Below are 115343 nucleotides of genomic sequence, written 5' to 3' on the forward strand. Positions count from 1 at the left end.
GGGGGGGGGGGTGGGGGCCGCGGGGGGGGGGGGGTGGGGCGGGGGGGGGGGGGGGGGGGGGGGGGGGGGGGGGGGGGGGGGGCCCCCCCCCCCACCAGTGTTCGGCGAGAACCTCGGACGGAAATCTGTCAAGGGCTTGCCAATTCTTCGATGGGGATTCACTCGTGAGAAAGAGTCACAAGCTCATGAGCTACATGATGACGAGTCGGCGAAGTGCGGCCGTGGCTCTGGCGTTGGTGCCCGCGATGCTGTTGCTTTCCGCAGGTTGTGGGGCCGGACCGCAGGCCGGAGGAACCGGGAAAGGCGCGGAGCACCGGCCGACTACCGCCGCCACGACTCCGGCGCAGGTGAGGACGGACCTCGAACCGCTGAAGCGCCGTTTCCCGCAGTTGGGTTCGCTGTCTGCGGCCACGTGGGTCAGCCGGGTGCTGACGCTGAACACCAGGCCGGAGGTCCCCGGGCCGACGGATGTGAGCCTGGAAGGGGTGGCGCAGGTCGAGCCGGCGACGTTGGTGGCGATCACGTCGAGCGGGAGGTGGGAGGAGATCCCCATCGCTTGCGGTGTCCCGGAGGAGATCACCGCCGAGGTGGGTGACCCGACCAGGTGGCTCCACAGCAAGGCCTTCGACGAGTCGATCACCCGGACCCAGTACTCGGGGAGCTTCTACTTCGACAAGCAGGCCGGCCGGGTCTACTTCTGCACTATCAACCCGAAGGTTCGGGTCGAGTCCTGAGCGGTCGCGACCGCACCGGCCGCACCCGGCGGAACCACCCGAAGCACCAGCCGAAGCACCACCCGAAGCCGGGACACCGGCGGTGGGCCCGGAGCACACCGGAAAGGCCGTGGCCGGGTGGGGGTCGGGTGGGACATCCTCGATACCGTACGCGGGACCGGGCCGGCTTCGAGCCGGCGCGGTCCCGGGCCGTTTCCAGGGGAGGGTGGGAGCCATGGGCGTGCGGGACGCGCTGAAGTCGCGGGAGGGGGTGGTCCTGCTGGTGGGTCTTCTGCTGATCGTCGGCGTGACCGCCTACCTGAAGCTCAAGCCGGGCGGGCCCGAGGCGAGGGACTACGTGGGCCGCTGGGCCGCGCGGGACGAGGTGATCGAGCTGCGCGAGGACGGGACGCTCGGGGAGGTGCGGCTCGACGGTCACTCCTGTCTGACGGGTACCGCCAGGACCGATCCGCTCCGCGCGTACCAGGGGACGTGGGAAACCGGGAGCGTGGACGACGCCGGGTCGGGGGTCTTCGTGACCCTGCGGGACTCCGGCCACGGGGCCGACTGCCGGATCTACCTGCAGGAGGTGCGCGGGGGACGGCAGGTGGCCACGCTGGGCGGCGAGCCGAGGGGGAGCGAGCAGCGCGCCTTCACGCGGGCGTAGCCACCGGGGAGCCGGGAGGCGGGCCGGGACCCGCCCGGCGGGCGGCCGCACCCCCGTGCCGGCCGCCCGCCGTCGTGTCCGCCGGCGGCCTACGGGTGGTAGACGACCTCGGGGAAGGCCTTCGACGGGCCGTCGAGCAGCTTGCCGTGGTGGCGGCCGCGCAGGTGGAGGTCGAAGAAGGCGAGCGGGTAGGCCTGTTGGACGAGGATCCCGCGCCGCGGGTCGAGGGTGCCCACCTGGGACTGGATCTGCTGCTCGGTCATGCCGAGCAGCCTGCCCGCCTGGGGGATCAGCGTCATGGTGTCGCCGTACGAGCCGTGCACGGCGCCGGTGGCCTGGACGTCGAGGCGCCAGCCGCGCAGGTGGCCCCAGAAGGTCTCGGCGTACGGGTTGGTGGCCCGGGCGAAGTCGGCGGTCATCATCATGAACGGCCGGTCGATGTCGGTGGTGATGGCGGGGTTGCAGGCCATCGGCCCGTCCAGCGAGAGCCCGGCGCGGATGCGACGGTCGGCGACCATGGCGAGGGCGGTGCCGGTGCCCCCCTTGGACCAGCCGAAGGCGCCGATGTTCCGCGCGTCCAGACCGCCGAGCAGGCCGGCCGGCAGGGTGCGGCCGTCGACGTCCGGGTTGCGTCCGGCGGCCAGACCGACGACCTGGTCGAGCAGGAAGAGCAGGTCGGCGGCGTAGTCCCTCGGGTACAGCCCCGGGGAGGCGGCGTCCCGGGTGACGACGGTGCCGTCCGGGAACTCGGTGAACCCGTCGTGGGTGTGGTCGACGGTGACGACGGCGAAGCCGTGGCTGGCCAACTCCTGGACCACGACGGTGTGGTCGGCGCGGTGGCTGCCCGCGCCGTGCGAGTAGAGGACGATGGGCAGCGGCCGGCCGGACCGGTGGACGGGCGCGCCCTGGTGGCCCGAGGTGAGCGGGGCGAGCGAGAGGGGCAGCGGGTAGCCGGCGTCGTCGAGGAAGGCCTTCAGGGCGCCCTCGGTCATCCAGGGCGCCGGCGGGTACGAGTCGGCGTCCGCGGCCCGGGCCGGGTACCAGACGGTGGCCATCAGCTCGCGGAACCGTCCGGGCCTGGCGTTCGGGTCCAGCCGGGACTCGTCGCGCAGGTGCAACGGCACCATGCCCACCGGGAACGGGCCGGTCGGCGCGGGCAGGGTGAGCCGGGAGGGGGCGGCGGCGCCGGAGGCGGCGGGCTCGGTGGCGGCCGAGGCGGTGCGGGCGAGGCCCAGCGGAGCGACGGCGCCCAGCGCGAGGGCGGCGCCCAGCACCCGGCGGCGGGTCGGTCCGGAAGGGGAGGCGGTCGGCGTGGTGTCCGGCGACGTGGTGTCCAGCGGCGTGGTGTCCATGCGCGGAACGCTGTCACGGGGGCCGGGCGGGCAGCATCCGCCCACCGATTGATCCTCCGTCACCCCGCATTGGCCCACGGATTTACATCCCCGGGCCGATGCGGACGGCGAGGCTCAGATGAAATTCTTGTCGATCAGCATCTGCAGCACATTGACGTGGAAGTCCGGGAAGTCCATCGGCACGATGCCGAACCGGGCGCGCTGCTGGGTGCGGGCGCTCAGGTACGGGTAGACCGTGCGGTCCATCAGGGCCTGCGAGCTGGTTTTCGGCCAGTAACCTCCGGCGTACGAAAGGAAGTTGACGAACATCTTCGGGTAGGTCGGGTTGAGGAAGGCCCTGTCGAACTGGGCGACGATCCGCTGGCCCTTCGTCCCCAGCGGATCGAGGCCGCCGGTCTGCCAGAGGTCCTGGGTGTCGAAGTAGCCGTTCTCGCCGCTGGACCAGTCGATCAGGCCCCAGGGGTTGGCGAAGTCGGCGATCAGGACGATCTTGCCGCGGGCGGTGGCGAGGGTCGGCCACCCGTAGAAGTGGAACAGGCCGCGGTAGCCCAGGTCGTCGAGGTAGTGGTTGACCCGCCGCATGAACTCGGCGTCGTCGAGCGCCTGGCCGCCGGCGCGCTCGTTGCGCAGGCGCATCAGGACGGTCTCGCCGGGTTGCGACCGCAGGAAGGCCCGGCACTGGTCGAGCACGTCCTGGAGCCGGATGTGCTGGTAGCTGTCGGAGTGGTAGATCCCGAGCTCGTCGGGTGCGTCCTGGAGGCCGTTGCAGCGGATGTCGAGGAAGCGGACGCCCTCGGTCAGCTGCTGGGGGATTCCCCAGTTCTGGGTGTGCGACCACTCGGTGCCGTAGGCGGGGTTCTGGCAGCAGGAGTCGTGGGTGCCGGGGACGGTGAGGCCGAGCACGGAGAGGCCGCCGTCCAGTCGGCTCATCCACCTGTCGGTCGGCAGGCCGCGCGGGGTGGTGGTGCCGGCGGCGGCCCGGGCGGTGCCCGGCAGGGCGAGGCCGGCGGCGAGCGCGGAACCGCCGGTTCCCGCGGCCCACTTGAGAAGATCACGGCGTGCGATGTCCATGGTGCGGCTCCTCGGGTTCGTCCGGTCGGTCGGTCGGTCGGTCGGTTGCTGGGCTCGGGTCGGGGCGTGCGCTGTCATCCTGGGGCACGCGGCCACCGCTGCGACAGGTCGCGGGCCCGGCGGCTCCCACCACCGCAGGTGGCGGCCCGGGGCCCCGGCCGGGTGAAGATCGAAATGCGCGGGCGGCCGCCGCCCGCCACGGTGGGACCGTGGCCTCGATCGTCGTCCTCTTCGAACTGGGCCCGGACCAGACCCTCGGCCCCGAGGGTGTCGGGCCGGGCGTGGTCGCGGTGCACGCCGCCGGCCAGGACCCGGACGTCCCGGAGGACCCACAGGCGCGCACCCTCTGCGGACTGGACACCGCCCCGATGGAGCACGCCCACTACCGCCCCGTCCGACCCGGCGAGCCGTGGTACCCGCCCGAGCTGGAGCAGCAGCGGTGCCGGCTCTGCGAGGCGGCGCTGCACCGGCTCTGAGGGCCGCCCGGGCCGGCCCCGGTCGGCGGGCCCGCTCAGGCGAAGCCGGCCTCGGTGAAGCGGCAGCCTCCGCGCTCGGTGTGGGAGAGGACCGGGCCCGGCGAGAGCCGCGGGGCCTCGCGGAAGTACTGGCGGAAGCCCGACGCGCGGAATCGCAGGTCGAAGGAGTGGCCCTCGACGTGCCAGTGCGACGAATCCCGGTAGTCGTCGTCCGGGGCCTGCCGGTGCAGGTCGGCGATCTCCAGCTCCGGGGCGGTCTTCCTGTAGTCGAGACCGCCCTCGAGGTCCCACACCCCGTCGAAGACGAGCGTCGCGGGGGCGACCCAGAAGGAGAAGGTCTTCGCGGGCCGGACCGGGTCGACCCAGCGGACGACGTAGTCGAGGTCGAGGAGGAGTCGGGCCTCGAACTCGTCACCCTGCTGCACGTACAGGCCGTGGACGGTGGCGTCGTGCCAGCCCATCTCCTCGAAGTCGGCGTCGCTCCAGACGCTCTTCGAGAGACCTGATTCCGGATGGGCGGCGCTGTTCATGTCCGCATCCAACCAGACCGGCCGTCCGCGGCTCCTCGCGGGGCCGGAGCGACGGGAGCCGGGAGGACGTGCGCGAGGCGGTGGCGTCCGGCGCGGTGATCGGGAAGACTCGCGCCCATGGTTTCGGTACTGCAGAACGTGGCGATCGACTGCGCGGACGCCCATGGGCTGGCGCGGTTCTGGAGCGGGGTGACGGGCAAGCCGCTGGATCCGGACAGCCGGCCGGGGGACCGGGAGACACAGGTGCCGCTGTCGGACGGCCTGGTGCTGTACTTCAACCAGGTGCCCGAGGCGAAGACGGTCAAGAACCGGGTGCACCTCTGCCTGCGGCCCTTGACCTCGCGCGACCAGGAGGTGGAGCGGCTGCTGGGGCTCGGCGCCGGCTTCGTCGCCGATCACCGGAATCCCGACGGCTCGGGTTGGGCAATCCTCGCCGATCCCGAGGGGAACGAGTTCTGCGTGCTGCGCAGCGAGTCCGACCGGGCCGCCGCGCACCCGTAGTCCGGCCAGGCCCGGAGTTCGGGGCCGATCGATCCGGCGAACCCTCAACGGCCCACCGCCTGCCCGGCGGTGGGCCGTCGACGTCCCGCCCTCCGCCCCTGCTGCCGGGGCGGGACGGGCGGCCCTCATTCGGCCGTTCCGGGACCCTGGGCACTCCTTCCGCGTCACACTTCCTCAGCAGACCTTTGCGCCCGGTGCCCGGGACGGCGGAGCCGGGTTCCCATCCCTCGACGGGAAGGCTTGACCATGAGTCGATCTGGTACGCGTCCGAGAGTCCTCATAGTCGGGGCGGGCCTGGCCGGCACCGCCACGGCGATCCGGCTGCTCTGCTTCGCACGCAGACCGCTGGAGGTCGTCCTGCTGGAGCGGCGCTCCGACTACCGCTCCGCGGGCGTCGCCTACCACCGGGACGGCAACCCCTGGGACTACGTGTTCAACATCCAGGCCGGCCGGATGTCGGTGTTCCGCGAGGACGTCCTGGACTTCGTCCGCTGGGCCAACCACGAGGCGGACCGCGGTGGTTGGCCGGAGCCCTGGGCCGGGCTCCGGTTCGTCGAGCAGGGTCCGGCGCCCCGGCGGATCTTCCAGGACTACCTGGACGACCGGCTGGCCGAGGCGAGACGCGAAGCCCGTCCGGGGGTGGTGCTCGTCGAGGCGGACGGCGACGCGGTCGATCTGGAGGTCGGCCCCACCGGCGTCGACGTGACGGTCGAACGGCCGGCCCCCGACGGGCCCCCGGCGGTGGCCGTGCTCCGCGCCGACCACGTCGTCCTGGCGACCGGCCTCGAACTCCGGGAGCCGGCCTTCGCCTCCGAGGTCCGTACGCACGCGTCCTTCATCCGCAACCCGTACTCCGAGGCCGGGATCCGCAAGCTCGTCTCGCTCCCCTCCGGGGCGGACGTCGCGATCGTCGGTTCCGTCCTGAGCGCCTACGACTCGGCGGGCCTCCTGCTGCGCCGGGGCCACACCGGGAGGATCCAGCTGATCTCCAGGACCGGGACGCTGTTCCGGACGTACCCCGACGGCCACGAGCACGGGGTGTTGAGCCTGCCCTGTCCGAAGACCCTGTTGCAGCCGTACCGGAACCGCGCGGAGTTCCTCGACCGGGTCCGGGCCGAGTGGGGCACGGCGTGCTCGACGGTCGTCCGGGAGCATCCCGAGGTCTCCCCGGTGGTGGTCGCCGAGCGGGTGGTCAAGGCGTGGGAGCCGCACCTGCCCGAGGCCATCGAGCGCATTCCCACCGCCGAACTGCGCGGCTTGCTGGACGAGTTCGGCACCGCGCTGGCCGCGCTGCGGGTCGGGGTGCTGGAGTACACCATGGCGGTCATCGAGCGGGCGCTGGACCGGGCGGACGGGACGGACGGGGCGGTGGAGCTGGTCGTCGGCAGGGTGGAGGCGGTCGTCCCGGCGGAGTCGGGCCGGCTGCTGGTGTCGGTCGTCTCCGCGGAGGAGAAGCACGCGATCGAGGCCGACCTGGTGGTGTCCAACTTCGGCCGGGAGTCGGACTACACCAGGGTCGAGCAGCCGCTGTGGCGCAACCTCCTGCGGCGCGGGCTCGCGGTGCCCCACGAGCGCACCGGGCGCGGCCTGGAGGTCGACGGGCGGGGGGCGCTGCTGGGCTCCGGAGGGGAGTCCGGGCCGGTCTCCGCGGTCGGCGCGCTGCGGGAGGGCGACGAGATCGTGCGCAACGGCCGGACGGGTGCGTTCACCTTCAACCTCGCCGCGATCAAGAACCATTCGATCGCGGTCGCCGCCCACGTGCTCGAGCGGCTGGAACCGGAGGAGGACGTTTCGTCCGAGGAGGTCTCCCTGGGCCTGGTCCGGCGCCGCGGAGCCCTTGGCAATCTGGAGGAAGCGGTCCGGGAGGGATTCGAGGACGCTGTGTTACTGGAGGCCAGGAGAATGGCCTCGCGCGGTCGGATCGAGCGTGAACTACTCGATTCCCGGCTGGACGCCCGTATTCGGTCCATGGGTGACCGTCCGACCCGTCCGACGGACGCCGCCCGGCACGACCGCCTGATGAGGGCGGTCGTCAACCGGGTCGCGGTCGAACGGCTCACCGATGTTTCCGTGACACCACGACAACTGCGTCGACAGCTGGGAATGGCGACCGCCGGAGAACAGGAGGACTAGTTGAACGGGCGACGGATTCAGGGATCCCTGCTGACCGGTGGCATTCAGAGCGAAGTGCGCGGTACCTGCAATCGCACGAGACGTCCACTCGACGGATCCATCCTCGTCGCCCCCTCCCTCCACGCCGGCCTGTACGAGGCGATCGTGGCGGCGGCCGCCGTCGTCTGCGGTTCGGGCGGGCTCACCGGCCACATGCAGTCCCTCTGCCGCGGTAGGGGCATACCGGTGCTCCGGGTCGACGAGGCGGACCTCGCCGACCTGGTCGGTGAGGCGGTGCTGGACCTCGACAGCGAGTCGATCGTGGTCGAGTCCGGCGCCGCCGCCGGGAGCGACCCGGGCTCCGGGGCCGGGAGCCCCTCGTTGGACGACCTCGGCTCGGCCTGCGCGGTGATCGCGGACATGCAGGACATCCGGACGATCAACTCCTGCGGGCCGAACGCGAAGCGGGTCGACTGCTTCTTCATCCGGGAGGAGTTCCTCTGTCTGGCGGCGGCGCTGAGCCCGCTCGACGCCCTGGAGGGCGGCCCGGCGGACGCGGCGGCCTACGGGCGGGCCCTCGCGGACCGGCTGTGCGGCTTCGTCGAGGCGCTGCTGCCCGGCCAGCGGCTGGTCCTGAGGCTCCTGGACCTGCGCTCCGACCACGCCGCCAGCGTCACCGAGCTGGCCCCGGTCGCGGTCGAGCCCAACCCCGAACTGGGTCTGCACGGCGCCCGCTGGCTGCTGGGGTCGACCGCCTACCGGGACGCGCTGCACGCCATGCTCGGTTCGCTGCGCGAGCGGCTCGGCGAGGACGCCGGCCTGGTGCAGCTCTCCGTCCCGTTCCTCAACGACGCGCGGGAGTTCGCCCAGCTCAGGGCACACCTGGAGCTGCCGGCCGAGGTGCCGCTGTCCGCGTTCATCGAGACGCCGGCGGCGGTGCACGCCACGGCGGAGATCTGCGCGGCCGGGGCCAGTGAACTGTTCGTCGGGGTCAAGGACCTGGTGCAGTTCTACCTGGCCGCGGACCGCGGCAACCACCTGGTGGCGGAGTCCTACCAGACCCGGCACCCGGCCGTCCTGGACGGCGTGCGCAGGGTGGTGGAGTCCGCGCGTGCCGCGGGCACCCCGGTGCGGGTGTTCTCGCTGGGCACGGACCTCGCCCACTACCTCGCCCATGTGCCCACCCCGGACGGCTACATGATGTGCACCGCCGAGCTCCGGTCCCTCGTGCTCCGGTCCTGAGCGAGGTCGCTGGACGGAAGTCGGGGGCGCGAATACTACAACCCTCTTGTCATTGTCGGGAGTTGGACCAATGCTCCACCCGTATCGGTGAATCTGACACACGGTCAGTTTCCTTCCGTTCGGATGTGATCAGGATGCGGTCAGTAATCCGTCCACGGAAAGGGTGGTTGGTATGACCAGCATCAGCGGAGAGCCGATCCCGGCGATCACCGAGGCCACGCTCACCGACATCGCCACCAACGGCATCTGGGGCGACGGCCTCACCCCCAGCGCGGCCACCCTCGGCGTGGCCGAGGCACTGCTCGCCGCGCTGCGGGGTGAGTCGGGGGTGCAGCTGCCGCCGGTGCTGGCGGAATTGGTGGAGGAGGTGCGGGCGAAGGCCGAGACCGACCTCCACGGCATCGACGGCGCCGGCGACGTCCGGCTGTCGGGGCTCGCCATCAAGCTCCGCGACGGCGAGCCCCACCCGGCGGTGATCGTTCCGGCCGGCTGGAACCCGTTCGGCTGGCTGCCCTTCCTGTACCTGTACCTCAAGCTGGCGCAGAAGGGGTACCACGTCCTCGCGTACACCCCGCGCGGGATCGGCTACAAGGGCTGGCTGTCGACCTCCGGGGGCCGCATCGACGTCGGGGGCGACAAGGACTGGGCCGACGGCTCGAAGGTGATCGACTTCGCGGAGCGGTACTTCGGCCCCAGCAAGATCGGCTTCCTCGGCGAGTCCTACGGCTCCGGGATCAGCCAGCTGGTCGCCGCCCACGACCCGAAGAACCGCGTCGCCGCCGTCGTCGCCCTGAGCACCTGGGGCAACCTGGCCACCAGCCTCTACCACAACGACACCCGGCACCTGGCGGCCGTCGAGGCCCTGATCGGCTTCACCGGCGGCAAGATGGAGGAGAAGTTCGACGAGGAGGGTCAGCGGATCCTCACCAACTTCCGCAACGGCGTGGAGCTCGGCGAGGTGGTGGATTGGGGCACCAAGCGCTCGCCGCAGACCTATGTCGACAAGACGAACGAGCGCGGAATCCCCACCTTCATCTCCAACACCTGGCACGAGACGCTCTTCCCGGTCGGCCCGGTGATCGAGACCTTCGAGGCGCTCACCGTGCCGAAGCACCTGAACCTGTGGATCGGCGACCACGGCGCCCCCGAGGGCCCCGGCCTGGTGGGCCTGCCGCTGGGCTGGCCGTTCCCCGGGCTGGCGGTGCCGATCCAGGAGGCCTACGACTGGCTGGACCACCACCTGCTCGGGGCCGCCAACGACGTGCCTGCCTGGCCGAAGGTGATCAACCAGTCCATGTTCACCTACAAGACCACCGGCACCGGCATCGGTGGCAGGCGGATCACCGTCCCCGCGCACCGCGAGTCGTACTCCTCCTGGAGCGAGGTCACCACCGGCGGCGAGACGTGGAACCTCACCGGCGAGGGCACGCTGAGCGACAAGCCGACCGCCGGGTGGTCGCAGGACTTCATCGCCGGCAACCCGACCGAGGCCAACGCGGGTGAACTCCTCAAGACCGGGGAGAAGGAGTGGTTCGGCAACCCCAAGCGGTACGACCCGGAGGAGTTCGAGTCGTCGCGGCTGCTGTCCTGGTCGACGGAGCCGTTGACGGCCCAGGGCGGTGACGCGGCCCGCCGCATCCGGGGCGCCGCGGAGGTCCGGCTGACGGTACGCAGCACCAAGGACACCGCGACCCTGGTGGCCTACCTGTTCGACATCGCCCCGGACGGCACCGCGCGGATCATCACCCACGAGCCGTACACCGCGACCGGGCTGACCCCGGACGAGGACGCCACCGTCAGCTGGAAGCTCCAGGCCACCTCGTACGACGTGGCGGCCGAACACCGGCTGGCGCTGGTCGTCACCAGCGCCGACCCGCTGTACCTGCCCGTGGCCTGGGCCCAGGTCATCAGCACCACCACCGTCGGCTCGCCGCGCGGCAGCGAGTCCCGCCTGGAGCTGCCGCTGGGCTGATTCCGGACCGTGCCCGACGACGACGGCCCGCCGCCTCGCCGCGGCGGGCCGTTCCCGGCCCCCCGGCTCCCCGCGCCGCGCCCCTCAGGTCAGTTCGTGGGCGGTCCCGCGGACCAGGGCGCGGGCCCTGGGGGAGTCCATGGGGTGGGCGAAGAGGTACCCCTGGCCAAGCGGGCAGCCCATGGCGGTGAGCAGGTCGCGCTGATCGGGGGTCTCGATGCCCTCGGCGATCACCTGGACCCCGAGGGTGTCGGCGATCCGGGTGATGCCCTCGACCAGGGCGTACTGCTGGGGCGAGTGGCCGAGCCCGTCGATGAAGGATTTGTCGATCTTGAGCAGGGAGATCGGGAACTCGCGCAGGTAGGACAGCGAGGAGTAGCCGGTGCCGAAGTCGTCGATGGCGATGCCGACGCCGAGGCCGGACAAGGTGGCCATGTCGGAGTGGATACGGTCGTCGCGGCGCATCAGCACGGACTCGGTGAGCTCCAGGACGAGGGTGCGCGGGTCGATGCCGGTGGTGGCCAGCGCCCGGCGGACCACGTCCACGAAGCCGGCGTCGCGGAACTGCCGGGCGGAGACGTTGACGTTGACCCGCAGCGGCGGCCGGCCGGCGGCCATCCGGACCGCCGAGCTCGCGGCCTGCCAGGCGGCGACCTCCTGGGCGGCGCGCTCCAGCACCCAGGCGCCGAGCGGGACGATCTGGCCGCTCTCCTCGGCGAGGGCGATGAACTCGTCGGGCAGCACCATGCCGCGCCGGTCGTGCGGCCAGCGGACCAGCGCCTCGAAGGCGACCAGATCACCCGAATGCAGGTCGACGATCGGCTGGTAGTACAGCTGGAAGGCCGACTCCGCGATCGCCGAGTCCAGGTGCTCGTTCAGCTCGAGCCGCTCCACCATCCCGGTCTGCAGGGCCGGCCGGTAGTGGCGCCACTGGCGGCGGCCGGCCGCCTTGGCGGCGTAGAGCGCGAGGTCGGCGTGGGCGAGCAGCTCGGTCGCGTCCACGCTGTCCTCGGTGGTCGCCACGCCGACGCTGGCCGTCACCCGCACCGCGCCCGACTTGAGCCCGAACGGCTCGGCGAACACCGCCAGCACCCCGTCCGCGATGGTGTCCACGTCCTCCGGCCGCCGCGCGTCCTCCACCAGCACCGCGAACTCGTCGCCGCCGAGCCGGGCGGCGGTGTCGGAGGCGCGCAGCGCGGTGGAGATCCGCAGCGAGACGGCGACCAGCAGCTCGTCGCCGACCGCGTGGCCCTGGGTGTCGTTGACCACCTTGAAGTCGTCCAGGTCGATGAAGAGCACCCCGGTGATGGCCCCGCTGCGCTCGCCCCGGGAGAGCGCGTGGCCGACCCGGTCCTGGAACAGCACCCGGTTGGCCAGCCCGGTCAGCGAGTCGTGGAAGGCCCGGTGGGTCAGCTCGCGCTCCATCTGCCGCTGCTCGGTCACGTCGCGCAGGGTGAGCACCAGGGCGCCGACGGTCGGGTCCGCGCGCAGGTCGTTGAAGCGGACCTCGGCCTCGATCGGGGTGTGGTCCTGGCGCAGCAGCCGCCAGTGCTCGCGCGGCTGCTCGCCCCGGGGCTGGTCGGCCGCCTCGCGCATCTCGCGCATCCGGGCCAGCGCCTTGCCGACCTTCCGGCTGTCCTCGGGCGGCACGAGGTCGGTCAGCGGGGCGCCGGTGAGGTTCGGGTGGCCGAGCACCGTCGCGGCGGACGGGGAGGCGTAGCGCACGCCGTCGTCGGCGTCGAGGATCAGGATGACGTCGCTGGAGTTCTGCACCAGGGTGCGGAAGTACAGCTCGCTGTTGCGGCGGGTGACCTCCTGGCTCAGCACCACCCGCTCGACGGCCAGGGCCGCCTGGGCGGCGAGGATCTCCAGCGAGCTCCAGAGGCTGGTCAGCTCCTGCTCGGTGCCGGTGACGATGAGCGCGCCGATCAGCGGGTCGCCGGAGGGGCGCTCGGCCAGGGTGAGCGGGCAGACCAGGGCGTACGGCATGCCGCCGGGGCGGGCGGCACCGGGCCTGGCGGCATCGGGTCCGGTGCCGTCGGCCTTCGTGCCGCCGGCCTTCGGGGCGCCGGGCGGGTCGTCGGCGGCCAGGCCCAGGGCGGCCACCGGCAGCAGCAGGGTCTCCCGGGCGGCGGCGAGCCGGAGCACCTGGTCGGACGGCGCGGCGTCCCCCGGCATCCGCCGGGCGGTGCCGCTCCCGGCGTGCCGGACGTGCGGCACGCCGTCCTCGGTCACCGCGAGCAGGGCGACGTGCCCGGCCTCGGCCGGCATCAGGGTGGAGGCGGCGGACTGGACGGCGTCGGCCACCTCCTCCACGGTGACGGCCGCGGTCAGCCGGGCGCCTGCCTCGCGCAGCGCCCGCTCACGGGCCACGGCCTGCCGACGGGCGGAGGCCACCACCGCCAGCCGGGCCAGCACCAGCAGGTAGAGCAGCGCGGAGAAGGCGCCGATCACCCCGGCGTTGCCGGTGTTGCCGGCCAGCGCCTCGATGATCAGGATCGCCGGGGCGATCAGCGAGGCGAGGGTGAGCAGCACCAGCCGGGCGGTGCTCGGGTCCGGCTGCTGGGTGGGCACCGGCCGGGTCAGCTCGACCATCGACGGGTGCAGCGCCGCCGCGCCCCAGGCGGTGTAGAAGGCGGCCCAACCGAGTTCGACGGGCGTGCCGATGTGCCAGGTGCCGTGCAGCTGGATCAGCCCGTACAGCACGTCGGAGACCAGCAGGCCGAGCGAGCCGAAGGCGAGCAGCCGCAGCGAGCGGGAGGTGCCCCCGCGCGGGGTCAGCAGACGCAGCAGCAGGGCGAGCACGACCACGTCGCCGAGCGGGTAGGCGATCGAGACGGCCTTCTGGAACCAGTCGAGGTCCGGGTTCCGGGCGTACGGGAGGATCAGGTAGATCCAGGCGAGCAGGGCCAGCCCGATGGTGGGGATGAGCGCGTCGAGCAGCCCGGCGCGGTCCTGACGGGCCGTGCGCCAGCGGATGAAGCCCAACACGCCGACCGCGTACAGCACGTACTCGGCGAGGTAGAAGGCGTCCGCGACGGACGGGAACGGGTTGGGCAGGTGCAGGATGTCCAACTGGACGGCCTGGATCACCTCGCCCACGGTGAAGCTGAGGTTGGCGAGCGCCAGCACGTACCAGAACCGCGCGTGCGCGGGCCGGTTGAGGCGGACGCCGACCACGATGGCGGCGACGCCGCCGAGGCCGATGCCCGTCCACCAGATGATCCGCTGGCCCGGATTCGCGTAGTAGATGCCGGTGAACAGCACCATCCAGAGCAGGTAACAGACCATCAGGCGTCGGCACCGGCGAGTCAACGAGGCTACCTCCTCCACGACATCACCCCGCCGGTCGGGCGGGGGAGTTCGGGCGAGGGCGGGCCGGGTCGGGCGTGTGGCGCCGGCCCGGGTGGGACGGATGAGCGCTTTCGCGCAGCAGTGAGGCGTCCGGTGGGGGTGCGACCGGACGTCCTCGACGGGGCAGGAGTGCGTATAGTCGGAAATGTCGCACTCCCAAGCATTCTGCCGCCACAGCACGAGGTCAAGCCGGTGGACGACGCAGCAGACAGCGCACAGGGCGTACGAACGGATGTGAGCTCCGGTCGTCACGCCGTGGTCCGCAACGACGACGGTCAGTACGCGATCTGGCCGGGGGGCTTGACCGTTCCGGCGGGCTGGTGGCAGGTCCACGGGCCGGCCGGACGGGCTGACTGCCGGGACTGGGTCGAGCGCGAGTGGCACCCGGTCGAACTGGGCTTCCCCGAGGGCACCCCCGTACGGCGCGCGGCGGCCGGATTCGCGGACACGGTGCACGGACTGTTCCGCGCGCGGGCGGCGCACGACCCGGAGGCGGCCGCCGTCGTCGCCGACGACGCCACGCTGAGCTACCGCGAACTCGACCTGGGCAGCGACCGGTTGGCCGCCGCGCTGCGGGCCCGCGGGGTCGGTCCGGAGCAGGTGGTGCCGGTCTGCCTGGAGCGCGGGGCCGGGCTGGTGACCGCCTGGCTGGCCGTGCTCAAGGCGGGCGGGGCCTTCCTGCCGCTGGACCCGGCCCACCCCCGGCGGCGGTTGGCCCGGCTGGTCGAGGACTGCGGGGCGCGGGTGGTGGTCGCCGACGGCGAGGGCTTTCCGGGGGCGGACCGGGTGCCGGTCTCGGCCCCGGTCCCCGACCCGCGCGGCGGCGGCCCCGGGGGCTCACCGTACGCGGGGGAGCTGCCGCACGTCGGGGGCTCACCACGCGCCGGGGACTCGCCGTACGCGGGGGAGCTGCCGCACGTCGGGGAGTTCCTGAGCGACGACGGCGCCGTCCCCGACGACCTCGCCTACCTGATCTACACCTCGGGGACCACCGGCCGCCCCAAGGGCGTACCCGTCACCCACCGCGCACTGCTGTTCACCCTCGACCGGATCGTCCAGGCGTACCGGCTGCGCCCCGGTGAACGCGTCCTGCACCTGGCCGCGCTGGGCGCCGACACCGCGCTGGAACAGGTGCTCGGCGCGCTGCTGGCGGGTGCGACGGTGGTGCTCGGCGGCGGGAGCGCGGGCGGCACCTGGGCCCCCACCGAACTGGCCGGCCGGCTGCCCGGGCTGGGCCTGGCCGTCGCCGACTTCACCCCCGCCTACTGGCACCACCTGCTCGACCTGCTCCCGCCCGGCGGGCCCGGCCCCCGGGAACTGCGGCTGGTGGTGGTCGGCGGGGACTCCGTGCACGCCGACGACTGCCGCCGCGGCCTGGAGCGGCTGCCGGGCGCCCGGCTGGTCAACGCGTACGGGGTCACCGAGGCCGCCGTGACCTCGACGCTCTGCGAGGTCACGGCGGACCTGCTCGGCGGGGCGCCGCACCGTGGCGGGCCGGCGGGCAACCCCGTCGCCCCCGTGCCGATCGGACGGCCGCTGCCCGGCGTGCGGGTGCACGTGCTCGACGCCCGGCTGCACCCCGTCCGGCCCGGCGAGAAGGGGCAGATCCACCTCGGCGGACCGGGCCTCGCCCGGGGCTACTGGCGGCAGGCCGGGCTCACCGCCGAGTCCTTCCTGCCCGACCCGTACGCGCTGCTGCCCGGTGAGCGGATGTACCGCACCGGCGACGCCGGGCGGTGGCGGGCGGACGGGCAGCTGGAGATCCTCGGGCGCTTCGACGACCAGGTGAAGGTGCGCGGGTACCGGGTGGACCCGGCCGAGATCGAGGCCGTCCTGGCCGCGCACCCCGACGTCCGGCAGGCCGGGGTCACGGCCCGCGGCGAGGCGGCGGACGGCGGCCGCGCGCTCACGGCGTACTACACGCTCGTCCCCGGGGCGAGCGGCGGGGCGGCCGGAATCCGGGCGTTCCTGGCCGAGCGGCTGCCGGAGTACCTGGTGCCGACCGCGTTCGTGCCGCTGGAGGCGATGCCGCTCACGGCGGCGGGGAAGATCGACCGGGGGTGGTTGCCGCGCGCTCCGGTGCGCGCCGAGGCGGCCGGGCCCGTGCCCGTCCCCGTGCCCGTGCCCGTGCCCGTCCCCGCGCCCGATCCCGACCGGGTGGGAGCCGGGGCGGTCGAGGCGGCCGTCGGGCAGCTGTGGGCCGAGCTGATCGGCGTCGAACACGTCGGCCCGGACGGCGACTTCTTCGCGCTCGGCGGCACCTCGCTGCTCGCCATGGAGATGCTGGCACGGGCCCGGATCATGTTCGGCGTCGACGTCGGGCAGGTGCGGGCACTCACCCGGGCGCTGCTGCGCGAGCCCGTCCTGCGGGCCTTCGCGGAGGCGCTGCGGGCGGCGCGCACGGACGCCCCCGCCGGCGCCGTACGGGACACCGACGTCGACTGGTTCGCGGAGGCCCGGCTCACCGAGGACCCCCGGCAGTCCTGGAACCCGGCGCCCTCCCGCGCCGACCCCGCCGAGATCCTGCTCACCGGCGCCACCGGCTTCTGCGGCGCCCACCTGCTGGACGCGCTGCTCGCCACCACCCGGGCGCGCATCCACTGCCTGGTCCGCGCACCCGACGAGGAACACGCGCTGGAACGGCTGCGCGCGGCGCAGCAGCGCTTCCTGCGGCACGACCTCGCCGACCGGCGGGTGGTGCCGCTGGTCGGCGACCTCGCCCGGCCGCGGCTCGGGCTGACGGACCGCCGGTACGACTGGCTGGCCGGGCGTCTGGACGCGATCCACCACCTCGGCGGGCAGGTCAACTTCCTCTATCCGTACCACCAGTTGCGGCAGCCCAACGTCGGCGGCACCCGCGAGGTCGTCCGGCTCGCCGGCCACAGCCGGGGCATCCCGGTGCACTACCTCTCCACCCTCGCCGTCCTGGCCGGCTTCGGCGCGGCCGGCATCGCCGAGGTCACCGAGCGGACCCCGCTCGCCCACCCGGAGCGGCTCGGCGTCGGCTACGTCGAGAGCAAGTGGGTCGCCGAACAGCTGCTGCACAACGCGGCCGCCGCCGGGCTGCCGGTCACCGTGCTGCGCACCAACGACGTCACCGGGGACCTCGCGGGCGGGGTGATGAACACCGGCACCGAACTGTGCGCGCTGATCGCCTACCTGGCCGACAGCGGGACCAGCCCGGACGTGCAGCTGCTGCTCGACTTCGTCCCCGCCGACCGCTTCGCCCGCGCCGTCGCCCATATCGCCGCCCACGCGCCCGCCGCCGGAGAGGTCTACCACCTCACCTCCCCGCGGCCGGGCGTCCTCGCCGACCTCGCCGAGCGGCTGCGGGCCCGCGGCCACCGGGTCGCCCGACTGCCGTACGGGGACTGGGTGCGGCGGCTGGTCCGGTTCGCCGCCGGGAACCCGACGCACCCGATCGCGCCCTTCGTCCCGCTGTTCGTGGACCGGGCGCCGGGGGCGGCGCTGTCGATCAGCGAGATGTACTTCCGGCCGACGTTCCCGCTGTTCGAGCGGGCGGCCGCGGACGCGGCGCTGGCCGGGAGCGGGATCGAACTGCCGCCGGTGGAGGCGGGGTTGATCGACCACTACCTGGCGGGGCTGGAGCGGGAGGGCTTCCTGCGGGCGGCGGCGTCGTGAGGCCCTTCGAAGGGTCGGAGGGGCTGTCGGGGACGGAGGCGTTGGCGGGGCTGGAGAGGCTGGACGTGCGGCGCGGGCCCGGGGACGGCCCGGTGGCCTTCGGCGGGTCGCTCGGGGCTCTCGGCCCCGGGGGCCTGCTGGCGGCGTACCGGCGCGGGCTGTTCCCGCTGCCGGCGGCGGACGTGTACGCCGGCGCGTACAACGAGGCGGTGTACGGGGACGCGGTCGAGGCGGGCGAGGTGGCGCTGCTGCCGGGCGGGGCGGACCCGTACGCGCTGGCCTGGTGGTCGCCCGACCCCCGGCCGGTGATCGCCCCCGACGGCGTCCGGCTCGGGAGCCGGCTGGCGCGGCGGCTGCGCAACCGGTCCTCGTGGTGGACGAGCGCGGACCGGGCCTTCGGACGGGTGCTGGCGGGCTGCTCCGAGGGGCGCCGACCGGTCTGGCTCACCGGGGAGTTGGCGGACGTCCTGCTGCGGCTGCACGAGCTGGGGGCGGCGCACAGCGGGGAGGTCTGGGAGGGGGAGGAGCTGATCGGCGGGGTGTTCGGGATCGCGGTCGGCCCGGTGCTGAGCCTGGACTCGATGTTCCACCGCCGCCCGGACGCCGCCCGGGTCGCCGTCGCCGACCTCGGGGCGCGGTTCGCCGCGGCGGGCGGGCGGCTGCTCGACGCCCAGTGGGACGGGCCGCACGTGCGGAGCCTCGGGGCCGAGCCGATGGCGCGCTCGCGGTACCTCGCGGAGCTGTCGGACGGGGGTGGGGGTGGAGTTCCCGAGGGGGCGCCGCTGCCGGCGGCGCGGCTGGGGAAGCCTGACTGACCTGCAGTTAAACCTGAGCGGGTTGGCTTTTTTGGCCTGTCTTCGACAAACTTATTCCTCGTCAGTAACATGACGCCGCGTGTTCAAGAGCTCCATAGGCAGGGCCGCCGGCCCCGCCGTCCTCACCCTTGTCCTCGCCGGGGCCGCCGCGTGCGGGCCGACCAGCCCCGGCTCCTCCCAGGCCGGTGCCGCACCGGCCGCCGCCACCGTCGCCGACCCGGCCGCGACCGCCGCCGGGGGCAGCCCGGCCGCCGCCGCGGCGCCTTCGGGCGGCACCCCGCGCGCCAAGGCGGGCACCCCCGCCGCCGGCCGTCCGACCACGGGCAAGGCGCCCGTCACCGCCGCGCCCGCCGGCGACCGGCAGGCCGCCATCGGCAGCCCGGGCAAGGACGGCGGCGCCGTCACCGCGGCGACCAGGAACCTCCAACTGACGGCGTACGACCCGGCGGCCGGGACGGCGGTGCTGTCGGCGGCGGAGCCGGCCGCCACGCCCTCGGCCCCGGCCGCCACGCCATCGGCCCCGGCTTCCGCCTCCGCTTCGGCTTCCGCCGCCGCCTCCGCCTCGCCCGGTGCCGGCCCGACCGCGGCCACGGCGGCCGTCCAGCCCGGGCAGCTGATCGCCAGCCCGCCCACCGCCGCCGCACCACAGGGCGCACTGGTCGCCGTCACCGGCGTCCGCCCCGCCCCGGGCAACACCCTCGCCCTGACCACCCGTCCGGCCACCCTGGCCGAACTCCTCGGCGGCACCGAGGCCGACGGCAACGTCCCCGTCGACCCGCGCGGCATCACCGTGACCCCGCTGGTCAAGGACCTCAAGGCGACCGCGGGCCTGACCGCGGGCGGCATCCAGGCCGACGCCTCCGGCACCCTCGAGGTGAACGTCAAGGCCCCCGTCCCGCTGCCCGACGGCGCGAGCCTCGACGCGTCCGGCTCGCTCCAGCTCCACCCCGCCGTCCACTTCGCCTACCACGGCGCGGCGGCCGGCAGCCCGCGCACCGCCTCGATCGGCTTCGACCTCGGCGCCCACGCCCAGTGGAAGGTCACCGGTGACGCCGCCCGCGGCACCGGCGCGGCGCCCGTCCGGGTGCCCTTCGCCAAGCTGCAGGCCAGCCCGGTGCTGACCGTCGCCGGCCTGCCGGTGGTCGTCAACCTCGGCCTCACCTGCTACCTGGAGGTCAGCGCCGACGGCCAGGTCCACCTGGAGGCCGAGCAGGACGCCACCGGCACCTGGGCGGTGCGCGCCGACTACACCGGCGGCAAGGGCTGGACCCCGGTCACCAACGCCGAGACCAAGGTCACCCCGGTGCACGTGCGGCTCAACGGCAAGGCGGGCGTGCGGGCCGCGCTCGGCGCCGAGATCAGCCTCGGCCTGTACGACACCGTCGGCGTGGAGACCCGCGTCGCCCCGTACCTGAGCGCCCGGGCCGAAGGCTCGCTGGTCGCCGACTCCTCCGGCAACCCGCCGCAGGTGGAGGGAAGTTGGGCCCTGGTCGGCGGCATCGACCTGAACGGTTCACTGCTCGCCCACCTGAAGGTCTTCGGCACCCCGATCATCGAGGGCAAGCTGCCGCTGCCGCCGTTCCACCGGGAGTGGCCGCTGCTCGCCGGCTCGGCCACGCTGCCGGCGCCGCAGCACGGCTGAGCCACTGACCTGCCGTCATTCCACGGGCCCCTCGGTCGAGTTCTCCGACCGGGGGGCCCTCGTCGTGGGTAGGCTCGGACCGACGGAAGGGGGAGCGAGGTGGGGAACAGGCGCCGGGTGTTCGGCGGGGTGGCCGTCCTGGTCTGGGTCGGGACGCTGGTGCTGCACGCCGCCACCGGGATCGGCTGGTGGGTGGTCGCCCCGGCGGTGGCGGCGGCGGTGCTGGCCGCGTTGGCGCTGCCGGCGCCGGACCGACCGGGCGCGTGGGGGGCCAGACGCCGCAGAGACATGCGCGCCGCGCTGCCGAGCGGCCCCGTACCCGCGGGCAGGGCGTTCCCCGCGCCCGCGGGTCCGCCGGCGGGCCGAGCGCCGACTCCGGGCACGGGGACGGTCCTTCACGGCGACGTCGGCGTCGTCGTCGGAAGCGTCTTCACCTGGGCGGACGACGCGGTGGTCGCCGGGGACGGCTCCGGGGCCCGGTACCGGCCGCTGATCGACTACGCCGACGACCCGCTCACCCCCGTGGCCGCCGAGACCGTCACCGACGGCCTGGAGCGGCTCTTCCTCCGCCTCGGCCCGCCGCCCGGCGCCGCCCGCAACCCCGACCGAACCGCCCCCACGCCCCGAGGTGACGACCGGTGACCACCCCCGAGGAGGGCCGCACCCGCCGCCCGACGGCCCTGGAGATCGCCACCCAGTGGGCCCAACTCCCGCCCGAGCACCTGCGGGTGGCCCTGGAGCACCTCGAACTGGAACTCCAGCGCGAGCACGCCAGGGAGAGCGCCAGGGAACGCCACCAGGCGGCGCTGGAACGCGACCGGGCGGCGTCGGCCTCGGCGCTCGAGGCGGCCCGGATACGGGAGGAGCACGTCACCGAGCGCGCCCGGATCGCCGCCCAGGAGGGCAAGGAGCGGCGCGCCCACCAGCTCTATCTCGGCGGCCTGGTGGCGGGCTTCGTGCTCGCGGCCGGGATGCTCGTCGGCTCGGTGGTCGTCGGCCTGGCCGGCCGCCAGTGGCTGGCCGGCCTGCTCGCCGGGCCCAGCCTGATCGCCCTGCCGGTGGTCTTCGTCCTGCGCCGCAGCGACCGCCTCACCGCCCGCCCGCGGGTGCTCCCGATGCCCTCCACGCCGGAGCAACTCCCGGGCGACCAGCCCGCGTAGCCCGAGAGCGGCGTTCGTCTCGACGGGGGATGCGGCGGACACGGGGACCCGGGCGTGCTCCCCGGGCCGTACGCGTCGGAGCCGGTGCCCTTCGCGCCCGGCGGCTCCCGGAGCGTTCCCGCGGCCGTGGAGCCGACCGGCCGCCGGGCCCCGGAACGCGGCGTCAGGTGCCGGCGGTCGGGGCGTCGTCCTTCTTGACGCCCAGGAGGATCTGGTCCAGCACCGAGACGTCCGGGGCGGCCGGGTCGTCGTCCACGCCGCCGTCGAAGACCACGTAGCCGCCGCCCTTCGCGGGAAGGGCGGCCAGCAGGACGTACCCCTGGGTGCCGTCGGCGTTGGTGATGTGCCAGCGGGTGGCGTAGCCGGCCACGCCGGCCACGGCGAGGCTGCCGGAGCCGTAGTCGGTCTGCGAGGTCATCCCGCTGAAGATCTGCTTGGCGACGGCCGGCATGGCGGCGTCGGCGGCCGCCTTGGGGGTGTCGCCCTGGATGGTGTTCTTCTCCACCGAGAACCGGCCGCGGATGCAGGCCTTGCCGTTCGCACAGGTGTAGCGGCCGCTGCCGAGGTAGACCGACCACTGCGGGGTGTCCTTCGCCGCCACCTCCCAGCCCTCGAACACCGGGAGGGTGATCGAGTGCTGCTGGTCCGCGACGGTGGTCCTGAGGACCGGGGCGGGCTTGGGCGTGGACGGCTTCGGGGCGGGGGTGGGGGTCGGACTCGGGCTCGTCGTCGGCTCGGTGCTGCGGCTGACGGAGACGGTGGGGTCGGTGGTCGGGTCCGCCACCGGGTCACCGCCGTGGCTGAGCGCGAGCCCGGCGACGCCGCCGCCGACCGCCAGGACGGCCACCGCGACGGCGATGACCACGCCCGGCTTGACCCGCTGCGGGGCGGGGGCCACGGGCGGGTAGCCGGGGCCGGGGTGGCCGTGGTCCACGGCGAGGTACGGCTGCGGCTGCGCGGGGTAGGCCGGGTAGGCCTGGTGCGCCGGGTAGGGCTGCTGTGCCGGGTAGGCCGGGGGCCCGGAGTGCGCCTCCAGGCCCGGGTAGCCGTAGCTGCCGCCCTGGACCGGCCGGACGTCGTTGGTCCAGGCCGTGCCGTCCCACCAGCGCTCGTGGCCGGGGGCGCCGTCCGGACCGGGGACCGGGTACCACCCGGGAGGCGTCGCGTTGTTCACGGCCGTACGGTACCCGGCGGCGGGCCGCCCCTCGGTGGGAGGGGTGCCGCGCTCGTCGCACCCGACGGGCGGTGTCGGTGCCGAGGGTTACGGTGCCGACCATGACCGACTACGACTGGATCCACCGGGGCCCGATCGACTGGCTGCGCGGACGGCACCACGGCGAGGACGAGACCGTCCTGGTGTACTTCAGGGGCATCACCCCGGCCGCCGTGGCCGACGGGCTGATCGCCCAGCGCCGCCCGCCGTTCGCCCGGGGCGGGGACCCGGCGCCCGGCGACTGGGGCGTGATCGTGCACCCGTTGTTCGACCACGCCCGCGACGACTACGGCGTCGTCGACTACCGCGGGCTCTGCCCCGAGGGCGCCGAGTTGGCGGTGTTCGTGCCCAACCCCTGCATCGGCAAGGCCCACGGCCCGGAGGCGTACCACTTCCGGGACGGCCGGTTCTCCTTCTCCGTCAGCTACGAGAACACCCTGTTCACCGAGGAGTACCTGCCCGAGGGGCTGGTCTCCCTCGTCACGACGGCCGGGCTCGACCCCAGGGGCGAGTGCTCCGGGGCCCAGGACCGCGAACAGCGGCTCACCGCCCTGATCTGCGACCACCTGGGCCTGCCCGCGCTGGACCGGGCCGCCATGACGGTGGACCACGAGCTGATGGCCGACTACTGGTAGGAGCGCCCGGGCGGACGACGGGTGGTGGACCGGGCACGCACCCGCCTGGATAGCATCACCCGATGATCTGCTCCAACACCCGCACCATGGTCTTCGACATCGACGGCACGCTCTGCTTCGACGGGAGGACGATCGACAGCAGGATCCTCGCCGCCCTCGACGCCTGCGAGCAGGCCGGCCACCAGCTGGTCTTCGCCTCCGCCCGGCCGGTCCGCGACCTCCTGCCCGTCCTCGACGGGGCCTTCCCCACCGCCACGCTCATCGGCGGCAACGGCAGCCTGGTCTCCGTCGACGGCCAGGTGCGGGCGCGGAGCGCGTTCGAGGCCGACGAACTCGGCCGGCTGCTGGGCGAGGTGGAGCGGTTCCGGGCGGGCTACCTCGCCGACGGCCCCTGGGACTACGCCTACACCGGACCGGCCGACCACCCGATCTGCGGCCGGGTCGACCAGGGCGGCCTCGCCCGCCGGGTGGAGCTCGCCGAACTCCCCGCCGTGGTCAAGTTCCTGGTGGTCGAGGCGGCCGACCTCCCGGGCCTCGCCGAGGCCTGCCGCGCGCTCGGACTGAACGTCAACCACCACCTCGACGAGGCGATCATCGACTTCGCCCCGGGCGCCACCAACAAGTGGGAGGCGCTGACCTCGCTGGGGATCGACGCCTACGACGCCTTCGGCAACGACATCAACGACCTCGACCTGCTGCGCAACGCGCGGCACTCCGTCCGGGTCGGCACCCACCCGGGCCTGGACGGCGTCGCCCGCGTCACCGTCGCCGCCGAACCGGAGGCCGTCGCCGCGGAGATCTCCCGGCTGGCGTAGGGGTCGTCGGGTCGGGACGCCCGGCCGGTGACCGCCGGGCGCCCGGGCCGTCCGTCGCGTCGGCCGCCCGGCCGTGACGGCAAGGGGGAGCACCCCTGTCGGTACTGCGTTCACGGGGCTCACCTCCTCGGACGGTGTCACGGGCGACCGAAAGCCATCAGCCCGGGCACCGGCCCGCCGGTGATTTTCCGGCGCATGATCAAGATGTGCGAGGGTTGGGGGAGATGACACCGCGCGACCCCTGGGGGAGAGCATGCCCGCAGCTGCCGACCCGGTGCAGAGTCACCGGGCGATCGAGGCCCTGATCGCGCGCTACGCCGAACTCGTCGACGACGGTGACTTCGCGGGGCTCGGCGCCCTGCTCGCCGACGCCGTCTTCGTCGGCGGCGGGGAGCCGGTGAGCGGGAGCGAGGCGATCGAGGCGATGTTCCGCGGGATGATCGTCGTCCACGCCGACGGCACGCCGCGGACCCAGCACGTCATCACCAACGTGGTCGTCGAGGTCGACGAGCGCGCGGGGACGGCGGCCGCCCGCTCGTACGTCACCGTGCTGCAGGCACTGCCCGAGCTGCCGCTGCAGACCATCGCCGCCGGCCGGTACAACGACCGCTTCGCGCGTGGGGAGGACGGCCGGTGGCGGTTCGCGGAGCGGCGGGTGCGGATCACCCTGGTCGGCGACCTGAGCCGTCACATCCGACAGTAGGCAGTGGGCAGTCGGGCGGTCGGCGACAGGGCGCGCCGGCCCGGAGGAGGCCGGCCCGGACGAGGCGGCCGGGCCGGGGAGAGGCGGGCAGCGGTGCGGGACCTGTTGGCGGGTGCGGCGCGGGCCGCGCTGGGCGCCGGGCGGCGACTGGAGTCGGTCGAACGGCTGGCGGGCGGCAGCAAGAAGGGCGTGTACCGCCTGTTCATGGACGACGGGACGACGGCGATCGCCTACCGCTGGGCCGGCGCCGAGAACTACTGGCCGGCGGCCGAGGGGGACGACGACCTCGCCGACCCGTTCTCGCCCGGCCTCGGGCTCGACCTGTTCGAGGCCGCGCACGCACGGCTGGACGCGCTCGGTGTCCGGGTCCCGGCGCTCCGGTTCGTCCGGCGCGCCGGGGACCGGGACGTCGCCCCGGGCACGGGCGACCTCGCGATCGTCGAGGACGTCCCCGGCGAGAGCCTGGAGAAGCTGCTCGCCCGCGACCCGCGCGCCGCCGCCCCGGTGCTGGCCCGGCTCGGCGAGGCGCTGGACGCCATGCGTGGCCACCGGGCGCCCGGCTACGGGAAGGTGGCGGTCGTCGACGGAGGAGGAGCCTCGCACGGGCCGTCCTGCGAGGGCGTCGTGCTGGACCGCGCGCTGCGCGACCTCGCGGAGGCGGCGGCCCGCGACCCCCGGATCGCGGAAGCCCGGGACCGGTTCGCGGAACGGCTGCGGGCCCTGGCGGCGGCGGTGCGGCCCCGCGCCGAGTACAGCGTGGTGCACGGCGAACTCGGGCCCGACCACGTCCTGGTGGACGCCGAAGGCCGTCCGGTGCTGATCGACGTCGAGGGCACGATGTACTTCGACGCCGAGTGGGAGCACGTCTTCCTGCGGATCCGCCTTCCCGAGGCCGACTACCTGCCGCTGGCGGCGGACGGCCTGGACGAGGACCGGCTCGCCCTCTACGCGCCGGCGCAGCGCCTCTCGCTGACGGCGGGACCGCTACGCCTGCTCGACGGGGACTTCCCGGCCCGCGAGGCGATGGCCGGCATCGCCGAGCACAACCTGCGGCAGGCCCTGCACCTGCTGGACGGCTGACGGCTGACGGCTGACGGCCGACCGCTGACGGATCACGGCTGACGGCCGGGCCGGAGTCGCCCCCGGACCGGCCGTACGCGCCGAGCGGCGTCAGCCGGCGAGCTGGGCCCGGAACCGGAGAGGCGCACCCCGGGCAGGTGTGACCCTCCCGGGGCCGGGCGCTGTCGTCGCTTCGGGGGATTGTGGCCGGTGTTCTGACATGGACAGGGCGGCCGGGGAATCCATGGCCCGGAAGGGTGCCGTCACCGGTTGCGCGCCCTCGGAAGGGAGAACAGTCATGCGTCGTCGGATCGCAGCGGTCGGGATGCCGGCCGCCGCCGGAGTGCTCGCGCTCGCCGTGCCCGCCCAGGCGGCCACGGGGGTGCTGGTGGTGAACGGGGTGGCCCACCAGAACCCGGCGCGGGGGTGTTACCCGACCCTGTCGCCGGTCGTCGTCCAGAACCTCACGGACTCGACGGTCGACGTGTACTCCGCGGCGAACTGCCAGGGAGCACTGACACGCGAGATCGCCGCCGGGATGTCCGCGGCGACGGTCGGGTTCAGTTACTTCGTCAACTGACGCACTTCGTCAACTGACGCCGGGGCAGGCCCGAGGGGTGGGAAGTCGGCCCGGCCGACTGCCCACTCCGTCGCGCTTCCCACGCTGCGACGAGGAGGTCCGATGGAGATCCCCGGTCCCGAGCCCAGCGCGGACGACGGCGCGGGCGCCATCGCGCGGGCGGGCGGACTGCACACCTACCAGCTGTGGCTGCACGCCGAGTACGGCCCCGTCGTACGGTTCCGACTGCCCGGCGCCGAGACCGCCGTGTCGATCGCCGACCCGGTGCTGCTGGAGGCGGTCGTCCACCTCGACGAGCGGCCGCGGCGGCTGTTCTCCTTCCTCGACCCGCTGTTCGAGGCGGACAACCTCCAGGTGCTCCCGGCCGCCGAGCACGGCCCGTGGCGCCGGCTGCTGCTCACCGTCCTGGCCGGACGGCCCTCGCACGAACGGCACTTCGAGCTCTTCACGGCCCTGGCCGCCGAACTCGCCGACCGCTGGGCCGCCTTGCCCGCCGGCCGGCCCGTCGAGCTCCAGCGGGAACTCACCAGGACCTCCCTGCGGATGATCTGCGGCTACGCCCTGGGCGGCGAGGTCGAGGACCCGGACGGCGTGGTCGAGGCCTTCGAGGCGGTTCTCGCCGACCAGTTGGAGCGCCTCTACCGGGCGCCCGCCGGGCAGGACCGGGAGCGGCGCGCCGAGCGCGCCACGCGGGCGCTCGCCCTCCTGCGCGAGACGGTCGACCGGGTGGTCGCGGCGCACCGCGCCGGCGAAGGGGGCGGTCCCGGCGACCGCGGCGACCTGATCGCCGCCCTCGTCGAGGCCGGCGAGAGCCCCGCGAGGATCCGCGACACCGTCCTGACGGTGATGCTGGCCGCCCACCACACCACCGGCGTCGCCGTCTCCTGGACCCTGCACCTGCTCGCCGCCCACCCGGAGGCGGCCGCGCGCGTCACCGAGGAGCTCGACCGCGTCCTCGGCGAGCGCCCGGTGCCCGACCACGCCGACCTGCCCCGGCTGCCGTACCTCGGGATGGTGCTGCGCGAGTCGCTGCGCCGCTACCCGCCCGGCCCGTACGGTGCCCGGCTGACCGCCGAGCCGCTGGCCGTCGGCGAGTACCTGGTCCCCGCCGGGGCGGTGGTCCTCCTCCCGATCCTGGCCGTCCACCTGAACCCCGCGTACTGGCCCGAGCCCGAGCGGTTCCGGCCCGAACGCTTCACCCCCGAGGAGTCGGCCGGGCGTCCCCGGCTGGCCTGGATCCCGTTCGGCCTGGGCCCGCGCGGCTGCGAGGGGGCGGGCCTGGCCACCCTGGAGGCCCGGGTGCTGCTGGCCGTGCTGCTCAAGCGGCTCCGCTTCCGGCCCGAACCGGGCCACCGGGTGGTCCCGGTCGAGCGGTTCGTCCTCTGGGCCGCCGACGACATCCGCATGCTGGTGAGCCCGCGGGCCGCCCGCGGCACGCCCCGCTGAGCGGGCCTGGCGAGAAGCCCTATCGCGATATATCGTGAGTTCTCGTTCGCGCCGCTGCCCAACGCGCGAAGACCATCGTCGAGTTCGGGACGGGAACCATGCCGGGAGAGATCGTGCCCGCCGGGACGCAGGCCGGCCGAGGCCAGCAGTCCGCGATGCGGGCCTCGCACGCCGACCGGGACCGGGTGGCCGAGCTGCTGCGGGTCGCGGCGGGTGACGGCCGGCTGACCCCGGACGAGTTGGACGAGCGCCTGGAGGTCGCGCTGTCGGCCCGGACGCTCGGCGAACTGGCCGGGCTCACCGCCGACTTGCCGGCCGTGTCGGTCTCCGCCGACGGGGTGGTGGCGGAGGTCAAGGACGTCCTGCGGATCGACCAGCGGTGGAGCCGGGTCCGGCGGGAGGGCCGCTGGGTGGTGCCGCGCCGGCTGGAGCTCTCCGTGGAGTGGTGCGACGTGACCCTCGACTTCACCCAGGCGGTGATCACCCAGGACACCCTGCGGATCGACCTGGAGATGGAGGGCAAGACCCTGACGCTGATCACCCGGCCGGGCATCGTGGTCGATTCCGACGGCCTGGCACTGGAGTTCAGCAGGGTGAGGAACCGCCGGGCGCCGGACTCCGGTGTGCCGACCACCCTGCGCGTGGAGCTGGTCGGCACCAAACGCCACGGCCGCGTCGTCGTGCGGCAGTCGCGCGGGACCGCCGGCCGGTGGCTGCCGCGGAGGAACGCGAACGGGTGAACGCGTTCGCGTCCGCGGCGCCGCACGGGAGCGCCGGGTTCGTGTCGTGTGCCGCAACCGTCGAGGTCCGGCCCTGACCTCCCCTACCCTTCCTCCATGCTCTCTGTGGTGGTGGCCCCCTGGGCGGAACGAGCGGAGCCGGTGTTCGTCCACAACCCGGACGAACTTCACGACGCCGCCAGCACGATGAAGGTCGCGGTGCTCGCGGCGCTCTGCCGCGGCGGGGCGAACCTCGACGCCGAGGTGCCGGTGGTGAACCGCTTTGAGTCCGTCGTGGGCGGCGAGTTCGGCAACGACCCGGACTGGGACAGCGATCCGCTGCCCTGGGAACTGCTCGGCACCCACGTGCCGCTGCGCCTGCTCGCCGAGCGGATGATCACCCACTCCTCCAACCTGGCCACCAACATCTGCCTGGCCCGCACCACCCAGCAGGCCGTCACCGAGGTGTGGCGCCGCGCCGGAGCCACGCACAGCTCCACCCCGCGCGGCATCGAGGACTACGCGGCGCGCGCCCAGGGCGTGCACAACCGGGTGAGCGCCCACGACCTGGTGCGGCTGCTGCGCTCGCTCGCCGGGGAGCCCGAACTCCTCGCCCTCCTCGAGTACAACGAGTTCCGGGTGGACCTGGCCGCCGGCCTGCCCTCCAACACCCGGATCGCCTTCAAGAACGGCTGGTTCCCGGGCGTCCGGCTCAGCGTCGGCCGGGTCCAGCCGGCCGACTGCCCGCCCTACCTGATCGCCGTCTGCTACACCGGCCGGCTCGCCGACGGCACCGACCGCACCGACCCGGCGGCCCGGCTGCTCGCCCGGATCTCCAAGGCGGTGTGGGACCGCCGGGACCAGATCAGCCGGCCGGCGCCGCCGGTCCGCCCGGAGCCGTCAGCCCGTCCAACGCCGCCTCGTTCAGCAGGTTGATCCGTACGAACCCCTCGTGGCCGGTGAGTTCGAAGTGCCGCTCGTCGAGCGCGAGCAGCCGGGCGGCCGGGGCGGCGACCCGGGCGAACAGGAAGTACCCGGTGTCCACCGGCGCGCGGTCCCGCAGCGCGCCGCTGCGGAGGAGCCGCCGGTGGTTGGCCCGGATGTGTTCCACCAGCCGCCGGTTGCCCTCCCCGTCGAGCATCAGGTCGGCGGCGCGGTGGGCGAACAGGCGGTCGGCGACCGTGACGTCCCCGTGCAGGTTGACGTGGAGGTCGGCGAGCGGCTCGCGCAGCCGCTCGGGGACGAGCAGGTGGGCGCAGCGGTAGCCGTGGATGGACAGGTACTTGGTGGGGCACACCAGCCGCACCGTGAGGTCGGCCGGCAGGGCGGCGCTCTCCTCGCGGCGGCTGCCGTCCCAGCGCAGGTACTGGAAGGTGCCGTCCACGAACACCAGTGACCCGGTGGCCCGTTGCCACTCGCCGATCCGCTCGATCACCCCGGCCGGGACCGGCTGCCCGGCGTACCAGAGCGGATCGGTGAGCAGGAGCACCGTCCGCTCCTCGGGCAACTCCGGTGCGAAGCCCTCCTGTCGGGCGTGCAGTTCGCTCACTCGGACCGGCTCGATGCCGAACTTCCGGAAGAAGTAGGCGAACTTGTAGTAGACGGGCGGCAGGTAGTGGACGCGCCGCACGCCGCTCAGCTGCAGCCAGGTGCAGAAGGTGCCGAGCAGGCTGCTGGCGCCGCCCGCCGGGATCACCTGCTCCGGCCCGTACTCCACCTCGTCGTACGCGCTGTGCAGCCGGGCGATCTTGGCCCGCAGGGCGCGGTCCTCGTCGATCGCCGAGTAGCGGGTGACGTCGCCGAGCAGGTACGGCGGGGTGTGGGCGAGCGGGCCGAGGTAGTCGGCGACGAACGGGTGCCCGCCGTTGTAGTCGGAGACGAACAGCCGCTCGCCCGGGTGCTGCCGTTCGCGCTCCACGGCCTCGTGCAGGTCGAGCATGCGGAACAGGGACGGCACCGGACCTCCAGGGCGTCGACTGGCCGGGTCGGCCGCCAGCCTGTACCGCGACCCGGCGCGGGCACAAGACCGCCCGCCCGGGGCGTGCGCCGGGAAACCGGTACCGGTCGCACACGCATGACGGTCCGCCGGTTGCGGTATCGCATGGAAGGGTCCTGCTCAACGGGCTGCTCCACCGGCTGCTCACCGGGTTGGTCGAGGCGCTGCGCGCAGGACCGCTCGAAGGGCTGCGCGAAGGCTAGGGGGTGGATCGACGTGTCGTCCCGGCTCCGCGTGGTCGCCCGGTCGATCACGGCGGTCGCGGTCACCGCGGCCTATGCGGCGCTGTACCTGCTGGTCAACGTGGGCATGGGCGAGCAGGTGCGCGGGAGCAGGGTGGGGGCGTGGTGCTGTGGGGCGGTCGCCCTGGCGCTGCTCGGGCCCGCCCTGTGGCTGCGCCACCGCCGCCGGTCCGGGGTCGCCGAGATCGTCGCGCTGGTCAACCGGTACGGCACGCCGCAGCCGCGCCGGCGGCGCGCCGTCCGGATCGCCCAGGCCGCCGGCTGCGTGCTGTCCGGGGGCGGAGCCCTCGCCGTCGCGGCGTCGGAGCGGAGCGAGGGACTCCCGCCGAGGGTGTCGCTCCTGCTGCTGGTCGGCGGTGCGGCGGCCGCGGGGGCCGGACTCGTGGTCCTGCGCCGCACCCGCCCGTACGCGGCTCGCGGGGCCGCCCAGGCGCTGCTGCGGGACGGCCGCAGACCCGTGCTCTACCTGCGCAGCTTCGACGACGAGGCCGCCGCCAGGGAGGACGCCCGGACGGCGGCGGGCCTGCGCACCCGGGAGGTGCAGTTCGCCGCCGCGCTGGGCGCCGTGGGCCCGGTGATCGCGGTGGGACGGCCGGGCGAGACCCTGCCGCTCCTGGGCGCCGCCCGGTTCTACCTGCCGCTCGACGACTGGCAGGGCACCGTGCGGCGGCTGATGGACCTGTCCCAGCTGATCGTCCTGCGCCTCGGGCCGGGGGAGGGGCTGCGCTGGGAGATCGGGGAGGCCAGGGCCACGCAGCCGCCGGCGAAGCTGATCCTGCTGGCTCCGCGCGGCCTGCCGGAGCTGGCCGGGGAGTTGAACGAGAGCCTGCCCACCCCGCTGCTGCCCAGGGAGCTGGTCGCCGGCGGGCACTGGATCGGAGCCGTCATCACCTTCGACGGCCAGTGGACCCCGCGGGTTTTCCCGGTGAAGGAGCGCCGGGGCCCGGCGGCGTGGCGGTGGATGGCCCGGTCGGGCATCTCCTCCCCGCCGACGCCCACGGTGCACCTGGCGCACACCATCCACACCGCCCTGACGGCCGACGGGAGGCGGCAGCGGGCGATGGCCTGGCGGGCTCAACTCGCCACGAGAAAGGCGGACCTGGTGGTCGCGGGGCTGGCCCTCGCGCTGGTCCCGCCGGGGTGGCTCGGGTACCGGATCCTGCAGTTGGCCGGCCGCTGGTGAGCCCGGCGGCGCGCCGCAGCGCCCCGCCGGGCCCGGAGCCCGGAGCCCCGAGGCGTCAGTACGGCTGCACCAGGACGTGCGCCGCGCCGGGGATGCCGACCTTCAGCAGCTCGTCCTCCTCCGGCGTGGTCGGGGTGCCCGTCTCCTGCTTGAGGACGGCCCGCGACAGGGCCTGGACCCACATCGCGCGCGGGCGGCGGCGCTCCTCCCAGGCGGCGAGGGCGGCCGGGACGGAGTCGGCCCCGTCCAGGCTCAGGGCGAGGACGAGGGCGTCCTCGACGGCCATCGCGGCGCCCTGGGCGAGGTGCGGGGTGGAGGCGTGGGCGGCGTCGCCGGCCAGCACGATCCGGCCGACGTGCCAGGGCTCCTCGACGGTGACCTGGGAGATCCGCGAGTAGACCACGGCGGCCGGGTCGGTGACCTGCGCCAGCGCCCCGGCGATCGGGCCGCCGAAGCCGGCCAGCCGCTCGCGCAGCTGCTCGTGGGCGCGCTCCGGGTCCGGGCGGAAGTCCTCGGCCTCGGCGAAGACCGAGCCCAGGTACATCCGCTCCGCGCTGATCGGGGTGAGCAGCGCCTTCGCCCTCAGGTTGCCGGAGGACATCACCACGCCCCGAACCTCGGGCAAACGCGGCAGCGTGACCCGCCAGTTGGCGAAGCCGGTGTACTCGGGGAGGTACTTCTCGCCGTACAGCCGGCGGCGCAGCGGCGAGCCGATGCCGTCGAAGCCGACGACCAGGTCGTAGCGGCCGGCGTGCCCGTCGGTGAGGGTGACCTCGACGCCGTCGGCGTCCTCGGCCAGGGTGTCGATGGTGGTGCCGAAGCGGACGGTGACGCCCGCCTTCGCGGCGGCGTCGGCGAGGACGCGGGCCAGCGCGGGGCGCGGTATGCCGTTGTTGGAGGGGGCGTCGCCCATCCGGGGCTGCGGGATCTTCGCGAGGGTGGCGCCGGCCGGGTCGCAGATGGTCAGCATCTCCCACTCGAAGCCGACGGCCAGGCAGTCCTCCAGGACGCCGATCTCGCGCATCACGTGCAGGGCGTTGGACGGCTGGATGATGCCGACGCCGAGGGCCTCCAACTGCTCGCGCAGCTCGGCGACGTCGACCTGGTGGCCGCGCTGGGCGAGGGCGGTGGCGAGGGTGAGGCCGCCGATGCCGCCGCCGTGGACGAGGACGCGCAGGGGTCTGGTCATGAGGGTTGCTCCGTAGGGAAGTTCACGGGAGGTCCGGCCGGGGGAGAGGGGACGGCTCAGCCGGCGGGCGTGGCGGCGAGGTCCATCAGGTGGTCGACCAGGGCGAGCAGCAGGTCCCGCCCGAAGGCGCGTTCGCGCACGTCCCCGAGCAGCATCGGCACCTGCGGGTCGAGGTCGAGCGCGGCCCGGATCTCGTCGGGGGTTCGGGTGTTGGTGTTGTGGAAGCAGTTGATCGCGACCACGAACGGGATGCCCCGGCTCTCGAAGAAGTCGATGGAGGCGAAGCTGGTCTCCAGCCGGCGGGTGTCGGCGATGACGATCCCGCCGAGGGCGCCGTTGACCAGGTCGTTCCACATGAACCAGAAGCGTTCCTGGCCGGGCGTGCCGAACAGGTAGACGACCAGCTCGGGGCTGATCGTGATCCGGCCGAAGTCGAGCGCGACGGTGGTGGTGGTCTTCTGGTCGATGCCGGCCAGGTCGTCGATGCCGACGCTGGCCCGGGTCAGGTACTCCTCGGTGCGCAGCGGGGTGACCTCGCTGACCGAGCCGACCAGGGTGGTCTTGCCCACGCCGAAGCCGCCCGCGATCAGGATCTTGACGGCCGCCGGGGCGACCGGGGCGGCGGGGGAGCCGACGGCGGAGTGCGGTGTTGCCATGTTCAGAGTCTCCGGAGTCCTTCGCGTACGGCCGTGAGCAGGCCGAGGTCCACGCCCCCGGCGGCCCGGGCCACCGAGAGCGGCGCCCGGGCCTTCAGCAGGCCCTGGGCGACCAGGTCGCCCAGCAGGATCTTGGTGACCGAGACCGGGAGGTCCAGGTCCGCCGACACCTCGGCGACGGCGATCGGGTGCCGGCAGAGGTCGAGGATCAGCCGGTGCTCGGGCTGCAGGCCGCGAGCGCCGGCGCGGTTGCCCCGCGCCAGGGCCGCTTCGGCCTTCTCCTCGACCGTGGTGAGCACGGTGATGAGGGTGAGGTCGTCCCGCTCGGGTGCGGTCCGGCCGCGGGTGATCGTGTACGGGCGCACCATGCTGCCCGACTCGTCCTCCGCTTCCTCCTCCAGCTCGCTCCAGTGCGGCACCGCGCCGCGCCGCCAGCGGTCGTCCCGGGCCTCCCGGGGCTCCCGGTCCTCCCGGTCGGACCGCGGGTCGGAGGTGGGGCCGGACTGCGGGCCGGCCTGCCGGCCGCCGTCGCGGCCGTCCCCCCAGGCGTCGTTCCCGTACGGTTCCACCCGGGTCAGCCCCGGGTCCGGGCGGCGAAGGCGTCGAAGGAGGCGGGGGCGGCGGGGGCACCGTCGTGGCGGACCGGGGTGGTGAGCTTCTGGCCGACCTGCTGCACCAGGGTGTGCATCGCGACGGACATCACCTCGGCGTCCACCTCCTGGGAGGCGACCACGGCCAGGTGGGTGCCCTGGGCCGCGGCGATGACGAACAGCCAGCACTCGGCGAGCTCGACGATCACCTGGTGCACCGGGCCGCCGTCGAACAGCGCCCCGACCCCGCGGGCCAGGCTCTGCTGGCCGGTGGCGACGGCGGCCAGGCGCTCGGCGTCGGCCCGCTCGATGGTGCGGGAGTGGCTGACCACGAGACCGTCGTCGGAGAGCAGGACGGCGTTCCTGGTCCCGGGCACCGAGTCGACGAGTCCGTCCAGCAGCCAGTCCAGGTCCTGGTGGGTGGCGATCGTGCGGTTCATGACTGCTCATCCGTTCGTGTGGTTCGGGAGTCCGCGGCCGCAGGGGCCCAAGGGGACGGGGTGGGGGAGGGGGCCGGCGGGGCGGCGGGCAGCGGGTGCTCGCCGCTGTCCTGGGCCCGGGCGGCGCGGGACTGGCGCTGGAAGGCGCCGATCGCCGCACCCGAGCGCCGCACCGGGCAGTCGGTGCGCTGGAACGGGCCCGCGGGCGTGGCGTCCTCGGCGGACCGCTCGACCCACTGCGGCTCGTCCGGCGGGGGCACCCGCAGCTCGGCCGCCAGGCTGGCCTGCCGGACGCGCTGCGGCAGCGGGGGCTGGCCGCCCTCGGCCGGGCTGAACGGCACCGAGGTCTGGTACTCGCGATGCTGCCGCCGCTCGGCCAGCCGGTAGTGGTCGGCCGGGCGGTACTGCTCGTCGGCGTACGGGGCCTCGGCCTCGGTGACCTGTGCGTAGGCGATGTCGGGGTAGGCCGGGGCGTCCTGGACGGGCGCCGGGTCGGCCGGGGAGCTGTGCTCGATCGGCTGCTCCGGCTGGAAGGACGGCTGAGCGGCCGGGACGGGCTGCTCCACCCCGTAGGACGGCTGCGGGGCGTGGGAAGGTTCAGCGCCGTACGACGGTTCGGGCGCGTACGACTGCTCCGGGCCGAAGGACTGCCCGGCCGGGTACGCCGGGTGGGGCTGCTGCGCCTGGTAGGGCTGCTCCGCGGGGTACGGCTGCGCCGCCTGGTAGGGCTGCTCCGTCGGGAACGGCGCCGACGGCACCGGAACGTCCTGGAGCGTGGTCTCCGGCCCCTCGCCCACCCCGGCGTCCGCCGAGGGCAGCCGCAGCGGCACCCGCACCGGCAGGGGCATCGGGGCCGGCTCCGGCTGAGGCAGTGGCACCGGAGCGGCCTGCGGGGCGAAGTCGCCCTGCGCGAAGGAGTCCACCGGCGCGACCGGCGGACCGGTCGGCACCGGGGCCGGCGCCTCGTCGGAGGCCGAGCGCACGGCCCGGCGCGAGCGGCGCACCAGCGGGATCGGCTCGGTGGCGGTGCCGCCGGCGCCGTCCGGCAGCCCGGTGTCGCCCTCGATGACCAGCTCGTCCGGGATGAGGACGACCGCCCGGGTACCGCCGAACGCGGACGGGCGGAACTCGACCCTCAGCCCGTGCAGGGAGGCCAGCCGGGCGACCACGTGGAAGCCGAGGCGGATGTCGTCGGCCCGGGCCAGCACGTCGGTGCGCGGCGGGCGGCTCATCAGCTCGTTGGCCGCGTCGTACTGCTCCGGGTCCATGCCGAGGCCCCGGTCCTCGATCTCGATCGCCAGCCCGCGGCCGACCACGGCGGCGCGCACCTCGACCGGCGTGGGCGGCTTGGAGAAGGTGGTGGCGTTCTCCATCAGCTCGGCGAGCACGTGTGCCACCGGGCCGACGGCCCGTTCGGAGAGCCACGGGTGGCCCTCGATGTCGATCGAGATCCGGCGGTAGTCCTGGACCTCGCCCTGCGCGGCGCGCAGCACGTCCAGCAGCGGGACGGGCTTGCGCCAGCGCCGCTGCGGCTGGCCGCCGGCCATGATGACGAGGTTCTCCTCGTAGCGGCGCAGGCGGGCGGTGAGGTGGTCGAGGTCGAAGAGGCCCTCCAGGACCTCCGGGTCGTCGTGCTTGCGCTCCAGCTCGTCCAGCTTGCGCAGCTGGCGGCCGATCAGCAGCTGGGTGCGGCGGGCGATGCGCTGGAGCAGCCGCTCGAAGCCGCGGTGCTGCTCGGCCTGGCCGACGGCGGCCTCCAGGGCGGCGGAGCGGGCCAGGTTGAGCGCCTGGCCGAGCCGGGCCAGCTCGTCGGTGCCGCTGCCGTGCGGGCCGTCGGTGACGGCGCGGCTCTCGGCCTCGACGTCCACCTGCTCGCCGCGGCCGAGGCGGTCGACCACCTCGGGCAGGGTGCTGCGCATCTCCTCGGCCTGGGTGTGCAGGTCCTTGATGCGGCGGCGCAGCGAGCGGCTGAGCCGCCAGGAGGCGATGACGACCGCGACGACCGTGATCAGGCCGATGACGGTGGTCAGCACGACCCGGGTGAGCATGCCGATGATGGCGCCCTTGGCGACCTCGATGACGCCGTTGGTACGGTCCTCGATGGCCTTGACCAGCGGCGGGTTGAGCCCGTCGAGGGCCTGGCGCCACTGGTCCTGGGTCGCCGGGAGCTTGACGGTGCCGGCGGCGTCGGCGGCGGTGGGCTTGAGCAGCGCCTGTTCGACGGCGGCCTTGGCCTGCCAGGACGGGCTGTTGACCAGCTCGTGCCAGGCCGGCGCCTCGGTGTCCGGGATGTACGGCAGGACCTGGACGTTGAGCAGGTGGTCCTGGGAACCGATCAGCTGCTGGACCTGCTGGTAGTCGGTGGCGGACAGCCGCCCGGTGGGCCAGCCGCGGGCCAGGATGGCGTCCTCGCGGGAGAGCATCTCCTTGGCCCAGAAGGAGTTGACCAGGGTCTTGGACAGCCAGGTGACCTCGCCGGTGTCGACCCGGCTGAGCGCGGTGAACAGCCGCAGGTCGACGCTGATCAGGTCGGTGTAGTAGGCGTAGACGCTCTGCTGGTCGGTGGTGGCGCGGTCGACGGCGGCACGCTGCTCGGCCAGCTTGCCCATGGCCTGGCGGGCCTCGACGACGGCGGTGCGGATCTCTTCGGGGGCGTTGTCGGCGGTGGCCCCGGAGAGGGTCTGGAACTGCCGCACGGCGTCGTCGGTCAGCCGGCGCTGGTGGCGCAGCTGGTCGGCGTTGGAGCCGGGACGGGCGAGTGCCTCGGCGCTGAGCCGCCGCTCCTCCTGGAGGTTGTAGTACACGATGTTGGACGGCTGGCCGGCCTTCTGCGCGATGGTGGCCTGGTCGGCCAGTCGCTGGAAGTCGGCGATGGTCTCACCGCTGGTCACGGCCCAGAGGGCGACCAGGGCGATGCTGGGGATGACGGCCAGGACGAGCAGCGCCGTCCGCAGGGACAGGCGTGGACGCCTGCGGGGGCCCTTCGGCGTCGGGGGCCGCCGATTCGCACGCGCGCGCAGAGCTGACTCCTTGGGGCTGGCGGCCGGCCGGTGAGGGGCGGGCCGTCCGGGGCACGGGTTTTTGACGAAGCGATATTAGTCATACCGTGTGATTAGAGTGAAAGTCCGTTCGCCGCCTGGGCCGGGCTTGCGCACGCGGTGGGCACAATGTCATTCAACCGTTGACGGTATGTATGCGGAGCAGGCGGCTCCCGACTCGCTTGATGCAGTGTCAATGAGACGCGCGGCCGGTGGATGGCCGGGGTGTGAAAACTGTGTGACGCCTCGCCGGGAAGAGTTCGGCCGGGCCCGTCGGCGCGGCGTCGAACGCGCGGCGAGGTCCTCCTCGATGCCCCCCACGGGTGTGCGAGCGGTGCCGGACGGCGCCGTCGGACGCCGCCCGGTGCGGACGGCATGATGGGCCGATGACCTCCATCCTCCCCGCACGCAGTCAGGCCGTCGCCGAGGCCCTGGCGGCGGCCGGCGTCCCCGGCGAGATCCGTGTCCTGCCCGACTCCGCCCGCACCGCCGCCGAGGCCGCCGCCGCGCTCGGCTGCGACGTCGGCGCCATCGCGAACAGTCTGGTGTTCATCTGTGATGGCGCGCCATTGCTGGTGATGACCAGCGGTGCCCACCGGGTGGACACCGTTTACCTGGCCCGCCAGTTGGGCACCGGCCCGATCGAGCGCGCCACCGCCGCCCAGGTCCGCGAGGCCACCGGCCAGGCCATCGGCGGAGTCGCGCCGACCGGCCACCCGGCACGGCTGCGCACCGTGGTCGACACGGCGCTCGAAGGCCACGAGGTGCTCTGGGCGGCCGCGGGACACCCGCACACCGTCGTGCCGATGACCTTTCGGCAGTTGCTGAACGTGACGGGCGGGGCGCCGGCCCCGGTGGTGGCCGAACAATCGTCCGGTCCGATCGACTCAGAAGCTGCGCATACGCTCAGTGGGCGGATACTGGAGTAGTGGGACGAACCGACCGGGCGTCGCCGAGAGGCCACCGGAACGGTCCGACCACCGGCAACGGCCTCCAGTTCTCGCAACCCCGCCGTCGGTGCGGGTCGCGGGTGCGTAAGGAGCGCCGACGCGACGAGAGAGAGAAGCCGTGATGAGTTACTTCGGTCGTCGAGGAGACAGGGACGGCGGTTACGGCGGCGGTTTCGGCGGCGGTTACGGCCGTGGTTTCGGCCGAGGCCGTGACTTTGACCGTGGTCGTCGTTTTGACCGTCGTGGTTACCGCCGTCGTTTCGGTTTCGACTGGTGGTGACGGTGGCTTCGGCCAGGACTGCACCCGATAGTCCCGACTAGCACCATCACAGGGGTCGGCGGTGCGACCGCCGGCCCCTCAACCTGGGGCGACGCCGCCTCCGCGCGGAGGATGACGGGTCCCCAGCCCGGAACGACGGGTCCACGCCCCGGAACGTCGTTTCCGGATCCCGGAACGACGTCTCCGAGAGCAACGGGTCATGTCCATGCGCGATGTGACGCCCCCGGGTGACCGGGTGGCCTCCAAGGTCTCCAAGATCTCCAAGATCTCCAAGGCCTCCAAGACATCGAAGGCCTTCAAGGCCGACGACCACGGACCGGTGGCGGAATCGCCGGTCATCCCGCTGCGGGTGCTGGTCCGCCGGTTCTGGCCGTGGGTGCGTCCCGACGCGCGCTGGCTTCCGGTGAGCGCGGCCCTGCTCGTCCTCGGCGCCTTCGGCGAGATCGTCTCGGTCTGGTTGTTCAAGGACCTCATCGACAACGTCCTCGTCCCACGGAACTTCGCCGAATTCTGGCCGCTCGCCGCCCTCATGCTCGCGGCGTCCATCGCCGCCGGGGTGCTCACCTTCGCCGGCAGCTACGCCAGCACCTGGATCGCCGAGCGCTACATGCTGCGGCTGCGCACCGACACCCTCGCCCACCTGCACACCCTGCCCCCCGACACCCTGGAGACCCGCTGGCGCGGCGACGTGGTGGCGCGGCTCACCTTCGACATCGCCGAGATCGAGCGGATGGTGGCCACCGGGCTGGTCGATGGCGCCGTCGCCTTCGTCAGCCTGCTGCTGTTCACCGGCGCCGCCTTCTACCTGAGCTGGCCGCTCACCGTGGCCGCGCTGCTGGCCGCCCCGCTGTTCGTCCTGTCCAGCACGCTGTTCGGGCGCGTCATCCGGCGTCGGGAGCGGCGGGTCCAGCGCCGCGCGGGCGGGGTCACCGCGCTACTGGAGGAATCCCTGCGCAACGCCACCGTGACCCGGACCTGTGGCCAGGAGAGCCGCGAGGTCGAACGGGTCCACCGGGAGGGCCGGGCCCTGCTCGACGCAGAACTCGCCGCCGCCCGGGTCTCCGGCCTCTACCAGCCCTTCCTCGGGGTGCTGCAGCTGCTGGCCGGGCTGGCCGTGGTGGGCGTCGGCGCGCTGCAGGTCATCCGCGGGAACCTCAGCCTGGGCGGTCTGCTCGCCTTCGCCGCCTTCATGGCCCAGCTGTTCGAGCCCGTCCAGCAGCTCGCCGCCCTCATTCCACTGGCCGGCGCGGCCTGCGCCTCGGGCGAACGCGTCCTGGAGCTGCACGACCTCCGCAGCCCGGTGCAGGAGCGCCCCACGGCCCGGGACACCGGCCCGGTCCAGGGCCGGATCACCCTCGAGGGCGTCCGCGCCGCCTACCCCGGCGCCACCGGCGTCCCCGGACCGCCGGTCCTCGCCGACCTGGACCTCGACCTGCTCCCCGGGGAGACCCTGGCCGTCGTCGGGCCCAGTGGCAGTGGCAAGTCGACCCTCGCCAAGCTCCTGGTCCGCTTCCTCGACCCGCAGGCCGGCACCGTCCGCCTCGACGGGCAGGACCTGCGCGACCTCACCCTCGCCTCACTGCGCCAAGCGGTCACGCTGCTGCCGCAGGAGGCCCCGCTGTTCCACGCGAGCATCGCCGACAACATCGTGTACGGCCGTCCGGACGCCCCGCCCGCCGACATCGAACGCGCCGCCCGCATCGCCGGGGCCCACGGGTTCGTCACAGCGCTCCCGGAGGGCTACCGCACGGTGATCGGCGCCGACGGCTTCCAGCTCTCCGGTGGGCAGAGCCGGCGCGTCGCCATCGCCCGGGCCTTCCTGCGCGACACGCCCGTGGTGATCCTGGACGAACCCACCAGCGGCCTGGACCCGCACACCATCGAGCAGCTCGTCCCCGCGCTGAGCCGTCTGATGGCCGGGCGCACCACCCTCCTGATCACCCACGACCGGGCCCTGCTGCCGCTGGCGAACCGCGTGCTCACCCTCGGTGCACGGGAGGCCACCCGCTGGGACGCCGGGCCGGGCGGCGCCCCCGGCGGCGGTCCGGCCGGCCGGCCGGTCGCTCACCCGAATGGCTCAACCCGGAGCCGTGCGCCGCAGGAGCCCAGAGCCTGAGCCCGGGCCCGGGCTCTGACCCGGGCCGTGGGCTCCGGGCTGTGCGCCTTCGCGCCCGAGCGCCGAGCCCCTGGTGCCGGGCCGCCGTCCCGGCCGGAGATACTGCCGCCATGCTGTTGACGTGGATCGCCGAGCTGGCCGAGGAGCCGCTGGCACTGGAGCCGGACGACCACCCGGTGGAGTGGGAGACCAACACCTGGTGGCTGAACGCCGAGGTCGAGGACCGGCGGGCGCTGACCGTCCAGGAGGTGGTGGACGCCTTCGAGCGGACCGCCGCCCTGCTCCGCGAACGGGTCCGGGCGCTGGGTCACGACGGGCCGGCCACGTTCTACGTCTGGCACGACGACCAGGCCGGGCAGCTGCGGTGCTCGACCGGATCGGTCGGTCCGGACGACCTGCCGTTCGGTGGCGCGTACGAGCCGGTGGCGGACCTCGGGCCGATCGTCGCGGACTTCCTGGCCGACGAGGAGCCGGGCACGACCAGGCTCACGGGCGAGGAAAGCGAGGAAGGCGAGGAGTGCGAGGGCGACCGGCAGGAGCCGGCCGTCCGGCCGTTCCCCGTCTGGGGCCGTGCCGTCGGTGCCGTCGGTGCCGTCGGTGTCGCGGGTGCTGTCGGTGACCCCGGTGACCCCGGTGACATCGGTCCGGACGGAGCCGCCGCGCCGGGGGACTACGCGCCCAGGTAGTGCAGGACGGCCAGGATGCGGCGGTTGTAGTCGGTGGTGCGGGGCAGGTCCAGCTTGTCGAAGACGGCGTTGAGGTTCTTCTCCACCGCACTCTGCGAGACGTGCAGCCGCTGCGCGATGGCGGCGTTGGTCCAGCCCTGGGCGAGCGCCTCCAGGACGCTGCGCTCGCGCGGGGTGAGCCGGGCCAGCGGGTCGGTGCGGGTGGTGCGTACCACCAGTTGGCGGACCACCTCCGGGTCGATCACCGCGCCGCCCGCCGCGACCCGCACCAGGGCGTCCAGGAACTCGTCCACCTCGGCCACCCGGTCCTTCAACAGGTAGCCGACCCGCTCCGCGCCGGCGTCCAACAGCCGCGCCGCGTAACCGCGTTCGATGTGCTGGGAGAGCACCAGGACCCCGACCTGCGGCCACCGCTCGCGGATCTCCACCGCCGCCCGCAGTCCTTCGTCGGTGTGGGTCGGCGGCATCCGGATGTCCACCACCACGATGTCCGGCGGCTGCTCCGCCACCGCCGCGGTCAGCGCCGTCGCGTCGCCGACCGCGGCCAGCACCTCGTGCCCCTCCTCGGCGAGCAGTCGGACCAGGCCCTCCCGCAGCAGGGTCGAGTCCTCGGCGAGGGTCACGCGCATGGCAGCTCCGCGGTGATGACGGTCGGCCCCCCGGCGGGGCTGTGGACGTGGAGGGTACCGTCCAGCGCGGCGACCCGCCCGCGCAGGCCGGTCAGGCCGCTGCCCGTCGGGTCCGCGCCACCGCGGCCGTCGTCCTCGACCCGTACGGTGAGCAGGGTGGCGGTCCCCTCGACCCGGGCCGAGATCGCCGAGGCGGCCGAGTGCTTGGCCGCGTTGGTGACGCACTCGGACACCACGAAGTAGGCGGCGGTCCGCACGGGTTCGGGGAGCGGACCGGCCACCTCGTAGCGCAGCCGCAGCGGGATGGCGCAGCGCTCGGCCACCCCGCCCAGTGCCTCCTCCAGCCCCAGGGTGTCCAGCGCCGACGGGTACGCCCGCCAGGCCACCTCGCGCAGCTCGGTCAGCAACTCCTGCGCCTCCCGGTGCGCCTGGCGCAGCAGCGCCTCCGTCCGCTCCGGGTCCCGGTGGCGGTCCAGGCCGCGCCGCGCCCGGCCGAGCAGCATCGCCAGCGCCACCACCCGCTGCTGCACGCCGTCGTGCAGGTCCCGCTCGATCCGCCGCCGCTCGGTGTCCACCGCTCGCACCACCGCGGCCCGGCTGTCGGCGAGTTCGGCGATCCGGCGGCGCAGCAGCTCGGCCTCGGACGGCCCGAAGCACTCCCGCGCGCTCCTGGCGTCCAGCGCGGCCAGCGAGAACAGGCCCTGCACAGCCAGGAAGAGCAGCACCCCGCCGAGCAGCACCTGGGTCGCCAACTCCTCCCAGCCGAGCGAGCCGCGCAGCACCCCGCCGACCAGCAGCACGGCCAGGGCCAGCCCGAAGACCAGCAGCCCCAGCACCACCCCGGCGACCAGCCCGCCGCCGCTGCGCACCACCAGGTAGCGCAGCAGCCTGCCCTCGTCCGCCCGGTAGTGGCGCGGGAAGCGGTCGCCGAAGAACGCGCTGCGCCGGGCCCGCTCCAGGGCGGCCAGTCGGCGCACCCCCGACAGCAGGCCCGGCGCCGCGTACGGGCGGGTGCGCGGCCAGAGCAGGAACGGGCCGAGGACGGCACCGGCCAGCAGCAGGTACAGCGCGGCGAGGACGGCGCTCGGGCAGCCGAGCAGGAAGCCGGTGGCGCGGCGCGGCCATGACGTGGTGTCTGTTCCATCCCCCTGCACGGGGTCCGAGCTTACGGGGGCGCCGGGGCCGGCGGGATCGGCCGGGTGGCTCGGGCCGTTCCGGCCGGTCGGCCCGCTCACCGGGCGCGGCGGTGCTGGGCGGCGCTGGTGCGCCCGCGCCAGCGCATCACGACGTACCCGGCCACGGCCACCACGACCACCACCAGGACCGCCTTGGAGAGCAGGCCCACGTACGTCTCCACCACGTCCCAGCGGTCCCCGAGCAGGAACCCGGCCATCACCAGCACGCTGTTCCACACCAGGCTGCCGATCGTGGTCAGCATGACGAACGCGGGCAGTGGCATCCGCTCGACCCCGGCCGGGACGGAGATCAGGCTGCGGAAGATCGGCACCATCCGGCCCAGCAGCACCGCCTTCGTCCCGTGCCGGGCGAACCAGGCCTCGGTGCGCTCCAGGTCGGAGGCCTTGACCAGCGGCAGCCGGGCCCAGATCGCGTGCATCCGCTCCCGGCCGAACAACGCGCCCAGCCAGTACAGGACGACGGCCCCGACGACCGACCCGAGGGTGGTCCAGGTCAGCGCCGACGCGAGGCTGATCACGCCCTGCCCGGCGGCGAAGCCCGTCAGCGGCAGGATCACCTCGCTGGGCAGCGGCGGGAACAGGTTCTCCAGCGCGATCGCCAGGCCGGCGCCGGGGCCGCCCATGGTGTCCACCAGGTCGGCCGCCCAGCCGGCGAACCCGTCGGCGGGCTGCTGGGCGATGGCGAGGACGGTGTGCCGCATGCGGTTCTCCAGGGGGCAGGGGTGCCGGCGCCGGTGCGCTCGGCTCTGCCCTCCACGCTAGAAATCGCAGGTCAGCGGCGGTATGCGGGTTTCCGGCGAACCTCCTGCGGAAAACCGCAGTTCCCCGCCCTGAGGTTTCCCGCAGCGCGGGGAACTCACCGGCCAGGGCCCGGGCCGTCGGGTGGGGACGGTGCCCGGTTCAGCGGCCCAGCGCGGCCACCGTCTCCCGGGTCAGCTCCCGGGCCCGGGTGACGGTGGCCGTCAGTTCCGCCGCCGACCCGCCGGGCGCGGCGAGCAGGCCGCGTGCGACCTTGCCGAAGTGCCTCGGCGTGTCGGGTAGTCGCTCCGCCACTGCCAGGGCCCCCTTCTCGTTGAGGCACCAGCGGCGGTGGTGGGCGTACAGGGCCTGGACCAGGATGCCGACGGCGCGGGACAGACAGAGCGAGACGTGCAGGGCGTCGGCGCGGACGGCGCTCTTCGCGGCGGTGTCCAGCAGGAACCCGGCCTCCCAGGTGGCCGCGGTGAGGGCCTCGCGCAGCGGCTCCGGGTAGTCGGCGGTCTGCCGCTTGAGCCGCGCCAACTCCCCGGTGGGGTCGGCCAGTGGCTGCCCGAGGGCGACCTCGCCCGGGTAGCAGGGGGACCAGAAGCCGAGCGGATGGCCGGCCTGCGTCCCCACCTCGAAACGGCCCTCGCGGCAGTCCGCCCACACCCGTCCGACCCGGTCGAGGTCCCGCAGGATCCAGTCCACGGCGACCGCGTCGACCCGCAGCCACGCCCCGCCGTTCACCCACGGTCCCCAGCCGCCCGGGCCGGCCACCTCGGCCCCCGACCCGGCGAGTTCACGCAGCGCGTCGAGGTCGAGGCCGCCCCGGTAGTACACCCCGAGGTCCCAGTCCGACTCCGGCCGCTCCTCGCCGCGGGCCCGGCTCCCGCCGAGCATCACTCCCACCACGCCTGGCACACGGGTGAGTTGACCGGCCATGGACTCGATGATCGCGCGCATGGGGCGATTCTGGCAGGTCTCGCTCTCGTGGAGCTCCGTTCCGAGGAGGCCGTCCCCACTCCTCGCCACTCTCAACGTATAGCGCACGGGGGGCCTTGCCACAAGGCCCCGGCGATGGCCCAGAATCACCGGCTCAAGGACACGAAGCCGGGGAAAGAACGGGGAGTTCGACGTGCGAGTGGTGTTGTCGACGTACGGGTCGCGTGGGGACGTCGAGCCGATGGCCGCGCTGGCGCTGCGGCTGGAGGAGCTGGGCGCCTCGGTGCGGGTGTGCGCCCCGCCGGACGAGGAGTTCTCGGCGCGGCTGGCCGAGGTCGGGGTGGAACCGGTACCGGCCGGGCAGTCGATCCGCGCGCTGGTCAGCGGGCCGCCGCCGGCGCCCTCGGGCTTCTCCGAGCGTGCCGCCCGACTGGTCGAGCAGTTCCACGCGGCGGTGCTCGGGGCGGCCGAGCCGGGCGGCGCGGTGGTGGCCACCGGCCTGTTCCCGGCGGTGGCCGGCGCGCAGGCGGCGGCCGAGCGGCTGGGCGCCCGCTTCGCGTACGTCGCCCTCCAGCCGACCGTGCTGCCCTCCCCGCACCACCGGCCCTTCGAGTACCCGATGGCGCCGTACCTGCCGGAGGTGACCGACCGCCGGGAGCTGTGGGAGCTCAACATCGGGACGATGAACGCGCTGTTCGGGGAGGCGGTCAACACCCACCGGGCGGCGGTCGGGCTGCCCGCGGTCGACAACGTCCGGGACCACGTCCTCACCGGCCGGCCGTGGCTGGCCACCGACCCGCTGCTCGACCCCTGGCCGAGCCCGCCCGGGGCGGGGTGGCCCGAGGCGGTGCAGACCGGCGCGTGGATCCTGCCGGACGAACGACCGCTGCCCGCCGACCTGTCGGCCTTCCTGGCGGCCGGTGAGGCGCCGGTGTACGTCGGCTTCGGCAGCATGCCGCTGCGCGACCCGGCGGGCGCCGCCCGGGCGGCCGTCGAGGCCGTCCGCGCCCAGGGCCGGCGGGTGCTGCTCGGCCGCGGCTGGGCCCGGCTCGCCGAGGTGGACGGGGCCGGGGACTGCTTCGCGGTCGGCGAGGTCAACCAGCAGGCGCTGTTCCCGAAGGTCGCCGCCGTCGTCCACCACGGCGGCGCCGGCACCACCACCACGGCCGCCCGGGCGGGGGTGCCCCAGGTGCTGGTCCCGCAGATGGTGGACCAGCCGTACTGGGCCTCGCGGGTGGCGGCGCTGGGCATCGGCGCCGCCCACGACGGCCCGACCCCGACCACCGAGTCCCTCGCCGCCGCCCTGCGCCACGCCCTCGCCCCCGCCACCCGCGAGCGCGCCGCCGCCCTCGCCGCCGGCATCCGTACGGACGGCGCGGCGGCGGCCGCGAAGCTGCTGCTCGGCTGAGGGGCGTCGGGCGGGCGTCCTCAGGAGCCGGGCTCGGTCAGGTACTTGGCGTCGGCGTTCGGAAGCACGTTGCCGTCCCTGTCGAAGAACTGCCAGGAGCTCGCCCGCTTCGCCCCCGGGCGGGCCACCACCACCGCGCGGACGGGGGAGTCGGCCACGGTGACGAGCGGCGGCTCGGTGGAGGTGCCGTCGGTCCAGGTCACCACCACCCGGCCGACGTCCGGGCCGAGCGAGAGCAGCACCACGTCGAGCGGGGCCACGGTGTCCCCCTTGCCCCGGTGGCCGACCAGACCGCCGCCGAAGGTGGTCCGGCTGCGTGGGTCGACCTTGCCCGGGGCCGGCTGGACGCCCTCGGAGTCATGGCTCTGCCGCACCCCGTCCACGGTGAAGTAGACGTCGACGACATCGAAGTCGGGCTGCCAGTACCGCCGGACGTACTCCTCCGTCGGTTCGGCCGCCGCCGAGTCGTAGCGGCTGCGCTCCTTCCACACCGCCGTCGCCTGCTCGAACGCCCGCTCCCGCGGGGCCTCCGGCCACAGCGCCTCCCACAGCTGCCACTGCTTGCCGTCCGGGGCCACGCCCTGGCCCAGCAGCACCCGGACCGGGGTGAGCGGGTCACGCACCGCGGCGGTCGTCGAGGGCGCGGCGGTCGCCGGTCCGAGCACGGCGCCGACGCCCGCCGGGCCGACCCCGTGGGCGGGCGCCGGGCCCGGGCGCAGCTGCGCCAGCGCCCCACCGGTCAGCGCCACCACCGCGGCCAGCGCCACCGCGCCGACCACCGTACGGCGGCGGTGCCGCAGCCGGCGGCCGCCCGCCACGATGTCCGCCACCGGCGCCGGACCGATCCGCGCGCCGGCCGCCGCCTCGGCCAGGCCGAGGCCGACCCACACGTCCCTGCCGTCGTCCACGCCCGTCCCGCCCGGCTCCTGGTCCGTTCCGCGCCTCATGCCGTTCCTCCGATGTGCGTCGTGTCCTTGAGTTCCACCAGTGCCGTGACCTGCCGCAGCCGCGCGATGCCCTTCGCGGCGTGGCTGCGCACCGCGCCCACCGAGCAGCCCATCGCCGCCGCCGTCTGGCTGTCGCTCAGGTCCTCCCAGTGCCGCAGCACCACCGCCTCGCGCTGACGCGGCGGCAGGGTGGCCAGCGCGGCCAGCAGGGCCCCGCGCTGGTCGGAGCGGGCGAAGCCGTCCTCGGTCCCCGCCGCGTCCGGCACCGCGTCCACCAGCAGCTCCGGCGCCCGGCGGCGCCAGCGGCGGGCGTGCTGGTTGACCAGGATCCGCCGCACGTAGGCGTACGGATCGTCGGCCCGGCGCACCCTCGACCAGGCCGCGCAGGCCTTCTCGGCGGCGGACTGCACCAGGTCCTCGGCCGCGTACTGCTCGCCGGCCAGCAGGTACGCCGTCCGCACCAGGCGGGGCCAGGCCGCGACGATGAACGCCTGGAACCCGTCGTCCCGCTCGCTCTTCGCATCTCCCATGAGCACCTCCGAGCACCTCCTTCACCCGTCCAGAGCCCGGGGACCGCCGCAAGCGCTTACCGGCGGCCGCGGCGACTTCAAATCGCTTGGGAACCGGGGGCGCGGGCACTAGCATCCGCCGGATGATCATTTCTCATGACGTAGCAGGCAGTGGGCCCGCCGTGGTGCTGCTGCACTCCTCGGTGTGCGACCGGCGGATGTGGGACGCGCAGTGGCAGCCGCTGATCGACGCCGGGTACCGGGTGGTCCGCTGCGACTTCCGCGGCTTCGGCGACTCACCGCTCGCGGAGAGCCCCTACAGCGACACCGGGGACGTCCTGGCCCTGCTCGACCACCTGGACATCGAGACCGCCACCCTGGTCGGCGCCTCCCACGGCGGCCGGATCGCCCTGACGGCGGCCGCGCTGCGCCCCGAGGCGGTCACCAGGCTGGCCCTGCTCGGCTCGGGCATGCCCGGACACCAGCCCAGCGACACCCTGCGGGCCTTCGGCGGCCGCGAGGACGAACTGATCGAGGCCGGGGACCTCGACGCGGCCGTCGAGCTGAACGTCGACGCCTGGCTCGGCCCGGAGGCCGACGAGCAGACCCGGGCGCAGGTCCGGCTGATGCAGCGCCACGCCTTCGACGTCCAGCTGGAGGCGACGATCGGCCCCGACCGCGAGGACGTCGACCTCGGCCGGATCACCGCCCCCACCCTGGCCGTGGCCGGCGCCCACGACTTCCAGGACTTCCGCGACATCGCCGCCGCCCTCCCCGCCCTCCTCCCCGACGCCCGCCACCGGGAACTCCCCTGGGCCGGCCACCTCCCCAGCCTGGAGCGCCCCGCCGAGATCACCGCCCTCCTCCTGGCCTTCCTCGGCGAGCCCGCCCCGGGCGCGTAGCCGCTCCGTCAGCGGCGGAGGCTTCGGTGGCAGCGGTTCCGGTGGCAGCGGTGAAAAGCCGGGACTCGAACGTGTGTCGGGAGCCATGATGGCCGGGTGCACTTCACCTCGGAATCCAGCGCGGACGGCGTGACGCAGCGCCGGTTCACCCTCGACGGCGTGCCCGGTGTGCTGTGGCAGCCGGACGGGCCGCCCCTCGGTCGGCGGCCCCTGGTGCTGCTGGGGCACGGCGGCGGCCAGCACAAGCTGGGGCCGGGGCTGGTGGACCGGGCGCGCCGGTGTGTACGGCGGCACGGGTTCGCGGCGGTGGCGCTGGACGCGCCGGGGCACGGGGAGCGGGCGCGCAGCGCGCAGGACGAGCGGTTCGCCACCGAGATCGGGGAGTTGATCGCGGCGGGCCGGCCGGTCAGCGCGTGGGTGGCGCGGCACACGGCGGAGCTCGCGGAGCGGGCGGTCCCGGAGTGGGTGGCGGTGCTGGACGCGCTGGCCGCCCTGGCGGCGCCGGGCGGCCCGGGCGGGCTGGGTGAGCTGGACGGGCAGGCGGAGGGCCTCGGGCCGGTGGGGTACTGGGGGTTGTCGCTGGGGAGCGTGATCGGCATCCCGCTGGTGGCGGCCGAGCCGCGCATCGCCGCCGCGGTGTTCGGGCTGACGGGGCACGCGTCGCAGACGGAGGCGGCGGGTCGGGTCGGCGTGCCGGTGGAGTTCCTGCTCCAGTGGGACGACCGACTGGTCCCGCGCGAGGGGGCGCTCGCACTGTTCGGCGCGCTGGGGTCCCCGGAGAAGACGCTGCACGCCAACCCCGGGGGCCACCTGGACCTGCCGGAGCTCCAACTGGAGTCGTCCGAGCGGTTCCTGGCCCGGCAGCTCGGTGCCGCGGAGGCCGACCGGGATGCCAACCGTCAGTAAAACTTCGCAAAGGATTTCTCCCTGCAACGAACCCGACGGGCATCGACTTCAACATATTGTTGCAGTTCAGCGGCCCGATGGTCACCCTTCGTGGATTTGACATAACACTCCGCTCCCCCTGGACTTCACAATCCGTAGGAGTACGGTTCCGGAGGAATCGCCGGGGCCGACTTCCAGGCAGGCCGGCCGTACCGGAAATGGTGCGCAGCATGGATTGGCAAAAGGGTGGGGAGAGCACCCCGGTGACGGCTCGTCCGATATCCGGCAGAGTGCTCGCGGAGGTCCTGCGCGGCGTGGCGCAGGTCGATTTCATGCCGTCCGTCGTGTGCGGACTCCTCTTCGTGGCCGCGCTGCTCGCCGCCGGCTGGCAGTTCGGCCTCTACGGGCTGCTCGGCAGCGCCGTCTCCACCGCCGTCGCGTACGGGCTGGGGCTCGACCGGGAGGCCGTCGGGGCCGGGCTGCACGGGTACAACGGGTGTCTGGTGGCGCTGGGTTGCTCCGTCTTCCTGGGCGCAGGGCACCCGGCGACGGTCGCGGTGGCGGCCCTCGGGGCCGCCGTCGCCGTGGTGGTCACGGCGGGGCTCGGGGCGCTGCTCGCCACCTGGCGGCTGCCCGCGCTGACCGCGCCGTTCTGCCTGGTCGCGACGGCCGTCACGGCGGCCGCCCCCGGCTTCCGCCGACTGTGGCACGGCGCCGGCGCACCCGCCGCCCCGCCCGTCCCGGCCGGCGGGCCGACCGGGCTGGGCTGGGAGCAGCTCTGGCACGGGTTCTTCGCGAACATCGGTCAGATCTTCTTCATGCCGCAGTGGTACGTCGGCCTGCTGTTCCTGGCCGGGCTGTTCGCGGCGAGCCGCCTCGCGGGCCTGATGGCCTGTGCGGGAAGCGCCACCGGGCTGCTCACGGCCTGGGTGTTCGGCGCCCCCGGCGAGGCGGTCGGCCAGGGCCTGCTCGGGTACAGCGGTGTGCTGGTCGCCCTCGCGCTGTGCGGGGTGTTCCTGGTGCCCGACGGCTGGAGTGCGGCCTACGCCCTGGTCGGCGCGGTCGGCGCGACCGTGCTGACCCCGGCGCTCGGCGCGGCCTCCGCGCCTTTCGGCGGCCACGCCTTCACCTGGCCGTTCGTGCTGACCACGATGCTGTTCCTGGCGGCGGTGCCGGCCGTCCCGCGCCTGCGCCGGACCTGAATTCCGCATTCGGTTCCCCCCCGGAGTTCCCGTACTTCGTCCGACTTCCAGCAATGAAGGCAGTGCAGGCAGTGCAGGCGGTCCAAGCGGTCCAAAACAGTTCCCGCTCTGTTGCATTCCATCGGATTCCCGGAAAGGAAGAGTGGTCCCCGTGAATCTCTCGCCGCGTGAGATGGACAAGCTGTACATCTACGTCGTCGCCGATCTGGCCCGCAAACGCCGCGACCGCGGCGTCAAGCTGAACTACAGCGAGGCCTGCGCGCTCATCAGCGAGGCCATCATGGAGGGCGCCCGGGACGGCCGCACCGTCGCCGAGTGCATGGAGATCGGCAAGCAGGTCGTCAGCAACGCGGACGTCATGCCGGGCGTGCGCGAGATGCTCCCGCTGCTCCAGGTCGAGGCGGCGTTCCTGGACGGGACCAAACTGGTCTCCTGCCACGACCCGGTGGGTGCCTGAGCGATGACCCGGTCCCAGGCCGCCACCGTGGTACTGGCCGGCGGGCACGAGAGCGACGGCGGACGGGCCCTCGCGACGCTGGTCGCGACCGGACCCGCCGTACACGCCGCCGCCCCCGCAGGCCGTCCGCTCACCGAGGCCGTACGGTCGGCGCTCGCCGCGGCGGGCGACGGACCGGTGTGCGTCGTGCCGATGACGCTCGGCCGCGACCCCGGGCTGATCGCCGACACCGCCCGGGCACTGCGCTGGCTCGCCGCCGGAGAGGGCCGCGGACGGCTCGCCCTGACCGCGCCCTTCGGCGCCGCCGACCACCTGATCGGCTGGCTGCGGGCCGCCGCCGGCGCCGCCCCCGACGGCGCGGTGCTGGTCACCGCCCCGGCAGCCGGCCCGTTCGAGGACGCCGAGCTGTTCCGGATCGCCCGCCTCGCCCGCCAGTACGGCCGGCACCGCTGGGTCGAGGTCGCCTTCGACGGCGGCGACCCCGACCCGGCCGAGGGCGCCGAACGCTGCCGGCTGCTCGGCGCCCGCGAGGTGACGGCCGTTGCGGCCTCGTTCGGCCCGGCCCTGCGCACCGCCCTGCCCGGCGTACGGGACGGCGGCCCGCTGCTGCGGCCGTCCGCCGTCGCCGGGGTGGTCGCGGCCAGGACGGCGGCGGCGCTGCACCTGCTCGGGCACGGAGAGGACGGCATCCTGGCCGGCCTCGACGCCGAGCACGGGCACGGGTACGCGCACAGCCACGGGCCGGGGGAGCGGCACAGCCACGGGCACGGCTACGCGCACAGCCACGGGCCGGGGGAGCAGCACCACCAGCACCACGGGCAGCACGCGCACCAGCACGGCCACACCCACGACACTCGCGAACCCGCACACGACCCCCGCGAACCCGCACACACCCCCCACTGACCCGGCAGAGAGGAAGGCCAGCCATGTCCGGCAGCGCCGCATACCTGTACGGCGACGACCCGGTGGAGATCAACGCCGGCCGCGCCAAGGCCACCGTCACGGTCAGCAACACCGGCGACCGGGCGATCCAGGTCGGATCCCACTACCACTTCTTCGAGGCCAACCGCGCCCTCGACTTCGACCGCAACGCCGCCTTCGGCAAGCACCTGGACATCCCGGCCGGCACCGCCGTTCGGTTCGAGCCCGGCGACACCAGGGACGTCACCCTCGCCGAGTTCGGCGGCCACCGCCGCCTGGTGGGCTTCGCCGGCCTCGTGGACGGCGGCATCACCGCCCCCGGCACCCGGGCCCGCGCCGTCGACCGGGCCATCGCCCGCGGCTTCAAGGGCACCAACCTCGACCACAAGGAAGACCGGCCACGGAACCTCTCGACGGAGACCGGCCCGGCCGACCAGGAAGGCGACCACTGATGGCCATCCTCTCCCGCAAGCAGTACACCGACCTCTTCGGCCCCACCGTCGGCGACCGCTTCCACCTCGCCGACACCAACCTCCTGGTCGAGGTCGAACAGGACTTCAACCAGGGCCACTACGGCGACGAGGCCGTCTACGGCGGCGGCAAGGCCATCCGCGACGGGATGGCCCAGGACCCGGCCGCGACCTCCGCGCAGGGCGCGCTCGACCTGGTGATCACCAACGTGGTGGTCATGGACCCGGTGCTCGGCGTCGTCAAGGGCGACATCGGCGTCAAGGACGGCCTCATCGTCGCCGTCGGCAAGGCCGGCAACCCGCACACCCAGAGCGGAGTGCACCCCCGGCTGGTGATCGGCCCCGGCACGGAGGTGATCTCCGGCGAGCACCTGATCGCCACCGCCGGCGGCATCGACACCCACATCCACTTCATCGCCCCGCAGCAGGTGCAGGAGGCGCTGAGCAACGGCATCACCACCCTGATCGGCGGCGGCACCGGCCCGTCCGACGGCACCAACGGCACCACCTGCACCCCCGGCCCGTGGAACATCCACCGGATGTACCAGGCCGTCGAGGACCTGCCGGTCAACGTCGGCCTGCTGGGCAAGGGCAACGGCTCGCTGCCCGGCGCGCTGCGCGAGCAGGTCGAGGCGGGCGTGTGCGGCCTCAAGGTGCACGAGGACTGGGGCAGCACCCCGGCCGCGATCGACAGCGCGCTGAGCGTCGCCGACGAGTACGACGTGCAGGTGGCCATCCACACCGACACCCTCAACGAGTCCGGCTACTTCGAGGACACCCTGTCCGCGATCGACGGCCGCACCATCCACACCTTCCACACCGAGGGCGCGGGTGGCGGCCACGCCCCCGACATCATGCGGATCGCCGGCGAGCCCAACGTGCTGCCGTCCTCCACCAACCCCACGCTGCCCTACACCGTCAACTCGGTGGACGAGCTGCTGGACATGGTGATGGTCTGCCACCACCTCAGCCACAGCATCCCCGAGGACGTCTCCTTCGCCGACTCCCGGGTCCGCGCCGAGACCATCGCCGCCGAAACCGTGCTGCACGACGAAGGCGTCATCTCGATCTTCTCCTCCGACTCGCAGGCGATGGGCCGGATCGGCGAATCCTTCACCCGCGCCTTCCAGACCGCCCACCACTGCAAGGACCAGCGCGGCAAGCTCGCCGGCGACAGCGAGCGCAACGACAACTTCCGCGTCCTGCGCTACCTCGCCAAGCTCACGATCAACCCGGCCGTCGCCTCCGGCACCGCCGACCACATCGGCTCGCTGGAGCCCGGCAAGCTCGCCGACATCGTGCTCTGGCCGATCAACTCCTTCGCCGCGAAACCGAAGATGGTCATCAAGGGCGGCGTGATCAACTGGGCGCTGATGGGCGACCCGAACGCCTCGCTGCCCACCCCGCAACCGGTCTACTACCGCCCGATGTTCGGCCAGTACGGGCGGGCCAGGCAGGCCACCCGGGTGTCCTTCATGTCGCAGGCCGCCGTCGACCTCGGGGTTCCGGCCCGACTCGGCCTGGAGAGCCGGGTGCTGCCGGTGCGGCGGTGCCGCTCGGTCGGCAAGCAGCACATGGTGCGCAACGACGCGCTGCCGAAGATCGCGGTCGACCCGGAGACGTACAAGGTCACCCTGGACGGCGAGCCGGCCACCATCGAGCCGGCCCGCGAGCTGCCGCTCAACCACCTCTTCTACCTCGCTTGAGCACCGGCGTCGAAGGCGGTCCGGGCCTTCCGGGCGGTCCGGAGGGTCCGGGTGGTCCGGGCGGTTCGGAGGGTCCGGACGGGCCGGGCGGCCTGGACGCGCTGCTGGTCTGCCTCCAACTGACCGACTCGGCCTTCCCCAGCGGCTTCTACACCCTCTCGCACGGTCTGGAGGGCTACGCCCAGGCCAAGGCCGTCACCCCGGACACCCTGCCCGAGCTGCTCGCCGACCTGCTGCGGCACGGCGTCGGACCGTCCGACGCCACGGCCCTGGTCCTGGCCCACCGGGCCGCCACGGCGGGTGACTGGGAGCTGCTCGCCGAGACCGACCAGCGGCTTCACGCCACCAGGCTCAACCGCGAGCTGCGCCTGGCCGCCACCCGGACCGGACGCCAACTCCTGGACATCGCCCGGGAGTCGGTGGGCGGCGCGCCGCTGGAGCGGTACGCCGAGTTGGTCGCGGAGAAGCGCGCCCCCGGCTGCCAGGCGGTGGCGGCCGGGGTGGCGTACGCCTCGGCCGGCGTTCCGGTCCACCAGGCCGTCACCAGCGACCTGTTCGCGTTCTGCACCAGCTTCGTCGGCGCGGCGCTGCGGCTCCGGCTGACCGACCACCGCAAGGCCCAGGTGGTGCTGCGGGCGGCCTCCCCGGTGATCCGGGAGGTCGTATCCGCCGCCCTGGAGCGGGACCTGGCGGACCTGGGCGGCTGCGTGCCGGTCGCCGACGCCATGTCCGGGCGGCACGAGCGGGCGGAGGCCCGGCTGTTCATGAGTTGACCCCCTGTATCCGCACGCAGCACAACGAACCATCAGAGGAGGAGAGTTGACCGAGAACGTGCTCCGCGTGGGCATCGGCGGGCCGGTGGGATCCGGCAAGACGGCGCTGATCGAGGCGCTCGTCCCGGTGCTGATCGCCCGAGGCCACCGCCCGGCGGTCATCACCAACGACATCTACACCCAGGAGGACGCCCAGCACGTGCGGCGCACCCTGGCCGGGGTGCTGGACCCCGAGCGGGTGGTCGGCGTGGAGACCGGCGCCTGCCCGCACACCGCCGTCCGGGACGACCCGACGATGAACCTCGCGGCCGGCGCCGAGATGCTGGAGCGCTTCCCCGACGTCGACACCCTGCTCTTCGAGTCCGGCGGCGACAACCTCACACTGACCTTCAGCCCGGTGCTGGTGGACCTCTTCCTCTTCGTCCTCGACACCGCCGAGGGCGAGAAGATGCCCCGCAAGCGCGGCCCGGGCATCACCGAGTCGGACCTGCTGGTCATCAACAAGATCGACATCGCCCAGTACGTCCGCGCCGACCTCGGGGTGATGGAGTCCGACGCCCACCGGGTGCGCGAGGGCGGCCCGGTGGTGCTCACCAACTGCCTGACGGGGGAAGGGCTGGAGGACATCGCGGCCTTCCTGGAGACCTTCCGGACGGTTCCGGCGTGACGGCTTCCCCGGCTGTGGCGGCTGTGGTGGCTCCTCCGGTTTCCTCGGCTCCTCCGGTTTCCTCGGCTGTGGCGGCTTCGGCAGTGCCCCGGCTCGACCCCCGGCACTACGAGCCGGCCCGCGTCCCGTACGCGGTCCGGCGCTTCGTCGGGACGCCCGACACCCTCGCGGTCGGGCGTCCCGGCAAGGTCGGGCTGCTGGAACTGGCCTTCGAGAAGGTCGGCGGGCGCACCGAACTCACCGGCCACTACCAGAAGTCACCGCTGCAGATCATGCGCCCGCTGTACTTCGACCCGGCCCGCCCCGACCTCGCCGTCACCTTCCTGATGTCCACCGGCGGCGGCATCCTCCAAGCCGACCGGCTCCGCACCGACCTGCACTGCGGCGCCGACACGGCCGTCCACCTGACCACCCAGGCGGCCACCAAGGTCTACCGGATGGAACACGACTACGCGACGCAACTGGTCAACCTGACAGCCGGCCCGCGCGCCTACGTCGAGTACCTGCCCGAGCCCGTGATCCCCTTCGTCGACTCGCGCCTCTACCAGCGGACCGTCCTCACCGTCGACCCGGGCGCGACGGTGCTCGCCGGCGAGAGCATCCTGGCCGGCCGCCTCGCCCGGGGCGAACGCAACGCCTACCAGGTGCTCGCCTCCGACCTCGAAGTCCGCCGTCCGGACGGCGAGTTGGTGGCACTGGACACCGTCCGGCTGGAACCCGCAGCGGGCGGGGGCAGCGGCGTCACCGGCCCGGCGGTACTGGCCGGACACGACGTGATGTCCAGCCTGTACGTCCTCAGCCCGCTCGCCCCGGCGGGCCGGATCGCGGACGCCCTGCACGAGGCGGTGGCCGGCCGGGACCGCTCGCTGCTGTACGGGGTGAGCGTGCTGCCGCAGGACAGCGGCGCCTGGCTGCGCCTCCTCGGCTCCGACACCCGGGCCTGCGCGGCCGCCCTGCGCGCGGCCTGGGACGCGGTGCGGCAGCTGCTCATCGGGGCGCCGGCGCCGGAGCTGCGGAAGACGTAGCGGCGGCGGCCGGAGCCGCTCGTGATCTTCTTCCTGATCCGGTACAACCCCGGGGCGGGGTGCGAAGTCCTGTCTGGCGTGGACGAGGATGCGAGACGGGATGCCGCGCCGGACGGGGGGCGCGAGGTCGTGACGGCTGACGTGCCGAAGGCCGTGGCGGCTGACGTGATGGCTGAAGTCACGACTGACATGCCGGAGACCGTGACGGACGGTGCGCCGGCCGAGCCGACGCCGCCCGCCCGGCCGGCCCGGCGCCTGGTCAGCCGCCGGAAGCTGCTGATGGGCGTCGCGGGCCTGGGTGCTCTCGCGGCCGCGGCGGGTGTCAACGAATGGGTCCGCCGGAGGAACTCCCACGGCCCGCGGCTCTGGGAGACGACCGCCGCGAGCGGGCGGCTGGAGCTGTCCACCGGCCGGCAACAGGCCCTCTACGTCTCCGGGTTCGACGGCAGCGTGCGAGCCCTCGACCCGCGCACCGGAGAGATCCGTTGGAGCCACTCCGTCAGCACGCCCCACGACGCCGACCCGCAGGGCGGCTGGCCGCTGGCCGCCGGGGACGGGGTGGTGTTGCGTGGCCACCGACACCCACCTGCGGGTCCTGGAGGCGGAGTCGGGAGAGCAGCTATGGGAAGCGGCTGCGCCCTACTGGTCCCACTTCGCTGGGAAGCAACGCCCCGCCGTCAGCGGCGACAGCGCGTTCGCGGCGCACGGGAGTTCCGTGCGCTGCTTCGACCTGGCCACCGGCAAGCCGCGCTGGACGGGCCCGGTGCTCTACACGGACTCCCTGGCCCTCGACGGCGGCACCGTGTACGCGGCCGGCGAGTCGACCGGGGTCGTCGCCCTGGACGCGCGCACCGGCGAGCAGCTGTGGGAACGCAAGGTGGCTGTCACCGGCCCGCTCACCGCCCACCGGGGGGCTCTGTTCCACACCTCCGAGGGGCTGGGCGGTACGGTCGTCACCGCACTGGACGGGCCGACCGGAACGGTGCTCTGGGGCTCCTTCCAGTACGGCCGGGTGACCTGCCCACTGTCGGCGGCCGACCGGACGGTCTTCGTGTTCGGCGGGGCCCGCCTGCACGCGCTGGACGCGGACACCGGAGACCGGCGCTGGTCGGCCGACGTGCCCGTCGGAAGCCGCCCCGGGCCGACCGCCGTGATCGCCGCCGACGGCGGTGCCGTGTACGCCGACCCGGGCGACGACCAGCTGTACGCGTTCGACCTCGCGACGGGTGACCTGCGCTGGCAGGACCAGTCGGAGCCGCCCGGCGGCGACACCGGAGGAGGAAACCCGATCCGGCTGGCCGCCGCCGACGGGACGGTCTACCGCTCCAGCCGCGCCGGCGTCGTCGCGCTTGGCACCCTGGCTTCGGCCTGAGTGGGCTCAGGCGTTGGCGGTGAGGTGCGCGACGGCGCCGAGGCCGTCTCGGGCGGCCTCGCGGACCTCGGGATCGGCGAGAGCACTCTGGAGGATCGCCATGGTCTCCGGATGGTCGGGCCACTGCCAGGCCAGCATGGTCAGCGCCCGGCTGCGCACCTCCGGGCTGGGGTCGTCGGTGGCACGGGCGTGGACGGTGGTCTCGGCCCGGTTATTGACCGTCGAAACCTCTGGATCGTTCCCCACCCTGCCTAGGCTAGCCGCTCCACGAACTCGCGCTGCTCCGGCGTTTCGACCGCGTGCGGGTCGTAGTGCTCCCGCACGTACGCCACCGCCTCCGCCGCCGGGACGCCGTCCAGGACGGCGATGCAGGCGAGGCTGGTCCCCGTGCGGCCCCAGCCGCCGGCGCAGGCGAGTTCGACGCGTTCGGTGGCGGAGCGCTCCCACGCCTCGTGGAAGGCGTCGGCGGCGTCCGCGCGGTCGGCGGGGAGGCCGAAGTCGGGCCAGCGGACCCAGCGGCTCGGCCAGTCGACGTGGGGCGGCCGGTCGTCCAACAGGTAGAGGCCGAAGGTCGGTTGGGGCCCGGGAGGCGTGGGGCGGCTGAGGCCGCGGCCGCGAAGGAGGCGGCCGGAGGGCAGGCGCAGGATGCCGGGGGTGCTCGGGTCCCAGGTGGTGGGGTCGGTCATGGCGTCTCTTTCCGAGGAGGGGCGGGGTGTTCAGGATGCCGCGTGCAGCCCGACGGGCGGGCGCGGCAGTCCGGCGCTGTGGGCCAGGGCGGCGGCCTCGCCGCGCGAGGAGACGTCGAGCTTGGCGAGGATGTTGGCGACGTGGAACTTCACCGTCGACTCGCTGATGTGCAGGGCCGCCGCGATGTCCCGGTTGCGGCGGCCTCGCGCGAGCTGGTCGAGGACCTCCCGTTCGCGCGGCTGGAGGCCGTCCAACGGGTCGGTGGCGAGGGCGGGTTCGGGCAGGGCGAGCGGGAGGTCGACGGTCACCGTGGTGCCCCAGCCGGGGACGGCCTCGACGCCGTGGCGTCCGCCGAGGGCGGCGATGCGGTCGGCGGTGCGGTGGACGGTGAGGGCGTCGGCGGTGAGGACGCCGAGGCCGTCGCCGCGCACCACGGCGCGCAGCAGGCCGTCCGCCGTGAGCTGCCAGCTCACGTGCAGCCGGGTCGGTTTTTCCTGCTCCAGCATCAGCAGCACGGCCACCCGGACGGCGTCCCGGGCGGTGTGCGCGGCGTCGGCGGGGACGGACCGGTCGGCCTCGGTCGGCGGCGCGATGTCGAGCTGGACCTGGGTGTGCCGCAGCAGCGGGCGCAGCTCGCGCACCAGCCGGGCGAAGGCAGCGTCGGCGGGCTGCTCGCTGAGGGTGCGGTCCAGTTCGGCGCCCTGGCGCAGGTCGAGCAGGGCGGTGACGGCCAGCTCGGTGGCGGTGCGGCGGGCCGTGGCGTCGTCCAGGTCGGCCGAGCGCAGCGGTGCCAGGATCGCGGTGAGCGCGGCGCTGTGGGTGCCGGTGAACTCGGCGATGGCGCGGGCGCGGGCGTTGGCGGAGGCGCGGGAGGCGGTGGCCTGGGTGGGGGCGGCGTCGGTGGCGCGGTGGTCGGAGTGGGCGACCACCAGGTCCCACAGCTGCTGCAGGACGGCGAGCGCCCCGGCGGCGAGCGGTTCGGCGTCCCGCCGGACGAGGACCAGGACGGCGCCGTTGCCGTTGCCGGGCGTGGTCGCCGTGACCACCACCGGTCGGGACTGTCCGGCGAGCTCGGCCTCGCCCTGCCAGGGGCGGCCGGCCGTGGTCGTCCCGGCCGCGCGTTCGGCCAGCCGGGACAGGTCCAGCGAGCCGATGGCCCCGGTCAGCTCGGGCGGGCCGTAGCTGTTCGTGGGGCTGAACGTGCAGACGCCGCTGAGCTGGGCGAGCGCCGCGTGCGGGACGAGGGTGTCCAGGACCGCCGACAGCTGCCGCAGGAGGTCCGGCCGGGGCGTGCGCAGCACTTCGAGGGCGCGGGCCAGCGCGTCTTCGGGGCGGCCCCAGTGCTGCTGCCAGGCCTCGCCCTCGGCGTCGGTCCGGCTCCTGCCGTCGGCCCGGCTCTTGCCGTGGAGTTGGCTCTTGCCGTCGGTCCGGCCGTTGCCGTCGACCCGGCCCTTGCCGTCGGTGCCGTTGGAACCACTCATGCCGTCCATGCGCTCCAGCCTAGTTCGGGCGCCGACGGTCCCGCCTGGCCGTTCGGACAGGTCGAACCGTCCGAAGGACCGGCCGGGCGCCCGCCGCTCCGGTCACAGGATGGAAGGCGTCGGAAGACAGACCAACTCTCCTGGAACGAGGGATTTTCCATGACCAAGGCGATCGCCTTCTCCGAGTTCGGCGGCGTGGACGTGCTGCGCCCGATCGACATCGAACTGCCCGCCCCGGGCCCCGGCCAGGTGCGGGTCGCGGTCCGAGCGGTGGGCGTCAACCCGGTGGACCGCAGGCTGCGCACCGGCGAGCTGGCCGGGCTGTTCCCGGTGGTCTTCCCCTACGTGCCGGGCGTGGAGGTGTCCGGCACGGTGGAGGCCGTCGGTGCCGAGGTGAGCGGCTTCGAGCCCGGCGACGAGGTGTTCGGCAGCACGATGGGCGGCGCCTACGCGGAACACGCGCTGGTGGACGTGGCGGTACTGGCCCACAAGCCCGCCGGGCTGAGCTGGGAGGAGGCCGCCGCGCTCCCGACGGCGGCCGAGACCTCGGAGCGGGTCCTGGACCTCCTCGGCGTGCGGCCGGGCGAGACGCTGCTGGTGCACGGCGCGGCCGGCGGGGTGGGCACGGTGCTGCTCCAGTTCGCCCGGGCGCGCGGGATCACCGTCATCGGCACCGCGAGCGAGGCCAACCACGACCACCTGCGGGAACTCGGCGCGATCCCGGTGGCGTACGGCGAGGGCCTGGCCGAGCGGGTGCGGGCCGTCGCCCCGGGCGGGGTGGACCGGGCGCTGGACGCGGCCGGGCGGGGCGGGGTGCTGCCGCTGTCGGTCGAGCTGACGGGCAGCGCCGACCGGGTGCTGACGATCGCCGACATGGAGGGCGGGCAGGAGCACGGCGTCCGTTTCAACGGCGGTGTCGAGGGCGTCGAGTCGCACCACCAGCGCGCCTTCGCGGCCGCCGTCGCCCTGCACGAGGCGGGGACCCTGCGGCTGCCGCTGCACCGGGTGTTCCCGCTGGCGGAGGCGGCGCAGGCGCATCGGGTCAGTGAGGCCGGACACCTGCGCGGGAAGATCGTGCTGACGGTCTGAAGGCCGTTCCGGCCGGCCCGTCGACCGTTCTGTTGCCCGGCCTGTCGACCGGCCGCCGACCGTTCCGAGGGCTGTTCGCCGCCCGTCCTGTCCGCCTCTGCCCGTTTTACCTCCGTTTTGCATTGGGCTCGCCATTTTCGTACGGTTTCATCCGTTCGGAGTAATTCGGCAGGCGGACGCGCCGTGAACACGGTGGTGGGCCGTTCGGCCGACATGCGCTCCCTCGAACGGTCGACCAGGGTTGGCCGGACGTGGGCGGTACCGGACCGCCTGCCCTGACGGTCAGGAGGACCAGGCGCATGGGTGGAACGGACAAGCGGGCGGTGATCGGCGAGTTCCTCGGGACCCTGCTGCTGGTGCTGCTGGCGGTGGGCGCCGCGGTGCTCGCGGGGGAGGCGATCGGTGCGGTGGGCATCGCGCTCGCGTTCGGCTTCGTGCTGCTCGCGCTCGCGTACGCGCTGGGCCCGATCTCCGGCTGCCACGTCAACCCGGCGGTGACGCTCGGCTTCCTGCTGGCCCGCCGGATAGACGGGCGCACGGCGGTGTCGTACTGGGTGGCACAGGTGCTCGGCGGCATCGCGGGCGCGGCGCTCGTCCTGCTGCTCGCGAAGCAGGTGCCGGGGCTGGAGACCCACGGCAAGCTCGGCACCAACGGCTGGGGCGAGCGCTCCCAGGTGCACATCAACGCCGGCGGCGCGTTCCTGACCGAGGTCGTCCTCACCTTCCTGCTGGTGTACGTGGTCCTGGCGGTCACCCACCGGCTGGCCGCGGTCGGCTTCGACGGTCTGCCGATCGGCGTCGCACTGGTGGTCGTCCACCTGGTCGGCATCCCGCTCACCGGCACCTCGGTCAACCCGGCGCGCAGCCTCGGCCCGGCGCTGTTCGCGGGCGGCGAGGCACTGTCGCAGCTGTGGCTGTTCCTGCTCGCCCCGCTGGTCGGCGGCGCGCTGGCGGCGGGCGTGCACCTGCTGACCCACCCGCAGCCCAACCTCCCGGTGGCCGAAGCCCTGGCCACGGACGCGCGGGTGTAGCTCCCGCGGCCTTCACCGCGCATCGGCTGCATGCCGGTCGAACGGCGGCCGGGACCGTACCGACGGTCCCGGCCGCCGTTGTCGTTCCCGCCGTCGCCGCCGCAAGTGCTCCCTGTGGCCGTCGCCCCGCGTGGTGCCGTCGCCGAGTGTCCCGGGCCGCATTCGAGCCGCCGACCGGCCGGATCCGGCGCACCGGGCGGAGGGCCCCGACTCCCGCCCCTCCGCTGGGTAGAGTCGCGCCATGGTGACTGTGAACGCGGGGAGCCCCGCGGCCGGGCGGCTGGCCGGCCGCTCCTGTGTGGTGACGGGCGCGGCCAGCGGCATCGGACGGGCCGTCGCCGAACGCTTCGTCCGGGAGGGCGCGTCGGTGGTCGCCACCGACGTGGACGCGGCCGGACTGGACCGGCTGGCCGAGCAACTCCCGGGCGCCGTCAGCACGGTGGTCGGCGACGTGGCCCGGGACGAGGACGCCCGCCGGATGGTGGCGGCCGCCGTCGAGCGGCACGGGCGGCTGGACGTCCTGGTCGCCAACGCCGGGATCATCCCGCTGATGGAGATCACCGAGGCCACCGCCGAGGACTGGGACCACGTCATGGCGGTGGACGGTCGCGGCATGTTCCTCACCTGCAAGTACGCGATCGAGGCGATGACGGCGCAGGAACGGCCCGGCGGCTCGATCGTCTGCCTGTCCTCCATCTCCGGCGAGGCCGGCCAGCGCGGCCAAGCGGTGTACGGGCCCGCCAAGTTCGTCGCCTCCGGCCTCACCAAGCACCTCGCCGTCGAGTGGGCCGACCGCGGCATCCGGGTCAACGCCGTCGCCCCCGGCACCATCACCACCGAGCGGGTCGCCCGGCTGTACGACGAGCCCGGCGGACCCGAGTACCTCGGGGCGATCGAGAAGCTGCACCCGATGGGCCGGCTCGGCGTCCCGGCCGAGGTCGCGGCGGCCGTCCTCTTCCTCGCCTCGGACGACGCCTCCTTCGTCACCGGGGTCGTGCTGCCGGTGGACGGCGGCTACCTGGCGCAGTGACCCCCGGGCGCCGCGCCGAGCGGCTGCCGGCGGAGCGCCCCGGCCACAACAAGCGCGCCTGCGGGCCGCCCCGGTGCGGATCCCTGATCTTCTCGTCGAGCCGCTCCGGCCGGGTCGCTGACCGTCAGTCGGCCGCCGGCTCGACGACTGCTGCGACCGAGCGACATCGGAGCCCAGCGGCCACAAGCTCCATCTCGACCAGCGTGCCCACCAGACCGGTTGTCCTCAGCTCGTGGGCCATGGCCCGGGCCTGTGTCAGCGAGAGCCCGTGAATCTCCCGCAGGGCATGCAAGACAGGGACAAGGCTCGACTCGGGCCCTGCAAGGCGAAGTCGAGCAGGGCCGTGCTCTGCCAGCAGCGCCTGTCGGACCTCCTCGGGAGTCGGCCCGCCGCTGTCCTGCTCGCACCACGCAGCGGGACAGCTCCGGCACCTCCCTTCCGTGCCCCACCACACCTGCCCGCGGTCGATGAACTGGCCGACGTCGCGTGTCAGCACGCCGCCGCAGTCACTGCAGCGCGTCGTGATCTTCACGCCTTGAGTGATCACCGGACTCCCCGCGTTCGGTCCTCGGCCTGCGGATTTTCCCGCGTCCGTATCCGCCCGTCGACCACAGTTCCTCACAGACTTGTCACGCTCAACCCGGCCTGGGCCGGCGCCCAGGTGGCGTACGGCGCCCAGCGTACGGAGGGTCGCCTCGTGCGTGGCGAAGACCCCGGCGTCGACGGCGTTCGCCCGGGCGTCGCGCGGCGTCACGCCGCCTGTCGCCCGGCGTCACCCCGCGCGTCCTGCGCCGCTACGAGGAACAGGGGCAGCTCACCCCCGAGTACCGCCCCAGCGGCTACCGCGAGTACGGCGACGAGGCGCGGACACCGTCCGCGGCATCCGCTCCCTCCCTCCGGCCGGACTCGGCTGCGCCGTGATCGCCGTGGTCCTCCCCGCCCGCCGCACCCCGGGCAGCGCCCGCCTGGCTCGCCCGCCTGCCCGGCTTGCCTGCCTGGCCCGCCCGCCCGCCGCTCGCGGCCGGTGGCGCGGAAACTCGATGGCGCGCGCTCCCGCGCCGTGCTGGAGTGAGCGGATGGATCAAGACGAAGTGCTCGCCCTGTTCGACGACCGACTCCGACGCAACGCGCCGCCCGACCCGGACTGCCGTGTCGAGCGCGACGGCGCGGTGGTCCGGCAGGTGGGTCCGGAGCACAGCTGGAACGGCGTGGTCTGGTCCGGCCTGGACGAGGCCGGGGCGGACGCGGTCATCGCCGCACAGGTGCGCCACTTCGCCGGACTGGGGCTGGAGTTCGAGTGGAAGGCCTACTCCCACGACCGCCCCGCGGACCTCGGCGCCCGACTGCTGGCGGCCGGCTTCACCCCGGAGCCGGAGGAGGCGCTGATGATCGCCCGGATCGCGGACCTGCCCACCGAGGCCGCCCTGCCCGAGGGCGTCCGGCTGCTCCCGGTGACCGACCCGGCCGGGGTGGACCTGCTGATGGAGGCCCACGTACAGGCCTTTGGCACCGAGCGCCCCAGCCTGCGCGAGCGGCTGCTCGACCACCTGCGGCACGGCACCGAGACGGTCAGCATGGTCGTCGCGATGGCCGGTGACCGCCCGGTCAGCGGCGCCCGGATGGAACTGATCCCGGGCACCGGGTTCGCCGGCCTCTGGGGCGGCGGCACCGCGCCCGACTGGCGCGGCCGGGGCATCTACCGCGCCCTCGTCGCCCACCGCGCCCGCCTCGCGGCCGAGCTCGGCTACCAGTACCTCCAGGTCGACGCGAGCGACCAGAGCCGGCCCATCCTGCAGCGCCTCGGCTTCGCCTGGCTGAGCACGACGACGCCGTACGTCCACCAGCCGTAGGACCTGCCGGGGGCGGGCGGCCCTGGCCGGGTCGACGGAACCCGACGGGAGTCGGGTTGATCCCGCGCCGTCGGCACCCACCCGGGGCCGGGAGAGCCGTGACCACTCTGTGCCCAGTCGGCCGACCGGCCGGCCTGATCGGCGCGGGACTCTCGGCGTACGTCGGCCTGGCCCTGCCGTCCCCCGTTCGTCGGCCGGCCGTCGGCGGTGATCGCCGCGGCTGTCACGTGCTTGGCCCTCGGGCTGGGGCGCGGACTGTGCCGGACCGGGCCTGGCCTCCAGCGCCTTTGTGCCCTCTGCCCCTGCCGATCGGCAGGGGCAGAGGGCGAGTTGCTGCTCAGGCTCTGCCGATCGGCACATGTGCGGGAGGGGCGCCCGGGGTCATCGTTGAGGCACCACGAGCGGGGCCGTCAGGTCCCCGGGGAAGGAGCCTCGACATGTTCGACCTCTGCTCTCTGCGCGTCCTCGGATCGCCGACGGCTGGGCCCGTCCTCGTCGGCTTGGGCGCCGGCCTGGGCTCGGGTATCCGCATCCGCCCGGTAGTCGCGCGGTGGCGATCAGGATGGGAGCCGTGCCTGACGCGCCGCGGCCGCACCGACCACACCCGCACTGACCACACCCGCAGCGGCCACGCCCGGAGCCGTCGCACCTGGTGCCGCCGTGTCCGGAGCCGTCCTGCCCGCAGCGACGGCGTCCGTGAGCCGGCCCTGCCCGAAGCAGGTGCTCCGCTGCGTGCCGGTGTCGTGTGCGGCGGTCTGCGCGAGGGCGTACTGGAACGGCACCCCGATCGCCGCCACCGGCAGCAGGACGCACAGCAGAGCGTGCCCCAGGCCGATCCGGAACGTCCTGCGCCGGACGGCGGTGACGAGCTGCCAACCGCCCCAGCACACCGTGCCGATGCCGAGCACCAGCCCCGCCCAGGCGAGCGGCAGCACGTGGGCCGGGGCGCCGGGGCTGTCCTGGCAGCGGCTTACCAGCGCGTGGATGTCGCCGTCCGCGAGGAGCGTCGGCACGCCGAACGCCCACCCGAGGCAGCCGAGCAGCAGCGGGCCGCCCGCCCGCAGCCACCGGGGAGAGCGCTGTTCCTCATTCATAGGCCTAGTACCAGTCCGGATTCACGCGGACGAAGTGCAGCTTCTGGTGCCCGCGCTGCTCCTGGAAGCTGTCGATCCGGCCGCCCAGGCTCGCGTTCTGCTGGCCGCCGCTGTGCTGGGTGTAGCGGATGTCCCCGTCCGGGGTCACCGCCGTCACCACCGCGGTGTGGTGGACGACGCCCTTCTTGTCCTGGGAGTCCTGGTCGGAGTCCTCCTCGTAGTAGACGATGTCCCCGGGCCTCACCTCGTCCGGAGTGAGCTCCTGGCCGCCGTGGCGCATCATGAAGTCGTGCATGTTCTGCGCCCCGGCCCAGCTCTTCGAGTAGTCGAGTCGCTGGTCGAACCAGTCGCCGCCGGCGTCGTCGCTGCGCCCCCAGGTGTCGTCCCCGCGCCAGCCCCACCACTGGTCCCACTTGGCGTGCACGCCGCCCTGGCGCAGCGCCTCCGAGGCGAAGTTGGTGCAGTTGTCGTCGAAGACGTCGATGGTGGTGTCGTTCCAGTGCTCCAGCGCCCACTGCACGGTCTTCACCCGGTCGTACTTGGTGTTGGGCCCGCCGCGCAGGCCCACCTTCACGTCGTCGGGGATGCCGGGGAGGTTGGCGAGGGTCACGGGGTCGGAGAGCATCAGCTGCTTACGCTGGTTGTCGGTCAGCGCGTTCCACCAGTCGCTGACCAGCCGGGGGTCCTGCCCGCTGGGGATGTCCCCGGTGTACATGGACAGTTCGGTCTGTGAGGCTTCGCGCTGGAGCTGGTCCAGGGCCTTGCGCGGATCGGTCTCGCAGGTCGCCCCGGCGAGTTTGCGCAGCTCGGCGGAGGCCAGCCTGTCGGCCTGGGCGGCCTCGCGCAGCGCCTCCTGGAGCAGTGCGTCGATCTCCTGGACGACGTTGTCGTTGGAGGCCGCCGCGCCGCCGCTGCCGTGGACGGTGGCCGTGGACTCGTCGACGGTGAGGCCGTACTGCCCGGCCATGTCCAGGGCGGAGTTCAGGGTGAGCTTGGCCCGGGTGATGCTGGCGCTCAGCCCGTCGAGGACCATGACGACGCCGCGCATGATGTCCGCGCCGGCCTCCAGGATCTGGGCCTGCTCCTGGAGTTTGCGGCCGGCGGCCTCGCCGACCTTGTCCTTCCAGTTCTCCTTGAGCGGGTCGACACCGTTGGCGTGGATGTCGTTGACGGCCTGCCACGCCTGCTTGGACAGGGCGAGCCAGGAGCCGGCGGCGGCGTCGACGTCGATGCTGTTGGCGGCCTTGAGCGCCGCGATGGTCATCGTCACGGCTGCTGCTCCGTCGCCGCGCCGTCGAGGTCGTCGAGCGCGGACTCGAGCCGGCGGGCGTACTCCTGGTCGGCCTGGTCGTAGGAGTGGGCCGAGTCGTGCAACTGCTTCGAATAGACGTGAAGTTGATCGACGACGGACTTCACATGGGCCTGCCAGACGTCTGCGCAGTCCTTCAGTGCCGGTCCGGAGTCCCAGGCCGACATGCTGTCGGCGGCCGTGTGGCTGTCGTCGAGCCAGTGCCCGACGGGCCCGAAGGTCTTGGCGGCCTCGGTGAGGCCGTTCGCCGACTGGCGCAGGGCATGCGTCTGGACGTGGATGTGGTTCACCGTCAGTTCCCCCTACCCGGCTATGTCGACTCTGATCGACATGGGTGCGGCCATCGTAGCCATCGAATTGGAAGGGAGAGGTCATCTGGAAGTCATGAAACGGTAATCCAGCAGGGCCGGTTGCCTTCGATCCTGCCGGTCCGGAGCAGTCGGCCACTGGTCCGGCGGAGCGGGCCCGGCATCCGGTTCGACCCGTAGCTCGTGGAGCCGCTCCACTCGTCAGTCAGGTGCGGATGCCCGGTGGGGAGGGCGGCGGTCGCAGGGCGCCCGGACGGTCCCGGACACGATCAGCGCCGTGCCGGGGACGGCGGACGAGGCCAGGCAGGGGACCTGCGCTCGACGAAGCGCTCACCGGAGGTCCCGTACCAGCCGAGCGTGCGCGGCGCGGCGCTGGCCGCGGCGAGCAGCCGGCTCGCCCGCTCCCGCCCACTCGCGCCCGCTCCCGGCCGGTCCGGAAGAACCGACCCCGGTGGAACCCGAGTTCGGTGGAACCCGTCCCGGACGGGCGAACGCCCGCAGCGTTACGGGTGATTTCTCCGTCGGATTGCGATTCAGCCGTGGATCCGCCTCAAGGTGTCACGTGAGACGTGTCCAGGATCGGCCTGGAACAGCGTCCGGGACACCGAGAGCGGGGCCCGGGCGGCGCAGTCGAGAGGGAAGACGACCATGCACGTGATGCGAAGCGGCACCACCGATACCGGCGGCCGGGCTCTGCGGACGGCGGGCGCGCTGCTCGCCCTGCTGCTCGTGGGCGCGGCGGCGGGGTGCGGCGGTGGCGGCGGCTCCGGCTCCGTAGCCACGTCCCCGGCGGCCACGGGCGCCACTGCCACCGCCACCGCCACCGAGTCCGCCCCGGCGACGCAGACCGCCACCGAAACCGCCCCCACCGACCCCGCCGCGGCCAAGAAGGAGATCACCAGCAACTGGGAGCGGTTCTTCGACCCCAGCACGTCGGTCACCGACAAGGCCAGCCTGCTCCAGGACGGCGACATGCTGCTCCCGGCGCTCCAGGGCTTCGCCCAGGACCCGGAGGTCGGCCAGGTGCAGGCGAAGGTCGAGGACGTCACGTTCACCGACGCGAGCCACGCGACCGTCACCTACTCGCTCTCGCTCCAGGGCAACGCGGTGGAGCCGAGCGCGACCGGCCAGTCCGTCCTCGACAACGGCACCTGGAAGGTGTCCCGCTCGACCCTGTGCGGTCTGCTCACCCAGGCGGGCAGCGCCACCGCCAACCCGATCCCCGGCTGCAGCTGACCGGATGCCGTCGACACGCTGCCGCACCCCCGCACCCCCGCACCCCCGCTCCGCCGCCCTCCTGCCGACCCTCGCGCTGCTCGCCGGCTGCTGCACCCGGGCCGACCCACCTCGCCACCGACGCCGGCCCGCCACCGAGACCCGGATCGGCCTGGGCACCTCCCTCACCCACCCGCGCCACGGCGCCCAGGCGTTCTTCCAGGCCGCTCGGCAGATGACCGGCGCCGGGCAGCTCTAGTCCGTGAGCTGAAACGGAGACCGGTGCCACGGAGCGCCAGGCGCGTCCCGCTCGGCAGCCCAGCCGATGGGCAGGTCGGCCAGCTCTCGCATGCTTGCGTTGTGCTCGATCGCGGCCCAGATGCACATGGCCGCGCATGCACCAGCGAGGTTCGGGTCGTTCACGCCGTCGCCGATGAGCCAGGAGTTCTCTTCGGTGTGACCAACGAACAACGCCGGAAGTTCTCCGTTCGCCACTGTCCACTGAACGACGGCCCCGAGGTGGGGAGGGAACTCGGCCTTCTCGAAGGGCCACGGGAGTGACCTGAAGATCTCATGCACGGGAGCACGCTATAGCACCTCCGGCCATGATCGGCCGGACAGCTCCTACCCGGACCGGGCCGCCCGGCTGCCCGCCTGGGAGCTGAAGGGCTGAGCGGGCGCGCGGTGGCTGACCGATGCGCTGGACTCCTGCGGCGGCGCGCTGACGTTCCGCAACTGCCGCAAAAGCCGTAGCTCGGGGTTCGGTTGACGCCGACGGCGGGCGGCCGACAGGTTGCAGATGACAGATTTCAGCTGACAGATGTCGAAATCTGTCAGCTGAAATCTGTCATCTGTCAGCCGCCCGCCCGCCCCTCACGGCAGTCGCTCGACCACGACCATGGCCGCGTCGTCGTCCAGTCGGCCGCCGACATGGGCGAGCAGGTCGCGGCGCAGGTGGTGGAGCAGGGCGCTGGGGCGCTCGGATCGCCAGGCGGTGACGCGTTCGGTGAGTGGGTAGAAGCGGCGCTGGGCGTCGCGGGCCTCGATCACGCCGTCGGTGTAGATCAGCAGCCGGTCTCCGGGCCGGAACGGGAAGGTCTCCGTCTCGTACCGCACCGGTGCGAGCTCGCCGAGGCCCAGCGGTGGGGCGGGGTGGCGGGCGGCGAGGGTGGTGATGCCGTCGGGGCGCAGCAGCAGCGGGGGAGGGTGGCCGCAGTCGATCAGGCGGACCGGGGAGCCGTCGTCGGGAATGTCGAGCAGGACGGCGGTGATGAAGGACTCGCCGGCCTCGCCGCTCTCCTTGGGGGGCTCCTCGGGCGCGGGGAGCGGCAGTGCGGACAGCGCCTGCAGGCCCTGCCGCTCGCCCCGGTCACCTCGCTCGCCCCGGTCACCTCGCTCGCCCCGGTCGCCCCGCCCGCTCCGCTCCCGTCGCTCCTGCCGGTCCCGCCGGGACTGTTCGGCGAGCTGGGCGAGGTCCCAGCTGACGCTGCCGTCCAGGTAGGCGGCCAGGTCGGGCAGCTCGGCGTGCAGGTGGGCGGCGGCGCGGAAGGCGCCGAGCAGCAGGGCCGCGTCGCCGAGCGAGGACAGGCCCTTGCCGCGCACGTCGCCGACCAGCAGCCGGGTGCCGGTGGCGGTGCGGGCGGCCGCGTACAGGTCGCCGCCGACCTGCGCCTCGGCTTCGGCGGCCAGGTAGACGGAGGCCAGGTGCAGCGGTCCGATCCGGTCCGGCAGTGGACGCAGCAGCACCCGCTGGGCGGCCTCGGACACCGAACGCACCCGGGCCAGTTCGCGCTCGTGCCGTTCGCGCAGCACCCGCAGGCCGATGATCAGCGCCGAGACGACCAGTTGCGCACTGAGCTGGGTCTCGATGTTCGTGCTGGTCAGGCTTTCGCGGACGGCGCCGATGACGGTCAGCGCGGCGAAGGCGATCGCGGCGACCGTGGCGGTGGCTCGGGGGCCGGCGAAGGAGGCGGTGATGGCGGGGGCGACGATCAGCAGCGGGCCGAGGTGGATGTCCGGCGGGGAGAGGATGTCGACCACGGTGATCAGCACGATCAGCGCGAGCGTCAGCGCCGTCAGCACCCGGCGGTCGGGCCGCCAGGCGCGGCGGCGGTCGGGGGGATGCGGCGCGGGCGGCGGGTGCGGCGCATCGGGACGCTGCCGGAGGGGCACTCCTCCTCTGTACACCGTGGAGGTGGCACGGCGCACCCCGGAGGGGCCGGGCCCGCCGGTCGACGGGTCGGTCAGCCCTCCTGGCCGTAGCGGGCCAGGTAGTCGGCGAAGCGGGCGACGTCGTCGTCGGACCAGTCGGTGAAGCGTGCCGTGAAGGAGAGCCGGCGCTGTTCGTTGGCGTCCCGCAGCAGGGTGAGCCCGGCCTCGGTGGCGCGCAGGATCTGGCCGCGCTGGTCGTCCGGGTCGGTCTCGCGGGCCAGCAGGCCGAGCTTCTCCAGGGCGGTGACCTGACGGCTGACGGTGGACTTGTCGAGCATGAAGTACGCGGCCACGTCGGCGGCCCGGCAGCCGCCGCGCTCGGTGATCAGGTCGAGGATGCTGTAGGTGACCAGGGAGAGGTCGGGGTGCAGTTGGGAGGCCTTGTGCCGGGCGCGGCGGGCGAAGGCGGTCAGCTCGCGCTGGATGGTCTCGATGGACGACTGGCGGCCGGGCACGGCGTTCCTACCTCCTCGATATTTGTTGCACTATACAACAGATTTGCCCGGCGTGGCGCGTCGCTCCGGCGCCCGCTGCTCCGGTGCGGCCTGCCAGGCGCGGGCGGCGGCGATCCGGCTGGTCGCACTCGGGTGAGTGGCGAACAGTAGCTCAAGCGCCCTCGGCGGGTCGACATCGGAGACGTTCGCCACGGCCAGTCTGCGCTGCATCGCCACGAACTGCTCCACGTCCCCGGTCAGTTCGAGCGCGTGCCGGTCCGCCCTGGCCTCGATCCGGCGGCTCACCGTGCACTGTAGCGGCCCCGACAGCGCGCCCAGCAGCGCCGCGAGCGCCGCCAGCAGCGGCAGCGCCCGGGGGTCCGCCGCGTCCGTCGCCCCGGCGGCGTCCAGCAGCGGCCGCCAAGCGGCGAGCAGGCCGAGGACGACCACCGCGACGGCCGCGCCGACCGCGCCCAGCGCGGTGCCCACCGGCACGTCCCGGTGCTTGACGTGCCCCAGCTCGTGCGCGACCACCAGTTCCACCTCGCGCGGCTCGGCGGTGGTCAGCAGCGTGTCGTACGCGACGATCCGGCGGGTCGCCCCGAACCCGGAGACGTACGCGTTGAGTGCGGTGGTGCGGCGGGAGGCGTCCGCCACCAGGACGTCCCGCACCCGGACGCCGTCCCGCTCGGCCAGCGCCAGCAGCGCGGCGCGCAGTTCCCCTGGAGGCATCGGGGAGAAGCGATTGAACACCGGCTCGATCAGCAGCGGGTGGAGGAAGGAGAGCGCGGCCGTCAGCAGCGCCGCCACACCCGCCGCCGGCAGCCACCAGCGCTGCGGTGACCAGGCGGTCAGCGCGAACAGCCCGAGCGCGAGCGGGAGGACGAGGACGAGGGTGAGCGCGAGGCCGCGCACGGCGTCGAGGGCCCAGCCGGCCCAGCCCTGGGTCACCAGCCCGTACCGGGCCCGGACGGTCCTCGCCCCGGCGCCGAACGGCAGTTGCAGCGCCTGGCCGAGCAGCACCAGGGCCGCCGCTCCGGCCAGCACGCCGGCCGTCCGGGAGCCGCCGAACCAGCCGCCGGTGGTGGTCACCAGGGCCGCGCCGGCCGGGGTGAGGCCGAGCAGCAGGGTCAGCGCCAGGCCCGCCAGCCGCCCGCCGAGTGCCCACGGCAACTGGGCGCGGCGCAGCGCGCGGCCCCGGGCGCGCTCGCCGACGGTGAAGTCCGGGGCCCGGGTCTCGGTGGGCGGGGCCTCGGTGGGCGGGGTGCCGACGGGCGGGGTGCCGACGGGTGGGGTGTTGGCGGGTGGGTTGGCGGCCGGGGTGGTGTCCATGGCGGGGTGCGGCTCTTCCGGTCGGATCGCAGGAGGAACGGTTCAGCGGTACGGCGGTACGGCGGTGGCGCGGTGCGGTGGTCCAGCGGTTCAGCGGTTCAGCGCCGTGATGGTACGGCGGTTCGCTGCTGCTCCGGCGGTGCCAGCATGGCGCACCCGACCGGTCGGCGCGCACTCCACCGCCCGGCACCCACCTGAGGACGGGTGCTCACTCCTCGGTGGGCCCGGTGGCGCCGTGAACGCCTGCGCGCAGCAGCTGGTGGCCGAGGTCCACCAGGGCGCGGCCGACCGCGAACTCGTCGCCGACCTCCGGGGCCGGTACGTCGCGCGGGTTGCGGCGGGAGCGGGCGTCGCTGTGCAGCACGTTGCCGTCGGCGTCCAGTACGGCGTGGACCCGGGTGGTGTCCTCGTCCTCGACCACGTGCAGGCTGAGCTGCCAGTCCTTGGTGCGCACGCGGCCGGGCGCCCCCTGTTCGGCACCGCCGGCCACGGCCATGCCCTGCGGTGGGGCGACGGCCGTCCCGTCGGCACGGACGATCACCACCGGGCAGGCCCCGTGCACCGCGCAGCGGGTGGACACCGAGCCGAGCAGCGTCCGGGCGAAGGCGCCCCGGCCGCTGCTGCCCAGCACCAGCAGGTCGGCCCCGCCGGCCGCCTCCAGCAGCACGCCGGCGGCGTGGCCCAGCACCAGGCTCTCCCGGACCTCCACCGGGCGGTCCGGCCCGAGGATCTCGTTGATCTCGGCACTCAGCGTGCGGCCGGCGGCCCGTTCGAACCCGTCGTCCACCATCGGTGCGAACCACCCGTACAGCGAGGGGTACTCCCAGGCCGCCACGGCGTGCACCGTCGCCCCGGTCAGCACGGCCTGGCCGACCGCCCAGCGCAGGGCCGCCTTCGACGGCGCGGAGCCGTCGATCCCGACCACGATCCGGTGCTCCCGAGTGGGGGAGGGCCGGCCGCCGTCCGCGGCGGAGGGCCGACCGCCGCCCGTGGGGGAGAGTCGATTGCTGTCCATCACGTCATACCTCCCGGCCTTCGGCGCGGGACCCGCTCCCCGCACACCGCGCCGGTCCCCGTACACCACACTGCCCCCGTACACCACGCTGCGCGCCCCGCCCGCCCGCGCGCCAGGGACGCGGTGGCCGGGTCGGGTAGGGCGATTGGGACGAGAGGGACGGGTGGGCCGACGGCGTGGTCCAGGAGTGCACTGTCGACGCCCGGCCCGGGGTCGGCGGAATACTTTGTGGCCGGAATGTTGCGGGCTCGGGTCCGAGTGATGGTGATTCGGTGGCGTAGGCTGACCGCTCTTGCATCATCCTCGGGGGGATCCACTCATGCGTCGTGCCGCGGCCGCCGTCGCGCTGTTCGTCGGAATGACCGCCGTCGCCGCCTGTGGGCCGGACGACCCCGACCCGGCCCCGGCCTCCGCCGCCCCCGCCCCGCCCACCGCGTCCGCACCGGACGGCTCGCCCTCCGGCACGGCCCCGGGCAAGAGCGCCCCGCCCCGACCCGACGGCACCATCACCGTCGCCTTCGCCGGGGACGTCCACTTCGAGGGCCGCACCGAGGCCCGGCTGGCGGTCCAGGCGCCCGAGCAGGCACTCGGCCCGATCTCCCGCACCCTCGCCGACGCCGACCTGTCCGTCCTCAACCTGGAGACCGCGATCACCGGGCGCGGCGCCCCGGAGCCGAAGACGTACACCTTCCGCACCTCGCCCAAGGCCCTGTCGGTGCTCAAGGACTCGGGCGTCGACGTCGTCTCGATGGCCAACAACCACGCCGTGGACTTCGGCGCCGACGGCCTCACCGACACCCTCGCCGCCAAGGACTCCTCGCCGATCCCCGTGGTCGGTGTCGGGCGCAACGCCAAGGAGGCGTACGCCCCGTACGTCACCACCGTGCGCGGGGTGAAGGTCGCCGTGGTCGCCGCCAGCCAGGTCGAGGACATCACCAACCAGAAGTGGCGGGCCGGCGCCAACAAGCCGGGCATCGCCTCGGCGCTGGACGTCCCGGCACTGGTCAAGGCGGTGGAGACGGCCAAGCAGCAGGCCCCGGTGGTGCTCGTCTACCTGCACTGGGGCGACGAGGGCAAGGCCTGCCCGACCGGACCGCAGACCACCATCGCCAAGAAGCTCGCCGCCGCCGGCGCGACCGCCGTGGTCGGCACCCACGCGCACACCATGGTCGGCTCGGGCATGCTCGGCAACACCTACATCGGGTACGGCTTCGGCAACTTCCTCTGGTACGGCACCTCCAACTACGCCAACTCCAACGAGACCGGCGTCACCACCCTCACCCTCACCGCCGACGGCAAGGTGACGGGCGAGGCCTTCACCCCGGCCACCATCGACGACAAGGGCATCCCGGAGCCGGTCACCGGCGCCACCGCCGAGGCCGCCCTCAAGCGCCGCGACGGCCTGCGTGGCTGCACCGGCCTCTCCCCGGCACCCGGTGCCGGGGCCGCTGCCGCTGCCGGGGGCTCGACGGCTCCGCCCGCCACGGCTCCCGCCTCCACGCCTCCCGCAAAGGCTCCTTCGGGCCCCGCGAAGGCTTCGACGACCCCCGCCGTCCCGCGCTAGGGTGCCCGCCATGGGCGGACGCGAGGAGCTGACGACCAGCCGGCTCTCCCTGCTGCGCCCCGTCGAGGGCGACATCGACGCCATCCTCGCCGTCCACCGCGACCCGGCCACCTGCGTCCACAACCCCTCGGACGCGCTCGCCACCCGGGCCGAGGCCGAGGAACGGTACGGCCGCTGGAACGCCGTCTGGGAGCACCACGGCTACGGCTACTGGACCGTCCGAACACACAACTCACCGGCCGTGCTGGGCTTCTGCGGCATCAAGCCGATGGAGTTGGCGGGCCTGCCGATCCTCAACCTCTTCTACCGCTTCGCTCCCGCCGCCTGGGGTCGGGGCCTCGCCACCGAGGCCGCCACCGCCGTCGCCGGCTGGGCGGCCGCCCACGTCCCCGATCTCCCGCTGATCGCCCGCGTCCGGCCGGAGAACCTCGCCTCCCGACGTGTCGCCCTGCGCGCGGGCCTGTGTCGGGCGGAGCACCTGGACGGCGAGGGTCACGACGGCTACGACCTGATCTTCGCGAGCCGCCTGCCGTAGGACACCGAGGCCGCCCGACCCGTCCGGGGTCGGGCGGCCTCGGCGTGTCCGGGAGTAGGTCCGGGCGCGTGTCCGGGGTGGTTCCGGCGTGGGGCGTCCACCGTGGGGTCTCCGGGGCGAGTTGACGTTCGCACAGGCGCTCGGCGCGGGCGAACTGTTGTGTTAGGTTAGGCTTGCCTAATCTTGCTGGTCGGAGGGATGTCCTGTGCAGCAACAGTCCGAATTCGCCGGTGCCGTCGCGATGGTCACCGGGGCCGGGCAGGGCATCGGCGCGGCCGTGGTGCGGGCGCTGGTGGCCGAGGGGGCCGTCGTCGCGGCGGTGGACCGCAACCCCGAAGGGCTCGAGGCCCTGGTGGCCGAGGTGCCGTCCGCGCACCCGTATGTGCTGGACGTCTCCGACGCTCGGGCGGTGGACGGGACCGTGGAGTCGATCGAGGGCCAACTCGGGCCTATCGGCACGCTGGTGAACGTCGCAGGCATCCTGCGCACCGCCCCGGTCATCGAACTCGCCGACGGGGACTGGGCGGACACCTTCGCCGTCAACGCCACCGGGGTCTTCCACGCGAGCCGCGCGGTCGGCCGACGGATGGCGGCCCGCGGGCGCGGGGCTGTCGTGACCGTCGGGTCCAACGCCGCCGGGGTGCCGCGGGCCGGGATGGCCGCCTACGCGGCGTCCAAGGCGGCGGCCACCATGTTCACCCGCTGCCTGGGGCTGGAACTCGCCCGCTCAGGGGTGCGGTGCAACGTGGTGTCGCCGGGCTCGACCGACACCGAGATGCAGCGCGCGCTGTGGGGCGAGGATGCCGAGGCGGCCGAACGCCGGGTCATCGACGGCGACTTGGGAGCCTGGCGGGTCGGCATTCCGCTCGGGCGGATCGCCGCGCCCGCCGACATCGCCGACGCGGTGGTGTTCCTCGCCTCCGACCGGGCGCGGCACATCACCATGCACGACCTGTACGTCGACGGCGGCGCGACCCTGCGCGCCTGAGCCCGCGCGACTGACGCTGCGTGTCTGACCCAGCGTGCCTGACTCTGCGCGCCTGAGCGGCACGCCGCCGGCCCTCCTCCTGCCTTCCGAAGAACCGTCCCAGACTGGAGAATCCGCCGTGACCACGGTGCACCACGCCCCTGCCGGGCCGATACCCGCCGGGCTCGACGCCCCGGCGACCGCCCTCGCCGCGGGCCCGGACCACGCCGTCATCGGCGCGGCCAGCGGACTGCTCGGCCAGTACCGGGCCGGCTCCGACGAGGCGTTCTTCGCCTCGCCGACCCGCACCCTGCTCGGCTCCGGCGTGCACGCCCGGGTTCCGCAGGACGGGCGGCCGCTGCCGGTGAGGGTCGCCGAGACGTTGGCCGAGGCGGGTCGGGCCGGGGTCGAACGGCCGCTGGTGGTCGGCGCGGTGGCGTTCGACCGGGACAGCCGGGTCGAACTCGCCGTCCCCGCCCGGGTCCGTACCGCCGGGGCGCTGCGCGACGACCCGCTGATCGCCCTGCCCGCGCCGCCGGCCGAGCGGATCGACTGGCGGATCCACCCGGTGCCCGCGCCGGAGGCGTACGGCGCGGGCGTCGCGGCGGCCGTCGAGCGGCTGCGCGGCGGGGAGTTGAGCAAGGTGGTGCTGGCCCGCACGCTGGAGCTGAGCGCCGCCGAGCCGATCGACCTGCCCGCCGTCCTGCAACGGCTGGCCCGGCGCGACCCCGGCGGTTACACCTTCGCCGTCCCGTCCGGCGGCGGCCGCACCCTGATCGGCGCCAGCCCCGAACTCCTGCTCTCCCGGCGGGGAACGGCCGTGCTGGCCAACCCGCTGGCCGGCTCGGTGCCGCGCGGCGAGGACCTCGGCGAGGACGTCCGGCGCGCCGCCGCGCTGCTGGAGTCGCCCAAGGACCTGCACGAGCACGCCGTCGTGGTGGACGCCATCCGCGAGGCGCTGGCGCCGTACTGCCGCACCCTGGAGGTGCCCGAACGGCCCACTCTGGTACGGACGGCGGCGATGTGGCACCTGGCCACCACCATCCGCGGCGAGCTGGCCGACCCCGCGGTCTCCGCCCTGGAGCTGGCCTGCGCGCTGCACCCCACCCCGGCGGTCTGCGGCACGCCGACGGACGTGGCGCGCCGGGTGATCGGCGAGGTCGAGCCCTTCGACCGCGGCCTCTACACCGGCATGGTCGGCTGGGAGGACGCGACCGGTGACGGCGAGTGGGTGGTCACCATCCGCTGCGCCGAGGCGGAGGAGCGGACGCTGCGGGTGTACGCCGGCGCCGGCGTGGTCGAGCAGTCCCGGCCGGAGGCCGAACTCGCCGAGACCAGCGCCAAGTTCCGCACCTTTCTGGACGCCGCGGGGGTGGCCCGGTGACGCCGCTGGACGGGTTCACCCCGTACCCCGCCGAGTTCGCCGAGCGCTACCGGGCCGCCGGGTACTGGCGCGGCGAGACCTTCGGCCGGATGCTGCGCGAGCGCGCCGCCGCGCACGGCGAGCGGATCGCCGTCGTCGACCCGGGCGGCCACGCGGTGGCGGCGACGGAGCGGCGCTGGACGTACGCCGAACTCGACCGCCGGGCCGACCGGATGGCCGCCGGACTGCGCGCCCGGGGCATCGGTTCCGGGGATCGCGTGGTGGTCCAACTGCCCAACGTCGCCGAGTTCTTCGAGGTCGTCTTCGCGCTGTTCCGGATCGGCGCGCTGCCGGTCTTCGCGCTGCCCGCCCACCGGTACGCCGAGATCGGGTACTTCTGCTCCTTCACCGAGGCGGCCGCGTACGTGGTGCCGGCCGTCGAGGGCGGCTTCGACTACCGCGAACTCGCCGGCCGGGTACGGGCGGAGAACCCCGCGCTGCGGCTGGTGCTGGTGGCCGACGATGACCCGGGGGAGCACGTTCGGCTCGCGGACGTGCCCTGCGACCCGCCCGGCCCGGAGGCCCGCGACGGGGAGGCCTGTGACCCGACGGCCTGTGACCCGACGATCTCCGGCGGGGAGCCCGAACCCGGGGACGTCGCGTTCCTCCAGCTCTCCGGCGGCAGTACCGGCGTGCCGAAGCTGATCCCGCGCACCCACGACGACTACATCTACTCGCTGCGCGGCTCGGTCGAGCTGTGCGGGCAGGACCAGGACAGCGTGTACCTGTGCGTGCTGCCCGCCGCCCACAACTTCCCGCTCAGCTCGCCGGGTTCGCTCGGCACGCTGTACGCCGGCGGCCGGGTGGTGCTCTGCCCGCAGCCCGGACCGGAGACGGCCTTCCCGCTGATCGAGCGCGAGGGCGTGACCATCACCGGGCTGGTGCCGCCGCTCGCGCTGCTCTGGCTGGACGCCGCCGAGCGCGGCGCCACCGGGTACGAGAGCCTGGAGGTGCTGCTGGTCGGTGGCGCCAAGTTCAGCGAGGAGGCGGCCCGGCGGGTGCGGCCGGTGCTGGGCTGCACGCTCCAGCAGGTGTTCGGGATGGCCGAGGGACTGGTCAACTACACCCGGCTGGACGACCCGGAGGAGCTGATCACCAGCACCCAGGGCCGGCCGATCTCGCCCGACGACGAGGTCAGGGTGGTCGACGACCAGGACCGCGACCTGCCCGACGGCGTCACCGGCCACCTGCTCACGCGCGGCCCGTACACCATCCGCGGCTACTGGAACGCGCTTGGGCACAATGCCGTCTCCTTCACCCCGGACGGCTTCTACCGCACCGGGGACCTGGTCCGGCGCACCCCGACCGGCCACCTGGTGGTCGAGGGGCGGGCCAAGGACCAGATCAACCGGGGCGGCGAGAAGGTCGCCGCCGAGGAGATCGAGAACCACCTGCTCGCGCACCCCGCGGTGCACGACGCCGCGGTGGTGTCGATGCCCGACCCGTACCTGGGCGAGCGCACCTGCGCATACGTGGTGCTGCACGCCGAGCACCGTGAACAGCCACCGAGGAGCGTGGAGTTGAAGCGGTTCGTGCGCGAGCGCGGGCTCGCCGAGTTCAAGGTGCCGGACCGGGTCGAGTTCGTCGAGGCCTTCCCGGCCACCGGGATCGGGAAGGTCAGCAAGAAGGACCTGCGCGCCGCGATCGCGGCCTCGGTGACCGGCCGCTGACCACCCGCCGGCCGCCCGCTGTCTCCCTCCCCACACGCCATCCCGCCTTCCGTCCAGTTAAGGAACACCACCGTGGGCCTGCCACGCATTCCCTCCTATCCCATGCCCGCCGCCGAGGAACTGCCCGCCAACCGGGTCGCCTGGACCGTGGACCCGGCGCGCGCCGTCCTGCTGGTGCACGACCTGCAGAACCACTTCCTGGACGCCTTCGCCGCGGAGGCCGCTCCGGTGCCCGAACTCCTCGGCAACGTCGCGTCGTTGGCCGAGGCGGCGCGCGCCGCCGGCGTCCCCGTCGTGTACTCGGCGCAGCTCGGCGGGCAGAGCCCGGCCGAGCGCGGGCTGCAGCAGGACTTCTGGGGCCCGGGCATCCCGGACGACCCGCGGGCCACCGCGATCGCCGGGGCCGTCGCCGCGGCACCTGGCGACACCGTGCTCACCAAGTGGAAGTACAGCGCCTTCGTGCGCACCGAGTTGGAGCAGCTGCTGCGCGAGCAGGGGCGGGACCAGCTGGTGATCACCGGCGTGTACGCGCACATCGGGGTGCAGGCCACCGCCTGCGACGCCTGGATGCGGGACGTCCAGGCCTTCGTGGTGGCCGACGCCGTCGCCGACTTCGGCCCGGCGGAGCACCGCGGCGCGCTGACCTGGGTGGCCGGGCGCTGCGGGATGGTCACCACGGCGGGGGCCGTGCTCGGGGCGCTGGGGTCGGCCGCGGGGTCGGCCGCGGGGTCGGTGGCGGAGCCGGCCACGGAGTCGGCCGCCTCGAACACCGAGGGTGAGTACGGGACTTCGGAGCTCGAAGGGGTGGGCGGAAAGTGACGGGCATGGGCTTCACGGTGGAGCGGATCCGGGCCGAGGTCGCCGACCTGCTCGGCGAGGACCCGGCGGAGATCCCGCTGGACGAGAACCTGGTCGACTGGGGGCTGGACTCCATCCGGCTGATGACGCTCGCCGCGCGCTGGCAGCAGGAAGGCGCCGACGTGGCGTTCGTCCGGCTCGCGGAACGCCCGGCGATCGAGGCCTGGGTCGAGCTGCTGGGCGCGGCGTGATGGCGGCGGGGGTGGACGAGGCGGTCCGGGACGTGGTCCGGGACGTGGCCCGTGGGGCCGTGGTCCGTGGAGCCGTGCCGCCCACGGTGTCCGAGCTGCCTCCGCTGCCCCGCCGTACGGTGAGGTACCCGGCGACCACCGTGGTGGGGCCGGTCGAGGCGCAGGCGGCCCGGACGCCGGATGCGCCGGCGCTGGTGCTCGCGGACGGGGAGACCGTCAGCTACCGGGAGTTGAACGCCTCGGCCAACCGGCTGGCGCGCGCCCTGGCCGCCCGCGGGGCCCGCCCGGGCGCGGTGGTCGGCCTGGCGGGGTTCTCCCGCCCGGCGGAGCTGCTCACGGCGCTGCTGGCGGTGGCGAAGTCGGGCGCGGCGTACCTGCCGCTGGACCCGACGGACGCGCCCGGGCGGCGGGAACGGCTGCTCGCGGAGAACGTGCCGGTCTGTGTGCTGGGGGAGGGGATCGCGGGGGCGGTGACCGGGCTGGAGACGGACCACGAGCTGCCCACCGACCCGCCCCGGGCGCTGACCCCGCAGCACCTGCTCTGCGTCGGCTACGGTCCGGGCGGGCGCCCGACCGCCGTCCGGCTCACCCATGCCGAGGCGGACCGCCGGGTGCGGGACCTCCAGGCGGCCCACCCGCTCGGGCCGGGCGACCGGGTGCTGCAGCTGGGTCTGCCGCTCTGGGAGTACCTGTGGCCGCTGCGGACGGGCGCCGCCGTGGTGCTCGTCGACCCGGGGCAGGAGGGCGAGGTCGGGGCGCTGGTGCGGGAGCTGGGGGTCACGGCGGTGCGGGTGGCGCCGGGAGCGCTGCTGGGCGGGTGAGGACGGGTGACGACTTTCAGCGAACAGAAGTCGGCGAACAGATTTCAGCGAACAGATTTCATCATCTGTTCGCTGAAAGTCGTCGGCTGTCACCCGTCGGTCAGCGCGGCTCGACCGCCGCCGCCCGCACCGCCAGGTCCGCCGCCGTCCAGGCCATCCCCACCGCGCCGTCCAGCACCGCCCGCTCCGCCTCCGCGCCCAGCGCCGCCTCGGCGAACGCCGCCTCGTGCGGGGCGCAGGCGCCGCCGGTGATGTCCAGCACCGGATGGATCGACGGCACCGCGTGCGACACGTTCCCCATGTCCGTGCAGGCGAACGGCCCGCTCTCGACCGGCTCCGGCCGGCCGAGCGCCGCCGCGTTGGCCCGCCACAGTGTCAGCAGCCGGGGGTCGGAGCGCATGTCCAGGTAGTCCGGCTCGGGCCGGGTCAGCTCCACCTCGCAGCCGGTGGCGAGCGCCCCGGCCCGGAAGCAGTCCTCGACCCGGGAGCGCAGTTCGGCGAGGTCCTCGGCCGCCGAGGCGCGGATCTCGTACTCGGCGCTCGCGCTGTCCGGGATCAGGTTCGGCGCCGTCCCGGCCGCCGTGGTGATGCCGTGCACCCGCCACTGCGGCGGGAGTTGCTGGCGCAGCAGCCCGATCGCGACCTGGGCGACGGTGAGCGCGTCGGCGGCGTTGCGTCCCCGGTGGGGGTCGAGGCTCGGGTGGGCGGCGCGCCCGGTGTAGCGGACGGACAGCGTGCCGAGCGCGAAGGACCGGAAGTCGGCGACCTCGACGGGGCACGGGTGGACCATCATGGCCGCGTCCACGCCGTCGAACGCCCCGGCTTCCAGCAGCAGCGCCTTTCCGGCCCCGCGTTCCTCGGCCGGTGCGCCGATCACCCGGACGGTGAGCCCGAGTCGGTCCGCGAACGGTGCGAGCCCGAGTGCCGCGCCGAGGCCGGCGGCGGCGATCAGGTTGTGCCCGCAGGCGTGGCCGAGGTCGGGCAGCGCGTCGTACTCGCAGACCAACGCGACGGTGACCGGCCCGCTGCCGAGGCGCGCGTCGAACGCGGTGGCCAGGCCGTGGGCGGGCGCGGTGACCGAGTAGCCGTGCGCGCGCAGCAGTTCGGAGCACCATGCGGCCGCCAGGTGCTCCTCGAAGGCGGTCTCGGGGTGGGAGTGGATGCGGCGGCTGAGCGCGAGCAGTTCGGACCGGTGGGCGTGGACGTGGTCGCGCACGGCCTGCTTGGCCTCGGCGAGAAGGCCGGTCGAGAGGCCGGTCGAGAGGTCAGCCGAGGGTACGGTCGGCGGCTCGGTCGGGGGCATGGGTGGCGTCTCCGGGTTGTCAGGGGCCCGGCCCTACGGGGCCGTTGACCGGATCATATGAAGTTAGATTAGGCTAACCTAAGTAAGGCGTTCCGGATCCCCGAGGAGCTCTCCACCCCATGCCTGCCGTCGAAACCCAGATCGCCGACCGCCAGACCGCCGACATCCCGCTGCTCGCCGCCCAGTCGGCCATCTGGTACGCCCAGGCCCTCGACCCCGCGAGCCCGGTCTACAACACCGGCGACGCCGTCGAGATCACCGGCCCGCTCGACGAGGACCGGTTCGAACAGGCGCTGCGGCAGGCGGTGGAGGAGGCGCAGGCGCTGAGCGCCGTCGTCGTGACCGGTCCGGACGGCACGCCCCGCCAGCGGCTGCGTCCCGGCCGACGCTGGCCGCTGCACCGCCTCGACCTGCGGGCGGCCGCAGACCCGGCCGCCGAGGCCGAGACCTGGATGCGCGCCGACCTCGCCCGACCGGCCGACCTCGCCGAGGGCCCGCTGTTCACCCACGCGCTCATCCGGCTCGCCGAGGGCCGTCGGCTCTGGTACCGCCGCATCCACCACCTCGCCGTCGACGCCTACGCGTTGACTCTCCTCGGTGAGCGGGTCGCCGCTCTCTACGCGGCCCGCACCACCGGAGTCGAACCCGCTCCGAACCCCTTCGCCGGACTCGCCGAGACCGCCGCCGAGGAGGCCGCCTACCGGGAGAGCGCGGAGTACGAGGCCGACCGCGCCCACTGGTCCGCCCGGATGGCCGACGCCGACACCCCGGCCACCCTCCCCGGCACCCCCGAAGCCGCCACCGACAACACCAGCGCCGACAGCACCCCCGCCGAAACGATCCGCCTCACCGCCGACCTGCCCCCCGGCACCCGCGAGCGCCTGGAGCGCGCCGCCGGCGCCGTCCGCGCCACCTGGGCCGAGCTGCTCCTCGCCGCCACCGCCGGCTACCTGCACCGCCTGACCGGCACCCAGGACGTCGTCCTCGGCCTGCCGCTCGCCAACCGCCGCGGCCCGGCCGCCCTGCGCACCCCCGTCGCCACCGCCAACGTGCTCCCGCTGCGCCTCGCCGTCCGCCCCGCCGACAGCGCCGAGGCCCTGCTGCGCGCCGTGGTCCGAGAGCTGCGCGCCGTCCGCCGCCACCAGCGCTACCCGCTGGAGGAACTGCGCCGCGACCTCGGCCGCACCGGCGACCGTCGCGCCCTGTTCGGCCCGATGGTCAACATCAAGGCCTTCGAGAGCGACCTCGACCTGGCGGGCCTGCCCGGCACCGTCCGCAATCTCGCCGCGGGCCCGGTCGACGATCTCGCCGTGAACGTCTCACCCGGCTCGGACGGCGCGCTGCGCCTGGTCATCGACGCCGACTCGGTCCGCTACGGCGCCGCCTCCCTCGCCACTCACCGCGACGGCCTGCTGCGCTACCTCGACGCCCTCGCCGATCTCCTGCTCACCGACCCGCGGACGCCGATCGCCCGGATCGACCTGCTCGACCCGGACGACCTGCGCCGCGCCACCGAAGGCCGTACCGAGCCCCCCGTCGAGCGGACCGTGCCCGAGCTGTTCGCCGCCCAAGCGGCCCGCACGCCGGGCGCCGTCGCCGTCCGTTGCGGCTCAACGGCCCTGACGTACAAGCAACTCGACCGCGCCGCCGACCGCCTCGCGCACCGCCTGACGGCCCTCGGAGTCCGGGCCGGCGCACCGGTCGCGATCGCCCTGCCGCGTGGTACCGACACCCTGGTCGCGATGCTCGCCGTCCTCAAGGCGGGCGGCGCCTGCGTCTCCCTCGACCTCGCCCACCCGGCGCAGCGCCTGGCCGCCGTACTGGCCGACGCCCGCCCGGTCTGCGCCATCGGCACCGCCGCGGCCCTCGCCGGGCTCGACCTGCCCGCCGACCTCCCCACCGTCCAGCCGGGGGAGGCGGGCCCCGAGCCCGCCGACCTCCCCACCCTCCGGCCGGGGGAGGCGGGCCCCGAGCCCGCCGAAGCCCCGCCCGCACCCCGACTCCACGACCCCGCCTACGTGTTGCACACCTCGGGATCCACCGGCCGCCCCAAGGGCGTGGTGGTCACCCACGCCTCGCTGGCCAACCTGCACGCCGGTCTCGGCGAGGACCACATCGCCCCCGCCGTGCGCCGCACCGGCCGCGACCGGCTGCGCGTCGCCCACAGCGCCTCGTTCGCCTTCGACGCCTCCTGGGACCCGGTGCTCTGGATGGTCCACGGCCACGAGCTCCACCTGCTGGACGACGCCACCTACCGCGACCCGGCCGCGCTCGCCGCCCACCTCGACCGCGAGCGCATCGACTACCTCGACCTCACCCCCTCCTACCTCGAAGTCCTGCTCGCCGAAGGCATCCTGGACGAGGGCCGGCACCGCCCGTCCGTCCTCGTGGTCGGCGGCGAGGCCACCCCGCCCGCCCTCTGGCAGCGACTGGCCGCCGTCCCCGGCCTGTATCCGGTCGACCTCTACGGCCCGACCGAGACCACCGTCGACGCCTACGCCTGGACCCCGGGCCCGGACGGCACCCCGCGCGGCCGGGTGGTGCGCGGCTCCCGCGCCTACGTCCTGGACGGCTCGCTGCGCCCCGCGCCCGACGGCGTCACCGGCGAGCTGTACGTGGCGGGCGCCTGCCTGGCCCGCGGCTACCTCGGCCGCCCCGACCTCACCGCCGAACGTTTCCTCGCCGACCCGTTCGGCCCGCCCGGCGGCCGGATGTACCGCACCGGCGACCTCGCCCGCCGCCGCCCATGGGGGTCCCCCCGGCCGGAGGCTGGGGGAAGCACCCTGGAGTTCCTCGGCCGGGCCGACGACCAGGTGAAGATCCGCGGCTTCCGGATCGAGCCCGGCGAGATCGCCGCCGTCCTCGCCGAACTGCCCGGCGTCGCCCAGGCCGTGGTGATCGCCCGCCCCGGTCCGCAGGGCAAGCGCCTGCTCGGCTACGCCGTCCCGGAGAGCGGCAGCACGCCCGACCCGGACGGGCTGCGCGCCGCGCTCGCCGCCCGGCTGCCCGCGCACATGGTCCCGGCGGCCGTCCTGCTGCTGGACGAACTGCCGCGCACCGCTCACGACAAGCTCGACCACCGTGCCCTGCCCGAGCCGGCCGCCGTCACCGAGAGCGCCGCTGCGGGCACGCCCCAGGAGGAGCTGGTCTGCGGGCTGTTCGCCGACGTCCTCGGCCTGCCGCAGGCGCCCGGCCGGGACGCCTCCTTCTTCGACCTCGGCGGCCACTCGCTGCTCGCCGGGCGCTTGGCCGCCCGACTGCGCGACACCTTCGCCACCCCGGTCGGGTTCGCCGACGTGTTCCGGCAGCCGACCCCGGCCGGCCTCGCCGCGCTGCTCGTGGAGGCGTCCGGCGGGGGCGCGGAGGCCGAGCGCGGACCCGGCCCCGTTCCGGTGCCGCGCACCGAGCGGATGCCGCTCTCGCCCGCCCAGCGCGGCCTCTGGTTCCTGCACCGCCTCGAAGGCCCCAGCCCGACCTACAACATCCCGCTGGCGCTCACCCTCACCGGCCCGCTCGACCGGCACGCCCTCACCCTCGCCCTCGGCGACCTCGTCGCCCGGCACGAAGTCCTGCGCACCGTCTACGGGGAGGAGCCGGACGGCACGCCGTACCAGCGCATCCTGGCACCCTCGCCGGTCGAACTGCACGACGGAACGGGCGGGTTGGAAGAGATCGTCCGGTACGCCTTCGACCTGTCCGCCGAACCTCCGCTGCGCGCCACGCTGTTCGCCGGGCCCCCCGCACCGGCCGGACCCACCCCGTCCGCCGGGCCCCCCGCACCGACCGGACCCACCCCGTCCGCCGGCGGCCCGCAGCGGAACACCCTGCTCCTGCTGCTGCACCACATCGCCGGCGACGGCGCCTCCACCACCCCGCTGCTGCGCGACCTGGCCGCCGCCTACACCGCCAGGGCCGCCGGGCGCGAACCCGGACTCCCCGCGCTCACCGTCCAGTTCGCCGACCACGCGGTCTGGCAGCGCGAGCGGCTCGGCACCGCCGACGCGCCCAGCCCGCTCGCCGTCCGGCAGACGGAGCACTGGCGCGCCGCGCTCGCCGGGCTGCCCGACCAGCTGGAGCTGCCCCTCGACCGCCCCCGCCCGGCCGTCGCGGGCCACCAGGGCGCCACCGTGCCCTTCGCGCTCGGCGCCGAGGCGCACACCGCCCTGGCCGGGCTCGCCAGGGCCGCCGACAGCACCGTCTTTATGGCCGTCCAGGCCGGGCTCGCGGCCCTGCTCACCCGGCACGGCGCCGGGACCGACATCCCGGTCGGCACCCCGGTGGCCGGCCGCGAGGACGAGGAGAGCGCCGCCCTGGTCGGCTACTTCGTCAACTCGGTGGTGCTGCGCACCGACACGTCCGGCGACCCCACCTTCCGCGAGCTGCTGGCCCGGGTCCGCGCCGCCGTGCTCGACGCGCACGAGCACGCCGACCTGCCCTTCGACCGACTGGTCGAGGAGCTCAACCCGGCCCGCTCGCTCGCCCGCCACCCGCTGTTCCAGGTGATGCTCGCCTGGCAGAGCCGCCCGGACGAGCGAATCGCCCTGGGCGGCGGCCTCACCGTCGAGATCGCCGCCATCCCCAGCGGCACCGCCAAGTTCGACCTCACCCTCAACGCCGGCGAACTGCCCGGCGGCGGCATCGGCGGCTTCCTGGAGTACCGCACCGACCTCTTCGACACCGCCACCGTGGCCGCCCTCGGCGAGCGCCTGACCAGACTGCTCACCGCCGCCGCGAGCGCCCCCGACACCCCGATCGGCCGGCTGCCGCTGATCGGCGAGCAGGAGCGACAGTGCGCCCTGGTCGAGTGGAACGGCACCCCCGTCGCCTCGACGAGTCCGAGCGTGACCCTGCCCGAACTGTTCGAGGCGGCAGCGGCCGCCAACCCGCGGGCCATCGCGGTCAGTTACCGGGACGAGCAACTCGACTACACCGAACTCGGCGCCCGCGCCGACCGGTTGGCCCGGCTGCTGGCCGCCGAGGGCATCGGCCCCGGCACCATCGTCGCGCTCGCCCTGCCGCGCTCGCTCGAACTCGTCGTCGCCCTGCTGGCGGTGGCCAAGTCCGGCGCCGCGTACCTGCCGCTCGATCCCGACTACCCGGCCGACCGGCTCGCCTACATGCTGGCCGACGCCGCCCCCGCCGCGCTGCTCACCGACCGCGCCACCGCACCCCGGCTGCCCGCCCACCAGGTGCGCCGACTCCTGGTCGACGGACCGGAGTCCGAGCAGTACCCGGCCGTCCCGCTGGCCCAGCACGAGCGCACCCGCCCGCTGCGCGCCGAGGACACCGCGTACGTCATCTACACCTCCGGCTCCACCGGCCGCCCCAAGGGTGTGCCCGTCACCCACCACAACGTGGTCCGGCTGTTCGGCGCCACCGACCACTGGTTCGGCTTCGGCACCGAGGACGTGTGGACGCTGTTCCACTCCTACGCCTTCGACTTCTCGGTCTGGGAGCTGTGGGGCGCTCTGCTGCACGGCGGCCGGCTGGTCGTCGTCCCGCACCTCGTCAGCCGTGACCCGGCGGCCTTCCTGGAGCTGCTCGCCCGCGAACGGGTCACCGTGCTCAACCAGACGCCGTCCGCCTTCTACCAGCTCAGCGCCGCCGACCGGGACCGCCCCGGAAGCGAACTCGCCCTGCGCTACGTGGTGTTCGGCGGCGAGGCGCTCGAACTCGCCCGGCTGGACGACTGGTACGACCGGCACGCCGAGGACGCGCCCACGCTGGTCAACATGTACGGCATCACCGAGACCACCGTGCACGTCTCGTACGTCGCCCTCGACCGGGCGAGCGCCGCCGCCGGAAGCAGCAGCACCATCGGCGTCAACATCCCCGACCTGCGGGTCTACGTCCTCGACCAGCACCTCCAGCCCGTCCCGCCCGGCGTCACCGGCGAGATGTACGTGGCCGGGGCGGGCCTGGCCCGAGGCTACCTGGGGCGCCCCGAACTGACCGCCACCCGCTTCGTCGCCGACCCGTACGCCGAGCTGTTCGGCGAGCGCGGCACCCGGATGTACCGCTCCGGGGACCTCGCCCGCCGTCGCGCGGACGGCGTGCTGGAGTACTTCGGCCGCGCCGACCAGCAGGTCAAGCTGCGTGGCTTCCGGATCGAACTCGGTGAGATCGAGGCCGTGTTGGCCGCCCACCCGGCCGTCGCCGACGCCGCGGTGGTGGTCCGGGAGGACGTGCCGGGGGACAAGCGGCTGGTCGGCTACGCGGTGGCCGCCGGTGCCGCCCCGGACGGACCGCCGCACACCGGCGCGCCGGACGAGCTGCGCGCCCACGCCGCCGCCGCACTGCCCGCCCACATGGTGCCCTCCGCCGTCGTCCTGCTCGACCGCCTCCCGCTGACCGCCAACGGCAAGCTCGACCGCCGTGCCCTGCCCGCCCCCGAGGCCCCCGCCGCGGGCACCGGCCGCCCGCCGCGCACCCCGCGCGAGCAGCAGCTGTGCGAACTGTTCGCCGAGGTCCTGGGACTGGCGTCGGTCGGCGTCGAGGACGACTTCTTCGCGCTCGGCGGGCACTCGCTGCTGGTCGTCCGGCTCGCCGGGCGGATCCGCGAGGTGCTCGGGCTGGAGGTCGGCATCGGCGCCCTGTTCCAGGCGTCCACCGTGGCCGCCCTGGACGCCGCCCTCGCGGCGGGCACGCCGGACACCGACGCCCTGGACGTACTGCTCCCGCTGCGGCCCGCCGCCCCCGGCCGGCAGCGCCCGCTGTTCGCCGTCCACCCGGCCGGCGGTCTCAGCTGGTGCTACACCGGCCTGATCCGCAACCTGCCCGGCGAGGTGCCGATCTACGGCCTCCAGGCCCAGGGTGTCGGCGCGGCCACCGCCACCCGGCCGCTGCCCGTCACCCTGGAGGAGCTGGCCGCGCACTACGCCGACCGGCTGCGCGAGGTCCAGCCCGAGGGTCCGTACCGGCTGCTCGGCTGGTCCACCGGCGGGATCATCGCGCACGCACTGGCCGTACGGCTGCAAGAGCTCGGCCAGGACGTCGAGTTGCTGGCGATCCTGGACGCCTACCCCGCCGAGGGCTTCCGCGAACTGCCCGTCCCCGACCAGGCCGAGGCTCTGGAGGCGCTGCTCACCATGGGCGGCTTCGGGCCGGAGGACCTGGACGGCCGCCCGCTCGAACTCGGCGCCGTCACCGAGCTGTTGCGCCGCGAGGGCAGCCCGCTCGCCGGGCTGGACGAGGCGACCGTGGCCGCGCTGAACCGGATCTACCTCAACACCAACCACCTGGTGCGCGGTTACGACCACCGCCGCTTCGACGGCGACGTGCTGTTCTTCCGCGCCACCGTCGACACCATCGACGACACCCTGGTGCCCGAGCTCTGGAAGCCGTACGTGTCCGGCCGGATCGCCAACACCGATGTCGCCTGCTCCCACAAGGACATGACCCTGCCCGCCCCGATCGCGCACATCGCGAGCGTGATCGCCGACCACCTCGCCGCCGACCGTCCCGCCGCCGACCCGCGCAAGACCCACGATGGAGAAGACCACCGATGAGTGACGCCCCCGCCAACCCCTTCGACGCCGACGGCGAGTTCCTCGCGCTCGTCAACCCCGAGGGACAGCACTCCCTGTGGCCCGCCTTCGCCGCCGTCCCGGCCGGCTGGGACATCGCCCACGGCCCGTGCGAGCGAGCGGCCGCCCTGGAGTGGATCACCGTCAACTGGACCTCCCTGTGACCCCTCCGGCGGTCCAGGCCCCGGCGCGCCCCCTGCTCGCGGGGCGCGCCGCGGTGGTGGTCGTCTACACGGCCGCGATGTGCATGAACGGCCTGGACTCGACCATCGTCAACCCGGCGCTGTTCAGCATCGCCGAGGACTTCGGACGGCCGGTCTCGGCGGCCAACGCCGTGGAGACCGCCTTCCTGGTCGGCCTCGCCCTCGGCCTGCCGGTGGCCGGCTGGCTGGGCGACCGGTACGGCGTCAAGCGGATCTTCCTCGGCTCCCTCGCCGTCTTCACCCTCGCCTCCGCGCTCTGCGCGGCGGCCCCCGGCCTGGGCGCGCTGTCGGCCGCCCGGGCCGTCCAGGGCGTGGCCGGCGGGCTGCTCACCCCGGTCGGGATGACCCTGCTGTTCCGGGCCTTCGCCCCGCACGAGCGGGCCGGCCTGGGCCGCATCCTGATCGTCCCGACCGCGCTGATGCCCGCCCTCGGGCCGCCGCTCGGCGGCTTCCTCACCGAACACCTGTCCTGGCACTGGCTGTTCCTGGTCAACGTGCCGATCGGGGTGGCCGCGGTGCTCATCGGGCTGGTCGGCCTGCGTAGCGAGGAGGAACCGCCGGCCGGCCGCTTCGACACCACCGGCTTCCTGCTCGCCACCCCCGGCCTCGGCCTGCTGACCTACGCCCTCGGCTTCGGCCCGGCGCACGGCTGGACCTCCCCGGGTGTGGCCCTCGGCGGGCTGCTCGGACTGGCCCTGCTCGGCGCCGCCGTGCGGCACCAACTGCGCACCGCCGAACCGCTGGTGGACATTCGGCTGCTGGCCGATCGGACGTTCGGCGCGGCGAGCTGGCTCGCCCTGCTGACCTCGGCCGGGCTGATGGGCGCACTGTTCGTGCTGCCGCTGCTCTACCAGGCGGCGCGCGGCGCCTCGGCCCTGGAGGCCGGGCTGAGCGTCTTCCCGGAGGCGATCGGCCTGATGGCCGCCTCGCAGGTGGTGGACCGCCTGCTGCCCCGCCTCGGCCCGCGCCGCCTCGCGCTGCCCGGGCTGCTGCTGGCGGCGGCGGTGCTGGCCGCCCTCGGCTTCGCGGAGAACCCCTGGGCCGTCAGGGCGTTGATGTTCGGCGTCGGCCTGATCCTGGGCACAGCGGTGCTCACCGTCCAGATCGCCGGCTTCGCCGACGTCCCGCCGCCCGCGATGGGCCGGGCGATGGGCCTGTTCACCATCCTGCGCACCCTCGGCGGCGCGCTCGGCATCGCGGCCACCGCCGCCCTGCTCGGCGCGCTCGGCGACGCCACGGGCGCCGGCCCCTACCGCCTCGCCGTCCTGCTCACCGCCGCCCTGGTCGCCGCCGGCGCCCTGTTGGCCGCCCGGCTCCCGGCCGAGGCCCCGGGCCCGCCGCCGGAGGACTGAGGCCTCAGCCGGTGGTCCGCCCGGACGCGCGCCGCGGCCGGGCGGACAGCCACCACACCGCGCCCAGCAGCAGCGCTCCCGGGGCGATCCCGGCGACCGTGCCGACGACGGCCGTCGGGGCGCCGCCGAGGGCCAGTGCCAGTCCGCCGATCCAGCACAGTGCCATCGCGGCGCTGAGGACGCGCAGCGCGGGCCGCCGCAGGAGGGCGGCGAGATCGAAGGTGCCGCCCGGCGTCTCCTCCCGGCCGCCCCAGCGCTGCCCGACCCCGACGACTCCGAGGAACGCGGCCACCGAGAGCACCCGCACCGGCACCTCGAAGGCCAGCGGCAGGGCTCCCGCGCCGGCTTGGAGGAGCACCAGCCCGACACCGGCTCCGACGGACCGGGAGGTTCGTTCAGTCGACATGGGGGCAAGTCTGGGGCCTGGTCCGATCGTTCGACAAGCCGTTTCGAGCAGTCTCGGGAACGGCGATCTCTCCGCGCCCGAGGTCGGTTCCGTCCGCAACCCCGGCCTCAGCTACCTGCCCGAGGACGTCACCGAGTTGGACCCGGCCCGGCTGGTGCCTATTGGGACTGAGCGGCCTCGGGTCCCGTGCCGTGGGCGACCTCGGCGCAGGCGCCACCCTCGGTGCCGCTGTGGCTGGACTTGAACCAGGTCAACGCGTTGTTCATGACGCCTCCGACATCCGAGAGGCTCAGCCGACCGGCCAGAGGATCAGGTCGTCCAGCGGGTACCGGCGCGGCCGGTCGCCGAGTTCGGCGACGGCGGCCCGGAGCTGCTGCAGGTGGGCAGGGGTGAGCTGGAGCGGGGGCTCCTCGGGCTGGTAGGTGGCGCGGATCGGGTAGTCAATGCCCGGCTCACGGGTCATCTCGATGTGGCAGCCGAGCACGTGCGTCACCGGGTGGTTCTCGGCGAACGCGACCAGCCGCTCGACGGTCCGCCCGAAGGCCGGCCAGTCGGTGATGTAGATCCGCCCCGGGTAGACGGTGTCGCCGGTGAGCAGGAAGCCGGTCCACGGGTCGTAGTAGGTGACCGACGCCTGGTCGTGTCCCGGGGTGGCCAGGCACTTCAGCACCCGACCGCCGCCGAGGTCGACCAGGGCCACCGCCTCATCGTCCCGGTCGAAGCCGAAGTACGGCCAGGCCGCTTCGAGTTCGGGACCGACCAGGGTGGTCGCCGGCCGGTCGGCGAACTGGACGTCGCCGGCGAAGTGATCGTCGTGCGGGTGGGTGTGCAGGACCAGCAGCGGGTACTCGCCACCGGGTCGGGGGTTGCGGGCGAGCCACTTCTCCACCAGCTCGTCGACCGTGGAGCGCAGCGGGAAGTACGCGGCCTCGGCCGTCCCCCCGGTGTCGATCAGCACCGCCCGTTCCGTCCCGAACAGCAGGAACATGAACGGCGCCTCGCAGTGGACCGCCTTGTTCTGGCGCAGGATGACGGTGTGCTCGTCGTACTCGTAGACCTGGATGTCCGGGTCCGTGTTGTGCTTCGCGGACGGAGAGCCGTGGATCCACCGCACGTCCAGCGGACGGGCGATCGGAGTACCGGCAGCGGACATGAGGTCTCCAGAGAGTGTCGTCTTGGCAGGCCGGGGCCGACACCGCCGCACCGTCCCCGGGACGCTAACACGGCCGGGGGCGGCCTCAGCCGGCCTTGGGAGAAGTGCTCCCGGCGAACGCGACGAAGTCGGCCCACACCTCGGGAGCGAAGGCGAGTTGGGGGCCGGCCTTGTCCTTGGAGTCCCGGACGTGGACGGTGCCCGGGGTGAGGGCGACCTCGACGCAGGCGCCGCCCTCGCTCCCGCTGTGGCTGGACTTGAACCAGACCAACTCACGACTCACTGATCCTCCACCAGCGTGTTGATGAACTCGGCCGACTTCTCCGGAGTGAGAGCCTGCCGGAGGATCCTTTCATGACGTTGGCTCAGCAGCTGCACCTTGTCGGCGTCCGCGTGCAGCCGCCCGCCCGTCTGTCCCTCTTCATAGGCGATCCGCTGGTGTTCGGGCAAGTCCAGGAGGATGAGCGGTCCTTCCAGACCGGGGTGGAAACCCTTCGAGGGAACGATCTGGATGACGACGTTGCGTTGCTTGCCGATGGTGAGGAGGTGTCGCAGCTGCTCCGCGTGGGCTTCTTCCGTGCTGAGGCGACGATGTAGGACGGCTTCTTCGATCACGAAGTTGAACGCCTTGGTCTGGATGTTCAGCAACCGCTGACGTTCAAGGCGAGCAGCCACCCGCGCTGCGACGGTCTCGTCGTCCAGTGGAGGCCAACAGCCATCGATGATGGTCCTGGCCGTCTCCTCTGTCTGAAGCAGGCCGGGAAAGAGCTGGTTCTCGTACCAGCTTATGGCCACCGCCTCTTCCTCGTTCCGAATGTACTCCTCGGCAAATTGTGGATACTTCTCCGGTTTCAGGAACTGCGTTCCCGCCACCAGAATCCCTTTCGCGTCGCACAGGTCGTCCGCCACCTGCAGCATGTGCTGCGACGGCTTTCGCCGTCCCGCCTCCATCGATCGCAGGCTCTCGATGGTGTACCCGGCCTCCTCCGCCAGGGTCTCCCGGCTGACGCCGGCGCGGGTCCGCCACAGCTTGATCTGGTTGCCGCAGTACCGCCACGACATCGGCGGCGGCATGGTGGGCAAGGACGCTTTCATCGCAGACCCCCAAGGTCATCCGGTGTGGGCTCCGACGCTAGACGCCCGGTGGCCTGGAGGTACGCGAATCAGCCCGAAACCATCCCCCCGGGTGACCCCAGCAGATGCGCCAGCCCGTCCGCCAACCCGCCGCGCCAGCAGGCGTAGTCGTGGCCGCCGTTGAACTCGCGGTAGGCGAGGTCGTAGCCGCGGGCCGTGAGCACGTCGCGCAGGTGGCGGTTCTGGGCGAGGAGCATCCACTCCTGGAGGCCGACCTCGATCCAGAAGCGGGCCGGGCGCCGTTCCTCGGCGGCGAAGCGGCGGGTGAGCCACTCGCTGCCGGCGTCGAACTCGGTCTCGTCCGGCCACCAGAAGGACCCGGACTGGCAGAGCGCGTTGCCGAAGCGCTCCGGGCGGCGGTAGGCCGCGTAGGCGGCGGTGAGACCGCCGGCGCTCTGGCCGGCGACGACCGTGCCCGAAGGGTCGGTACTCGCGCCGAACTCGGTTGCGGCCCACGGGAGGAAGCGGTCGGCGAGGAGGTCGACGAAGGCCGGGTTGCAGCTCAGGTCGTCCGGCCGCTGAGGGCCCATGGTGTGTACGAGCAGGGCGACGGTGGGCGGGATGGCGCCGTCCGCCGTCAGGTTGTCGAGGGTGTCGCCGACGGACAGCGCCTCGCCCCACATCTCGCCGTCCAGCAGCACCGCGACCGGGTACGGCCCGCCGTCCGCGCGGTGCCCGGCCGGGAGGTGGACGTCCACCCGCCGACCGGCCGCCGTACGGGCGAGCGTCCGCCCGCGCGGCACGCCTTCGCGCCGCCGTACGTACGGTTGCGCGGGTGCGGCGGGCAGGCTGAGCACCGACGAGGGGTGGCGGCCGTCGCGTGCGGGCAGCCGGGGCTCGCGGTCGTCCGGGTCGGGGCGGGCGTGGTCGAGGACGCGCAGCCAGTCGGGGCGGGTGGTGCCGGGGGCCTCGCCCCGGAACGGGTACAGCTGGTAGGAGGCGCGGTGGTCCGCGCGCAGCCGGTAGGTGATCGACCATGTCCCGTTGATCTGACGTTCCATCAGATGTGGTGTCAGGTCCCCGGCGTGGCGGTCCTTGTCGGTGACGGTGTGCAGGAGGGCGAGCACGCCGTCGCAGTCCCCGCCCCGGTGGGTGAAGGTGACCAGGCGGTAGGCCGGGTCGGTGGGGTCGGGTGCGATCAGCGGGGAGCGGGTTTCCACGGTGGGGCCTCCAGGAGTGGTCATGCGGGGCTGCCCTTGCGGCCGAGCAGCACCCAGAGCAGGAAGGGACCGCCGAGGACGGTGGTGACGATGCCGACGGGGATCTCCACCCCGGCGAACAGCACCCGCCCCAGCGTGTCCGCGAGCACGACGAGCAGGGCGCCGGTCAGCGCGGAGCCGAGCACCGGCACCCGCGCGGGCCCGGCCAGTCGCCCGGCGATCACCGGCGCGGCCAGTGCCACGAAGCCGACCGGCCCGCAGACGCCGACCGCCAGCCCGGCCAGCGCGACGGACAGCAGCAGGCAGGCGAGCCGGACCCGGCCCGGGTCGACGCCGAGCGCGGAGGCGACGCTGTCGTCGAAGCGCAGCACCGCCAGCCGCCGGGCCACCGCCAGCGCGATCGGCACCAGCACCGCCAGCCCGATCAGCGCGGGCGTGGCGACGGCGAGGTCCCGCCCGTTGAGGCTGCCGTTGGTCCAGATGTACAGCGAGCTCGCCGAGTTGAGCGAGCGCCGGGCCATCGCGACCTGGATGACGGCCGAGGCGAACGCGGACATGGCGAGCCCGACCACCAGGACCCGGTAGCCGCGCGCGCCGAGCCCGCCGGAGGCCAGGGTGACGACCAGGACGGCGACCAGCGCGCCGAGCGGTCCGGCCCACCAGGCGCCGAAGGTACCCGCGGTGCCGGCGGAGATCAGCACGGCGGCCGTCGCGCCGTCGTTGACGCCGAGGAGTTCGGGGGTGGCCAGGCGGTTGCGGGCAAGGGTCTGGGTGAGGCAGCCGGCCAGGCCGAGGGCGGCCCCGGCGGCGAGCCCGGCGACGATCCGGCCGAGCCGGAACTTCTGCACCAGCAGCACGTCCAGCCGGTCGCCGTGGCCGAACACGGCCTGGAAGGTGCGGGCGAGGTCGAGTTCGCTCTGCCCGGCGTGCGCCGAGACCACCACGGTGGCCAGCAGCGCGGCGGCCAGGCCGAGCGAGGCCAGCAGGGCCCGGTGCGGCAGCAGCAGCGACCAGGTGCCGTACCGCAGCGCCAAGTCCGGCTTGGGTGCGGCAGCTTCGCCCCGGCGGGCGGCGGGCGGCGCGGACTCGGCGGGGGCGGCCATGGACAGCGCGGCGGAGCGCCGCGAGCGGACGATCGCGATCAGGGCCGGGGCGCCGATCAGTGCGACGATCACCGACACCGGGGCCTCGAAGGGGCGGGCCACCACCCGGGCGAGCACGTCGGCGCCGGTCAGCACGGCGGCGCCGGACAGCGCGGCGAGCAGGGTGAGCCGCCCGACCCGGGGGCCGGCGACGGCGCGGGCGAGGAAGCCGGAGAGCAGCCCGAGGAAGGCGACCGGCCCGGCCAGCGCGACCGCGGAGGCGGTCAGCAGGGTGACGGCGACGGCGACGGCGGCCCGGATGGCGCCGGGCCGGTGGCCGAGGCCGCGGGCGAGGTCGTCGCCGAGGGCGAGTGCGGTCAGCGGCCGGGTGGTGAGGGCGGCGAGCAGGAACCCGGCGCCGAGCACCGGGGCGAGCTGGCGCAGTGTCGTCCAGCCCTCCACCCCGGCCAGCGAGCCGAGCACCCACACCCGGTACCGCTCGTACGCCTCGGGGGAGTTGACGATCAGCACATCGGTGAGCCCGCGGAAGATCGCCGCGACGGCGGAGCCGGCGAGCACCAGCCGCATCGGCGAGCCGCCGCCCCGGGTGCTGGCGACCAGCAGCACCACGGTGCTGGCGAGCACCGCGCCGCCGAAGGCGAAGGCGAGGTAGCCGAAGGAGGTCTGCACGCCGAGCACGGCGATGCCGAGCACGACGCCCAGCGAGGCGCCGGCGTTGACGCCGAGCAGCCCGGTCTCGGCCAGCGGGTTGCGGGTGACGGACTGCAGCTGCGCCCCGGCGACGCCGAGCGCGGCGCCGACCAGCAGGGCGGTGAGGGTGCGCGGCAGCCGGAGGTCGCCGACGACCAGGGCGAGCCGGCCGTCGGCGCGGGCACCGTCGCGGTTCAGTAGGTAGTCCAGCACCCGGCCGGGGCCGACCTCGCCGGCGCCGATCGACAGCGAGAGCGCGGTCAGGGCGAGCAGCAGCACCACCGCCGCCGTGACGGTCGGCCAGGTGGGGCGGGGGCCCTCCGTGCGCTGCCCGGGCCGCCTGGGCCGCCTGGGCCGTCGGGGCCGTCGGGGCTTCGGCGCGGTGGCGGGGGGCGCCGGGGGCGCCGGGTGGACGACGACTTGCGACAATGTCATAAGGTAAGGCTAACCTAATGATCGAGCCCGTCCGTGGGGCACCCCCGCTCCGTCGAGCTGCCCGGACCTCGCTCAACTCCCGTACCACCATTGCCCCGGAGGCCCCCATGCCGTTCGCCCGTCGCCCGCTCAGCCCCGTCCGCCGCCGTGCGGCCCAGGCGCTGGCCGTCACCGGGGCGGCCGCGCTCCTGCTCACCGGCTGCGGCTCCTCCGGGTCCTCCTCCTCGGGTTCGTCCACGGCAGCCTCCCCGGCGGCGGACGCGGCCGGCGGCGGCAAGGGTGGCAGCGGTGACAAGCGGACCGTCAAGGACGCCACCGGCAAGGCCGTCGAGGTTCCCGCCGAGCCCAAGCGGATCGTCACCCTCACCCAGGAGGACCTGGACGCGGTGCTCGCCCTGGGCGTCAAGCCGGCCGGCATCACCAACGGCCAGGGCCTGGCCGAGCCGCCCGCGTACCTCAAGGACAAGGTGCAGGGCGTCCCGGTGGTCGGCAACCTGCTGCAGCCCGTGATGGACAAGGTGATCGCCGCCAAGCCGGACCTGATCCTGGCCGGCGACATGCAGGACGAGCAGGTGCTCAAGCAGCTGCGCGAGATCACCCCCGCCACGCTGGTCACCATGGCGCCCACCGACGACTGGAAGCTCGCCTTCCGCGGCATCGGCAACGCCGTCAACAAGCTGGACCAGGCCAACAAGGTGATCGGCGACTACGAGGCCAAGGCCGCCAAGGCGGGCGGCGAGCTCGGCAAGAACAAGGGCGCAGCCGTCTCCATCGTGCGCTGGAACCCCACCGGCCCGAGCTGGATGGAGAAGAAGCAGTTCGCCAGTGGCGTCGCCCTGGACATGGGCCTGACCCGCCCGGCCGCCCAGGACAAGGACGGCAACGCGCACAGCCCGGCGCTCAGCCTGGAGAAGCTGGGCGAGATCGACGGGGACTGGCTGTTCCTCTCCACCCTGACCGACGACGGCAAGGCCGCGCTCAAGGACGTCCAGTCCAAGTCCGCCTACCAGGAGCTGGGCGCGGTGAAGAACAACCACACCGTCACCGTGGACGGTTCGGTCTGGTCCACCCGGGGCGGCCCGCTCGCCGCCGACGTCGTCATCGGCGACTTCTCCAAGGCGCTGGGCGGCAACTGAGCGCGCGCCGGGCGAGGGGGAGACTGCCATGGAGTTGACGATCGAGGGTCTCAGTGCCGGCTACGGGCCGGGGCGCCCGGTGCTCGGCGGCGTCGACCTCACCGTACCGGCCGGGCAGGTGGTGGCGGTGGTCGGCCCGAACGGCTGCGGGAAGTCCACCCTGCTGCGGTCCGTCGCGAGGCTGCACCGGCCGGACGGCGGACGGGTCCTGGTCGGCGGCGAGGACGTGTGGCGGCTGCGCCCGCGCCAGGCCGCCCACCGGGTCGCGCTGCTGCCGCAGAGTCCGCAGGCCCCGGAGGCGGTCACCGTCGCCGGGCTCGTCCGCTACGGCCGCCACCCGCACCAGGGACTGTTCCGCCAGTGGTCGGAGCAGGACGAGCGGCTGACCGCCGAGGCGCTGCGCGCCACCGGCGTCGAGGACCTCGCCGACCGCCGCCTCGACCGGCTCTCCGGTGGGCAGCGCCAGCGCTGCTGGCTCGCCATGGTGCTCGCCCAGGACACCCCGGTGGTGCTGCTCGACGAGCCGACCAGCGCGCTCGACCTCGGCCACGCGGTGGAGGTGCTGGAACTGGTCCGCCGGGTCGCGGCGGGCGGGCGGACGGTGGTCATGGTGCTGCACGACCTCGCGGCGGCCGCCCGCTACGCGGACCTGCTGGTCGCGCTGCGGGACGGCGCGGTGGTGGCCTGCGGGCCGCCGCGCGAGGTGGTGGACGCGCCGCTGGTGCGGGCGCTGTACGACATCGACAGCCATGTGCTCGCGGCGCCGGGCGACGGTGCGCCGGTGATCGTGCCCCGGGCGCCGCTGGGTTGAGGCGCCGCCGGGTTGAGGGGCCGGGGGCCGGGGGGCTGAAGGACGGGCGGGGCGGCTGCGTGGGGGCAGCGGCCCCGCCTTTCTTCGCTTCTTCGATCACTCGTTCGAGTGGTTTGAATTCGCCATGTCAGGGCCCGCGTTCACCCCGCCCGTCGCGTTGTCAGTACCCCTCGCTACGTTCCTCGCATCGCTGGTCAGCAAGGCGATCGACAGGTGTTTCCCTGGTGGGAGGAGTACGGCCGTGGCATGGGTGGAGACGGGCGCGGGAGGGTACCGCGTCGCGCTCGACGGGGACGGCAGGGTGGTGTGCCGCAACGCGGCGGGCCGCGACCTCAAGTCCCTACCGTCGAAGCTCGGTGACGACCCGGTGGTCACCCAGCTCAAGCAGCTCGCGGAGTGGCTGGCCGCGCACGAGCGCGGCTGCCTGGAGGACGTCGAGCGCTGGATGGTCCGCTCGCTGCCGGTGCCCGCCGCCGTGCTCACCGCCGTGTGGCCGGACGACGCCTGGCAGGGCGTCCTGAAGGACCTCGTGGTCACCGCCACGGACGGCTCCGTCGCCGGCTTCCTGCGCGGCGCCGACGCCGAGCGCGGCCTCGGCCTGGTCGACCTGGACGGCGACACCGTGCGCCTCACCGACGGCGAGGTCCTGATACCGCACCCCGTCCTGCTCCAGGACCTCGACGAGCTGCGCGAGTTCGCCGTCGAACTCGGCGTCTCCCAGCGCGTCCAGCAGCTCTACCGCGAGGTCTGGCACCGGCCCGCGCAGGTGCCGGCCGGCACCGAGGTCACCACCTACGCCGGCGGGCGCTACCGGGAACTGCGCGAGCTGGTCGGGCGCAGCAACCGGCTCGGCTGCCGGGTCCGCGGCGGCTCCGCCGTCCAGGCGGTCACCGAGGGCGGCCGCACCGTCGAGGCCCGGGTCTGGGTCGGCGACTACTACGAGTACGACGAGTGCGAGACCGGCGCGCTCAGCTGGGCCGGCCCCGACGGCCGCGCCCTGCCGCTCACCGAGGTCGGACCGGTCGCCTGGTCCGAGGGCATGCGGATGGCCGCCGCCCTGTACGCCGGCCGCACGATCCAGGGGGACGAGACCGCATGACCACCACCGTGAACCCGACCGCCGCCACGCCCGAGGAACTGCTCGACGCCGGGGCCGTGCTCCCGCCCGGCACGCTTCCCGACGCCGGCCGCCCCGACAGCGCCGCCGACGTCCTCACCGCCCGCACCTACACCCACCCCGCGCTCGACGGGCGCCGGATCGTCCGGCTCGTCCCCGGCTCCCTCGGGCAGGCCGAGGACCTCGCCCTCGACTTCCTCGGCCTGGCCCCCGAGGCCGCGCCCGCCGAGGTCGGCCAGGTCCGCCAGGAGGCGCTCGGCTTCCCCGCCTGGGCCCTGGTCCACGACCCGGCCAACGGCCACCACGCGCTCGCCCTGGTCAAGGAGATGGAGCGGCTCGCCCGCCAGGCCGCCTCCAAGCCCGGCGCCGCCAAGGACGGCTTCGACGAACTGGCCGTGCGCCTCGGCCGGGCCGTCCCGCACTTCCTTCCCACCTTCTGCGAGGAGGTCGGCCGGATCTTCCTGCGCCACGAGAACCGGACCTACGCCGCCGCCTGGTTCGGCAAGGCCCGCGAGGCCGAACGCACCCACGGCCTCACCGTGGACGAGGAGCGGCTGCGCGCCGTCTTCCTGGAGTTCGCCCTGGCCGGCGCGCTCACCGTCAAGTCCCTGCGCCAGTACGTCAAGGAACTCGCCCAGCGACTCGACCCGCTGACCGCCTGGCAGCGCTTCCGCCAGCTGTGCACCGAGCGCTCCGCGGCCGGCATGGCCCCGTACGCCGGGGTCGCCGAGGACGCCCGCGCCCTGATCAGGGCCGCCGGACTGGACCGCGCCGAGCACGAACACGCGCTGCTCGCCGAACTGCTGGACTCCCCGGCGGTCAACCGGGCGCCCGGCGCGTTCTGGAAGTCCTGGCACGGCGCGCTGGTCGAACTCGGCCGCGCAGACGCGGCGGTCCGCACCCGCCTGCTGGAACTGCTGCCCGACCCGGCCTCCACCGACCCGGCCCCGCACGACACCGCCTGGCTGGAGCTGCTCGCCGAGACCGGCGCCGAGGAACTGCTCACCGGCCCCCGCCCCGAGGGCGCCGAACCCGCCGCCGCCTGGCTCCAGCGCTGGTGCAACCACCACGGCCGCGGCTGGCGCAGCCGGCCCAGCTGCCCGGCCACGCTCGCGCTGGCCGGCCGGATGGCCGAGCGGCTGAAGGCCGACGCCGTCCCGGTCGACCTCCACACCGGCATCCGCGGCAGCCACACCCGGATCGACCTGCTGGACCAGCTGCTGGCCGCGGGCGTCCCGGTCGCCGACCCGCCGTCCGGCCTCGGCCTCGACCTGCGCGAGTGGGTCGCGCAGTGCGGCCCCGACAGCCCCGCCCTCACCGCCGTCGCCGCCGACCAGCGGTACCGTCCGCTGCTGCGCCGCGCCACCCCGGGCGCCTGGGAGACGGCCGTCAAGCGGCAGGCACCCGCCCTGCCGGTGCTCAACGAGCTGTTCGCCGAATGGGCCGAGGAGCGCGTCGAGGAACTGTCCGCCGCCCGCGGCCTGGCCGGCGCCGCCGACCTGGTCCGCTCGATCGGCCAGTACCGCACGGCCGTCCGGACGGTCGCCCCGGCCGTCGCCGAGCGGATCGCCGCCCTCGACGTCACCACGCTGCTCACCGACGCCCTCCGGGCCGGCATCCTCGACGAACTCGGCTGGCCCGCCCTGGAGGAGGCGCTCGGCAAGCTCGCCGACCCGCCCGCCGCCGACGCCCCGCAGCACCCCGTCCCCAGCCTGGGCGTCGCCGGCCTGGACGAGCTGGTCATCGAGGACGCCTGGCCGCAGCTGATCCTCTCCCGCCGCGACCGGGCCGTCGTGGTCGGTCCGGAGGGCATCCTGCTGGAGCACACCCTGCGCACGCCCGGCCCGGCCGCCCGCACCAGGCTGCGCCTGGTCGACGGCGAGCTGCTGGTCGCCTGGCGGCACGAGGGCAAGCAGCTCGCCTACTGGTCCAGCCGCCCGGACGAGCAGTTCGAGCTCGAGGGCCAGACCATCGCCGGCTACTACTACGGCAACCGGGATCCCGAGGCGCCGTCCCTCCAACTGCCCGGCGGCGGCCGCACCACCGGCGAGCGCCCGCTGCACGCCGGCGACACCCGGATGCCCCAGGAACACCGCGTCCTCGGCGACGGCACCGGCTACTGGACGCAGCGCCGCACCTCCGAGGGCGACGCCGTCCTGCGCGAACTCGACCCGGCCACCGGCACCCTGGGCCGCACCGCCGAACCGCCGGTGATCGCCGCCACCGCCCCGGCCGGCCGGCTGGTCCACCGCAGCACCTGGCTGCTGCCGTTCCAGCCCGGCCTGGAACGGACCCCGCTCGGCACCGACGGCACCGTGCTCGGCAGCTGGGCCCGGGTCGAGCCCGGCAAGGCCGTCACCACCTTCACCGCCGACGGGCAGCGCATCGTGGTGCCGCTGGCCGGTCAGCGCACGGACACCGTCCCGGTCGGCCGGCTCAGCCTGCCCGGCGCGGCCGCGCCGGTGGTCAGCCACGCCTCCGGCGACCACTTCGCGCTCAACCTGCCCGACCTCACCGGCCGCGCCGACCGCACCACCGACCTGCGCCCCTGCCGCTCCGGAGAACTCTCCGCCGCCGGCACCCCGCTGATCCCGCCCTACCCGCACTGGCACGCCCTGCGCCCGCGCGACGAGGCGGGCTCCGAGGTGCTGCGCGCCGTCACCGCCGAGCAGGCCGCCCGGCTGATCGACGCCGCCTGGCCGGTCGACGCCGAGCCGGGCCCGGAGGACGAGCGGCGCTGGCTCACCGTCCAGGGCGTGCGCCGCCCGCTCGCCCGCAACGGCGAGGCCCTGCGCTCCCTACCCGTCCAGGCGGTCGGCGCCGCCCTGCCCGGCATCGCCCACCCGCGGCTGCTGGCCGGCGTCGCCGGGCTCGCCCGCACCGCGGCCAACCTGCTCGACCAGGTCGCCCGGTTCCTCCCGCAGCCGGAGGCCGAGCGCCCGAACACGGCGAAGGACACCGAGTGGCGGCCCGACCACGGCCGTGACCACGAACTGCGTGACGCCGTGCGGGCCGTGCTGCCCGGGATCGACGGCCTCGGCAGCAACTGGGGCGAGTCCGAGCAGTGGGCGGTGCTCAACAACCTGCGCACCGTCAGCGCCGTGCTCGCCGCCCCGCCCGCCGCCGCCGGGGAGGGCTGGACCACCCCCGCCACCGTCACCCTGCGCAGCGCCGACGCCCACCACGGCTGGCTGGACCTGCTCGGCCGGCTGCACACCCTCGCCTACGCGGTGGCCGCGCCGTTCACCCAGCCCGCCCACCGCTCCTCGCTGGTCCTGCTGCTCGGCGAACTGACCAGGGGCCCGCTGGCCGACCGCGGCGCCACCCTGCGCGAGATCGTCCTCGCCGAGCCGGTCCCGGCGGCCGCGAACGGCACCGGCAACCGGCAGGCCACCCGCCGCCAGGGCGAGGTGCTGCGGCACGGCGAGCGCACCGTCGTCATCCTCGGCCACCGGCGGCAGTACAACGACGGCACGGTCCACTGGCTCGCCGTCGACCACGACCCGAGCGGGGAGTTCGGCCCCGTCGCGCACTTCACCACCGTCGCGGAGCGCGGCACCGAGGAACTGGTCTCCGCCGCCTGGGTCGCCAAGTTCTGGCGGGTCGCCGCGCTGCGCCGCACCATCCCGGTAGACCACGCCCGGGCCGAGGCCTTCAGCGCGCTCACCGGCATCGGCGCCGCCCGCGCCGCCCTGCTGCTCAGCCCGCCGTCCGGCCTGCTGCACTGGAGCTCCGTCGCCGTTCCCGCCGAACTCGGGCTCAAGGCCGGCGAGTTCAAGGCCGCCCGGTCCTGGCTGTGCGGCCACGACCACGCCGGCCTCGCCGCGGTCTGGGGCGCCCTGCTGCCCGCCGACCCGAAGACCCTGTGGACGGACGGCCCCGACCTCACCGCCGGAGCCGAGGAGTGGATCCGGCGCTTCGGACGGCTCGTCACCCTCCCCGAGGAGGCGCTGGCCACCGTCCAGGGCGTGTCCATCGACACCGTCGAGGCGGTGCTCAACTCCTCCCGCACCCCGTGGCTCACCCGACGCACCGGCTACCGGATCACCGAGGAAGGCGGGTCCGGCCCCCGGCTGGTCCCCGAGGACGCCTCCGCCCTCCCCGACAACGGCGCGCTGCGCGACACCGTCGAGGCACTGCGCTGGCTCGCCTACCACCTGCCCGCCGACAGCCCGCTGCGCCCACTGCTGCCCACCGCCGCCACCGCGCTGCGCGACCGGCTGGCCGACCCGGAGCTGCTGCTCGACCTCCACCTGATCAGCACCGTCAAGGGCGCCCCGCTGTCCGCCGTCCTGCGCACCCACTTCGGGCTGCCCGCCGAGGGCGGCGCCGACCCGGACGGCCTGGTCCGCTGCGGGCCGGCGCTCATCCTGGCACCGCACCACGAGAAGTACGAGCGGGTCTGGCTGCGCCCGGCCGCCCTCACCGGCCCGGACGACCCGCTGCTCGAACTGCTCGACGGGCTCTCCGACAGCTACTGGTACTCCGTCGAGCGGCGTGCCATCGAGGCCGTGCTGCGCGGCGAGCCGCAGCAGCTGGCCTCCGCCGCCGCGCCGGCCGGCGGCGAGGGCCCGGCCTGGCTGCAGAACCCGCGGCTGTCCGTTCCCGGGCTGGTCGCCGAGGTGTCCCGCACCCACGGCCTGGGCGAGGACGCGGCCACGCTCTACCTCCAGCTGCTCGCCCTGCCCGACCCGACCGACCGCAACGCCGCCCGCTGGACGGGCTGGAAGCCCGCCCGGTTGAAGAAGGCCCGCGCCGAACTCGCCGCCACCGGCCTGGTGCTGGAGGCCAAGCGCGCCCGGGCCGGCCGCAGCCTCTTCCTGCCCGGCGGCTGGCAGGAGGCCAAGTCGCCCGCGCTGCCCGCCGAGACCTGGAAGGCCGCCCTGTACGACCTGCCCACCCACCGGCCCGCGCTGGTCACCCTGCCTGTCCCCGAGCTGTTCACCCGGGCCTGGCAGCGGACCGTCGACGGCGACACCCCCGGTTACGAAGAGCTCCAGACCAGCAAGCGCAGGAAGGCCCGCCGATGAGCACGACCACCACCACCGCCCCCGCCGCCGCGGACCGGCAGACCGTCCCGCCCGAGGAGAAGTACGCCGCCGAACTGGAGTTCCTGGCCGCCCACGACAGCGGCCCGCGCCCGCCCGGCTGGCACCTGACACCGCGCGCCGTGGTCACCTTCGTGATGGGCAGCGGCGGCGAGAAGCTCAAGGCCGGGCGCAAGGGCCTGGTCATCGAGCCGAAGTTCGTCGGCGAGCGCGCCCTGGTCGAGCGCTGCGTCGTCACCCTCGCCGGGGAGCGCGGCCTGCTCCTCGTCGGCGAGCCCGGCACCGCCAAGTCCATGCTCTCCGAACTGCTCGCCGCCGCCGTCTGCGGCACCAGCGCGCTCACCGTCCAGGGCACCGCCGGCACCACCGAGGACCAGCTCAAGTACGGCTGGAACTACGCCCTGCTGCTGGCCAAGGGGCCCAGCCGCGAGGCCCTCGTCCCCTCGCCGGTGCTCACCGCGATGACCACCGGAGCGGTCGCCCGGGTCGAGGAGGTCACCCGCTGCCTGCCCGAGGTGCAGGACGCCCTGGTCTCGCTGCTCTCGGAGCGGCGCATCGCCGTCCCCGAGCTGGCCGGCACCCCGGACGGGCAGCTGCACGCCGCGGCCGGCTTCACCCTGATCGCCACCGCCAACCTGCGCGACAAGGGCGTCAGCGAGATGTCCGCGGCGCTCAAGCGGCGGTTCAACTTCGAGACGGTCGGCCCGATCGGCAGCCTCGCCGCCGAGGTCGACCTGGTCCGCCGCCAGTCCACCGCCGCCGTGGCCCGGGCCGGCGCCGCCTACGCGGTGGACGACGCCGTCCTGGAGGCCCTGGTCACCGCCTTCCGCGACCTGCGCACCGGCCGCTCCACCGAGGGCTGGGACGTCGAACGCCCCTCCACCGTGATGAGCACCGCCGAGGCGGTCTCCGTCGCCACCTCGCTCGGCGTCAGCGCCGCCTACCTGCCCGACGGAGGGGACCTGCTCGGCCGGCTGCCCGGCCAGCTCCTCGGCGTCGTCCGCAAGGACGAACCGTCCGACGCGGGCCGGCTGCTCGGCTACTGGGACGGCCCGGTCCGCCGCCGCGCCGAACAGGGCGCCGCCACCTGGCGCACCCTGTGGGACCTCCGCTCGGTACTGGAGGCCTGATCCCATGAGCAGCGCGGAGATCCACCGCCCGGAGGACACGGACCGCGAGGTCCGGGCCGAGGCCGACCGGCTGGCCGCCTCCGGCACCGGCCGCCCCGGGCCCTACCTGATCGGCGTGCGCCACCACGCGCCGTCCCTCAGCGCGGTCGTCCCCGCGCTGCTCGACGCTGCCCGGCCGCAGGCCGTCCTGGTCGAGCTGCCCGCCGAGTTCCAGCCCTGGCTCGACTGGCTCGCCGACGAGGCCACCCAGGCCCCGGTCGCCCTCGCCGCGGCCCCGGCCGGGGCCGGCGCCGGGAACGCGGCCGGGGACGCGTCCGGGCTCGGGGAGGCGGCCGGGCCCGCCTTCTACCCGTTCGCCGACTTCTCCCCGGAACTCGCCGCCCTGCGCTGGGCCCGGCGCAACGGAGTGGAGGCCATCGCCTGCGACCTCCCGCTCGCCCACCGCGCCGCCCGCACGGCCGAACGGCGACACACCGACGCCACCCCGGACGCGCCCGGAGTCGCCGACGCGCTGCGCCACCGCCTCACCGGACGGGACTCCGACGAGGACCTGTGGGACCGCCTGGTCGAGACGGCCGCACCCGGCTCCACCCCGGAGGCCGTCCGGCGCGCCGCCCTGCTGGTCGGCTGGGCGCTGCGCCGCGACGCCGAGACCGGCCCCGGCGTCGACCCGTACGACCTGCGCCGCGAGGCCTGGATGCGGGCCCGCATCCAGGCCGCGTCGGCCGGCGGGCGCCGGGTCGCCGCCGTGATCGGCGCCTTCCACGCCCCCGCCCTGCTCGACGGCCCGCTCGCCACCGAGGAGCCGCCGCACCCGGACGACCCCGGGCACGTCCTGTCCCTGATCCCGTACACCTACCCGCTGCTCGACGCCCGCTCCGGCTACCCGGCGGGCATCCGCGACCCGGAGTGGCAGCACACCGTCCTGGACGCCGGCGGCGACCCGGAACGCCTCGCCGAGGCACTCACCACCACCGCCGTCCGGATCTGCGCCGCCCTGCGCACCCAGGACCACCCCAGCGGCCCGGCCGACGCCCGCGAGATCGTCCGCCTGGCCGGGGACCTCGCCCGACTGCGCGGCCACGCCGCCCCCGGCCGCGGCGAACTCGTCGAAGCGGTGCAGACCGTCCTCGCCCAGGGCGAACCCCTCGGCCGCGGTCGGGCCGTCGCCCGCGCCCTCGAACAGGTCCTGGTCGGCACCCGCACCGGCCGTCCCACCCCCGCCGCCCCGCGCAGCGGACTCGGCCCGGCCGTCGAGACCCTCCTCGCCGACCTCGGCCTCCCCGGCCCCGCCGACCCAGGCCCGCGCGAACTGCGCCTCGACCCGCTGCGCAGCGACCTCGACCGCCGCCGAGAGGTCCTCCTGCACCGCCTCACCGCCTGCGAGGTCCCCTACGCTGAGGCCGTCGCCACCACCGGCGCCGGCGGCACCGAGACTCTTGGTACCCGCTGGCGCCTGCACTGGACGCCCGCCACCGCCGCCATGCTCACCGTGGCCGGCACCCGCGGCGTCACCCCCGCGCAGGCCGCCGAAGGCGCCCTGCGCGCCCGCCTCACCGACCAGCCGACCCCGCGCGAGATCATCGACGGTCTCACCGCCGCCGCCTCCTGCGCCCTCCCCACCCTCGCCGAGACCCGCCTCACCCAGCTCACCACCGTCCTCCCCACCTCCGCCACCCTCCCCGATCTTCTCGACGCCCTGGCACTCGTCGACCGCCTGACGGCGGGCCACTTCCCTGGCTACACCCCGGGGGGAGGGGAGGCGGTGGCCACCGCCAACGGCGGTGCCGTCGCGGCCGGAGACGGCGGGACGGCTTCGGCGCCTGCCGCCCCTGCCCGCCTCGCCCTCGGGGAGCGGCCCGGCCGCGCCCCGGTGGGAGGGACGGAAGCGGCCGGCGAGGCCGCCGGCGATGGTGGGGCGGTGGCGGCGCCCGGCGCGCTTGACGGCCCCGCCCTCGCGGAGCGGCCCGGCCACGCCCCGGTCGTCGGGGGCGCCGCGGCCGGGAACGGCGCGGTGGTCGGCACGCCCGGCCCCGGTGCTACCGAACCGGCGGGCGGTGCTGGGAAGGCCGCCGGAGGTGGCGTCGACTCCGCTCTTCGCGGCTCCGCCCCGGCCCCTGCCGGAACGGGCGCGACTCCTGCCGGCGGCCGTCCCACCCCCGCAGGAGACGCTCACCCGGGCACCGGCCCCGGCGCGCCGTCCGCACCGACGGGCCGGCCCGTGCTCGCCGCGGCCGGAGAGGTGCTCACCGTCGCCGCCGTGCGGCAGTTGGAGGGGCTGGGCGGGTCGGACGACCCACAGGACGCTCGGGCGCTGGTGGAACTGGTGCGGCGGGCGGACCGGCTCGGTGGGGTGCGGCTGGCGTACGTGCTGGCCGAACTCGCCGAGCAGGGGAGCCCGTTGGTGCGGGCTGCGGCCGGTGCGGTGCGGGTACTGCTCGGGCAGGAGCCGGCCGAGGCCCTGGGCGGCCGGGCCGCCTCCTGGGTGGACGGTGCGACCGGGCCGGAGGCACGCCACGCGCTCGGGCGGGCACTGGTCGGTCTGCTGACGGCTGCGGAGGGCCTGTTCGACTCCGCGCCGCAGGCGTTGGAACCGGTGCTGGAGCGGGTCACCTCGCTGCCCGACGAGGCCTTCCTGGACCGGCTGCCCGCACTGCGCGGCGGGTTCGACACCCTCAGCCCGGCCGCCCGGGACCGACTGCTGGCCCTGGTCGAGGAGCGCATTGGCACCCGGCTCGCCGCTCTCCCCGAGGAGGCCGGCCCCGCCGTGCTCGCCGGCTGGGTACGCGCGGACCTCGCGGCGCGTGCGGCACTCGCCCGTCGCGGCCTCCTGTCCCCGACACCCGTGGAGCCCCCGGTCGCCGCGCCGCCGCCCACGGCCACGTCCACGGAGCTGCCGGCCACCCGTCCCCCCGCCGTGACCACCCCGCCGCGCACCCTCGCCCCCGCCGAGCGCTGGCGGCTGCTCCTCGGCCGCCCGGGCAGCGGCGGCCTGAGCAGCCGTGGCGCCCGACTCGCCACCGCCCTGGACGAGTTGTACGGCAGCGGCCACGGCGAGGGTTCCGGCCCGGGCGTGGACAGCCGGGGTGGCAAGGGCGGCCGCGAGGCCCCGTACCCCGGTGTGAGGGAGTGGGCCGAGGAGTTGGAGTCGCTGTTCGGCCCCGGCGTGCGGGAGGAGGTGCTGGCGGCCGCCGTCGCGCAGGGCCGTACCGACGTCCTGGAGGCGATCGACCCGTCCGCCGTCCGCCCGTCCGTCGACCTGCTGCGCACCGTGCTGGACCACGCGGGCGGTCTGCCCGAGGCCCGGGTGGCCCGGCTGCGCCCGCTGGTGCGGCGCCTGGTGGACGAGTTGAGCCGGGAGCTGGCCACCAGGCTGCGCCCGGCCCTGACCGGGATCGCCGTGCCGCGCCCGTCCCGCCGCCCGGGCGGCGGGCTGGACCTGGACCGGACCATCCGGGCCAACCTCGCCACCGCCCGTCCCGCGCCGGACGGCGGCACCCTGATCGTGCCCGAGCGCCCGGTCTTCCGGACCAGGGCGCGGCAGGCCAACGACTGGCGGCTGATCCTGGTCGTGGACGTCTCCGGGTCGATGGAGGCCTCCACGGTGTGGGCCGCGCTGACGGCCTCGATCCTGGCCGGGGTGCCCTCGCTGAGCACCCACTTCGTGGCCTTCTCCACCGAGGTCCTGGACCTCACGGAGCGGGTGGACGATCCGCTGAGCCTGCTGCTGGAGGTGAGGGTCGGCGGCGGCACCAGCATCGCGAAGGGGCTGCGCTACGCGCGGGAACTGGTGACGGTGCCGTCCCGCACGCTGATCGCGGTGGTCAGCGACTTCGAGGAGGGCGGACCGGTCGGCGGGCTGCTGGCCCAGACCCGGGCGCTGGTGGACTCCGGCGTGCACCTGCTCGGCTGCGCGGCGCTGGACGACACCGGGACGGCCCGTTACTCGAAGGCGGTCGCGGGCCAACTGGTCGCGGCCGGAATGCCCGTGGCGGCGTTGAGCCCGCTGGAACTGGCCCGCTGGGTGGGGGAGAAGGTGCGATGAGTGTGACGGCACGGACGAGCGACTGGCCGGGCGTGCGGCCCGAGGTGGTCGCCGAGGTGGTGGCCGGGCTGAGCGCCCGGCTGCAGAAGCGGCTGGACGGCGCGGCGGCGAAGCTGGCGGAGCGGCCGGTGGTCCGAGAGGGCGACGAGTGGCGGGTGGAGGTGGACGAGGAGACGGTGCTCGTGCTGCACGCCCCGGGCGGGGTGGTCGCCGGGGAGGCCGACGTCCGCTGCGGCTGCCTGCTCGCCCCGGCCTGCGTGCACCGGGCCGCCGCGGTCACCCTCTGCCCGCTCGCCGAGGCCGAGGCCGAGCCCGAGCCGGCGCCCGGGCCCGGGTCCGAGTCCGGGGCCGAAACCGGGACCGAGCCCGGGGCAGCGCCCGAGCCCGGGGGCGGCACCGCGACGGCACCCACGGCGGCGGCCGCCGAGTCGGCCGACCGGCCGGCTCCCACCCCGCTCACCGCCGTCGAGCTCGAAGCCGTCCGCCACCTCCACCGGGCCGCGGCCGCCGTGCTGGCCGCCGGGGTCAGCGGGGCGGGCGCCGTCTCCCAGGCCGAACTGCTGCGCGCGGCCCACCGGGCGCGGCTGGCGGGCCTGCACCGCCCGGCAGCGGCCGCCGTCACCGTCGTGACCCGGGTCCGGGCGGCGCGTTCCGGCGCGCCCGACCACCGGCTGGTCGACCTGGTGGCGGGCCTGCGCGAACTGCTCGGCCTCACCACCGCCCTGGCCGCCGGTGCCGCCCCGGTCGTCGAGCTGCGCGGCACCGCGCGCCAGGCCTACCGGGAGGAGGGCGGGCTGCGGCTCTACGGCCTGTTCGCCGAGCCGGTGCTGACGGCCACCCATGCCGGCGCGGTCAGCTGGGCGGTGGACGCCAACGGGCGTCTCAGCACGATCGCCGAGGTGATGCCGCATGACGACGCGGCGGCCGCCGCCCCGCAGGCGGTCGGGGCCGGCAACCGGACGGTCCGGCTGGGCGACGCCGCGCTCAGCCACCGCGAGTTCAGCCGCGCCGGGCTGGCCGTCCAGGGCGCGACCAGGTCCACCGGCGGACGGCTGGGCGCCGGCGCCTCGGTCCGGGCGGTCCGGGCGGCGGGCACGGCGTGGACGGCGGAGCCGGCCGCTCGGCTCTGGTCCGAACCGGTGCCCGCTCAGGTGGCCCGGGCGCTCGCGGCGCAGGAGTTGCCGTACGAGAGCCGCCCGGCCGGGAGCGACCTGCTCTTCCTGGACGTCACCCTGCTGGGCACCGCCCCCACCGGTCCGGGCGGGACGCCGCAGCTGCTGGCGCGCTGCACGGCGGGGGCGTCGGCGAGCGGGTCGGCGGGCGGGCCGCTGGGTGGCCCGGTGGTCGTCCTGCGCCCGGCGCACGAGCACCCCGACCTCCCCTTCCGGGCGAACCTCGCGCTGCTCGCCACCACGCCCGGCCTGCGGCTGCGGGTGATCGGCCGTCTGGAGCGCGCGGACCGTCCCGAGCTGTGCCTGCTCGCGATCGGCACGCCCCCGGACGACCCCGGCCCGCTCTCCCGGCCCGTGGAGCGGGCGGACCGGGTCAACCTCGGCCTCGAACGCCTCCAGACCGCCGACCTTGCCGCGCCCGCGACGGCCTCCGCCACCCAGGCCGACCCGGTGGACGCATCGACGGCCCAGCCGACGGCCCCGGCATCGGGCCCGGTGCCGTACGGCCCGCCCGTGCATGTGCTCGCCCGGCGGGTCGAGCAGACGGTCACCACGGGGCGGCACGCCCTCGCGCCGAGCGAGGCCTCGGCAGCGGCCGACCGCGCGCTGCTGCGCGCCGCCGGGCTGGCCACCGCCGCCGAACTCTTCGACGGCCTCCGGGCCGGCGCGGCCCACCGGCAGCGCGACGTCTTCGGCCGGATCGTCACGGACGACCACGAGGCCTTCGCCACCGCCTGGTTGACGGCGGCTTCCTACACCGAGGAACTGGCCACGGCGCTGTGCGCGGCGGCCTGGTCCGAGGAGGAGGCGGCCGGGGTATAAGTCGAACTATTTGCACAGAATGGTATTCCGCGCCAACTGGCATACTTGTCAGAGGAAGACGAGGAGACGCGGAACGAGACCTCGTACGACACCGCGCACGGGGCCTCGTCGGGCACAGGGCACGAGCAGCGCGACGGAAGGGTAGGCGAGTCATGGGAATCCGCGACGATGCGGCCGAGATCCGGGCCCGCGGCTGGCGGACGCTCGCCGCGCTGCACGGCATGATCGACACCGCGCTGGAGAAGGCGCTCCAGGCCGAGTTCAAGCTCTCGGTGGTCGAGTACACGGTGCTGGAGGCGCTCTCCCGCCAGGACGGCTGGCACATGCGGATGCAGCAGCTGGCCCGCGCGGCGGCGCTCAGCAGCAGCGCGACCACCCGACTCGTCAGCCGCCTGGAAGACCGGGGCCTGCTCGGCCGCTACCTCTGCGCGGACGACCGGCGCGGCATCTACACCGAGCTGACGCCCGAGGGGCGCGACCTGCTGACGGCCGCCCGCCCGGTGCACGACGCCGCGCTGGAGGCGACGCTGGCCGAGGCCACCGAGGTCCCCGAACTGGCGCCGCTGGTCGAGTCGCTCGCCGACCTGCACCCGCTCCACGCCGACGCCTGAGCCCGGGGCGGGCCCGCAGAGACGGCCTGCCCCGGCCGGACCAGCCCGCCCGGCGGTACCTGGACCGCGCTCATCGGCAGGGCCGGGGCGGCGACGGTCCGTCTGGGCGTCACCGCGGGTCCTCGGACTCCCGGACGGCGGGGGCTTCCCCGGGGGCTCGCGGCGGGATCGAAGGTGCGGGGAGCGCCCCGTGCACCGGCGCGGTGGCGCCGTGACCCACGGTGGGGCCGCCCGACAGGTCGTACATGCGGGGCGGCACGGGCCGGGGAACGACCACGGCGCCGGGCAGTCCGGGGATCTCGGCGCCGACCGGCAGGCCCCCGTTGTCGGGCGC

The 115343-nt window shown here is 74.6% G+C and carries 99 protein-coding genes and 2 pseudogenes (1 of these 101 running past the window's edge); 63 read left to right on the top strand and 38 right to left on the bottom strand.

The window, feature by feature from the left end:
* Positions 1-347 precede the first annotated feature (347 nt).
* Both ACGF0D_RS02925 and ACGF0D_RS02930 read left to right on the top strand, forming a co-directional pair.
* The gene (locus ACGF0D_RS02925) at positions 348-734 is read left to right on the top strand and encodes a hypothetical protein (protein WP_392913726.1); all 387 of its coding nucleotides are present in this window, start codon (positions 348-350) and stop codon (positions 732-734) included.
* A 214-nt stretch (positions 735-948) separates the two neighbouring features.
* Positions 949-1380, top strand: coding sequence for a hypothetical protein (locus ACGF0D_RS02930; RefSeq protein ID WP_392913728.1), 432 nt, complete (start codon positions 949-951; stop codon positions 1378-1380).
* A gap of 89 nt (positions 1381-1469) precedes the next feature.
* Here ACGF0D_RS02930 and ACGF0D_RS02935 read toward each other — a convergent pair whose 3' ends face one another.
* Entirely contained in the window at positions 1470-2732 is a 1263-nt protein-coding gene (locus ACGF0D_RS02935; RefSeq protein ID WP_392913729.1) for an alpha/beta hydrolase family protein, read from the bottom strand.
* 114 nt (positions 2733-2846) lie between these two features.
* Complete coding sequence (locus tag ACGF0D_RS02940) at positions 2847-3803, bottom strand: phosphatidylinositol-specific phospholipase C domain-containing protein (RefSeq protein WP_392913730.1); 957 nt, start codon at positions 3801-3803, stop codon at positions 2847-2849.
* 209 nt (positions 3804-4012) lie between these two features.
* Between ACGF0D_RS02940 and ACGF0D_RS02945 the strand changes: the two genes are divergently transcribed.
* Positions 4013-4279: a hypothetical protein gene (locus ACGF0D_RS02945; protein WP_392872402.1), complete on the top strand. Its 267-nt coding sequence runs from the start codon at positions 4013-4015 to the stop codon at positions 4277-4279.
* Between the two features lie 35 nt (positions 4280-4314).
* On the opposite strand, the gene ACGF0D_RS02950 is transcribed toward ACGF0D_RS02945, so the two are convergent.
* Positions 4315-4809: a hypothetical protein gene (locus ACGF0D_RS02950; protein ID WP_392913731.1), complete on the bottom strand. Its 495-nt coding sequence runs from the start codon at positions 4807-4809 to the stop codon at positions 4315-4317.
* Between the two features lie 117 nt (positions 4810-4926).
* Between ACGF0D_RS02950 and ACGF0D_RS02955 the strand changes: the two genes are divergently transcribed.
* The 4 genes from ACGF0D_RS02955 (at position 4927) to ACGF0D_RS02970 (ending at position 10636) form a co-directional block, all read left to right on the top strand.
* Positions 4927-5310 (top strand): VOC family protein, encoded by a 384-nt coding sequence (locus tag ACGF0D_RS02955; protein ID WP_392872396.1) that lies wholly within the window; start codon positions 4927-4929, stop codon positions 5308-5310.
* Positions 5311-5556: 246 nt separating this feature from the next.
* A complete protein-coding gene (locus tag ACGF0D_RS02960; protein WP_392913732.1) occupies positions 5557-7443 on the top strand; it encodes an FAD/NAD(P)-binding protein in 1887 nt (628 codons plus the stop codon).
* Positions 7444-8664 (top strand): putative PEP-binding protein, encoded by a 1221-nt coding sequence (locus tag ACGF0D_RS02965; RefSeq protein WP_392913733.1) that lies wholly within the window; start codon positions 7444-7446, stop codon positions 8662-8664.
* A gap of 172 nt (positions 8665-8836) precedes the next feature.
* Positions 8837-10636: an alpha/beta fold hydrolase gene (locus ACGF0D_RS02970; protein ID WP_392913734.1), complete on the top strand. Its 1800-nt coding sequence runs from the start codon at positions 8837-8839 to the stop codon at positions 10634-10636.
* A gap of 84 nt (positions 10637-10720) precedes the next feature.
* On the opposite strand, the gene ACGF0D_RS02975 is transcribed toward ACGF0D_RS02970, so the two are convergent.
* Positions 10721-13951, bottom strand: coding sequence for an EAL domain-containing protein (locus ACGF0D_RS02975; RefSeq protein WP_392913735.1), 3231 nt, complete (start codon positions 13949-13951; stop codon positions 10721-10723).
* Positions 13952-14182: 231 nt separating this feature from the next.
* Between ACGF0D_RS02975 and ACGF0D_RS02980 the strand changes: the two genes are divergently transcribed.
* From ACGF0D_RS02980 to ACGF0D_RS03000, 5 genes are all read left to right on the top strand, one after another.
* Entirely contained in the window at positions 14183-17632 is a 3450-nt protein-coding gene (locus ACGF0D_RS02980) for an amino acid adenylation domain-containing protein (RefSeq protein ID WP_392913736.1), read from the top strand.
* Complete coding sequence (locus ACGF0D_RS02985; protein WP_392913737.1) at positions 17629-18447, top strand: leucyl/phenylalanyl-tRNA--protein transferase; 819 nt, start codon at positions 17629-17631, stop codon at positions 18445-18447. Before ACGF0D_RS02980 ends, ACGF0D_RS02985 begins: the two co-directional genes overlap by 4 nt.
* Positions 18448-18526: 79 nt before the next feature.
* Positions 18527-20089: a hypothetical protein gene (locus ACGF0D_RS02990; RefSeq protein WP_392913738.1), complete on the top strand. Its 1563-nt coding sequence runs from the start codon at positions 18527-18529 to the stop codon at positions 20087-20089.
* Positions 20090-20188: 99 nt separating this feature from the next.
* Positions 20189-20731: a hypothetical protein gene (locus ACGF0D_RS02995; protein ID WP_392913739.1), complete on the top strand. Its 543-nt coding sequence runs from the start codon at positions 20189-20191 to the stop codon at positions 20729-20731.
* Positions 20728-21249, top strand: coding sequence for a hypothetical protein (locus ACGF0D_RS03000; RefSeq protein ID WP_392872370.1), 522 nt, complete (start codon positions 20728-20730; stop codon positions 21247-21249). The genes ACGF0D_RS02995 and ACGF0D_RS03000 overlap by 4 nt, the downstream gene beginning before the upstream one ends.
* Positions 21250-21412: 163 nt before the next feature.
* Here the strand turns inward: ACGF0D_RS03000 and ACGF0D_RS03005 are convergent, their stop codons facing one another.
* A complete protein-coding gene (locus ACGF0D_RS03005; protein ID WP_392913740.1) occupies positions 21413-22423 on the bottom strand; it encodes a DUF2510 domain-containing protein in 1011 nt (336 codons plus the stop codon).
* A 101-nt stretch (positions 22424-22524) separates the two neighbouring features.
* Between ACGF0D_RS03005 and ACGF0D_RS03010 the strand changes: the two genes are divergently transcribed.
* The 8 genes from ACGF0D_RS03010 to ACGF0D_RS03045 all read left to right on the top strand — a co-directional run bounded on the left by ACGF0D_RS03010 (position 22525) and on the right by ACGF0D_RS03045 (position 29355).
* On the top strand, positions 22525-23097 hold the full coding sequence (locus ACGF0D_RS03010; RefSeq protein ID WP_392913741.1) for a hypothetical protein: 573 nt from the start codon (positions 22525-22527) through the stop codon (positions 23095-23097).
* A 62-nt stretch (positions 23098-23159) separates the two neighbouring features.
* Entirely contained in the window at positions 23160-23912 is a 753-nt protein-coding gene (locus ACGF0D_RS03015; RefSeq protein ID WP_392913742.1) for an HAD hydrolase family protein, read from the top strand.
* A 253-nt stretch (positions 23913-24165) separates the two neighbouring features.
* A complete protein-coding gene (locus ACGF0D_RS03020) occupies positions 24166-24615 on the top strand; it encodes a nuclear transport factor 2 family protein (RefSeq protein ID WP_392913744.1) in 450 nt (149 codons plus the stop codon).
* Positions 24616-24804: 189 nt separating this feature from the next.
* A complete protein-coding gene (locus tag ACGF0D_RS03025; RefSeq protein ID WP_392913926.1) occupies positions 24805-25695 on the top strand; it encodes a phosphotransferase in 891 nt (296 codons plus the stop codon).
* A gap of 277 nt (positions 25696-25972) precedes the next feature.
* Complete coding sequence (locus tag ACGF0D_RS03030; RefSeq protein ID WP_392872355.1) at positions 25973-26254, top strand: hypothetical protein; 282 nt, start codon at positions 25973-25975, stop codon at positions 26252-26254.
* Positions 26255-26356: 102 nt separating this feature from the next.
* Positions 26357-27700, top strand: coding sequence for a cytochrome P450 (locus ACGF0D_RS03035; RefSeq protein ID WP_392913745.1), 1344 nt, complete (start codon positions 26357-26359; stop codon positions 27698-27700).
* Between the two features lie 98 nt (positions 27701-27798).
* Complete coding sequence (locus ACGF0D_RS03040) at positions 27799-28440, top strand: DUF1707 domain-containing protein (protein WP_392913746.1); 642 nt, start codon at positions 27799-27801, stop codon at positions 28438-28440.
* A 96-nt stretch (positions 28441-28536) separates the two neighbouring features.
* Complete coding sequence (locus tag ACGF0D_RS03045) at positions 28537-29355, top strand: serine hydrolase (protein ID WP_392913748.1); 819 nt, start codon at positions 28537-28539, stop codon at positions 29353-29355.
* On the opposite strand, the gene ACGF0D_RS03050 is transcribed toward ACGF0D_RS03045, so the two are convergent.
* On the bottom strand, positions 29285-30376 hold the full coding sequence (locus ACGF0D_RS03050; protein ID WP_392913749.1) for an aminotransferase class I/II-fold pyridoxal phosphate-dependent enzyme: 1092 nt from the start codon (positions 30374-30376) through the stop codon (positions 29285-29287). The genes ACGF0D_RS03045 and ACGF0D_RS03050 overlap by 71 nt on opposite strands.
* A gap of 255 nt (positions 30377-30631) precedes the next feature.
* Between ACGF0D_RS03050 and ACGF0D_RS03055 the strand changes: the two genes are divergently transcribed.
* On the top strand, positions 30632-31840 hold the full coding sequence (locus tag ACGF0D_RS03055) for a transferase (protein ID WP_392913750.1): 1209 nt from the start codon (positions 30632-30634) through the stop codon (positions 31838-31840).
* A gap of 55 nt (positions 31841-31895) precedes the next feature.
* Here the strand turns inward: ACGF0D_RS03055 and ACGF0D_RS03060 are convergent, their stop codons facing one another.
* Genes ACGF0D_RS03060 through ACGF0D_RS03080 form a run of 5 tightly spaced genes read right to left on the bottom strand, consistent with a single transcriptional unit; the run spans position 31896 to position 37606 of the window.
* The gene (locus ACGF0D_RS03060) at positions 31896-33029 is read right to left on the bottom strand and encodes an FAD-dependent monooxygenase (RefSeq protein ID WP_392913751.1); all 1134 of its coding nucleotides are present in this window, start codon (positions 33027-33029) and stop codon (positions 31896-31898) included.
* Between the two features lie 56 nt (positions 33030-33085).
* A complete protein-coding gene (locus ACGF0D_RS03065) occupies positions 33086-33685 on the bottom strand; it encodes an ATP/GTP-binding protein (RefSeq protein WP_392872336.1) in 600 nt (199 codons plus the stop codon).
* Between the two features lie 2 nt (positions 33686-33687).
* Entirely contained in the window at positions 33688-34254 is a 567-nt protein-coding gene (locus tag ACGF0D_RS03070; RefSeq protein WP_392913753.1) for a DUF742 domain-containing protein, read from the bottom strand.
* Positions 34255-34259: 5 nt separating this feature from the next.
* On the bottom strand, positions 34260-34715 hold the full coding sequence (locus ACGF0D_RS03075; protein WP_392872331.1) for a roadblock/LC7 domain-containing protein: 456 nt from the start codon (positions 34713-34715) through the stop codon (positions 34260-34262).
* Complete coding sequence (locus ACGF0D_RS03080) at positions 34712-37606, bottom strand: nitrate- and nitrite sensing domain-containing protein (protein WP_392913754.1); 2895 nt, start codon at positions 37604-37606, stop codon at positions 34712-34714. The genes ACGF0D_RS03075 and ACGF0D_RS03080 overlap by 4 nt, the downstream gene beginning before the upstream one ends.
* Positions 37607-38139: 533 nt before the next feature.
* Here ACGF0D_RS03080 and ACGF0D_RS03085 point away from each other — a divergent pair.
* The 3 genes from ACGF0D_RS03085 to ACGF0D_RS03095 all read left to right on the top strand — a co-directional run bounded on the left by ACGF0D_RS03085 (position 38140) and on the right by ACGF0D_RS03095 (position 41785).
* The gene (locus tag ACGF0D_RS03085; protein ID WP_392872326.1) at positions 38140-38682 is read left to right on the top strand and encodes a YbaK/EbsC family protein; all 543 of its coding nucleotides are present in this window, start codon (positions 38140-38142) and stop codon (positions 38680-38682) included.
* Positions 38683-39182: 500 nt separating this feature from the next.
* A complete protein-coding gene (locus ACGF0D_RS03090; RefSeq protein ID WP_392913755.1) occupies positions 39183-41099 on the top strand; it encodes an ABC transporter ATP-binding protein in 1917 nt (638 codons plus the stop codon).
* A 110-nt stretch (positions 41100-41209) separates the two neighbouring features.
* Positions 41210-41785 carry a hypothetical protein gene (locus ACGF0D_RS03095; protein WP_392913756.1) on the top strand — a complete coding sequence of 192 codons (576 nt, stop codon included), beginning with the start codon at positions 41210-41212 and terminating at the stop codon, positions 41783-41785.
* Here the strand turns inward: ACGF0D_RS03095 and ACGF0D_RS03100 are convergent.
* From ACGF0D_RS03100 to ACGF0D_RS03115, 4 genes are all read right to left on the bottom strand, one after another.
* Positions 41770-42414 (bottom strand): response regulator, encoded by a 645-nt coding sequence (locus ACGF0D_RS03100; RefSeq protein WP_392913757.1) that lies wholly within the window; start codon positions 42412-42414, stop codon positions 41770-41772. The genes ACGF0D_RS03095 and ACGF0D_RS03100 overlap by 16 nt on opposite strands.
* Positions 42405-43568 carry a sensor histidine kinase gene (locus ACGF0D_RS03105; protein ID WP_392872314.1) on the bottom strand — a complete coding sequence of 388 codons (1164 nt, stop codon included), beginning with the start codon at positions 43566-43568 and terminating at the stop codon, positions 42405-42407. Before ACGF0D_RS03105 ends, ACGF0D_RS03100 begins: the two co-directional genes overlap by 10 nt.
* Before the next feature lie 77 nt (positions 43569-43645).
* On the bottom strand, positions 43646-44311 hold the full coding sequence (locus ACGF0D_RS03110) for a DedA family protein (RefSeq protein WP_392913758.1): 666 nt from the start codon (positions 44309-44311) through the stop codon (positions 43646-43648).
* A gap of 199 nt (positions 44312-44510) precedes the next feature.
* A complete protein-coding gene (locus tag ACGF0D_RS03115; protein ID WP_392913759.1) occupies positions 44511-45314 on the bottom strand; it encodes a nucleotidyltransferase domain-containing protein in 804 nt (267 codons plus the stop codon).
* Between the two features lie 172 nt (positions 45315-45486).
* Between ACGF0D_RS03115 and ACGF0D_RS03120 the strand changes: the two genes are divergently transcribed.
* A complete protein-coding gene (locus ACGF0D_RS03120; RefSeq protein WP_392913760.1) occupies positions 45487-46701 on the top strand; it encodes a glycosyltransferase in 1215 nt (404 codons plus the stop codon).
* A gap of 20 nt (positions 46702-46721) precedes the next feature.
* On the opposite strand, the gene ACGF0D_RS03125 is transcribed toward ACGF0D_RS03120, so the two are convergent.
* Together ACGF0D_RS03125 and ACGF0D_RS03130 are read right to left on the bottom strand one after the other, a co-directional pair.
* Positions 46722-47648 (bottom strand): hypothetical protein, encoded by a 927-nt coding sequence (locus tag ACGF0D_RS03125; protein ID WP_392913761.1) that lies wholly within the window; start codon positions 47646-47648, stop codon positions 46722-46724.
* Entirely contained in the window at positions 47645-48178 is a 534-nt protein-coding gene (locus tag ACGF0D_RS03130) for a SigE family RNA polymerase sigma factor (protein WP_392913762.1), read from the bottom strand. The genes ACGF0D_RS03125 and ACGF0D_RS03130 overlap by 4 nt, the downstream gene beginning before the upstream one ends.
* A 122-nt stretch (positions 48179-48300) precedes the next feature.
* Here ACGF0D_RS03130 and ACGF0D_RS03135 point away from each other — a divergent pair, with 122 nt between their 5' ends.
* From ACGF0D_RS03135 to ACGF0D_RS03190, 12 genes and pseudogenes are all read left to right on the top strand, one after another.
* A complete protein-coding gene (locus ACGF0D_RS03135) occupies positions 48301-49059 on the top strand; it encodes an alpha/beta fold hydrolase (protein ID WP_392913763.1) in 759 nt (252 codons plus the stop codon).
* 96 nt (positions 49060-49155) lie between these two features.
* On the top strand, positions 49156-49965 hold the full coding sequence (locus ACGF0D_RS03140) for an alpha/beta hydrolase (protein WP_392913764.1): 810 nt from the start codon (positions 49156-49158) through the stop codon (positions 49963-49965).
* A 242-nt stretch (positions 49966-50207) separates the two neighbouring features.
* The gene (locus tag ACGF0D_RS03145; RefSeq protein ID WP_392913765.1) at positions 50208-51146 is read left to right on the top strand and encodes an urea transporter; all 939 of its coding nucleotides are present in this window, start codon (positions 50208-50210) and stop codon (positions 51144-51146) included.
* Between the two features lie 151 nt (positions 51147-51297).
* Positions 51298-51603: an urease subunit gamma gene (locus ACGF0D_RS03150; RefSeq protein ID WP_033349169.1), complete on the top strand. Its 306-nt coding sequence runs from the start codon at positions 51298-51300 to the stop codon at positions 51601-51603.
* A gap of 3 nt (positions 51604-51606) precedes the next feature.
* Complete coding sequence (locus tag ACGF0D_RS03155; RefSeq protein WP_392913766.1) at positions 51607-52506, top strand: cobalamin biosynthesis protein CbiX; 900 nt, start codon at positions 51607-51609, stop codon at positions 52504-52506.
* A gap of 23 nt (positions 52507-52529) precedes the next feature.
* Positions 52530-52976 carry an urease subunit beta gene (locus ACGF0D_RS03160; RefSeq protein ID WP_392872287.1) on the top strand — a complete coding sequence of 149 codons (447 nt, stop codon included), beginning with the start codon at positions 52530-52532 and terminating at the stop codon, positions 52974-52976.
* The gene (gene ureC / locus ACGF0D_RS03165) at positions 52976-54700 is read left to right on the top strand and encodes an urease subunit alpha (RefSeq protein WP_392913767.1); all 1725 of its coding nucleotides are present in this window, start codon (positions 52976-52978) and stop codon (positions 54698-54700) included. Before ACGF0D_RS03160 ends, ureC begins: the two co-directional genes overlap by 1 nt.
* A gap of 92 nt (positions 54701-54792) precedes the next feature.
* A complete protein-coding gene (locus ACGF0D_RS03170; protein WP_392913927.1) occupies positions 54793-55473 on the top strand; it encodes an urease accessory protein UreF in 681 nt (226 codons plus the stop codon).
* Positions 55474-55519: 46 nt separating this feature from the next.
* Positions 55520-56140, top strand: coding sequence for an urease accessory protein UreG (gene ureG / locus ACGF0D_RS03175; RefSeq protein ID WP_392872281.1), 621 nt, complete (start codon positions 55520-55522; stop codon positions 56138-56140).
* Positions 56141-56208: 68 nt separating this feature from the next.
* Positions 56209-57165 carry an urease accessory protein UreD gene (locus ACGF0D_RS03180; protein WP_392913768.1) on the top strand — a complete coding sequence of 319 codons (957 nt, stop codon included), beginning with the start codon at positions 56209-56211 and terminating at the stop codon, positions 57163-57165.
* Between the two features lie 279 nt (positions 57166-57444).
* Positions 57445-57681: pseudogene (locus tag ACGF0D_RS03185) on the top strand (hypothetical protein); the annotation flags it as partial.
* A 46-nt stretch (positions 57682-57727) separates the two neighbouring features.
* Positions 57728-58537 (top strand): annotated as a pseudogene (locus ACGF0D_RS03190) (PQQ-binding-like beta-propeller repeat protein); the annotation flags it as partial.
* Between the two features lie 6 nt (positions 58538-58543).
* Here ACGF0D_RS03190 and ACGF0D_RS03195 read toward each other — a convergent pair.
* From ACGF0D_RS03195 to ACGF0D_RS03205, 3 genes are read right to left on the bottom strand one after another with little or no spacing between them, the layout of a single operon-like run.
* On the bottom strand, positions 58544-58783 hold the full coding sequence (locus ACGF0D_RS03195; protein WP_392913769.1) for a HEAT repeat domain-containing protein: 240 nt from the start codon (positions 58781-58783) through the stop codon (positions 58544-58546).
* A gap of 5 nt (positions 58784-58788) precedes the next feature.
* Positions 58789-59223, bottom strand: coding sequence for a protein-tyrosine phosphatase family protein (locus ACGF0D_RS03200; RefSeq protein WP_392913770.1), 435 nt, complete (start codon positions 59221-59223; stop codon positions 58789-58791).
* 30 nt (positions 59224-59253) lie between these two features.
* Entirely contained in the window at positions 59254-60714 is a 1461-nt protein-coding gene (locus ACGF0D_RS03205; protein WP_392913771.1) for a LuxR C-terminal-related transcriptional regulator, read from the bottom strand.
* A 150-nt stretch (positions 60715-60864) separates the two neighbouring features.
* Here ACGF0D_RS03205 and ACGF0D_RS03210 point away from each other — a divergent pair, with 150 nt between their 5' ends.
* From ACGF0D_RS03210 to ACGF0D_RS03220, 3 genes are all read left to right on the top strand, one after another.
* Positions 60865-61794, top strand: a complete 930-nt coding sequence (locus tag ACGF0D_RS03210) for an NADP-dependent oxidoreductase (RefSeq protein ID WP_392913772.1) — start codon at positions 60865-60867, stop codon at positions 61792-61794.
* 299 nt (positions 61795-62093) lie between these two features.
* Positions 62094-62825 carry an MIP family channel protein gene (locus ACGF0D_RS03215; protein WP_392872260.1) on the top strand — a complete coding sequence of 244 codons (732 nt, stop codon included), beginning with the start codon at positions 62094-62096 and terminating at the stop codon, positions 62823-62825.
* A gap of 241 nt (positions 62826-63066) precedes the next feature.
* A complete protein-coding gene (locus ACGF0D_RS03220) occupies positions 63067-63855 on the top strand; it encodes an SDR family NAD(P)-dependent oxidoreductase (protein WP_392913773.1) in 789 nt (262 codons plus the stop codon).
* A gap of 124 nt (positions 63856-63979) precedes the next feature.
* Here ACGF0D_RS03220 and ACGF0D_RS03225 read toward each other — a convergent pair whose 3' ends face one another.
* Positions 63980-64387 (bottom strand): hypothetical protein, encoded by a 408-nt coding sequence (locus ACGF0D_RS03225; protein WP_392872254.1) that lies wholly within the window; start codon positions 64385-64387, stop codon positions 63980-63982.
* A gap of 227 nt (positions 64388-64614) precedes the next feature.
* Here ACGF0D_RS03225 and ACGF0D_RS03230 point away from each other — a divergent pair, with 227 nt between their 5' ends.
* A complete protein-coding gene (locus ACGF0D_RS03230; protein ID WP_392913928.1) occupies positions 64615-64776 on the top strand; it encodes a MerR family DNA-binding transcriptional regulator in 162 nt (53 codons plus the stop codon).
* Between the two features lie 155 nt (positions 64777-64931).
* Entirely contained in the window at positions 64932-65705 is a 774-nt protein-coding gene (locus ACGF0D_RS03235; RefSeq protein ID WP_392913774.1) for a GNAT family N-acetyltransferase, read from the top strand.
* A gap of 557 nt (positions 65706-66262) precedes the next feature.
* Here the strand turns inward: ACGF0D_RS03235 and ACGF0D_RS03240 are convergent.
* Genes ACGF0D_RS03240 through ACGF0D_RS03250 form a run of 3 tightly spaced genes read right to left on the bottom strand, consistent with a single transcriptional unit; the run spans position 66263 to position 68398 of the window.
* Positions 66263-66799, bottom strand: a complete 537-nt coding sequence (locus ACGF0D_RS03240) for a hypothetical protein (RefSeq protein ID WP_392913775.1) — start codon at positions 66797-66799, stop codon at positions 66263-66265.
* A gap of 4 nt (positions 66800-66803) precedes the next feature.
* On the bottom strand, positions 66804-68063 hold the full coding sequence (locus ACGF0D_RS03245) for an amidase domain-containing protein (RefSeq protein ID WP_392913929.1): 1260 nt from the start codon (positions 68061-68063) through the stop codon (positions 66804-66806).
* A gap of 2 nt (positions 68064-68065) precedes the next feature.
* Complete coding sequence (locus tag ACGF0D_RS03250; protein WP_392913776.1) at positions 68066-68398, bottom strand: type VII secretion target; 333 nt, start codon at positions 68396-68398, stop codon at positions 68066-68068.
* Positions 68399-69064: 666 nt separating this feature from the next.
* On the opposite strand from ACGF0D_RS03250, the gene ACGF0D_RS03255 reads away from it, so the two are divergent.
* Complete coding sequence (locus tag ACGF0D_RS03255) at positions 69065-69652, top strand: hypothetical protein (protein ID WP_392913777.1); 588 nt, start codon at positions 69065-69067, stop codon at positions 69650-69652.
* 4 nt (positions 69653-69656) lie between these two features.
* Positions 69657-69890 (top strand): hypothetical protein, encoded by a 234-nt coding sequence (locus tag ACGF0D_RS03260; RefSeq protein WP_392872243.1) that lies wholly within the window; start codon positions 69657-69659, stop codon positions 69888-69890.
* Here the strand turns inward: ACGF0D_RS03260 and ACGF0D_RS03265 are convergent.
* The 5 genes from ACGF0D_RS03265 to ACGF0D_RS03285 form a co-directional block, all read right to left on the bottom strand.
* Positions 69887-70210: a hypothetical protein gene (locus ACGF0D_RS03265; RefSeq protein ID WP_392872241.1), complete on the bottom strand. Its 324-nt coding sequence runs from the start codon at positions 70208-70210 to the stop codon at positions 69887-69889. The genes ACGF0D_RS03260 and ACGF0D_RS03265 overlap by 4 nt on opposite strands.
* A gap of 294 nt (positions 70211-70504) precedes the next feature.
* A complete protein-coding gene (locus tag ACGF0D_RS03270) occupies positions 70505-71803 on the bottom strand; it encodes a PP2C family protein-serine/threonine phosphatase (RefSeq protein WP_392913778.1) in 1299 nt (432 codons plus the stop codon).
* Positions 71804-71874: 71 nt separating this feature from the next.
* Positions 71875-72297: a MarR family winged helix-turn-helix transcriptional regulator gene (locus ACGF0D_RS03275; protein WP_392872236.1), complete on the bottom strand. Its 423-nt coding sequence runs from the start codon at positions 72295-72297 to the stop codon at positions 71875-71877.
* 30 nt (positions 72298-72327) lie between these two features.
* Positions 72328-73608 (bottom strand): M48 family metalloprotease, encoded by a 1281-nt coding sequence (locus tag ACGF0D_RS03280; protein ID WP_392913779.1) that lies wholly within the window; start codon positions 73606-73608, stop codon positions 72328-72330.
* A gap of 208 nt (positions 73609-73816) precedes the next feature.
* Positions 73817-74623: a universal stress protein gene (locus tag ACGF0D_RS03285; RefSeq protein WP_392913780.1), complete on the bottom strand. Its 807-nt coding sequence runs from the start codon at positions 74621-74623 to the stop codon at positions 73817-73819.
* Between the two features lie 319 nt (positions 74624-74942).
* Here ACGF0D_RS03285 and ACGF0D_RS03290 point away from each other — a divergent pair, with 319 nt between their 5' ends.
* The 8 genes from ACGF0D_RS03290 to ACGF0D_RS03325 all read left to right on the top strand — a co-directional run bounded on the left by ACGF0D_RS03290 (position 74943) and on the right by ACGF0D_RS03325 (position 82652).
* Positions 74943-76187 (top strand): CapA family protein, encoded by a 1245-nt coding sequence (locus ACGF0D_RS03290; RefSeq protein ID WP_392913781.1) that lies wholly within the window; start codon positions 74943-74945, stop codon positions 76185-76187.
* 10 nt (positions 76188-76197) lie between these two features.
* On the top strand, positions 76198-76722 hold the full coding sequence (locus tag ACGF0D_RS03295) for a GNAT family N-acetyltransferase (protein ID WP_392913782.1): 525 nt from the start codon (positions 76198-76200) through the stop codon (positions 76720-76722).
* Positions 76723-76927: 205 nt separating this feature from the next.
* On the top strand, positions 76928-77710 hold the full coding sequence (locus ACGF0D_RS03300) for a 2,3-dihydro-2,3-dihydroxybenzoate dehydrogenase (RefSeq protein WP_392913783.1): 783 nt from the start codon (positions 76928-76930) through the stop codon (positions 77708-77710).
* Between the two features lie 151 nt (positions 77711-77861).
* The gene (gene dhbC / locus ACGF0D_RS03305; RefSeq protein ID WP_392913930.1) at positions 77862-79073 is read left to right on the top strand and encodes an isochorismate synthase DhbC; all 1212 of its coding nucleotides are present in this window, start codon (positions 77862-77864) and stop codon (positions 79071-79073) included.
* Positions 79070-80782: a (2,3-dihydroxybenzoyl)adenylate synthase gene (locus tag ACGF0D_RS03310; RefSeq protein ID WP_392913784.1), complete on the top strand. Its 1713-nt coding sequence runs from the start codon at positions 79070-79072 to the stop codon at positions 80780-80782. Before dhbC ends, ACGF0D_RS03310 begins: the two co-directional genes overlap by 4 nt.
* Positions 80783-80854: 72 nt before the next feature.
* Positions 80855-81601: an isochorismatase family protein gene (locus ACGF0D_RS03315; RefSeq protein WP_392872217.1), complete on the top strand. Its 747-nt coding sequence runs from the start codon at positions 80855-80857 to the stop codon at positions 81599-81601.
* A gap of 5 nt (positions 81602-81606) precedes the next feature.
* Positions 81607-81831: a phosphopantetheine-binding protein gene (locus tag ACGF0D_RS03320; protein WP_392872214.1), complete on the top strand. Its 225-nt coding sequence runs from the start codon at positions 81607-81609 to the stop codon at positions 81829-81831.
* Positions 81832-81917: 86 nt separating this feature from the next.
* Complete coding sequence (locus ACGF0D_RS03325) at positions 81918-82652, top strand: AMP-binding protein (RefSeq protein ID WP_392913785.1); 735 nt, start codon at positions 81918-81920, stop codon at positions 82650-82652.
* Between the two features lie 100 nt (positions 82653-82752).
* On the opposite strand, the gene ACGF0D_RS03330 is transcribed toward ACGF0D_RS03325, so the two are convergent.
* Entirely contained in the window at positions 82753-83955 is a 1203-nt protein-coding gene (locus tag ACGF0D_RS03330; RefSeq protein ID WP_392913786.1) for an amidohydrolase, read from the bottom strand.
* 119 nt (positions 83956-84074) lie between these two features.
* Here ACGF0D_RS03330 and ACGF0D_RS03335 point away from each other — a divergent pair, with 119 nt between their 5' ends.
* Genes ACGF0D_RS03335 through ACGF0D_RS03345 form a run of 3 tightly spaced genes read left to right on the top strand, consistent with a single transcriptional unit; the run spans position 84075 to position 93036 of the window.
* Positions 84075-91463, top strand: coding sequence for an amino acid adenylation domain-containing protein (locus tag ACGF0D_RS03335; RefSeq protein ID WP_392913787.1), 7389 nt, complete (start codon positions 84075-84077; stop codon positions 91461-91463).
* Positions 91460-91645 (top strand): MbtH family protein, encoded by a 186-nt coding sequence (locus tag ACGF0D_RS03340; RefSeq protein WP_392872203.1) that lies wholly within the window; start codon positions 91460-91462, stop codon positions 91643-91645. Before ACGF0D_RS03335 ends, ACGF0D_RS03340 begins: the two co-directional genes overlap by 4 nt.
* Positions 91642-93036 (top strand): DHA2 family efflux MFS transporter permease subunit, encoded by a 1395-nt coding sequence (locus ACGF0D_RS03345; RefSeq protein WP_392913788.1) that lies wholly within the window; start codon positions 91642-91644, stop codon positions 93034-93036. The genes ACGF0D_RS03340 and ACGF0D_RS03345 overlap by 4 nt, the downstream gene beginning before the upstream one ends.
* A gap of 4 nt (positions 93037-93040) precedes the next feature.
* On the opposite strand, the gene ACGF0D_RS03350 is transcribed toward ACGF0D_RS03345, so the two are convergent.
* The 7 genes from ACGF0D_RS03350 to fhuB all read right to left on the bottom strand — a co-directional run bounded on the left by ACGF0D_RS03350 (position 93041) and on the right by fhuB (position 99117).
* Positions 93041-93442, bottom strand: coding sequence for a hypothetical protein (locus tag ACGF0D_RS03350; RefSeq protein ID WP_392913789.1), 402 nt, complete (start codon positions 93440-93442; stop codon positions 93041-93043).
* A 158-nt stretch (positions 93443-93600) separates the two neighbouring features.
* A complete protein-coding gene (locus ACGF0D_RS03355; protein WP_392913790.1) occupies positions 93601-93708 on the bottom strand; it encodes a DUF397 domain-containing protein in 108 nt (35 codons plus the stop codon).
* Positions 93709-93731: 23 nt separating this feature from the next.
* A complete protein-coding gene (locus ACGF0D_RS03360) occupies positions 93732-94595 on the bottom strand; it encodes an MBL fold metallo-hydrolase (protein ID WP_392913791.1) in 864 nt (287 codons plus the stop codon).
* 85 nt (positions 94596-94680) lie between these two features.
* Positions 94681-94878, bottom strand: a complete 198-nt coding sequence (locus ACGF0D_RS03365; RefSeq protein WP_392872188.1) for a DUF397 domain-containing protein — start codon at positions 94876-94878, stop codon at positions 94681-94683.
* Entirely contained in the window at positions 94875-95669 is a 795-nt protein-coding gene (locus tag ACGF0D_RS03370) for a Scr1 family TA system antitoxin-like transcriptional regulator (RefSeq protein WP_392872778.1), read from the bottom strand. Before ACGF0D_RS03370 ends, ACGF0D_RS03365 begins: the two co-directional genes overlap by 4 nt.
* 89 nt (positions 95670-95758) lie before the next feature.
* Positions 95759-96913 carry an enterochelin esterase gene (fes, locus tag ACGF0D_RS03375; protein WP_392913792.1) on the bottom strand — a complete coding sequence of 385 codons (1155 nt, stop codon included), beginning with the start codon at positions 96911-96913 and terminating at the stop codon, positions 95759-95761.
* Positions 96910-99117, bottom strand: coding sequence for a Fe(3+)-hydroxamate ABC transporter permease FhuB (gene fhuB, locus ACGF0D_RS03380; protein ID WP_392913793.1), 2208 nt, complete (start codon positions 99115-99117; stop codon positions 96910-96912). Before fhuB ends, fes begins: the two co-directional genes overlap by 4 nt.
* A gap of 107 nt (positions 99118-99224) precedes the next feature.
* On the opposite strand from fhuB, the gene ACGF0D_RS03385 reads away from it, so the two are divergent.
* The 8 genes from ACGF0D_RS03385 (at position 99225) to ACGF0D_RS03420 (ending at position 115009) form a co-directional block, all read left to right on the top strand.
* Entirely contained in the window at positions 99225-100253 is a 1029-nt protein-coding gene (locus tag ACGF0D_RS03385; RefSeq protein WP_392913794.1) for an ABC transporter substrate-binding protein, read from the top strand.
* A 28-nt stretch (positions 100254-100281) separates the two neighbouring features.
* Positions 100282-101064 (top strand): ABC transporter ATP-binding protein, encoded by a 783-nt coding sequence (locus ACGF0D_RS03390; RefSeq protein WP_392872176.1) that lies wholly within the window; start codon positions 100282-100284, stop codon positions 101062-101064.
* A gap of 241 nt (positions 101065-101305) precedes the next feature.
* Positions 101306-102163 carry a DUF4132 domain-containing protein gene (locus tag ACGF0D_RS03395; protein ID WP_392913795.1) on the top strand — a complete coding sequence of 286 codons (858 nt, stop codon included), beginning with the start codon at positions 101306-101308 and terminating at the stop codon, positions 102161-102163.
* Positions 102160-107211, top strand: coding sequence for a hypothetical protein (locus ACGF0D_RS03400; protein WP_392913796.1), 5052 nt, complete (start codon positions 102160-102162; stop codon positions 107209-107211). The genes ACGF0D_RS03395 and ACGF0D_RS03400 overlap by 4 nt, the downstream gene beginning before the upstream one ends.
* Positions 107208-108359 (top strand): AAA family ATPase, encoded by a 1152-nt coding sequence (locus tag ACGF0D_RS03405; protein WP_392872167.1) that lies wholly within the window; start codon positions 107208-107210, stop codon positions 108357-108359. The genes ACGF0D_RS03400 and ACGF0D_RS03405 overlap by 4 nt, the downstream gene beginning before the upstream one ends.
* A gap of 4 nt (positions 108360-108363) precedes the next feature.
* Entirely contained in the window at positions 108364-112404 is a 4041-nt protein-coding gene (locus tag ACGF0D_RS03410) for a DUF5682 family protein (protein WP_392913797.1), read from the top strand.
* Positions 112401-114398: a hypothetical protein gene (locus tag ACGF0D_RS03415; RefSeq protein WP_392913798.1), complete on the top strand. Its 1998-nt coding sequence runs from the start codon at positions 112401-112403 to the stop codon at positions 114396-114398. The genes ACGF0D_RS03410 and ACGF0D_RS03415 overlap by 4 nt, the downstream gene beginning before the upstream one ends.
* 152 nt (positions 114399-114550) lie before the next feature.
* Positions 114551-115009, top strand: a complete 459-nt coding sequence (locus ACGF0D_RS03420; protein WP_392872158.1) for a MarR family winged helix-turn-helix transcriptional regulator — start codon at positions 114551-114553, stop codon at positions 115007-115009.
* 109 nt (positions 115010-115118) lie between these two features.
* Here the strand turns inward: ACGF0D_RS03420 and ACGF0D_RS03425 are convergent, their stop codons facing one another.
* Positions 115119-115343 carry the end of a sensor histidine kinase gene (locus tag ACGF0D_RS03425; RefSeq protein WP_392913799.1) on the bottom strand. The gene runs 1527 nt beyond the window's last position, so only the last 225 of its 1752 coding nucleotides appear in the window; its start codon lies off the right edge, out of view; the stop codon is at positions 115119-115121.

This window comes from Kitasatospora sp. NPDC048298 (assembly GCF_043201465.1).
Taxonomy (GTDB): Bacteria; Actinomycetota; Actinomycetes; order Streptomycetales; family Streptomycetaceae; genus Kitasatospora.

Excerpts from the sequence above, each read along its gene's own strand:
- ACGF0D_RS02930 (WP_392913728.1), top strand. The coding sequence starts at position 949 with ATGGGCGTGCGGGACGCGCTGAAGTCGCGGGAGGGGGTGGTCCTGCTG.
- ACGF0D_RS02935 (WP_392913729.1), bottom strand. The coding sequence starts at position 2,732 with ATGGACACCACGCCGCTGGACACCACGTCGCCGGACACCACGCCGACC.
- ACGF0D_RS02940 (WP_392913730.1), bottom strand. The coding sequence starts at position 3,803 with ATGGACATCGCACGCCGTGATCTTCTCAAGTGGGCCGCGGGAACCGGC.
- ACGF0D_RS02950 (WP_392913731.1), bottom strand. The coding sequence starts at position 4,809 with ATGAACAGCGCCGCCCATCCGGAATCAGGTCTCTCGAAGAGCGTCTGG.
- ACGF0D_RS02955 (WP_392872396.1), top strand. The coding sequence starts at position 4,927 with ATGGTTTCGGTACTGCAGAACGTGGCGATCGACTGCGCGGACGCCCAT.
- ACGF0D_RS02960 (WP_392913732.1), top strand. The coding sequence starts at position 5,557 with ATGAGTCGATCTGGTACGCGTCCGAGAGTCCTCATAGTCGGGGCGGGC.
- ACGF0D_RS02970 (WP_392913734.1), top strand. The coding sequence starts at position 8,837 with ATGACCAGCATCAGCGGAGAGCCGATCCCGGCGATCACCGAGGCCACG.
- ACGF0D_RS03010 (WP_392913741.1), top strand. The coding sequence starts at position 22,525 with ATGACCGACTACGACTGGATCCACCGGGGCCCGATCGACTGGCTGCGC.
- ACGF0D_RS03015 (WP_392913742.1), top strand. The coding sequence starts at position 23,160 with ATGATCTGCTCCAACACCCGCACCATGGTCTTCGACATCGACGGCACG.
- ACGF0D_RS03020 (WP_392913744.1), top strand. The coding sequence starts at position 24,166 with ATGCCCGCAGCTGCCGACCCGGTGCAGAGTCACCGGGCGATCGAGGCC.
- ACGF0D_RS03030 (WP_392872355.1), top strand. The coding sequence starts at position 25,973 with ATGCGTCGTCGGATCGCAGCGGTCGGGATGCCGGCCGCCGCCGGAGTG.
- ACGF0D_RS03035 (WP_392913745.1), top strand. The coding sequence starts at position 26,357 with ATGGAGATCCCCGGTCCCGAGCCCAGCGCGGACGACGGCGCGGGCGCC.
- ACGF0D_RS03040 (WP_392913746.1), top strand. The coding sequence starts at position 27,799 with ATGCCGGGAGAGATCGTGCCCGCCGGGACGCAGGCCGGCCGAGGCCAG.
- ACGF0D_RS03045 (WP_392913748.1), top strand. The coding sequence starts at position 28,537 with ATGCTCTCTGTGGTGGTGGCCCCCTGGGCGGAACGAGCGGAGCCGGTG.
- ACGF0D_RS03060 (WP_392913751.1), bottom strand. The coding sequence starts at position 33,029 with ATGACCAGACCCCTGCGCGTCCTCGTCCACGGCGGCGGCATCGGCGGC.
- ACGF0D_RS03065 (WP_392872336.1), bottom strand. The coding sequence starts at position 33,685 with ATGGCAACACCGCACTCCGCCGTCGGCTCCCCCGCCGCCCCGGTCGCC.
- ACGF0D_RS03075 (WP_392872331.1), bottom strand. The coding sequence starts at position 34,715 with ATGAACCGCACGATCGCCACCCACCAGGACCTGGACTGGCTGCTGGAC.
- ACGF0D_RS03085 (WP_392872326.1), top strand. The coding sequence starts at position 38,140 with ATGACCTCCATCCTCCCCGCACGCAGTCAGGCCGTCGCCGAGGCCCTG.
- ACGF0D_RS03090 (WP_392913755.1), top strand. The coding sequence starts at position 39,183 with ATGTCCATGCGCGATGTGACGCCCCCGGGTGACCGGGTGGCCTCCAAG.
- ACGF0D_RS03095 (WP_392913756.1), top strand. The coding sequence starts at position 41,210 with ATGCTGTTGACGTGGATCGCCGAGCTGGCCGAGGAGCCGCTGGCACTG.
- ACGF0D_RS03100 (WP_392913757.1), bottom strand. The coding sequence starts at position 42,414 with ATGCGCGTGACCCTCGCCGAGGACTCGACCCTGCTGCGGGAGGGCCTG.
- ACGF0D_RS03110 (WP_392913758.1), bottom strand. The coding sequence starts at position 44,311 with ATGCGGCACACCGTCCTCGCCATCGCCCAGCAGCCCGCCGACGGGTTC.
- ACGF0D_RS03115 (WP_392913759.1), bottom strand. The coding sequence starts at position 45,314 with ATGCGCGCGATCATCGAGTCCATGGCCGGTCAACTCACCCGTGTGCCA.
- ACGF0D_RS03125 (WP_392913761.1), bottom strand. The coding sequence starts at position 47,648 with ATGAGGCGCGGAACGGACCAGGAGCCGGGCGGGACGGGCGTGGACGAC.
- ACGF0D_RS03130 (WP_392913762.1), bottom strand. The coding sequence starts at position 48,178 with ATGGGAGATGCGAAGAGCGAGCGGGACGACGGGTTCCAGGCGTTCATC.
- ACGF0D_RS03135 (WP_392913763.1), top strand. The coding sequence starts at position 48,301 with ATGATCATTTCTCATGACGTAGCAGGCAGTGGGCCCGCCGTGGTGCTG.
- ACGF0D_RS03155 (WP_392913766.1), top strand. The coding sequence starts at position 51,607 with ATGACCCGGTCCCAGGCCGCCACCGTGGTACTGGCCGGCGGGCACGAG.
- ACGF0D_RS03160 (WP_392872287.1), top strand. The coding sequence starts at position 52,530 with ATGTCCGGCAGCGCCGCATACCTGTACGGCGACGACCCGGTGGAGATC.
- ureC (WP_392913767.1), top strand. The coding sequence starts at position 52,976 with ATGGCCATCCTCTCCCGCAAGCAGTACACCGACCTCTTCGGCCCCACC.
- ACGF0D_RS03200 (WP_392913770.1), bottom strand. The coding sequence starts at position 59,223 with ATGACCGACCCCACCACCTGGGACCCGAGCACCCCCGGCATCCTGCGC.
- ACGF0D_RS03205 (WP_392913771.1), bottom strand. The coding sequence starts at position 60,714 with ATGGACGGCATGAGTGGTTCCAACGGCACCGACGGCAAGGGCCGGGTC.
- ACGF0D_RS03210 (WP_392913772.1), top strand. The coding sequence starts at position 60,865 with ATGACCAAGGCGATCGCCTTCTCCGAGTTCGGCGGCGTGGACGTGCTG.
- ACGF0D_RS03215 (WP_392872260.1), top strand. The coding sequence starts at position 62,094 with ATGGGTGGAACGGACAAGCGGGCGGTGATCGGCGAGTTCCTCGGGACC.
- ACGF0D_RS03220 (WP_392913773.1), top strand. The coding sequence starts at position 63,067 with ATGGTGACTGTGAACGCGGGGAGCCCCGCGGCCGGGCGGCTGGCCGGC.
- ACGF0D_RS03235 (WP_392913774.1), top strand. The coding sequence starts at position 64,932 with ATGGATCAAGACGAAGTGCTCGCCCTGTTCGACGACCGACTCCGACGC.
- ACGF0D_RS03240 (WP_392913775.1), bottom strand. The coding sequence starts at position 66,799 with ATGAATGAGGAACAGCGCTCTCCCCGGTGGCTGCGGGCGGGCGGCCCG.
- ACGF0D_RS03245 (WP_392913929.1), bottom strand. The coding sequence starts at position 68,063 with ATGACCATCGCGGCGCTCAAGGCCGCCAACAGCATCGACGTCGACGCC.
- ACGF0D_RS03255 (WP_392913777.1), top strand. The coding sequence starts at position 69,065 with ATGCACGTGATGCGAAGCGGCACCACCGATACCGGCGGCCGGGCTCTG.
- ACGF0D_RS03260 (WP_392872243.1), top strand. The coding sequence starts at position 69,657 with ATGCCGTCGACACGCTGCCGCACCCCCGCACCCCCGCACCCCCGCTCC.
- ACGF0D_RS03280 (WP_392913779.1), bottom strand. The coding sequence starts at position 73,608 with ATGGACACCACCCCGGCCGCCAACCCACCCGCCAACACCCCACCCGTC.
- ACGF0D_RS03285 (WP_392913780.1), bottom strand. The coding sequence starts at position 74,623 with ATGGACAGCAATCGACTCTCCCCCACGGGCGGCGGTCGGCCCTCCGCC.
- ACGF0D_RS03290 (WP_392913781.1), top strand. The coding sequence starts at position 74,943 with ATGCGTCGTGCCGCGGCCGCCGTCGCGCTGTTCGTCGGAATGACCGCC.
- ACGF0D_RS03295 (WP_392913782.1), top strand. The coding sequence starts at position 76,198 with ATGGGCGGACGCGAGGAGCTGACGACCAGCCGGCTCTCCCTGCTGCGC.
- ACGF0D_RS03320 (WP_392872214.1), top strand. The coding sequence starts at position 81,607 with ATGGGCTTCACGGTGGAGCGGATCCGGGCCGAGGTCGCCGACCTGCTC.
- ACGF0D_RS03330 (WP_392913786.1), bottom strand. The coding sequence starts at position 83,955 with ATGCCCCCGACCGAGCCGCCGACCGTACCCTCGGCTGACCTCTCGACC.
- ACGF0D_RS03335 (WP_392913787.1), top strand. The coding sequence starts at position 84,075 with ATGCCTGCCGTCGAAACCCAGATCGCCGACCGCCAGACCGCCGACATC.
- ACGF0D_RS03340 (WP_392872203.1), top strand. The coding sequence starts at position 91,460 with ATGAGTGACGCCCCCGCCAACCCCTTCGACGCCGACGGCGAGTTCCTC.
- ACGF0D_RS03350 (WP_392913789.1), bottom strand. The coding sequence starts at position 93,442 with ATGTCGACTGAACGAACCTCCCGGTCCGTCGGAGCCGGTGTCGGGCTG.
- ACGF0D_RS03355 (WP_392913790.1), bottom strand. The coding sequence starts at position 93,708 with ATGAACAACGCGTTGACCTGGTTCAAGTCCAGCCACAGCGGCACCGAG.
- ACGF0D_RS03360 (WP_392913791.1), bottom strand. The coding sequence starts at position 94,595 with ATGTCCGCTGCCGGTACTCCGATCGCCCGTCCGCTGGACGTGCGGTGG.
- ACGF0D_RS03370 (WP_392872778.1), bottom strand. The coding sequence starts at position 95,669 with ATGCCGCCGCCGATGTCGTGGCGGTACTGCGGCAACCAGATCAAGCTG.
- fes (WP_392913792.1), bottom strand. The coding sequence starts at position 96,913 with ATGACCACTCCTGGAGGCCCCACCGTGGAAACCCGCTCCCCGCTGATC.
- fhuB (WP_392913793.1), bottom strand. The coding sequence starts at position 99,117 with ATGACATTGTCGCAAGTCGTCGTCCACCCGGCGCCCCCGGCGCCCCCC.
- ACGF0D_RS03385 (WP_392913794.1), top strand. The coding sequence starts at position 99,225 with ATGCCGTTCGCCCGTCGCCCGCTCAGCCCCGTCCGCCGCCGTGCGGCC.
- ACGF0D_RS03390 (WP_392872176.1), top strand. The coding sequence starts at position 100,282 with ATGGAGTTGACGATCGAGGGTCTCAGTGCCGGCTACGGGCCGGGGCGC.
- ACGF0D_RS03400 (WP_392913796.1), top strand. The coding sequence starts at position 102,160 with ATGACCACCACCGTGAACCCGACCGCCGCCACGCCCGAGGAACTGCTC.
- ACGF0D_RS03405 (WP_392872167.1), top strand. The coding sequence starts at position 107,208 with ATGAGCACGACCACCACCACCGCCCCCGCCGCCGCGGACCGGCAGACC.
- ACGF0D_RS03410 (WP_392913797.1), top strand. The coding sequence starts at position 108,364 with ATGAGCAGCGCGGAGATCCACCGCCCGGAGGACACGGACCGCGAGGTC.
- ACGF0D_RS03415 (WP_392913798.1), top strand. The coding sequence starts at position 112,401 with ATGAGTGTGACGGCACGGACGAGCGACTGGCCGGGCGTGCGGCCCGAG.
- ACGF0D_RS03420 (WP_392872158.1), top strand. The coding sequence starts at position 114,551 with ATGGGAATCCGCGACGATGCGGCCGAGATCCGGGCCCGCGGCTGGCGG.